Raw genomic sequence first — 115,343 nt, forward strand, 5'->3', positions numbered from 1 at the left:
CAGCGGCTGCACGTCGTTGTCGGCGGCATGATGGTCGTCGTCGACATGGGCTGCCGCCGCCTGGACCGGCGCCACCGGCGCCGCATTCACCGGTTGCGAATTGGTGTTGAAGTTGCCAGGCTGACGCGCACGAAACTCCTTCTGCGGACGACCCTGTGCCGGCGCGGGACGCGCCGCGCCGCCGGCCGCCTGCGACAGCGCCGCCTGCAGCAGCGAGGACAAGGCTTCGCCGCCCTGCTGCTGCGACAGCGCGTTTACCAGCGCCGAAGCCAGCTCCTGGCAGAACATGGCGACGAAGGGACGCGCCACTTCGGCCAGCGTCGCCGCGCCGGGCAGCACGGCATCCTGGGATGATGGCAGGCGCGGCGATGCGGCCGAAGCCGCCGGCTCGACGGCCGCTGCCGGAGGATTCGCAGGCGCCGCCGCTTGCGGCGCGGTCGCGCTCACGCTGGCGGCAGACGGTTCCTGCTCGACCGCGCCGGCGTCATCCTCGCCCGCCGCCTCGACGGCAGGCTCGGCATGCCGCGCGCGGCTCCTGTGCACGGGCGCCGCATCGGCCGCTTCCGTCTCCGCTGCCTCCCTGGCGCCGGACTTCCTGCCGCGCTTCGCCTCGCCCTCGGTCTCGCCCGCGCCGTCGAGCCCTTCGAAGATATGGCCGAGGCGCTGGCGGCTGGCCTGGAAGCCCTGGGAGATCGAAATCAGCTTGCGGTGCCTTTCCTCAGGCAGGACTTCCTGGGCGAGGAAGATATCCTTCGCCTTGACTTCTTCGAGGTCGCGCGAACGGGCGAAGTCCTCTCCCTTCATGCGGATGAGGCGCTTGGCGATCGCTTGCCATTCTTCTTCGGACCATTTGATGATGGCGTTGGAGGCGGTTTTTTCGGATTGACGGGCCATAGAGTAAATATGTGCGTTGGCGTGGGCGCACGACAGCGTGCGCCCGGTTGAGCGTTAATGCGGGCCGACTGCGGCAGCGGCTTTACAGGGATGAATCCTTGATTAAATATCGAGCCATTCGCGGCAAGGGAACTGGTTCGTTGCAAGACCAGTCGCAAGCTGCCTTCGGGAATGACCGAGACAGCGCCATGCATTTCGATGCGATGCAATGAAACGGTAGGATAGCACGCCTGCAGGCACACTGTAACGCCGCACATTTAATCCGCCTTGATCCCGGGCAGGCCTTGCCGCCTGCGAGCGCGCCGCATGCAGCCGCTTAATCGGCGGCACGGGCGATTAACGCCGGCCCGCCGAGAATCGCCGCGCCGGGCCGCCTTCTGCGCCGGACCGCGGCCTGTAACCATTAATTCCCTGCCCGATGAACCGGCAGCCTTAACCGCCTTCGCCGCAAGCCCATGGGCGTTGGCAAATGCGTAATCGCACTACGCACTATAATCGTGGCTTTTCCGTTTCCGCCGCCTGCCGCCGGTTTGCGCAAGTCACACTGCGCCGGCGATGCACGCGTAGGCACCTCTCATGGCACTGTTTTCCCTGAACGGCTTCGACGTCCTGCGTCATCGCGATTTCACCCTTTACCTCGCCGCCCGCCTGCTGTCGACGCTCGCGGTGCAAATGCAAAGCGTCGCCATCGGCTGGCAAGTGTATGCGGCCACCGGCGATGTGTTCGACCTTGGCCTGATCGGGCTGGCGCAGTTCGCTCCGTTTCTGGTGCTGATCCTGCCGGCCGGCCACGTGGCGGACCGCTATGACCGCCGTTCCATCCTCACCGGCTGCATCGCCATGCAGCTGCTGTGCGGCGTGCTGCTGTATCTGCTCACCTGGTCCGGCCTGAAAGCGGTATGGCCGGTGTTCGCGGTACTGGCGCTGTTCGGCAGCGCCCGCGCCTTCATGATGCCGGCAAGCCAGGCGATCCTGATCAACCTGGTGCCGTCGGAGAGCTTCGGCAAGGCGGTGGCGCTGAGTTCGTCGAGCTTCCATGTCGCGGTCATCGTCGGCCCGATGCTGGGCGGCCTGCTCTATCTGGCCGGGCCGATCGCGGTGTATGCCACGGTGGTCGCGCTGCTGCTGGCCTCGGTGGTCATGATGATGGGCGTGCGGGTAGCGCCGCAGGCGACCCGCCGCGAACCGGCCAGCTGGCATACCCTGCTTGAAGGCCTGCGCTTCGTCTGGTCCAAGCCGGTGGTGCTGGGCGCGATCTCGCTCGATCTCTTTGCGGTGCTGTTCGGCGGCGCCACCGCGCTGCTGCCGGCCTATGCCAGCGACGTGCTGCATGCCGGCCCGAGTACGCTCGGCCTGCTGCGCACCGCGCCGGCGGCGGGCGCCGCCCTCACCTCCATCGCGCTCGCCTTCTGGCCGATGACGCGCCGGGTCGGCTGGTGGATGTTCGGCGGCGTCGCGGTCTTCGGCCTGGCCACCGTGGTGCTGGGATTGACCGATCACGCGATGGTGGCATTGGTGGCCCTGCTGCTGATGGGCGCCGGCGACATGGTGAGCGTCTACATCCGCCACATCCTGGTCCAGTATGAAACGCCGGACGCGATCCGCGGCCGCGTCAGCGCCGTCAACTCGGTCTTCATCGGCGCCTCCAACGAACTTGGCGAATTCGAGTCGGGCATCACCGCCGGCTGGTTCGGCCTGGTGCGGGCCTTGCTGCTGGGCGGCGCGGCCACCCTGGTGGTGACGGGATTATGGATGCGGCTGTTTCCGATGCTGACGACGATGGACCGCTTCCCGCATGCGCAGAAGGACGAGCAGGCTGCCTGACGCAACGCGGTTCAATGTCCGTCGCCCGGATCGAGTCCCGCATCCTCCGCCACATTCAGCGCCGCCGCGGTCCAGTCCAGATCGGCGCGGCCCTTAGCGACCGCAGCGAGATAACGGCCCTGCATCAGCGCCGCCAGCGGCATCGGCACCTGCGCCCGCGCGGCGGCGCCGAGCACCAGGTTCGCATCCTTCAAGCCGAGCGACAGTTTGAAGCGCGCCGGCCGGTAGGCATGGGCGGCGATCTGCTTGCCGTAGTTGACGAACAGCGGCGCGGGGAAGATCGATTGCGTCAGTACCTCCATCGTCTTCTCGCGCGGCACGCCATGCTTTTCGCCAAGCGTCATCGCCTCCGCCATGGCCTCGATCACGCTCATGATCATGAAATTGCCGCCGAGCTTGATGATGTTCGCATGCACCGGTTCTTCGCCCAGCGGAAACACCTTCTGCCCCATCGCTTCCAGCGCCGGCCGCACCCGCTCGCAGGCGGCCGCCGGCCCGGCGCAGAGCACGAACAGCATTTTCGCCGCCGCCGCATCCGGCCGGCCGAACACCGGCGCCGCCACATAGTGGCTGCCGCGCGCCCGGTGCAGCTCGGCCAGCCGCGCCGACAGCGCCGGCGAGATGGTGCTCATCGAGACATGCACGCCGCCGGGGCCGAGCTTCTCCAGTATTCCATCCGGCCCCAGCACCACGCTCTCCAGCGCCGCATCGTCGGCCACCATGGTGATCGCCACGCCGTCGGCCGATACCGCGTCGGCCGGCCGCCCCGCCTGGCGCGCCCCCTGGCTTGCCAGTCCCTCGCCCTTCTCCCTCGAGCGGTTCCAGATGGCAAGCGCGTGTCCTGCCTTCAGCAGGTTTTCCGCCATGGGATACCCCATGCTGCCCAGACCGATGAAGCCGATTTCCATCTCCGTCTCCTTGACGATATGTCACCCTTTGTAAGATCGGTTGTGGACATGGCAAGGTTCCCGCGATGATGCACGCCGCGATGCATGCCGCCGGTCAACCACCACAGGCGCGGCGCTGGCCGACAGAAACTCTGCGCGCCGAACGTTGTCAACATTGCACCCAAGCCGTCGAAAGACACCCCCGAACCTAACCAGGAAGAACAAGCCATGAAAAGAACACTACGCACCGCCTTGGTTTATCTCGCCATCTCGACCTCCACTTTCGTCGGCTTCACGCAATCGGTGCAGGCCGCGATGATCGGCACCGAGCAGATCCAGGCCGCCGCCAGCGCGCAGCAGAACCGCGAGAAGATTGCCGCCGCCATGAATCGTCCGGAGGTCATGGCGCAGCTTGAAAGCATGGGCGTGAACCGCGCCGACGCCGAAGCCCGCGTGGCGGCGCTGACCGATGCCGAGGCCGCCCAGCTGGCCGGCCAGATCGACAGCCTGCCGGCCGGCGGCGACGTGCTCGGCGCGCTGGTGCTGATCTTCGTCGTGCTGCTGGTGACCGACATCCTCGGCCTGACCAAGGTCTTCCCCTTCACCCGCTCGGTGCGCCGCTGATCCGGGGGGAAACGATGGCCAAGCCTTGGCAGGCGCTGAGGCTTGCCCTGCTGTTGCTGCTGCTTGCGCTGGGCGGCTGCGCCACCCAGACGGCCGCCCTGCGCGAACAGCCGCTGTCCGGCCTGCCGCGTCGGGCGGAACTGGCGGCCACGCCTTTCTTCGCCCAGGAACGCTACCAGTGCGGACCGGCGGCCCTGGCCATGGTGCTGCAGGCATCGGGCCAGCCGGTATCGCCGGAGGAATTGGTGCCGCAGGTCTATGTGCCGCAGCGCCAGGGCAGCCTGGCGCCGGAGATGCTCGCCGCCGGCCGCCGCAACGGCGCGGTGGCGGTGCCGATCGCCCCTAAGCTTTCCAGCCTGCTGCAGGAAGTGGCGGCCGGCAACCCGGTGGTCATCCTGCAAAATCTCAGCCTGCCCATTTCTCCGCTGTGGCACTACGCGGTGGTGATCGGCTACAACCTCGACGATGAAGAGCTCATCCTGCGCTCCGGCACCACCGAGCGCCAGGTCATGGCCATGTCCACCTTCGAGCACACCTGGGCCCGCGGCGACTACTGGGGCATGGTGGCGCTGCCGCCCGGCCGGCTGCCGGCGAGCGTCGATGAAGCCGGCGTTGCCGAGGCGCTGGTGGGCTTCGAGAAATCGGCGCCGCCGCAGCGTTCCCGCCTGGCTTACGACGCAGCCCTGAAGCGCTGGCCGCGCAATCTCACGCTGCAGCTCGGCAGCGGCAATGCCGCCTATGCCGCCGGCGACCTGCCCGCGGCGATCGATGCCTTCACCCGCGCCAGCCAGGACCACCCGGACAGCGCGCCCGCCTTCAACAACCTCGCGTCCGCGCTGGCGGAAGCCGGGAAGCTGGATGAGGCGCGCGCCGCCGCCGAAAAGGCGGTGGCCATCGGCGGACCCTGGCGCGAAGCGGCGCTCGGCACCCTGGCCGACATCCGGGCCCGGCAAGCCACTCCCACGATGCGCTGAACCGGCATGAGCGACGGAAGGCGGCCGATATAATCAGGCCGTCCCTCTTTCGAAAGACCGCTCATGCATCGGCTTCATCTTCCCCTTCTCTGCGCCCTCGTTCTGCTTGCGCCGGCCCATGCCCAGCATGCGCATCACCCCGACGGGCAGCGGCAGGCGGAAGTGGCGCAACGCGGCGCCGACGTCATGCCCTTCGATCTCGCCGCCACCACGCATGTCTTCACCAAGACGGCCAGCGGCGGCATCCAGCGCGTCATCGCCAGGCGGGCTGGCGATGCGAAGCAGGTCAGGCTGGTGCGCGCGCATCTGCGCGACATCCAGGCGCGCTTCCGGCGCGGCGACTTTTCCGGTCCGGAGCACATTCATGGCGCCGGCATGCCGGGCCTGGCAACGCTCAAGCAGGCACGGCCGGGACAGGTCCAGGTGGATTACCGCGAGGTGACGGGCGGCGCTGAACTGGCCTACCGCACCGGCGATGCCCAGCTGGTTCATACCATTCATGCCTGGTTCGATGCGCAATTGTCGGACCATGGGCATGACGCGGTCGAGGGACACGCGCATCGCTGAAGGCGCCAGGCGCCGCGGCGTGTCGTCATAATGAAATGCGAATTGCTTCGTTCGTGAAACGACGCGCCTGGTTTCAAATGGCGGCTCGATCGCACGATGGAAACCAGCATGTCAATCCCAGCCGCCAGCAACTCGCCCGATATCGTCATTCGCACCGGCGCCCATGCCGTCATCGTCGATGAAGAAACGAAGCCGGCATCGCGCCTGGAGCCGGACTTCCTGCAACTGGCGAAGCCGGTCGGCTCGCTGCGTACCCAGATCCGCCTGCCGACCAGGGATGGCGAGAATGTGCTGGAATTCAAGGTGATCGATACCACCGGGCAGACCGGCTTCGACCGCAAGAGAAAAAGGATCGTCAACCCTTTCCTGCCTGGCGGCGCGGCCCTGGCCAGGGCCGGCTTCAATGTCGAACTCGAGGAGTCGGCGGCGCTGCGCCTGTTCGGCATGAACCCGGGCAGCGCGAATGCCGCCGACCCGCTCAACCTCACGCTGAAGAAAGGCATGGCGCTGAAGCTGGCCTACCGCAACCCGGCCAATCCGGCGCTGAACCTGGTGCTCGGCCTGGAACTGGACGGCCGGGTCAACATCAGCGAGCTGGCGGCGCGCATGACCGACCTTGCCCGTTTCCTCGCCCGCCAGGACCGCATGAATCGCCGGGACTTCAAGCTCTACCTGAATGCCAAGCTGAATGCGCTGCTGGCGCCGGCGCTGCGCTTCGGCGGCAAGTTTTCCTTCGTCTACAACGTCAGCCCGCTGTTGAGCGCCGGCCTGAACCAGGCGCTCAGCGCCAGCGCGGGAACGCCGGCGGCGCCCTGGCTGCTTGGCGCCTCGCTGCTGGCCGACCTGTCGCATCAGACCGTCAGGCTGAATGCCCGCATCGGCGTGGAGCTGTACTTCAAGAGCCCGAACGGCAACGTCGCCTCGGGCAGGCTGGACCGCAACGGTCAACCGGACATCTACATCCAGGGACGCGCGAACGACGGCCGCGCCGTTACGCTGCAGGTGGACTGGATGGCGGCGCTGTTCGGCGACGCGGCGATCGATCCGCAGCGCCTGGAAAAGCTTGACGCCCTGCAGCGGCGCGGCTTCTCGCCCTATCAGGCGGCCGGCCTGATGCCCTTGCTGCGCCACATCGGCAAGTGGCCGCCCGACCTGCCCCTGCCGGACCCGGCAGCACGCGGCAGACAGTTGCGCCAGCCGCTGCTGGAGGTGGCCGACCGTGTGTATGCCGCGCGCCATCTCTGGCTGGCGAAGCTGCTGCCGAACGCGCTTGCCGACAGTCCGCGCCTGTTCAACGACCATGCACAGGCGACGCAGGCCGTCAGAAAGCTCTACTCGCAGACCCTGCTCCAGCTCGGCAAGGAAGAGGCCGGCAGGCTGGCGGATTTCCTCGCCAATCCGCAGGGGGTCAACTGGGGGCTGGAAGCAGTCCGCCAGCGCAATCTCCAGCGCTACGGCACGGTGCCGGCCGACGCCCGGCTGCTGTCCCGGCTCTCTTCCGCGCCGGCGAAATACCGGCTCGAGGACGGCGAACCGACGCGCATCATCAGCCGCGAAACCGGCCTTGCCTATCGCCTCAACTTCTTTCGCGACATGGTGGCGCCGTATCGCGAACATGCCGGACTGCTGAGAATTTGAGTTCCACCGGGGGCCGGTTTGACGGATGAACAATTCCGTAACGAGACGGCATGACTGACTGGCAAAACCGCTTGCCGGGATGGCCATTTGGAGCGCGAGACCGGACATTTTCATTGACGCACGTCATCACCTATGCCACCCTTTCGCTCGTTCTGAAAGGGAAGATTGATGCTGAACCTCGATGTAATGAATTCGATAAGCGTGCTGGATGTCTACCTGACCATCACCGGCATGATGCTCATCGGCGAATGCCGCGAAACCTACATGCTGCAGAAGCTGGTGAAGCAGGAAGCCGGCGCCCAGGCCAGTTCCGCCGCCAAGCTTACTTCCGACATCATGGCCGTCCTGGCGGTGTTCTCCATCGGCTTGTTCTACTGCGTGCTGTGGCCGGTGGCGATGCTGTTCGGCGAGCGCTTCACCACCAAGCTGCCCATCACCCTGCCGGTGCGCACCCACTTCTTCGACCTGCTGTTCTGGCGCGCCTCCTACGAGGACCTGCGCTTCCACTACGGCGACAGCATCAAGGGCATGGTCTCGATGCTGAAGGACTTCCCCGGCTAAGCTTTTCGCCAGGCTTTTCTCATGCTCGCGTTCTACGCGAGCTGCACCGTGAGGCGCCGCCCGGCGCCCCAGCCCACCATCATCGACAGCACGCCCACCGCAATGAAGAATCCGGCGGTGGCGTCCCAGCCGCCGGTCAGGTCATGCAGCAGGCCGGCGATGTAGGGACCGCTGGCCGCCATCGTGTATCCCACCAGCTGCGTCATGCCCGACAGCGCGCCGACCACATGATTGTTCGGCGAGCGCAGCACCACCAGCATGGTGCCGACGCTGAAGCAGCCGCCCTGCCCCAACCCCAGCACCACCGCCCATAGCCAGATCTGGCCCACCGGCGCATACATGCAGCCGAGCAGGCCGGCGATGGACAGGCCCATCATCAGCAGGATCAGCGCGCGCTGGTCGCGCATGCGGGTGGCGATCGCCGGACCCGCCAGCGAAGTGATGAGCTGGGTCATGATCGACACCGACAGCACCGCGCCGGCGTTCACCGGGGCGAAGCCGCGGTCGATCAGGATGGAGGGGAGCCAGCTGAAGACGCAGTAGGCCAGCACCGATTGCAGTCCCATGTTGAGCGCCACCTGCCAGGCCAGCGGGCTGGACCAGAGCCCTTTCATCGAGGGCCGCTGCGCCTGGCTGTCGACCGCCTTCGGACCGAAGCCGGTCCAGGCCACCGCCGCGATGAAGGCCGGGATCGCCCATACCATCAGCACCGCGCGCCAGCTGCCGCCGGCCAGGTTCTGGATCGGGACCGCGATGCCGGCGGCGGTGGCGGCGCCGAAGCACAGCGCCATGGTGTAGAGCCCGGTCATGAGTCCGACGCGGCTGGCGAAGTCGCGCTTGATGATCATCGGCAGCAGCACCATCACCGTGCCGATGCTGGCCCCGCACACCAGGGTGCCGGCCACCAGGCCGGTCAAGCCCATGGCGCCGCGCAGCAGGATGCCCGCCACCAGCGTCAGCAACGCGAAGAAGATGGTGCGCTCGGCGGTGAGGCGGCGCGCCAGGCGGGTGCCGAAGGGCGCGACTAGGCCGAACAGCAGCACCGGCAGCGTGGTCAGGCCGCCGGCCGCGGCGGCGGAAAGCCCGGTGTCGGCGCGTATGCTGCGCAACACCGGGGAGACGCCGGAAAGGGCGGGACGCAGATTGATGGAAACGAGGACGAGGGCCAGGGCCAGCAGCCACCAGGCGCTTTGCCGGGACTGGGAAGAAACGTTGTCGGAAGATGTCATCCCGATATTGTCGCGTACATCCGGCCGCTCTGCAGGCCGCCGCACTTGATGCGGAGCTAGCGCAGGCTGGCCACCTCTTCCAGCGGCCGCCGTTCCGCATTCACCGCATGGCGCCGCGCCAGCAGCGCCGCCATGAATGCCAGCACCGCGCCGAGCGCGTAGCCCATCGCCACCGAAGTGCGGCTGCCGCTGTCGATCAGCCAGCCGAACAGCACCGGCGCAAGGAAGCCGCCGGTGCCGGTGCCGATGGCGTAGAAGATCGAGATCGCCAGCGCCCGCATCTCCAGCGGGAACACCTCGCTCACGGTGAGATAGGCGGAACTGGCGGCGGTGGAAGCGACGAAGAACACCGCCGTCCAGCACAGCGCCAGCGTCAGCGCGTTCAGCCAGCCGGCCATGAAGGCCCAGCCGGTGAGCGCGAGGCCGATGCCGGTGATGAGGAAGGTGAGGAAGATCATGCGGCGGCGCCCGAGGCTGTCGAACAGCGGGCCGAGCAGCAGGGGGCCGAGCACGTTGCCGAGGGCGAAGGGAAAGATGTAAAGCGCGACCCGGTTGTCGGCAACGGCGTAGAAGCGGGTCAGGACCAGCGAATAGGTGAAGAAGATGGCGTTGTAGACGAAGGCCTGGGCCACCATCATGGCCAGCACCACCAGGCTGCGCATGCGGTAGCGATGCAGCAGCACCGCACCGACCTCGCGCCAGCCCGGCGCGCCGCGCGCCGCTTCATGGCCGCCCGCCTGCACCGGCGCGAGTTCGCCGTGCTGGCGCCGCACTTCTTCCTCGATGGCGGCGACGATGCGATGCGCCTCTTCGCGCCGGCCATGCATCAGCAGCCAGCGCGGACTTTCCGGCACATGCCGGCGCACCAGGATGATGGCCACCGCCAGCAGCGCGCCGAGGATGAAGCAGGCGCGCCAGCCGAGGGCCGGCCCCAGCACCCGCTCGTCCAGCAGCACCAGGCTCAGCCCTGCGCCGAGCGCCGCGCCTATCCAGAAGCTGGCATTGATGGCGAGGTTGACACGCCCGCGCACCCGCGCCGGGATCAGTTCGTCGATGGCGGAATTGATGGCTGCATACTCGCCGCCGATGCCGAGGCCGGTGATGAAGCGACACACCGAGAGGAACAGGAAGCCGTCGGCGAAGGCGGTGGCCAGGGTGGCGGCCATGTACACCGCCAGGGTCAGCATGAACAGCTTCTTGCGGCCAAGCCGGTCGGTGAGGCGGCCGAACAGCAGCGCGCCGATCACCGCGCCGCCGATGTAGAGCGAGCCGGTCCAGCCGACCTGGGCCGCCGTCAGGCCAAGCGTGTCCGGCCGCTCCAGCACGCTGCCGATGGAACCGATCAGCGTCACTTCCAGGCCGTCCAGCACCCAGGCGATGCCGAGCGCCAGCACCACCCGCCAGTGCCACGCCGACCACGGCAGGCGGTCGAGCCGCGCCGGGATGGGGCTTGCCGCCGATATCGTCATGGCGGCGTCACTCGTCCGGGATGTTCTCCAGGTCGCGCATCCAGACGGTGGCTTCCGAATCGCTCGGCGCGCGCCAGTCGCCGCGCGGCGAGAGCGAGCCGCCGGAGCCGACCTTCGGGCCGTTCGGCATGCAGGAGCGCTTGAACTGGCTGAGCTTGAAGAAGCGGTGCAGGAAGATGCCGAGATTGCGCTTGATGGCGGCTATGTCGTACTGGTTGCGCGCCACATGCGGCCCTTCCGGCCAGCCGCCCTTCCCGCGGTCGCCCCACGCCGACAGCGCCAGGAAAGCCACCTTGGAGGGCACGAAGCCGTAGCGCAGGGTATAGAACAGATTGAAGTCCTGCAGCTCGTAGGGGCCGATGACGCTCTCCGTCTTCTGCTCCGGCTGGCCGTCGGACTTGCCCGGCACCAGCTCCGGGCTGATGTCGGTGTCGAGGATGTCGATCAGCACGTCGGAGCCGGTGTCGCCGATCTGGTGGGTATCGGCCACCCAGCGCACCAGATGGGTGATGAGGGTCTTGGGCACGCTGCCGTTGACGTTGTAATGCGACATCTGGTCGCCCACGCCATAGGTGCACCAGCCCAGCGCCAGTTCGCTCAAATCGCCGGTGCCGATGACGAGGCCATTGTGCAGGTTGGCCAGGCGGAACAGGTGGCTGGTGCGTTCGCCGGCCTGCACGTTCTCGAAGGTGACGTCGTACTGCTCCTGTCCCTGCGCATAGGGATGACCGAGATCTTTCAGCATCTGCAGGCAGCTCGGGCGGATGTCGATCTCGCTGGCGCTGCAGCCGACCACTTCCATCAGCCGGCGCGCCTGCTGCAGCGTGCGGCCGCTGGTGGCGAAGCCGGGCATGGTGTAGGCGAGGATGTTGGCGCGCGGCAGCCCGAGCCGGTCCATCGCCTTGGCGCACACCAGCAGCGCATGGGTGGAGTCGAGGCCGCCGGAGACGCCGATCACGACCTTCTGCATGCCGGTGGCGGACAATCTCTGCACCAGCGCCTGCACCTGGATGTTGTAGACCTCCGAGCAGCGCTCGTCGCGCCGGCGCGCGTCGGACGGCACGTAGGGGAAGCGCTCCAGCCGGCGCTGCAGCGGCAGTTCCCGCTCGAGCGGCAGGGCGACGCTGAAGCCGATCGTGCGGAAGGCCGATACCGCTTCCTGGTGCCGGCGCACCGAATGGCCGAAGGTGGTGGCGCGCATGCGCTCGCGCGACAGCTTCTCCAGGTCGACATCGGCGAGGATGAAATGCGATTCGTCGGAGAAGCGCTCCGATTCCGACAGCAGCTCGCCGTTCTCGCAGATCAGCGCCTGGCCATCCCAGGCCATGTCGGTGGACGATTCGCCCTTGCCGGCCGACGAATAGAGGTAAGCCGACAGGCAGCGCGCCGACTGCTGCGATACCAGCTGATGCCGGTAGCCCGACTTGCCGACCACGATGTTGGAGGCGGACAAATTCACCAGCACGGTGGCGCCGGCCAGCGCCGCATAGGACGACGGCGGTATCGGCACCCACAGGTCTTCGCAGATCTCGACATGGAAGCGCAACAGCGGCAGGTTCTCCGCCTGGAACAGCAGCTCGGCGCCGAACGGCACGCGCTGGCCGAGCAGTTCCACCTCGGTCGAGCTGGCGCAGTCGGCGGCGCTGAACTGGCGCGCCTCGTAGAACTCGCCGTAGTTCGGCAGATAGGTCTTCGGCACCACGCCGAGGATGCGGCCGCCGAGCACCACCACCGCGCAGTTGAACAGCAGATGGTCCACCTGCAGCGGCATGCCGACGACGAGCGCCGCGCTTATTTGCCGCGAGGCTTCCAGCACCTCGGCCAGCGCCGTCTTGCAGGCTTCCAGCAGCGCGCGCTGGTGGAACAGGTCGTCGCAGGTGTAGGCCGACAGGCCGAGTTCGGGAAAGGCCACCAGCACCGCGCCGCGCTCGGCCGCCTCGCGCGCCAGCCGGATGGTTTCGGCCGCATTGGCGAAGGGATCGGCCACCTTGCAGCGCGGGATGGCTACCGCGACGCGCACGAAGTCGTGGGAATAGATGTTGAGAAAGGGTTTGCTCATGGCTGTCCAGGTTGGATTCGCTCGCCGAGGCGGCGCCGGAGACATCACCGGCGCCTGCGGCTTTCAAGCCTGCATCTTACAAGGATTGCATCGCCGGCATAATGTTCCTGGGCGTAGTCACCTTGCCGGCCTACAATCCAGGCGTGCGCATGGCGGTTCCGAGCGCACCCCCCCGCATATCGACCACGAGAGGAAACGACGATGGCCACACTGCTGGTGCTCTATCGACAGCCGCAGGACCAGGCGGCATTCCTGTCCTACTACTTCGCCACGCACGTGCCGCTGGCCAAGCGCATTCCCGGATTGCGCAACTATGAAGTCAGCGACGGCCCGGTGGCGCCGGTGGCCGGCGAGGCCGCCTTCCTGGTAGCGACGCTCAGCTTCGACTCGCTTGCCGCCATCCAGGAAGCCCTCGGTTCCGACGCCGGCCGCGCGGCGGCGGCAGACCTGGCGAACTTCGCCACCGGCGGCGCCGAGCTGATGATGTACGACACGCGCAGCGTGTAACGATCTTGTAGCCTTCCCGACGCGGGACTATAACGGCAGTGCGGTCGCGCTTTCCGGCGCGGCCGGCGCACCGTTTTTTGCGCGGCCATTGCGCAAACCACCCGCCTTTGAGGAGGCTGTCATGACCCGAAAATTTATCGATTGCCGGGAATTTCCCAGCGACATGAACTGTACCGTCGCGCTCAGCGCCGATTCCGACGAGGAGCTGCTGGAAGCTGCCGTCCAGCATGCCGTGGCAATTCATGGCCACCAGGACACGCCGGAACTGCGGCAGCAGCTAGGGCAGCTGTTCCGCGAAGGCACCCCGCCCATCAACCGCCCGGCGATCGCCGCGTTCTGATTTTCCGCCTGATTCGTTTATCGCATGCGCCCGGCGCGGCCACGGCTGCGCCGGGCGTTTCCATCTGCCGTCAGCGCGGCGCCACCTTCGAAAACAGCGGCGCCGGCGCGTAGCCGGCATCGACATGGCAGCCGCCGCCGAAGCGCTCCGATGCCTGCCTGCAGCCGGCGGCGATCTGCTCGGCAGACGGCTTGTCGCCCTGATCGATCCAGCGCATCATCGCGCCGAACACCGCCGCATATTCGGCATCCGACAGCTTGCTGTGCTCGCGCTCGCGGGTGAACACCTGCACCAGGCTATCGCCCTTGCCGGCGGCGTCCACCACGCTGCGGTATTGCGCCTCGTACTCCACCAGCGCGGTCGGATCGTCGATCGCATGCAGGGAAATCGCCGGCACCGGCAGCCTGCCGCTCATGTCGGAATCCTCCGCCAGCCGCGCCACGGCCTTCGGATCGGCATCGAAGCGAACCACATCCTTGTTCAGCGCCGCGTCGTCGTCCGAGCCGCGATAGACCACATGCCGGTTGTCGAAGGGATTGCCGCCCGCCAGCACGCGCTGGGTCAGGTCGCGGAACAGGAAGGTCGCCCAGTTGAGGTGCGACACCAGGGTGCGCTCCGGCACCGGGATCACCGCCAGGATGTTTGCCAGGCGCCGCTTCTGCTCGGCGCTGCGCTTCTCCGGCGGCGACTTGATGCCGGTGCACTCGTCCACCCGCGCTTCCAGTTCCTTGCCGCTCATGCGTGACTCCGCCGGCAGGCCTATCCACAGCGGATACTGCGGCTCGTCCGGGCGCGGATGATTGCGGCAATAGTATTGATAGACGGCGCGCAGGTCGGCCCGGTGCAGGTAGTTGCGGGTGCCGCCGGCCACCATGCCCGAGGTCAGCACCACGCCGTCGTAGGCCGGCCTGCCTGCGCTGTTGCCGCTGCCGCCATACAGTTCGATGCCCTTGGCGGCGACATTGCCGCCCCAGGACTGGCCATGCAGCAGCGTGCGGCGCGGCTGGCCGAAGGCGGCGATGAATATCCGGCGCAGGTTCTCGGTATCCTCCGCCGCCATGCGCACGCCATAGCCGGGACGGCGATAGCTCGAGCCGGCCCAGGCGAAGCCCTGGCGCACCGTCACGGCGAAGCGCTCCAGGTCTTCCAGGCTGCTGTCGCGGGCGATGGGCGAGAGCCGCGGACCGCCATGCGCATGCATCACCAGGGTCTTGTTCCAGTCGCGCGGGATGGCGATCCAGTATTGCGCGCCGTTGGCGTCGGCGCCGACATAACATGAGGCGACGTCCTTCAGCGAGCCGGGACAGGCGGCATCGGTCTGGGCCGATGCGGGCAGGGCGGCCAGCATGGCGAAGGCGGCGAGCAAGGCAGGAGCGAAGTTCTTTTTCTTGGACATGGAAGCAGCGGGCCGGAGGCGCGATCGTATGTTGGCTATGGGGAGAAGCGTCATCATAGGCCGCTTTGGCCATGGCCGCCATGGCCGCCATGGCGCGCGCCGGTGCGATGCGGTACATTGGCTGCTTTTTTCGACCAGGCAGCGCCATGGCCCTCAAGGCAACCATCTACAAAGCCAACCTCCAGGTCTCCGACCTCGACCGCCACTACTACGCCGAGCATGCGCTGACCATCGCCCGCCATCCGTCGGAGACCGATGAGCGCATGATGATCCGGGTGCTGGCCTTCGCCCTGCATGCGGACGAGGCGCTGGGCTTCGGCAAGGGCCTGAGCACCGAGGACGAACCGGACCTTTGGCTGAAGGACCTGACCGGCGCCGTGCGGCTCTGGATCGATGTCGGCCAGCCGGATGACCGCCGCCTGCTGAAGGCCTGCGGCCGCTCGGAGAAGGTGGTGGTCTACAGCTACAGCGCGACGAACGACGTGTGGTGGCGCCAGCTCGCTTCCAAGGTGGATCGCGCGCGCAATCTGCAGGTGCTGCGGGTGCCGGCCCAGGCCAGCGCTGCGCTGGCGGCCCTGGCCCAGCGCACCATGCAGCTGCAATGCACGATACAGGATGGCCAGATCTGGCTCGGGTCGGAAAGCGAAACGGTGCAGATCGAACTGCAGGAGCTCAAGCCGGCGGCCTGAGGCGGCTGAAGTTCGGCGCTGATTCAAACGACGATGGCAGCCTTGTCGTCGAACCGCGGCCACGCCAGCAAGAAAGCCCCTTCCTTCCGCCGAGGCGGAAGGAAGGGACGCTACTGTCGTCGCGGGCGCATCAGGCCACGTTGATCTGGATCTTGCGCGGCTGCGCCTGCTTCGCCTTGGGAATATGCAGCCGCAATACCCCGTTGTTGAACTCGGCGGATGCCTGCTCGGTATCCAGGTCCTTCGACAGGGTGAAGTTGCGGCGATAGCGCGGCACCGTCACTTCCGCGAAATGCGATTGCATGTCCTGGAGAACGTCCAGCGCCATCTCGCCTTCTATGGTCAGGCTGTCGGCTTCGAGCTGCAGATTGAGTTTTTCCTTCGGCATGCCGGGCAGATCGGCCAGCAGGGTGATGCCCGACGCATCCTCGATCACGTCCACCGGCGGGCGCAGCGCGGCTTCCTGGCTGGAGAGGCCCTTCGCGCCGCCAGCCTGCCTGTCGGTCCGCGCCGGCTTCTTACGGTCCTGTCCGGCCTGCTTGCTTCCGCCTTTTTCCGCGGACGGCATGAAATTGGCTTCCTCGCTCATGATGTCCTCCTGTTTCAATGCACGGAGATGCGGCGCGGCTGGGCTTCCTCACGGCGCCTGATGCTGACATGCAGGACACCGTCGCGGTAGTTCGCGGCGACGCCGTCCGGATCGATGTCGTCGGGCAGGCTGACGACGCGGCGGAACTGCCCCGCGAAGCGCTCGTTGATATGCACCGCCGCATTCTGCTGCTGCGTAGCGAGGCTGTCCTTGCGCTCGCCGGACACGGTCAGCACGCCGCGTTCGAGATTGACTTCGATGGCGCTCGGGTCCAAGCCCGGCGCGAACAGATACATTTCCACCGAGTGCGGGGTAGCGCCGAGGTTTATCGCGGGAAAGCTGCCGCGCGTCATGCCTCGTATGCCGGACTCGAAGTCGAACAGGTCCTGCATCTCCCTCTGCAATCGGTTCATCTGGGCAAACACGTCTTGCGGAAACATGGATCGATAAAGCATGGCATCCTCCATCGAATTGAGGGGGAATGATTAGACGGTTTGGATGCCGGGATGAGTTCCAGGAGTGGCCGCGCCGCTTCGGCTTGGCGTTGATTCATCGTGGCGAACGTCGCAGGGCCTGTCGATGCGGCAATGCCGGCAATAAAAAAGCCCGCCTTGAGGCGGGCCTGCATGCATCAACGGAAGCGGCACGCGGCCGCTTGCCGGCCTTAATGCGCGGTCTGGTTCACCGTGCCGCGCCAGGCACCGGTTTCCTTGCCGCGGCGTTCCAGCAATTCCTTGAACTTGGCGAGGTTTTCCTTGGCCTGCAGGCCGACTGCGCCGAGCGCGTCGCCGACCTGTTCGGTGAAGCTTTCCGGCGCATAGCTCATCTTCAGCGTGATGCGGGTGCGGGTATCCGAAATGCGGTCGAAGGTGACGGCGCCCGCATTCGGCACGCCCGAGATGCTGCGCCAGGCGATGCGCTTGTCCGGCACCTGATGAGTGATCTCGGAATCCCACTCCTTCTCCTTGCCGGCCACGCTGGCGCGCCAGTGCAGATGGGTATCGTCGATCTGTCTCACCTCATGCACCGTGCTCATGAACTGCGGAAAGTCTTCGAACTGGGTGAACTGGTTGTAAGCCGTGCTGATGGGAACGTCGACCTCGATCGACTCTTGTACCGATGACATCGCATCCGGGCTGGACGAAGCCTTCATGCGTTTCGAAAGATAGGCGCCGCCGACGGCGAGCGCGGCGACGGTAACGAGTCTGCCTAGCATAGCTTTCTCCTTGTGCATATCCGCTGTCGCGGAGGGTTTGCAAAGGAGGTACGACATTGGAAAGCTGTCAAGGTTCGGACGCTCCGGAGATGAGGAGTTCGCGCGGCAACAAGGCGCGCCTCATTTTCCTTTCCTGCTGGACTCGTTCTGCTGGTTGAGGAGATCGCGCAATTCCGGCGGCAGGGGTTCATTGCCGTTGGCCAGTAGCTCGCTGGCCCAGCGCGGATAACTCGGCGACTTGCCTTCCCTTACCTGCCTGGCGTACTCCGTCAGCGCCTTGCGCGCCGCATCGCGCAGCTTGTCGCCGTCAGCCATGCGGCGTCCTGCGATAGCGCGCTGCTGTGGCTTGCCGTTTGTCGTCCTTAAACCGGCGAAGGCTTGCCGTGTTCGAGCGATTCTTTCGATTTGCCACGCCATGCTCCCCTTGGAGAGAGTGCATCGCAGGATGCGATGCATTTCCATGAAGAAATCATAGGCACTGGCGCAGGGAAGTGACATCCCCGATAAAAGGTATCTTGCGCAGGGATGGAGGAATCGGGAAACCCGGGGACGCTGCGCCGGCAGTCGCCGGCGCAGGCTGAGAAAGCCGCTCAGGCGCGCGGTTCGGATGTGCGCAGCGACAGCGCCGCGTGCAGCAGGATGGCGCCGAAGGTGGCGGTGCCGATGCCGCCGAGCGAGAACTGGCCCAGCTTGAGGGTGAAGTCGCCGGCGCCGAGCACCAGGGTAACGGCCGCCACGATGAGGTTGCGGTTGTCGGAGAAGTTGACGCGGTTCTCGACCCAGATGCGGGCACCGGAGACGGCGATCAGGCCGAACACCACGATCGACACGCCGCCCAGCACCGCGTTGGGAATGGTCTGGATGACGGCGCCGAACTTCGGCGAGAAGCCGAGCACCAGCGCCACCAGCGCCGCCACCGCGAACACCAGCGTGGAGTAGATGCGGGTGACGGCCATGACGCCGATGTTTTCCGCATAGGTGGTCACGCCGGTGCCGCCGGCGCTGCCGGAGATCATGGTGGCGACGCCGTCGCCGATGAAGGCGCGGCCCATGTAGCGGTCCAGGTTCTGGCCGGTCATGGCGCTCACCGCCTTGATGTGGCCGAGGTTTTCCGCCACCAGGATGACGGCCACCGGCGCCAGCAGCGCCATCGCGCCCGGTTCGAACACCGGCGCGACGAAGCGCGGCATGCCGAACCAGGCGGCATTGGCCACCGGCGCGAAATCGATCGGCTTGCCGAGACCGGCGCCGTTGGTCAGCACTAGGTACAGCGCATAAGCCAGCAGCAGACCCACCAGGATCAGCAGGCGCTGCATCATGCCGCGGCTGAACACCGCCACCGCCCCGACGCAGAGCACGGTCGCCAGCGCCATCCAGGAATCGAAGCTGCTGCCGGACACGCCCTTGACGGCGATCGGCGCCAGGTTCAGGCCGATCACCGCCACCACCGCGCCGGTGACGACCGGCGGCATCAGCTTCTCGATCCAGTTGGTGCCGACGGCGGTCACCAGCAGGCCGATCAGGGTGTACAGCGCGCCGCAGGCGATGATGCCGCCCAGCGCCACGCCGATATTGGCGTTCGGCCCCTGGCCGCCATAGCCGGAAACGGCGATCACCAGGCCGATGAAGGCGAAGCTGGAGCCGAGATAGCTCGGCACCCGGCCGCCGACGAAGGCGAAGAACACCAGCGTGCCGATGCCGGACATGAAGATGGCGAGGTTCGGGTCGAATCCCATCAGCAGCGGCGCCAGCACGGTGGCGCCGAACATGGCCACCACATGCTGCAATGCCATGGCGAAGGTCTGCCCCCACGGCAGGCGTTCATCCGGCGCGATCACCGATGCGTTTTCGGCGCGCGCATCGGTGCGCAGCCGCCATTGCGGAAAATAGCTTCCAGCCATCCCTGAACCTTTCTTTTTTGGTTTATGAATTGGTCGTTGCCCGTACCTACTTGGTGCCGAACAGCCGGTCGCCGGCATCGCCGAGGCCGGGAATGATGTAGGCATGGTCGTTCAGGTGCGAATCGAGCGAGGCGACATACACCGCCACGTCCGGATGCGCATCCTGGAACACCTGCACGCCTTCCGGCGCCGCCACCAGCGCCAGGAAAAAGATCTGCGACGGCGCCACGCCGCGCTTGCGCAGCACGTCGACCGCATGCACCGCGGAATTGCCGGTGGCAAGCATCGGGTCGCAGAGAATGAAAATGCGGTCGGTGACGTCCGGCAGGCGCACCAGGTACTCCACCGGGCGGTGGGTGGCGGGATCGCGGTAGACACCGATATGGCCAACGCGAGCCGACGGCACGAGTTCCAGCAGGCCGTCGCTCATGCCGATGCCGGCGCGCAGCACCGGCACCACCACCAGTTTCTTGCCGGCGATGACGGGCGCATCGATATCCTGCAGCGGCGTGGTGATGCGCACCGTGGTGAGCGGCAGATTGCGGGTGATCTCGTAACCCATCAGCAGCGTGATCTCGCGCAGCAGCTCGCGGAAGGTGCGGGTGGAGGTGTCGCGGTCCCGCATGTGGCTGAGCTTGTGCTGGATGAGCGGATGGTCGAGGATGTGGAGATTGGGAAATCGGGGATCGCTTTTCATGCGCTGGTCCGGTCGGGTAAGGAGAATGGCGGCGGGCATTCGCGCCAACGAAGCCGCTACTATAGCCGCTGGCGCGGCTTTCATGAGCAAACAGGCATGCCGGGAATCATATGAAAGCCATATGCAGGCCGATATATTGCCCGCGATGCGCCGGCACGAGGCGGCCGGGGAAGAAAGCGATGACGCAGACTGCGGCCGGCTGCCGCCGCCGGGACGATAACTGTTATCACGAATCGAAATGCCGAGGAGTAACGACCCTGCTGTATAGTTATTCCTGTCTCCTCTGATTCTCTTGAATTGGATTCAGCCCGCTGCCGCAAGGTGTGCGGGCTTTTTTTTGTTCGAGCGAAGCGCGGCGGCAGCGGCAGGGCTTGCCTGCGCGGGGTAATGGGTCGCAGAAGCGAGAAGATCGGTGGGCCGGCGCGTCAGGGCCAGCCTTGGAGAAGCGATGCGGCGCCGGCGGAACGATTCGACGCGCGGCTATCGGCCCGCCGGCGAGCGATGCTCGAACTGCCTCAGGTCGAGCGGCCTGACCGCGCCCATCCAGATCGCATGATCGCGATGGTCGGCAAGCACGTCGTCGGTGACGGGATGAGTGAAAACGACCAGCCCGTTGCGGTTCAACGCCAGCCATGACATGACGTCGCCGAACTGGCCGGGGCCGAAGGAAAGCTGGCAGCTCCAGTCGGGATGCGGCCCGACCGGACGTTCATGCATGCGGCCCATGGCAATGCCGAAGCGGCGCGCCGCTTCCTCGCACAAGGCGCGCGCCTGCTGCAGGCTGGCGGCGTCGTAATAGACGTGCGCATGGAACTCGCTGATCGCGGTATGCGGTGTCCAGTCCATGCAGCCTCCTTGAGGTCGGCTCGATCAAGCCTTGTAGAAACGCCGCTCGCGGCCCTTGCCGGAGTCGCTCACCTGACCCGACTTCACCATGCCGTGGATGGCGGTCACCATGCGTTGCGCCAGCTTCTTACGCAGTTCCTTGGACAGGGAAGCACCCATCTTCGCCACCGCGGCGTCGAGGATTTCCGGCGCCGTCTTCGGCTCGCTGCCGATCAGATCGATCCAGAAGGTGCCGCCGGTGGAGGGCAGCGCGCCGCCTTCCGCCTCGGCGCCGGCGGCACGGCGTCCGCGCTTGCCGCCGGCGGCCGGCTTGGCGGCATCGCTTTTCGCCTTGCGGCCTCGGCCGCGCGGCACTTGCTGATCGACGTCCGCATCGGGCACCACGTTCAGATTCTCCAGGGCCTTTTCGAGGGCGGCGATCCGGTTCTGATAAAAGCTCAAGCCCTGCATTGCATACGCGATTTCCGCCTTGATGGATTCCTTGGCTTGCTCGATGTTAGACATTCTGCCCTCGATGTTTTAATAAAATTCGGATATTACAGGAACAACTCAATTTAGACGCTTGCCTTTTGTTCAAAGCCCATGTTAATTTCCGACGATTAAGCTTTTATCGTTGACTTTCATAGAGGATGGAATGAACAAGGCAGAACTGATTGAAGCAATCGCAGCGGAAACCGGCACCAGCAAGCGCCAGGCCAAGGACAGCATCGAACTCCTGATCGACTACATCAAGACCGGCCTGAAGAAGGAAGGCCGTTTCTCGCTTTCCGGCCTCGGCACCTTCAGCGTCGGCCAGCGCGCCGCCCGCACCGGCCGCAACCCGAAGACCGGCGAAGCCATCAAGATCAAGGCCAGCAAGACGGCCAAGTTCAAGGCCGCTCCCGACCTGAAGGAAGCTGCTTCCAAATTCAAGGCCAAGAAAGCCTGATACAGCTTGATAAAGAATGAGCCGCAGTCTTCCATGACTGCGGCATGCAATGAAAAAGGGCCGCGAGGCCCTTTTTCATTTTCGATGCGGCGCCAGCTAAAACTGAAGATTCAATTGATGATCTTCCAGCCGGCAGTTTTATGTTGAGTTTGAGCCGCTCAGCACGCCCCCTTTTTCGCCTGCCCGGGCGGGCAGAATCCGCGGTCGGTCTCGGGGGCGCAATTGCCTTTCTTGGCCTGGCCCGGCGGGCAGGCGTTGCCGCGCACGGCCACCGGCTCCACCGGCACCGCCACGCAGGCCGACAGCGAGGCGGCAAGCAAAGTCGGGAGGAAGAATTGTTTGATCATGATTTTCCCGAAGGAACGAGGTGGATGAAGCGGAAAGTGTGCCATGAAGCGCCCCGAAGGAAATCCCGCGAATGCGGGAAAGCGCCGCATTGTCTCGTTCCTGCAGCAGTCGCCCGGCAAAGGCGGCGCAGGCCCGAAGCTTGAGCCGGCTCAAACGCCATCGCGCCGGTGATGGCGCAGGCTGCAATTTTTCTTAGATTGAGGAGATGCCCGTTGACAGGCCGATGTCCCGCCGCATCTTCCTTTCCCCATGATCGAACAACCCCGGTTCAGAAACCGCGCCCATGCCGGCGAGCTGCTGGCTGACCGGCTCGAGGCTTATGCCGGCCGCCAGGATGTCGCCGTCATCGCCCTGCCGCGCGGCGGCGTGCCGGTCGGATTTGCGGTCGCGCGCCGGTTGCGGGCGGCGCTCGGGGTTCTGCTGGTGCGCAAGGTCGGCTTGCCGGGCAACGAGGAAACCGCGATGGGCGCCATTGCCAGCGGCGGCTATCGCCTGATCCAAGCCGACCTGATTGCGCAGCTCGGCATTGCAGGCGAGGCGGTGGAGGAAGCGATCAGACGGGAACAGGCTGAACTCGCGCGGCGCGAGCAGCGGTATGGCGGCGGCGACGCCAGCCACGCATGGCAAGGCCGCATGGCGATTCTGGTGGATGATGGACTCGCCACCGGTTCCACCATGCTGGTGGCGCTGCGCGCGCTGAAGGCGAGGCAGCCGGCCCGCATCGTTGCGGCAGTGCCGGTCGCGAGCAGGCAAGCCAGCCGCGCCGTCGCGGCCGAGGTGGATGAGTTCGTCTGCCTGTCCACGCCGCATCCTTTCCGGGCAGTCAGCCTGTGGTACGACGAATTCGGCCAGACCAGCGACGAGGAAGTGATGCGCCTGCTGCAGGCGGTGGCGGAGTAGACCGCTCGAACGTCGGGACGGCTCAGCGTACGCCGGCCACCCTGAATTCGCGCATCGAAGGCGGATAGGCCAGGGAGGGATGCAGCGAAGCATCGGCTGGATGGGCGCGCTCGAAGTCCGCCTCTTCCTCGGCGGAAAGGGGATGGGACAGGAACATGACCCCATGGTCGGCCGCCATGGCGAAGCCGCAATGGGGGCAGCATATTCGCCCGGTCCGCCCAGCCATGTCCGGACCGACCACGAAGCTGTTGACCTGGAAAGGACGATGGCAATCGGAATTACCGCAGCGCGTGAAATGCATCTCTGTCTCCAGCGGTTTCTCAAACCTGACGCAGCATCTTCGCCTCGTTGCGTGCCGCACCACAATGGGGATCGCGCGCTTTGCTGATCTGGCTCAAGCCGGATGAGGAACTGGTGAACTTTTTTGTAAGATGCGGCGATACGGTGCGGCTGCGGTGAAACGAAGCATGCCACACTACCGAGCGATGAGCGGGCGTGTCCTGGCGGACATCGCCCTTACCGAGGACAGCACCAACTTGAGGAGGAGAACCCGCATGGCCGACACAAGGAGCCGCGCCGAAGAATTCTGCCGGCGCTTCGGATTGAAATTGCCCATCCTGCTGGCGCCCATGGCGGGCGCCTGCCCGCCCTCGCTGTCGGCTGCCGTCATGCAGGCGGGCGGCATGGGCGCGTGCGGCGCCTTGCTGATGCAGCCGGCCGAGATCGAGGCTTGGGCACAGGCGGTCCGGCAGGCGAGCGATGCGCCGTTCCAGATCAATCTGTGGATACCCGATCCGCCGCCCCGCCGCGACGCGGAACATGAAGCGAGGGTGCGCGACTTTCTGTCGCAATGGGGACCGGCGGTGCCGGCCGAGGCCGGCGACGCCGCGCCGCCAGACTTCAATGCCCAGTGCGAGGCGCTGCTGGCGCTCAAGCCGGCGGTCATTTCCTCCATCATGGGCGTGTATCCGCCTCCGTTCGTGCAGCGCATGAAGCAGCTCGGCATCGCCTGGTTCGCCACCGCCACCACGGTGGATGAAGCCCTGCAGGCCGAAGCGGCCGGCGCCGACGTCATCGTGGCCCAAGGCATGGAGGCCGGCGGCCATCGCGGCAGCTTCGAGGCAGCCGCCGCGGAACGCCGCCAGGTGGGGTTGTTTGCCCTGCTGCCGGCGATCCGCGATGCGGTCAGGCTGCCGGTCGTCGCGACCGGCGGCATCGCCGATGCGCGCGGCGTGGCGGCGGCCATGCTGCTCGGCGCCGACGCGGTGCAGATCGGCACGGGCTTTCTGCGCAGCCCGGAAGCGAAGCTGGCGACCGCCTGGTCGGATGCGCTGGCGGCGGCGCGGCCGGAACAGACCATGCTGACGCGGGCTTTCAGCGGGCGCGCCGGCCGCAGCATCGCCAACGATTATGCGCGCGCCGCCGCCGATGCGCCGGCGCCGGCGCCCTACCCGGTGCAGCGCGGCCTCACCGCCGCCATGCGCAAGCAGGCCCAGGAACGCAACGACGCGTCGCGCATGCAGGCCTGGGCCGGGCAGTCCGCCGCCCTGGCGCAGGCGCTTCCCGCGGCGCAGATCGCGGCCGGCGCATGGGAGGGCGCCGTCCGTTTGCTGGCCTAGACCGTGTGATGACTTCAAACAGGGGGTTGCGTTCGAGCGCAACGGTGCTCGGCGCAAGGGCATCCGACCGCTCGTCGGGGCTGCGAAACCCTGTTGGAGGTCATAACACGCTCGTGCATGCCGTCCGGCAGGGATGCGCAATAAGCGTACCGGCTTCGGAGGACGGGCATTACAATGCACCCAGCCCGATCCACCTTTTCCTTCCGAAAGTCCTGCCGGGAGCCTCCAGCGCCATGCCCCTTTCCCCAGCCTGACCATGGATACTACCGCGACGTCGAAGTGGCATCGAATGCGCGTCTTGATGGCCTACGGACTGACGGCGGGCGTGCTCGTGGTCAGCGGCATCACTGCCGTGCTCAATGCGCGTTCCCAGCAGGAGACGGCGCGCGAGATCACCCATGCGCAGGACATCGCCCTGGCGCTGGAGCGCATCGAGAATGCGCTCAGCGATGCCGAGACCGGCCAGCGCGGCTTCCTCCTGACCGGACAGGAAGACTACCTGGATCCATACCGGGCGGCGCGGGGCGAGACAAGCATTGCGGTCATCAGCCGGCCGTCGGTGAGCGAGCTGATACAAAGCGCGCGGCGGCTGCTGCCGTCCGGCTCGCGCCAGGAACGGCTGCTGGACCGCGTCGACAGGCTGGCCCGTGACAAGCTGAGCGAGCTGGAGCAGACCATCCGCCTGTATCGCAGCGGCCGCATGCGGGAGGCAACGGAGATAGTGGTCAACGGCGATGGCAAGCGCATGATGGACGACATCCGCGCCGCCCTGGTCGAGATGCGGGCCGAGGATAAATTCATGCTGCGCCAGCGTCAGCGGGAACACCACGACGGCGCCGAGCGTGCCCTGATGTCCGCCGGCGTGGTTTCGCTGCTGTCGCTGGTTACCCTGGCCATCCTGATGAACGTCTCGAACGCCTCGTCGCGCAGCCTGAGGCGCAGCGAACAGCGTTTCCGGTCCCTGGTGGAAGCGGCCAGCGCGGTGGTGTGGGTCACCGATGCCGACGGCAGGATGACCGCCGACAAGCCTTCCTGGCGCGCCTTCACCGGGCAAGGCAGGGAAGCGGCCGCCATGTTCGGCTGGATGGATGCCCTGCATCCGGAAACGCGTCAGGCAATCCAGCGCGCCCTCGACGCGCGCAGCCGCGAAGGAGGCGCGCTGCGCTGGCCCGAGCGCTGGCGGGTGCGCCGCCATGACGGCCAGTACCGCGAGATGATCGTGCGCTGCGTCGCGATGCCCGCCGCCGAAGCCGGCACCGAGGAATGGATAGGCGCCTGCACCGACGTCACCGAGCTGGCCAATGCCGAAAGCCGCATGCGTTGCTTCGCCGAGTCGGACGTGATCGGCATCGTCTTCGGCGACATGAGCGGCGGCATACGCTATGCCAACGACGAGTATCTGCGCACCATCGGCTACGAGCGTGCCGATCTCGACAGCGGCGCGCTGCGCTGGGATGCGATCACGCCGCCGGAGTGGCTGGCCGTCGACCGGCGCCACGTCGAGCAGGCCAGGCGCACCGGCACCTGTCCGCGCTATGAGAAGGAATATGTGCGCAAGAACGGCAGCCGGGTGCCGGTGCTGGTGGGTTTCGGCATGATCGGCGAGGAAGATGAAGTCGTGGCCTTCGTGCTCGACCTGTCCGATCAGAAGGAGGCCGAAGCCACCTTGCGCCGGCGCGAGGAGGAATTCCGCACGCTGGCCGACAACATCAGCCAGCTGGCCTGGATGGCGGATCCGCGCGGCGGCATCTTCTGGTACAACCGGCGCTGGTTCGACTATACCGCCGTGAGCCAGCGCACCATGCTCGAGTCGGGATGGCAGGCGATGCTGCATCCCGACCATGCGCTGCGCGTGGAGGACAAACTGCGCGCCTGCCTGCAAAACGGCATGCCCTGGGAAGACAGCTTTCCGCTGCGCGGCGCCGATGGGCGCTACCGCTGGTTCCTGTCGCGCGCGCTTCCCATCCATGACGAGCGAGGCAATGTGGTGCGCTGGTTCGGCACCCATACCGACGTCACCGCCCAGCGCGAGCTGGAGGAAGAGCTGACCCGCGTGAACCGCCGCAAGGACGAGTTCATCGCCACGCTGGCCCATGAACTGCGCAATCCGCTGGCGCCGGTGCAGGCCGGGCTGGAACTGCTCAAGCTGCCCGGAAACGCCACGCCGGCGGCGGCCAAGGTGCATGCCATCATGACGCGCCAGATCGCGCACCTCGTCCGCCTCATCGATGATCTGCTGGACGTCTCGCGCATTACCTCCGGCAAGCTGGAATTGCGGCGCGAAACCATCAGCGTCGGCGCGGTGCTCGACACCGCCCTGGAAGAATGCCGGCTCAAGCTCGAGGCGGCCGGGCACGAGGTCGAGGTGAATCTGCCGCAGCAGCCGCTGCATATCGATGCCGACCTGGTGCGAATGGCCCAGGTGCTCAGCAACCTGCTCGACAATGCCGCCAAATACACGCCGGATGGCGGCCGCATCGTGGTCGGCGTCGACAGCCGGGGCGACGAGGTACTAATTTCGGTGACCGACAATGGCATCGGCATCGACGCCGACCTGCTGCCAAGGATATTCGACCTGTTCACCCAGCTGGAAAGCGCGCGCCCGCGGCGCCGCGGCGGCATCGGCATCGGCCTGTCGATCACGCGGCAGATCGTCGCCCTGCATGGCGGCGTGCTTTCCGCCGACAGCGCCGGACCCGGCAAGGGCAGCACCTTCTCCATCCGGCTGCCGCAGGCGGTACCGATGTCCGCCGGCGCCAAAGCGGATCCGCTCTCGTCTCGACCGGGCACGTCCCTGGCCTGCCGCCGCATCCTGATCCTGGACGACAATGCCGATGCGGCCGACACGCTCGGGGCGCTGCTGGCAATGAGCGGCCACGAGATCCATGTCGCGCACACCGGCGCGGAAGCCATCGACATGGCGCAGCGCCTGCATCCCGACATCGCTTTCCTCGACATCGGCCTGCCCGACATGAGCGGCCACGAGGTTGCCCGGGCACTGCGCGCCATCGCTTCGCTGAACGGGTTGGTGCTGGTGGCGCTGACCGGCTGGGGCGCCGATTCGGATGTCAGGCAAAGCCGCGAGGCCGGCTTCGACTTCCACCTCACCAAGCCGGTGACGACAGCCGCCATCAAGGCGATCCTGCCCAACCTCAAGACCCCGCTGGATTGAGCAGGCAAAAAAGCCCGCCGTCTCGCGACGGCGGGCAAGCCATCGGAATGGCGCTTAGGAGTGAATCATGGCTGATCGATTTTCAGTGTATCGGCCAGGCGTCGGCATGGCTTGCGCCCGCATAAGAATGCCTGCCGTCGCGGACGTTCCATGGGGCCGGAGCCAGCCGGCGGAGAATCAGAATTCCTCCCACTCGCCTTTCGCCGAGGCGTTGCTGGCAGCCGACACCGGCGGCTTGGCCGGCTGAGGCGCCGCCAGCCTTGCCTGGCGTGGCGATGCGGGCGCGGCGGCCGGCATGGTACCGGCCGGTTGCGACGCTGCCTGCGCCATGTGCGCCGATATCCTGAAGCGGCCGACGACTTCGCTCAACCGGGTCGCCTGGTCCTGCATTGCCGCCGAGGCGGCCGCCGCCTGTTCCACCAGCGAGGCGTTCTGCTGGGTGGCTTCATCCATCTGCGTGATGGCGTGGTTGACCTGCCCGATGCCGGCGGTCTGCTCGCTGCTGGCGGCGCTGATTTCGCTGATGATGTCACTCACCCTGGCCACGCTGCCGACGAGGGTCTGCATCTTGGCGCCCGCCTCGTTCACCAGGCGGGTACCGCTATCGACCCGGTTCACCGAATCGTCGATCAGCCCCTTGATTTCCTTGGCGGCGGCAGCGCTGCGCTGGGCTAGGCTGCGCACTTCCGACGCGACCACGGCGAAGCCGCGGCCTTGCTCGCCTGCGCGGGCTGCTTCCACCGCCGCGTTCAGCGCCAGGATGTTGGTTTGAAAGGCGATGCCGTCGATCACGCCGATGATGTCCGCAATCTTTCTCGAAGAGGCATGGATGCCGCCCATGCTCTCCACGACCTGGTTCACCACCACGCCGCCGTCGCTGGCCACCTCCGCGGCGGAAGCCGCCAGCTGGCTGGCCTGGCGGGCGTTGTCGGCATTCTGTTTGACGGTGGAGGTCAGCTCTTCCATCGAGGACGCGGTTTCCTCCAGGGAGCCGGCCTGCTGCTCGGTACGCGAGGACAGATCCATGTTGCCGCTGGCGATCTGGCGCGAGGCAGACGTGATCGCTTCCGTGCTGCGTCGAACTTCCGCGACAATCTCCGACAGGCTGGCGGTCATCCTCGCCATTGCCTGCATCAGATGGCCGGTCTCGTCCGGGCTGTCCGCAGTCATCGTCGCGGTGAGGTCGCCGGCGGCGACCGTCTCGGCCAGCCGCATGGCTTCGCCGAGCGGCCGGGTGATGCTGCGCGTGATCAGCTGTGCGAGCACCAGGCCGAATGCCAATGCAAACGCAGTCAGGCCAATCATCTGGGAGATGGTGGAAGACATCACGTTCGTCACCGCCTGTTCAGCTTCGGAATTCAGCTTCACCTCGAATTCGACCAGCTCGGTGAGCTTTCCGATCCAAGCCTGCTGCACCGGCCGCAGTTCGGTGAACAGGAGCTTGGTCGCCATATCCTGCTTGCCGGAGGAAGCCAGGCCGGCCACCTTCTCGATGACGGCATCACCCTCGACGCGCAGCTTGCGGACCTGCTTCATCAAGTCCTTTTCGGTGTCTGTCGTATCGGCGATGGATTTGAACATGGCGTCGAGCCTGGCCTCCGCGGCGTCGTACTTGGCGGCCTGATCGCGGATACGCTGATGCTCTTGCTTCAATGCCGCCTCATCCGACAACAGCATGATATTGCGCAGCGCGATCATGCGGTCGTAAATGGTGAGGCGCATCTCCAGCGCCAGCTTCATTTCGGTATTGTTGATCTCACTGATGGCCCTCACCTGTTCTCCCAGGAAGGACATGCGCAGCAAGGCCAAGCCTGCCACCAGCATCAGGAACAGCAGCATGATGCCGAAGCCGATACGCAGACGCCATCCGATCTTCAGGCGACGGATATTCATCGTGATTTCTCCCAAGTGAAAATGTGCGAAGCGGCTTCGGCGCATGGCGGCGCTCATGCAAGCCCGCTGCGGCGGCCCGACACTGCCAATCGAGTGTACAGGCAGCCATCCGGAACGGCTTCTCACGAATATGGTGGATTCGGGAACAATCGATTGGAAGAACGGGCTAGCGCGACTGCCGCAGGGCCTGGATGCCGGCGGCGATATCGGCGGCCGCCTTGTCCAGCGCGCGGCTGAAGGCGCCCGGCATGGCGTCGTAGCCGGCACCGGCCACCGCTTCCTGCGCCGAGGAGCGGCCGCTGCGCACCGCTTCCGACTTCGCGTCGCGCACGGTCCAGATGAGCTGGGTCGCCACGCCCTGGCCGGGGAAGGCGTCGAAGCGCTCCACATCCACGGTGACGCGGTAGCGCGCCTGCTGGCCGGCGGCGTCCTGGTAGAAGGTCACGCGGGCGTCGGCAACGCGCGCGCCGACATCGGCCGCCAGCGCGCGCGCAATCTGGTCGCGCAGCGGCTCGGCCCAGCGATGCTGCTCGAGCAGGTCGACCTGGTTGTCGCCCTGCCGCACCACCAGCTGCGGTCGGTCCACCATCTGCGGAATGCGCACCGGCCCGATGGCCACGCCCTCGCCCACCTCGGCGCCCGCCGCAAGCGGCGCGCCGGCTGCCGGAACCGGATTCAGGGTGTACAGGGTTTCCTTCGGCGTGCTGCTGCAGGCCGTCAGCATTGCCGCGATGCCGGCGATGAACACAGGCTTCATGGTCGGTCCCATGGTCAATCCTTTTCCCGCCGTCCGCGGATCAGCGATTCCGGATGCCGGTTGAGGTAGTCGGCGAGATCGCGCAGGGACTGCGCCGCGCGGCCGACATCGCGCAGCGTTTCGCGCAGGTCCTGCTGCACCGGCGCATCGGTGGCCAGGGTCTGCTGCGCGCTGCCCAGCGTCTTGCGCGCTTCGGCGATGGTGCCTTTCACTTCCGGCAGCACGCTGGCATCGAGCTGCTGCACCAGCTTGTCGGCCGACTGCAGCGTGGTGTTGAGCGAGCGCAGCGTCTGGTTCATGTTGGTGCCGATGGTATCGAACGGCACCTTGTCCAGCTTGGCGGCGATATCGCCCAGCGTCTGCTGGATGTCTTCCAGGGCGCCCGCCACGGTGGGCAGCACCGCCGGGTTTTTGCCCCAGTCGATGGCTGCCTTGGGCGCGCGCGGGAAGAAGTCGAGCGCGACGTAGAGCTGGCCGGTGAGCAGGTTGGCGCTCTTGAGCTGGGCGCGGAAGCCGCGCGCCACCAGACGGTCGAGCAAGGCATGCGGCTCCCGCTCCATCATCGACATCTGCTGCGATCCCTGGCGGTAGCGCGAGCGCATCTGCTCCGGATAGATGTTGATCTCCACCGGGAAGCGCAGCTCCTTGCTGTCGCGGTCGTATTCGACGCTGACCGCCTTCACTTCGCCGATGACGATGCCGCGGAAATCCACCGGCGCGCCGGGCGAAAGGCCGCGCAGGGATTCGCTGAAATACAGCAGGTAGGTCTGAGTCTCCTGGCCGATGCGCTTGAGCGCGGCGGTCTTGTCGGCATACAGAATGAAGCTCGTGTTGCCCGGCACCACCGGGCCGGGTTCGCCTTCCGGGGGCGGCTGGAAGGAAATGCCGCCGGCGATGATGGAGGTGATCGATTCGGTGTTGAGCTTCACGCCCGAGCCGCCGAGCGAGATGTCGATGCCGCTGGCGTGCCAGAAGCGGGAGTTGGCGGTCACCAGCTTGTCGTGCGGCGCATTGACGAAGATTTCCAGCGTCACGCCCTTGCCATCGTCGTCCAGCTTGTAGTTGGTGACATTGCCGACCGGCACGCGGCGAAAGAACACCGGCGCGCCGACATACAGCGAGCCGATGTCCTCCGCCTTCAGCTGGAACAGCTTGCCGGGCGAATCGGAGGTGACCGGCGGCGGGATGTCGAGGCCGGCGAAGTGGCGCTTGTCGGTCGGCGTCTTGCCGGCGTCGACGCCGATGTAGGCGCCTGACAGCAGCGTGCCGAGACCGGTGATGCTGTTGAGCGTGACGCGCGGGCGCACCACCCAGAACCGGGTATCTTCGGCCAGCAGGTTTTCCGCCTGCTTGGCCAGCTGGGCGGTGACCGTGACGTGCGAGCGGTCGCGCGAGATTTCGATCGCCGTCACGGTGCCGATGTCCACGTCCTTGTAGCGCACCTTGGTCTTGGTGGCTTCCAGCCCCTCGGCGTTCTTGAAGTCGATGGTGATGGTCGGTCCGCGCGACAGGATGTAATGCAGGGCGACCCAGCCGCCGACCAGGGCCGCCACGATGGGAATGATCCAGACCAGCGAAATCGCCCAGCGCCGCTTGCGCACCGGCACGGCCTGCGGAATGGATGGCTTGTCGGAGGGATCGTCAGTCATTCTGCTCCTTTGCCGCATCCCACATCAGGCGCGGATCGAAAGTCTCGGCGGCGATCATGGTGAGCACCACCACCGCGCCGAAGGCGACCGCGCCGAGGCCGGCGTGCATGCTGGCCACCGACTCCACCTGCACCAGCGCCACCGACAGGGCGACCACGTAGATGTCGAGCATGGACCAGCGGCCGATGAAGGCCACCAATCGGTACAGCTGGGTGCGCTGGTGGGGCCGCCACGACATGCGGCGGTGCACCGAGATCAGCAGGAAGGTCAGGGCCAGCAGCTTGGTCAGCGGCACCACGATGCTGGCGATGAAGATCAGCGCGGCGATGAACCAGGAGCCGCTGGTCCAGAACAGCACCACGCCGCCCATGATGGTGCTGCTCTGCCGCTCCAGCAAGGAGTTCGCTTCCAGGATGGGATAGAGGTTGGCCGGAATGTAGAGGATGTAGGCGGTGATGAGGAGCGCCCAGGTGCGCGCCAGGCTGTGCGGCTTGCGCGCATGCAGCCGCGCTTCGCAGCGCGGGCAGCTCATGGCATGCTCATGGGCCAACGCGCGGCACAGCAGGCCGCAGGCATGGCAGGTGACGAGTCCGCGCGACGCTGCCGTAGCCATCAGCCCTGCCCCTGCATGCCGGCCGCGCTGGCGTCGGCGCCGGCTCGCCCGCCTTCGCCATCCTGTCCCCGCTCGGCGACCCAGGTCCAGAAATCCCGCACGCTGAAGGTGGCCGAGATGCCGGTGAACAGCACGATCAGGGCGGCGAAGGACCAGAGGGAAATGCCGGGAACGATGGTGGCGATGTCGGCCAGCTTCACCAGGGTGACCAGGATGGCGAGCAGGAACACTTCCATCATGCTCCACGGGTGCAGCATCAGCAGCAGTCGGAAGGCCAGCGGCAGGTCGAGCGTCACCCGGCCCAGCCGCAAGGGCACCAGCATGTAGAGCAGCGCCACCAGTTCCAGCGCTGGGATCAGGATGGTGGTCAGCAGCACCAGCACCGCCACCAGCGGCCTGCCCTGGTCGGCCAGGGCGACCACGGTGCCGGCCAAGGTGGTGGAATTGTAGGCACCCTGCACCTGGAGTTCGGCGATGGGGAAGAGATTGGAGACCACCAACAGCACGGCGCTGCCGAGCGTCAGCGCCAGCATCCATTCCAGGCGCTTGCCGGCGCCGCGGTACAGCAGCGCGCCGCAGCGCACGCAATGGGCATCGCTGTCCCGCTGCAGCGGCACTTCCGCCTGCAGCAGGTCGCAATGGCGGCAGGCGATCATGTGCTGGTGGTGCAGCAAGGCGGTTTGATTGTCGGACATGCTTTCGGCATCCACTCTTTGTCGAGCCTTTCCATGGCAGGCGGCGCATGCGGAATCAAGGCGCGCAGCGGCCCGCAGGACCCTCGGTCTTGTTGCATAGACATCATTTTCGGGCGTAGGTTGCGGGCAAATGATGCGCCGCCGCGCGAACACGATGATCGATGCGATGCCGCGCTTCAATCTTGTCCGATGTCAATCATCGAGACGGGCTGATGGGGGCGGGCGCGATCGCCAAAATAAAAAGGACGCCCGAGGGCGTCCTTCCCGGCGGCGGCGAGCCGCAGGAGAGAGAGCGGATCAGACCGAGGTCTGCGGCACGCCTTCACGCGCGATCAGGGCTTCCTTGGCAGCGTCCTTGAAGGCGGCGTCCGGCGGCAGCACCAGGGAGGCGGAGCGCACCCGCTGCTGTTCCACCTCGCGTCCCGGCGGCTGCACGTGCTTGTCGCGCAGGGCCAGCGCCGCCTTCCTCAGGCGATGGCGCGCCATGATGATGCCGTTGTCGGTGGACACCAGGTTTTCCTTGGTGCGGTCGACGATCGGGCCCATGCTTTCCTGCAGCGACGCATCCTGGATGCCGATGCCGGCGATGCCGCTGTAATGGATGCCAGCCTTCTGTGCCGCGCGGTCCATCAGGTAGTCGTTGTCCTTGTTCTGCACCGGACGGAAGGTGCCGGGAATGGTCTTGACGTGGATGCCGTGGCCCTCTTCCATAGCCGTGCGTTCTTCCGTGGTGAGCGCGCGCACCGGATGGTAGTCGTAGCTCCAGGCCCAGCAGTTCTCGTCGTCGATCGGCACCCAGAAGTGGCCGTGCACCGGATGGTCTCCGCGCGGCGGGATCATGGTGAAGCAGGGCATGACGTACTGGGTGATGCGCCAGTAATAGTTGCCGTTCTCGGCATTGCGGCGGGCGCCGATCAGCAGGCCGCCGTCGGATTCCACCACCTCGAACTTCACCTGGTAGTCGGACAGGTTGTACTGGTTGCCCTTGGCGCCCTTGAACAGCGGGTCGCGGTTGAGCGCGCCGCTGTGCAGGAAGGAAACGTGGCTGGAGTCGATGCCGCCTTCCATCGCCTGCAGCCAGTTGCATTCCTGGATGCGCTTGGACATGTAGGTCTGCTCCGGCGGCACCATCGCGAATTCGTATTCCGGGAACGGCGGCTGCTCTTCCGGCGGGCCCATGTAGGTCCAGAGCACGCCGCCGCGCTCGATCAGCGGATAGGACTTGAGCTTGATCTTCTCGCAGAAGCCGCTCTCCGCCGGCTCCGACGGCACCTCCATGCAGTTGCCGTTCACATCGTATTTCCAGCCATGGTAAGGACAGCGCAGGCCCTTTTCCTCGTTGCGGCCGAACCAGAGCGACACGCCGCGGTGGGCGCAGAATTCGTCGATCAGGCCGAGGCGGTTCTCGGAATCGCGGAAGGCCAGCATGCGTTCGGACAGCAGCTTGACGCGCACCGGCGGGCATTCCGGCTCCGGCAGTTCGCTGGCCAGCAGGGCCGGGATCCAGTAGCGGCGGAACAGGTCGCCCATGGGCGTGCCGGGTCCGGTCTGGGTCAGGAGTTCGTTGACTTCGCGTTTGGTCATGGGGTTCTCCGCTCTCTCGTTGGTCGCCTGTGCGAACCGGTTCGACGGTCCGCCATTGCTTTCTGGTTATTGGTCAGCCTGGTTGCTGCCGAAGCGCGCGCTCGCCCTGTCATCCTTTGCGAAACCTCGCATCAGAGATTAAGCCGGCGCTTCCAGCACGCACAGCTGCAAAGATAGACCTTGCGAAACCGTATGTACACTGATATTTTGAGCCGACTTACATAACCCATTGGTTATACATGATCGACGGCCGCATCAAGTTTCGCCACCTGCAGTGCTTCATCATCGTGGCCCAGCAGCGCAGCCTGGTGAAGGCCGCCGCCCTGCTTTCCATTACCCAGCCGGCGGTATCGAAAACGTTGAAGGAATTGGAAGACATCCTGCAGGCCCGCCTCTTCGAGCGCGGCCGCAAGGGCGCGCAGCTGACGCGCCAGGGCGAAACCTTTTTCGAATACGCCGAGGCCAGCGTCAACGCCCTGCAGCAGGGAACCTACTCGATCGCCCAGTCGCGGGCCAGCGCCTCCGAAGTGATCCGCATCGGCACCGCGCCCTCCCTCACCGGCTCCTTCGTGCCGGAAGCCTTGCTGGAATTCCGGCGCCGCGCCGGCAATCTGCAGGTCACCCTGTTCACCGACACCACCGCCGGTCTGCTGGCCAAGCTGCGGGAAAGGGAGTTCGACCTGGTGCTGAGCCGCCATACCGACCCGGAGCAGATGGTCGGCCTCTCCTTCGAATACCTGTTCGTCGACCCGCTGGTGGCGGTGGTGCGCCCCGGCCATCCGCTGCTCGACGCCGGGCAGGCCGACCCGGCCGCGCTGGGCGCCTTCACCTCGGTGCTGCCGATCAAGGGTTCAGTCAACCGGCATGCGGCCGATACTTTCGCCGCCGAGCACGGGATCGACCTGGGCCAGGATTTCGTGGAGGATCTGTCGATGTACTTCGGCCGCAGCTATACCATCGCCAGCGATGCCGTCTGGTATGTGCCCTGGAGCGCGGTGCGCGACGATGTGGCGGCCGGCGCGCTGGTGCGCCTGGCGCTGCCGGTGAAAAGCGCCGGCGACTCCACCGGCCTGCTCGGCCGCGTCACCGGCCTGATGACGCGCGCCAGCAGCACGCCCTCGCCCGCCGCTCAGGTCCTGATTGGCGCGATACGAGATGTGGCGCTGCGCCGGCGGGCAGAGGCGTTCTGAGGCGTTTCATCGGCATGGGTCCTGTCGCATCAGGGAAAGCGGAAGCGCTTAAGTTCGACCTGGCATTCAACAAGACGGCCGCCGGCCGAACGTGGCTGGCGCCGCCCTCCCCTTCATCAACGTCAAGTAGCGCTATACGGCCGGCAGCGCCGCACTTCCCATGCCGGCGATGCAGTCGGCAATCTCCTGAAAATTCACCGGCTTGACGAAGTGACGATCGAAGCCGGCGGCGAAGGCGGCCTGGCGGTCCTGTTCCCGGCCGTAGCCGGTCACCGCCACCAGCAGCGCTTGCTCCATGCCCGGCAGCGCCCGCAGCCGGCGCGCCAATTCATAGCCATCCATCTGGGGCAGGCCGATGTCGAGCAGGCAGACCTGCGGCGCCACCCGGCATGCGGTGTCGAGAGCGGAATGGGCGCCGTATTCGATCAGGACTTCGTGGCCGACCTGTTCGAGATGGAAGCCGAGCATTTGCGCCGCGTCGGCGTTGTCGTCCACCACCAGCACGCGCAATGCCCGCCCGGCGGCGGCCCGCCGGGCGGAGAGGTTTCCGCCCAGCTCGGCAGGCTGCCGTTCGCAAGGCAGGCGCACGATGAACTCGCTGCCCTTGCCCGCGCCTTCGCTGACCGCGCGCACCGTGCCGCCATGCAGTTCCACCAGCCGCCGCACCAGCGCCAGGCCGATGCCGAGCCCGCCCTGCGATCGGTCGGAGGTGCGTTCGCCCTGGGTGAACAGTTCGAAGGCTTGCTCGATCAGCGCCGGCGGCATGCCGATGCCATTGTCACGAATCGAAATCGACACCGCATTTCCTTCGACGCCCACCTGCAGTTCGATGAGGCCGGCATCACCGGTGTACTTGGCGGCATTGTTGAGCAGATTGGCGATGATCTGGACCAGGCGCTTGCGGTCGCCGGCGACGGAGAGGGAACGGTCCATCGGCGCCACGTCGAGTCGATGCCCGCGCGCCTCCATCAGGGGCCGCACCTGCTCGATCGCGCTGGCAATGATGGCCTCCAGGGGAACCAGCTCGCGCTGCAGGGTGACCAGGCCGCGCGTGACCCGTGAAACGTCGAGCAGGTCTTCGATCAGGCCGGTCATGTGGCGCGACTGCCGTGAGATGATTTCGCTGAGCTGGCGCAGGCGCGCCTCGTCCGGCTGGACGATGGAAAGCAGGTCGGCAGCGGCGGCGATCGGCGCCAGCGGATTGCGCAGCTCATGCGCCAGCATCGCCAGGAATTCATCCTTGCGCTGGTCGGACAGGCGCAGCGCATCCTGGATCGATTTCTGTTCCTGGATGTCAGTGCAGGTGCCCATCCAGCGCAGGATGGCGCCCGCCTCGTCCCGCACCGGCAGCGCCCGGGTGAGCGCCCAGCGGTATTCGCCGGAGTGGTGGCGGAACCGGTACTCGCACTCGTACGGTTCGCCGCTGGCCATGCTGTGCTGCCAGTCGCGCAGGGCCGACGCGCGATCGTCCGGATGCACCAGGGCCACCCAGGTATCGGCATCGACCGTACCCGGCGCTAGGCCGGTGAACTCATACCAGCGCTGGTTGCAGAAGTCGTGGCGGCCGTCCCGGAACGTGGTCCAGACCATCTGCGGCGTGGCGTTGGCGATGGTTCGGAAGCGCGCCTCGCTTTCCCGCAGGGCGCGCTCGGCTTCCTTCATCTTCGAAATGTCCAGCACGTAGGCAATGCCCTGGGTGGATGAACCCTCGAAGTTGGCGGCGCCGATGTAGACCGGCACCCGGCTGCCATCCTTGCGCAGGTATTCCTTCTCAAAGGTTTCCATCACGCCGGTGCGCTGCAGCTGCTCCAGCGCCTTGCGGTTGGCGTCGATGAAGTCCGGCGGCGTGAGCGCGCGCCAGGAAAGGCCGTCGCGTTCGAACTCTTCCCGGCTGTAGGCCACCGTATCGAGGAAGGCGTCGTTCACCGCCTTCAGGGTGCCGTACGCATCCAGTTCGTATTCGATGATGCCGAGGATGTTGGCATCGATCAGGCGTTTCAGCTTGGCTTCGCTCTTGGCCAGCGCTTGCTGCGCCGCCTCGCGCTCGCGCGTCTCGCGGTGCCGCTCCAGCACCAGCGCGGCGGTATGCACCAGCAGCGGCATGGCATCGGCCTCTTTCGGCACCGGATCGCGGACCTGCCGGTAATAGAAGGCGAACGTGCCCACCACCTCGCCCTTGGACGACTTGATCGGGTAGGACCAGCAGGAACGCAGGCCGTGGCCGACCGCCAGCTCGGCGAAATCGGCCCACAAGGGATCCTTCCGGATGTCGCGCACGAACACCGGCTTGGCGGTAAACGCGGCGGTGCCGCAGGATCCGGCCGCCGGACCGATCATCATGCCGTCGATGGCGCGGTTGTAGGCTTCCGGCAAGGAAGGGCCGGCGCCCGTCAGCAGCCGCTTTCCCTCATCATCCAGCAGCAGCACCGAGGCCAGCAGCGCCTGTTCCGAATAGGCCTCGGCGGTGCGGACCAGCAGGTCGAGCACCTCGGTCAGCTCGGCGCCGGCGACTGCCAGCTCCAGCGCCGCTTTCTGCCCCTGGCTGAAGGCTTCCGCGCGGCGGTGCTTCTCCCTGGCTTCGTGTAGCGCGGTCATATCCCGCGCCACCAGCATCCATCCCTGCAGCACGCCGAATGCATCGCGCAAGGCGGTGACGCGCATGTCCCACCAGGCGCAGGCGCCGGCGGCATGCCGGGAAAAGAATTCGCAGCGGCCGCCTTCGCCCTCGGTGGCGGCGCGCATGGCGCCAAGGATGACGTCGTGGTTCTCGCTGGGCCAGAGGCTGGCCCACCCCGCGCCCGCGCCGACGCTTTCCGCTCGCGCCTGCAGCAGGCGCCGGCCCTGCGGATTCAGCGCCGTCAGGCAGCCGCCCGCATCCAGGAAGGCGATGCAGTCGGCGCTGCCCTCGAACAGCAGGCGCGCGGCTTCGGGTACGTGGCCCAGCGCTTCATGATGATCGTTTGCTGGCATCTTGTTCTGATCGTGTCGGTTCGCCGCGCCGGCTCAGGCCAGCGCCAGCGCCCTTCCGCCCAAGTCGAAGTTCAGCGTCTTGCGCAGATGGGATTCGATGTCGGCCGCTGCCACCGGCCGGGAAATGAAATAGCCTTGCAGCTCGTGGCAGGCAAGCTGGCGCAGGATCTGCAGCTGCTGCTCGGTTTCCACGCCTTCAGCCACCACGCGCAGGCCCAGCACCTCGGCGATCGAGAGAATGGTCTTGAAGAACGCGACGCCATGCCTGCTGCCGGTGAGGTCCATGGTGAAGGCGCGGTCGACCTTGAGCACATCGATGTCCAGGCGCTGCAATTGCGCCAGCGAGGAGTAGCCAGTGCCGAAGTCATCCACCGAGATGCGTATGCCCATGGCCTTGAGGGCCGACATTTCGCGCGAGATCCAGTCTCCATCGCCGAGCATGCAGGATTCGGTGATCTCCAGCTCCAGCAGGGAGGCCGGCAGGTCGTACCGCTTCAGGCAGGCGCGCACCTGTTCCAGCAGGCAGCCGGCGCTGAAGTGCTTGGGCGAGACATTGACCGACACCGGTCGTGCCGGGATGCCCGCGGCGCGCCATGCGGCGATCTGGGCGCAGGCTTTCTCCAGCACCAGTGCGCCGATGTCGACGATCAGGCCCGACTCTTCCGCCAGCGGGATGAACTCCATCGGCGGCACGATGCCGCGCGATGGATGGATCCACCGCACCAGCGCTTCCATGCTGAGCAGCTCACCCGAGTGCGCGTCCACCCGCGGCTGGTAATGCAGCACGAACTGGTCATGGTCGATCGCATGGCGCAGGGCATACTTCATTTCCAGCTTCGCGACCACCTGGTGCGACAGCGACGGCTGGTAGATCTGCAGGCCGTTCTTGCCGGCTGCCTTGGCGGCATACATGGCGACATCGGCATGGCGGAACAGGGTCTGCATGTCCTCGCCATGGTCGGGGAAGATGCTGAGGCCGATCGAGGCGCTGACCATGTGCTCTTCTTCGTCGACCACGAACGGCTGGGCCAGGTCGGACAGCATGCGCTCGGCCAGCGCGACCGCGACCGCATCGCCGGGCAGCCGGTCATAGATCACGGTGAACTCGTCGCCGCCGAGCCGGGCCACCCCGCCGCGCAAGCCGATAATGGCCTGCATGCGTTCGGCGGCGATCTTCAGCACCGCATCCCCGACGGCATGGCCGCGGGTATTGTTGATGTTCTTGAAGTCGTCCAGGTCGATGAACAGGATGGCCACCCGGGTCTTCTCGCGCGCCGCCTGCGCCAGGCAGGCCGGCACATTGTGGCCGAGCCAGTGGCGATTGGGCAGGCCGGTCAGGGCATCGCAGTTGGCCATGCGCGACAGCGAGATTTCGTGTTCCTTGGCCTCGTTGATGTCTCGCAGCGTCACGGCGAGGCCGTCGGCGGAGCGGACGATGCGGCGCTGCACCCACCTGGAAGGCGCCGCATCGTCGACCGACAGCAGGTACTCGTCCTCGATGAAGCCGGTTTCCAGCGCGCCTCGATAGGCTTCCAGCGCGGCCGCGGACCTCGACTCGGGATACAGGCGGGACAGCCGCCTGCCGATCAGGTCGCGCCGGCTCACCCGGGTGAAGGCGAGGACGGCCTCATTGCAATCCTCAATGATGAAATCGGCCGCCGCGCCGGCGGCATCGAACACCGGCCGGCACATGAAGAACGCCTCCTGCGCATTGTCGGTGGCGAGACGGTAGGTATCCTTGATGGCTTCGGTCTGCCGCTTGCGCCAGGCCAGGCGCACCGAATAGCCCATGCCGACCAGAGCCAGGCAGGCCAGCAGCAGATCGATCACGAGGATGGCGGTCCGGTATTCCCGCTGCTTGGCTTCATGCGCGGCGAACACGGTCTGCTCGGTCAGCGCCACGTAGGACACCAGCGGGTAGCGCTCCACCGTGCGCCAGGCAACGATGCGGGCCAGGCCGTCATTGAAACGGTCGCCGGGAAAGCTCGCCACGCCGGCAGGCGTCGGGAAGCGCGGCGCCGATTTCAGCATGTTCACCTGGCGATGGCTTGCATCGCCCAGGCTGGAGGCGAGCGGGGCGCCGTCGGCGGTCAGCAAGGCCACCACGTCATCCGGCCCATCCAGCGACGGGTCGTAGAAGGAAGTCAGGAACGCCTGCTTGACCGACACGAAGGCGACGCCCTCCAGCGCGCCTTCGGCGTCGCGCAGCGCGCGCGAAAAATTGACGGTGGCCTGACCATGCAAGGGACTGAAATGCGGCGCCGAGATCGCCAGTCCGCCGGCCTCGCCGGCGCGGTGGAGCGCGAACCACGGGCGGCCGGACAGGTCCATGCCCCGCGCCTGTTCCAGCAGCGCGGTGGCGACCTTGCCGTGCCGGTCGACGATGCCGACGTTCAGCGCCGATTCGTCGGGATAGATGCCGCGGTTGGCCTGGCGCTCCAGCTGCAGGCGCCCTCCGGATTCATGGAACTGGAAGGCAACCGAACGCGTGACTTGGTCGAGGTTGCCGACGACGCGGCCGATCTGCTCGGCATAGGAAGCCGCCAGCGACGCCGCCTGGCTGAATGCCTTCGCCTGCAGCGCTTCTTTTTCCGTGGACAGCCTCGCGTTCAGCGCCACGCTCACGGCGATGCCGAGCGCCACGCAGCCGGCCGGCCAGGCGAACACCGCCAAGGGCCGCTCCCGGAGGAAGGCGAATGCATGCTGCGGGCGACGAGCATATTTCCGGCGGAGGGTGGACATGGCCAACGCTTTCTGCTGAACGATCGGTCGGCATCATGCCTTCCCGACAAATCCGAGCAATTTTTACCTAATTTCCATCATGCAACAGTAAGTTGATGTTTGGCAATACCTGTTCCCGGCTATTTGTTCTAAAGCCTGTTTGATGCCGGTAATTCCGTAACGCCCCACGGTCAAGGGGTGTTGGCATGCACGCATGCGTTCTCAGGCGCAGGCTGACCGCGTGGCCGTTTGCTTGCCCGGCTGCGCCGTCGCGGACCTGTTCCGGCGGCGGCCGATCCGGGTCCGGATCAGCGAAAAGGAACCAGGGCAAACCTTCGCATGCGCTGGCTGCCAAGAAGTAAAGAGAAGGGGATTTGCGGCGTTCGCAGGCGCTGGGCCGCGGCAGGATGAAGCGGCGCTGCCGATGCAGCACCGCCGGAACGTGATGGGGACGGCGGGCTTACTTCGCCGGCGTGGCCAGCGGCTGGCCCTTCTCCACGATATAGGTGCCTACCAGCTTGAGCGGCGTGCTGCCGGTGCTCTTGGCATCGTGGATCTTGCCGGCGGGGATGACGAAGGCATCGCCGGCCTTGATCTTCAGCGGCGGCTCGCCGTCGATCAGGACTTCGCCCTCGCCTTCGGTGACATAGCTGATCTCGTCGCCGGGGTGGGTATGGCGTCCCGCCAGCACTCCCGGCGCCACTTCGACGCGGGCGACCACGGCTTCATGGTTGGGCACCGAGACATCGGCCTTCTTCACCATTTCGCGCTTGATGCCGGCGGCCTGGGCCAGGGCCGCCGTGCTGGCGACCATGCCGAACGCGCAGAACAGGGCCATGGCGATATGCTGTCTTGCTTTCATGTTGACTCCCTTTTTTGGTTGGACTTGGGGACTGCAATCGGAGCAGGTGCGGCGGCACGCCGCGGCCATTCGAATAACTAGCCGCGACCGACGAAGGGCATCTTGGTGGCCATCACCGTCATGAACTGGACGTTGGCTTCCAGCGGCAGGCTGGCCATGTAGACGATGGCGCGCGCCACGTCGTCCACGTTCATGCGGGGCTCGGCCGCGATCTGGCCATCGGCCTGCTGCACGCCGGCGGCCATCGTGTGCGTCATGTCGGTGGCGGCATTGCCGATGTCGATCTGGCCGCAGGCGATGTCGTACTTGCGCCCGTCGAGCGACGCCTGCTTGGTGAGGCCGGTGATGCCGTGCTTGGTGGTGGTGTAGGAGACGGCGTTCGGGCGCGGGCTGTGCGCCGAGATGGAGCCGTTGTTGATGATGCGGCCGCCGCGCGGCGACTGGTCCTTCATGATCAGGAAGGCTTCCCGGGTGCAGAGGAAGGCGCCGGTGAGATTGATCCTGACCACCGACTCCCAATGCTCCGGCGTCATTTCCTCCAGCGACATCGGCGGCGCGAACACGCCGGCGTTGTTGAACAGCAGGTCCAGCCGGCCGAAGGCTTCGCGCGTCCTGGCGAACAGCTGGCGCACCGATTGCGCATCACCCACATCCGCCGGCACCACCAGCGACTTGCCGCCGGATGCCGCGCCCTGCGCCGCCACCGCCTCCAGCGGTTCGGCGCGGCGGCCGGTGAGCACCACGGTATAGCCTTCCCTCATCAGCGCCAGCGCCGCGTGCTTGCCGATGCCGGAGCCGGCGCCGGTCACCATCGCAATCTTTGCGTGTTCCATTCTCATCTCCCGCGGGTTCGTGCCGGCTCAGTCGAGCAGCGCCTCATCGAAAGCAAACACTTCCTGCTGCTGCTCGCCCAGTCCGCGTATGCCGGCGCGCATGCGGTCGCCGGCGCGCAGATAGACCGGCGGCTTCTGGCCCATGCCCACGCCGGGCGGCGTGCCGGTGGAAATCAGGTCGCCCGGATACAGCGTGGCGAACTGGCTGATGTAATGAATCAGGTAGGCCACGCCGAAGATCATGGTGCGGGTATTGCCCTGCTGGCAGCGGCGGCCGTTCAGGTCCAGCCACATGTCGAGGTTCTGCGGGTCCGGCACTTCGTCGCTCGTCACCAGCCAGGGGCCGACCGGGCCGAAGGTATCGGCGCCCTTGCCCTTGTCCCAGGTGCCGCCGCGCTCCAGCTGGTATTCGCGCTCGGAGACGTCGTTCACCACGCAATAGCCGGCCACGCATTGCAGCGCTTCGTCGAGGCTGACATAGCGCGCCTTGCGGCCGATGACCACGCCGAGTTCCACTTCCCAGTCGCCCTTGTTCGCACCGCGAGGCAGCACCACCGGATCGTTCGGCGCGGCGAAGCTGTTGTTCCACTTGGTGAAGAGGATGGGTTCCTTCGGGATCGGCATGCCGGCTTCGGCCGCATGGTCGCTGTAGTTCAGGCCGACGCAGATGAACTTGCCGAGGCCGGTGAACGGGGTGCCAAGGCGCGGCGTGCCCGGCACCTCGGGAAGGGAAGCGGGATCGATGGCCCGCAGCGCCGCCAGGCCTTCCGGCGTCAGGCTGTGCGGCGTGATGTCGCGCAGATGCGCCGACAAGTCGCGCAGCACGCCGCTCTCATCGAGCATGCCCGGTTTTTCCTGGCCCTTGGAACCGTATCGCAGTAGTTTCATGCTCTTCTCCTCCGTCCTGTTGTGCTGCCGGTATTGTTGTTCAGTCGTTGTCGCTCGCGCAAGAATTACGATTCTACCTTGCGCCGGATGAAATACTGACATGGGTTCCGCCATGCAGCGACTCGTCGATGGCTGTGGATTTCTCCGTTTTTATGCACAGACGGCGTAGCCAAAGCTGTGGATAAGCTGGGGAATAGCGCACAAGTGCTTGTTTCTAAAGTCAAATATGGACATGCCTATGTTTTGGGCAAGTCCTGTTGAGCAGAACGGCGGCAGCACGAACCAGAACAGGCATCCAGCGCAAAGCATTTACAAAAGGAAATGAATTACATTCCTGCAAGAAAATAAGAAAATAACTTAAGGAAATTTCGTAAGTCCTTGTAACAGAATGATATTCCAGAGAAATTCACACATCCTGTGGATAACTTTGTGAGTAACCTGAGGTTGACAATGATCAAAGCCAGAATTTCCGCGGCTTCCAATAGATTGCTTATTTCGAAAGCAGTGGATGGGGGCTTTAAATATCAATGACTTAGCGCATCCGGATTTCATGGGGGGAAGATGTGCGAAAAAATATTTTTGCGTCGCCGGCTCCCATAAAAGTGTGAACAACTTGCCCGGCCGGCGACCCTTGTGTTAAGGGAGCAAGCGCCCGCGAATGCATTTTCCCCGTTGACAACACGGCGACTTTCCCGCCGCGCGCACGGTTTCTTGAGTGCAGTCAATCAGCCGCTGCGTCCGGGAGCGGGCGGCGGCGATAGGATGTGGGCAGGCATTCCAACGCACCCGACCCGGATCATCGCCATGCCGACCAACCACGCCCTCCTTCCCTACGACGCTTGGCCGCTGCGCTGGCTTGCTGCCGGCCTGATGCTGTGCAGCGCGGCGGCGCACGCCCAGACCGAACTCGTTTGCCGGCCGCAGCCGGCCGGCAGGTCGGGACCGATCTCCATCCAGTTCTGCGAGGACCGGCTCGGCGATCCGGTGCTGCGCATCCGTAACCTCGACAGGAAGCAGGCCATGCAACCCGACATGCATGGCTGCGACCTGCGCCTCGCCGACGGCCGAACGATGCGCGCCAGCTGGCGCGTCTTTCCGATCGAACCCGGCGCCGAGCACCTGGAGTACGACATCTTCCGCCGCATGGGAAAAGTGGAATCGGTGGCGTGCGCGATCCGCAGCGTCTCGGTGGTGCCGGATCAGGTCGGCCCGCCGGAAGACTCGCCTGCCCTCCTCGGTGCCCGCGTCGGCACCCAGAAACCCGATCGGATGCGGTCGGCGCGGACCGAGATGAGCGATTCGCCCCCGGTGGTGATTCAAGCCTACCCGATGCTCGGGCAGCCGCCGGCAGCCGGCCAGCCTGCGACCGGGATGCCGCAATCGCCGGCCATGCCGGTTGCGCCGGCGCCGGTGCGGCGGGTACCGGCGCGCTAGCGGCCGCGATGCTGCCGAGCGGCTACCACGCCTCGCGCGCCGCCTTCCGCGCCAAGGCGATGCAGGCAGGCGGACGGTTGCGCACCTTCGAACATGGCGCAGCCGGGCTGCATACCGATACCGCCTGGTTCGGGAAGGACGCCGCGGCATCGGTGCTGGTGATCGCCAGCGGCACACACGGCGTCGAAGGCTATGCCGGCGCCGCCTGTCAACTGCACTTCATCGACTCGATCGCCGCCTGGCGTCCCTTCATGTCGGACAGGCTCGCCTTCCTGCTGGTGCATGCAGTCAATCCCTGGGGCTACCTGCATGACCGCCGCGTGACGGTCGAGGGCGTGGACCTGAACCGCAACTTCGTCGATTTTCCGCTGGCGGGCCGGCCGCCTTCCGCCTACGGCGCCTTTCACGACCGCCTAATGCGGCGCTACCGTCCGCTGCCCATGGGTTGGTGGAACGAGGTGCGGCTGCTGGCGGGCGCGCTGACGCCGGCGCGGCGGCGAAGGCTGCAGCAGGCGGTCAGCGCCGGCCAGTACGATCATCCGCACGGCTTGTTCTATGGCGGGCAAGCGCCGACCGAAAGCCGGCGGGTGTGGGAAGCGATTATGCAAGCCTTCCTGCAGCAGCGGCGGCAAGCCTTCCTGCTCGATCTGCATACCGGCCTGGGCCGGCGCGGCGCGGGCGAGCTGATCAGCTACCTGCCGCCGGATGATCCGGGTTTCCGGCGGCTGTCGGGCTGGTACGGCGGCCAGCTGCGTTCGATGGCGGCGGGCGATTCGGTCAGCGCCGCGGTGGAAGGCACGCTGACGCAAGCCTTCGACCGCGCCCTGGCCGGCGAGAGTTATGCGGTCGGCCTGGAATTCGGCACGCGGCCGGCGCTCGCGGTGCTCAATGCCTTGCGGGCCGATCACTGGTTTCATCATGTGGCCGGGGAGCCGGCACGCCATCGCGAACGGGTGAAGCGGCGGATGCGGGACGCCTTCAGCGGCAAGGATGCCGACTGGATGGAAAGGGTCATGGCCCGCTTCGACGAGGTGGTGCGGATGACGGTCGAGGGAATGACCGAACCGGGGCCGGATTGAGCAAGGGAAAGGATGCCGTTGAACTGCAGCGGCAAGGAGCGAATCAGAGCGGCCGGCGCATGAAACGCCGGCCGGAGGGAAAAACGATCAGCCGGTGATGACGAGCTGGTTGTCGACCGACTTCACGCCCTGCACGCCCTTGGCGACGGCTTCGGCCTTGCGGCGCAGGACGATGGTCTTGACTTCGCCCTTGAGGCGGACCACGCCTTCGCTGGTGGCGACGTCGACCTTCAGCGGCGCAGTTTCAGCGTCGGCGGCCAGGGCAGCCTTCACCTTGGCGGTGATGGCGGCATCATCGGCCGGGGCGGCGGCCTGGGCGCTGGCGGCGCCGCCGGCAGCCTGGTTGCCGGTCGAGGCGCAGCCGGCCAGCAGGGCGAAAGGCAGAGCCAGGGCGAGCATCTTGAATTTGTTCATGGAATCCTCCTTGTGGTTGGTCTGTATTGGATGGTGTTGCAGCCGACGGCTCATCGCGGGCTTCGCAAGCGAAGCGCCGAAATTTTGACAACGACAGCGATGATAGCGCCATCATGCGCCGCACGCCACGGGCAGACACAAGGAAGTCCGAAAAAGTACGCCGGCCATCCCGACTGGCGGGATGGCGTGGACCTCAGACGAATCAGGACTGGCCCAGCTGGCCGAGCAGATCGGCCTGCACGATCTCGATCCAGTATCCGTCGGGATCCTTGATGAAGGCCACATCCTTCATCCTGCCCTGTTCCGGCCGCTTGACGAAGGGCACCTGGTTCTCGTCGAACCAGTCGACCGCCGCCTTCAGGTCCGGCACGGAAAAGCAGATGTGGCCGAAGCCCTGCGGCTGCGCATTGCCGTCGTGGTACCTGAACGCCGGATCGCTCTCGGTGCCCCAGTTGTGCGTCAGCTCCAGCACGCCTTCGCGGCCGAAGGTCCAGCGGGTGCGCGCGGCAACGTCATCGGGCACGGCCGCGCCTTCTTCCAGCTTCGCCAGGAAGTACAGCGAGAACTTCATCTCGGGAAAATCCAGCTTGCGCAGCACGCGCATGCCCATGACGCCGGTGTAGAAGCCGAGCGAGACCGCCGGGTCCTTCACCCGCAGCATGGAATGATTGAATACGAAGCCGCGGGCGGCGGCGGGAACATCGGCATGGACGCCGGGATGGGATTCGGTAGTGAAAGCCATGGAACGCTCTTTGGGATTGTTGAAGAACTGGTGTGGCCGGAGCTGGTCGCGGCCCCGACCCGGGAGGGGTCACGGGCGGGGCCTGGGTTTTACCATGGTTCGGCGCATCGCGTCCGATCAGCGGCGACGGTTGAAGCGATGATGCGGCGTGCGCAGCGACTCGCGCCTGTCGTTGAGCAGCATGCGCAGGTCGGCGACGTTGATGCCGGTGGCTTCCTGCATCTGCATCAGCATCGAGGTGCTGATCTGCAGGCGCCGGTCGCGTATCTTCTTCAGCGTCTTCTCATCGAGTGCGAGGGTGCGCGCGAGGTCTGCATCCTGCTTCAGGTTCATTCTGGCGATCAGGGCATTGAGCAGTTTGCTGGGATCGTATTCTCCGGGAGTGGCGGATGGCTCCGCGTCGTGCAAGGCGTATTTCGATATCTTCATTCAGTCTCTTCATGAGCCTTTCCCGCACGCGCGGGTGAAGGCATGCATCCTTTCGCGGAAAAATGGTTTGCCGGCTGCGCCCGCGCGCCGCCGGCCGGCATGGTCAGCCGTAGGGCCGCCTGCTGTCGATGATGGACTCGGCCTGGCTGAGGTAGGCTTCCTCGGCGTTCACCGGCTGCGGGCGCCCCGGTCTCGGCTTGGCCAGATCGGGGGCGACACGGGCCAGCAAGTCGCGCGGAATCGATTCGGCGCAGGCCTGGAAAACCGTGAACAGGGGTGACGCCGGGTCGCTGGCGCTGTCCTGGCGCAGCATCGGCTCGAAGCGCCGCCGCGCCAGTTCCTGCAAGGCGTCATGCATGCGCGCCGCGCTCGGGTTCGCGGCGGCATCCCGCGCCAGCGAGGCATGATCGATCACCGGCTTTTCCGGCGCCTCGTTCCCGGTCCGGGTGAGCTTGAACGGGTCGAAACCGGCTTCGATCGACGCCTGCAGGAATCGTTCATGGAATTCGCTGCACGCCACGCCGCCCAGCGCCAGGGCATGGAAGGACGGGCCGGCGCCCTCGTTATAGGCATCGGCGCCTTCCGCCGCCAGGGAGGTCAATGCATGCCAATCAAAGCCATCAGGGCGATCCGCCCACTGTTCCTGCAGCTCAAGAAAACGGCCGACCAAGCGATTGATCCGGTCTGGATCCTGGGAATTCATGATGCCTCCATCAAGTGTGGCCGTGGGCAACAGAAACGTTTTCTGCGCAGGTGAGCAGCGCGTTTGCGCTCGATTGCGCGGAACATGAGCCCCGCTTTTCACGGCAAGGCAAATTCGACAAGTCCATGCCGCCAACGTTCTCGATCCGATGGTGAATCCGGCATCGTCCTGGACCCTACATGCCCTTGCCTTGCATCGGCAAGCCCTCGAGAAACGTCACGAATTGATACAAATTTGCCAATGAACTTTTGCCTGGGTCTTTTTCTAACCACCTCCAGCTAGCGTCTGGCAGACGACCGGGACAATTCGATAATGCTCCGGCGACATTGATCAATCAGGAAATTGATGGAGGCAACATGAAAAAGCTTTTGATTGCAGCACTGGTCTCCGCCCTTGGCACCGGCATGGCGATCGCCCAGAGCTCCACCTCGGGCATGTCCAACGCGCCGGGCGGCACATCGAGCGCCGGCTCCTCGGGTTCCGGCAGCGGCATGAGCTCCGGCGGCTCAAGCAGCTCCGACATGTCCAGCGGCTCCGGTTCGTCCAAGTCGAATTCGAGCGACAAGATGAAGAGCAAGAAGTCCTCTTCGAGCGGCTCCTCCGGAACGTCCGGCTCGAGCAAGTCTTCCGGCTCTAAGAGCATGGACAGCTCGGGTTCCTCCGGCTCCTCCGGCATGAGCGGCTCTTCCGGATCGTCCGGCTCTTCGGGCACGAGCGGTTCTTCGGGCTCCTCCGGTTCCTCGGGCATGGGCAGCCCATCGGGCTCGTCCGGCATGGGAGGCGGCGCATCAGGCGGTTCGAGCAGCTCCGGTACCGGCGGCAGCCGCTGATTCGATTCGATGCAGTCGGCAACGAGCCGGCACCTTCGGGCGCCGGCTTTTTGTTGCCTGTCAGGCGTGAGAAACCGACGTTCAGGCGAGCGCCTGATGTATCTTGTCGCGGGCCACGCGCTCCGCATTCTGCAGCATGTCGAGCAAATCGTCGGTCCGGATGTGGCTGCCGACCTGGATGCGCGGCGCGACGCCCATGGCCGGAGGCTGGTCGAAGATGTTCGCCGACGCGACCAGATAGGGCTCACCCTCGTCCGGAGTCACATGTCGCACGGCCGAACGCACCCAATATTTTTCACGAAACGGACCCGTGACCCGAATCTTTACGACACGCATTTTTTCCATCGCGAAAGCGTACAAGCACACGCCGGATCGTGTCCATCCCGCTGTCGCGCGATTGCCATGACAAAAGAATCACGCAGGCACCATCGCTGCCCGGCAAGATGCCATGAATGAAAGACCAATCATCTTCAGCGCGCCCATGGTGCGCGCCCTGCTCGCGGGGACGAAGACGCAGACGCGGCGCATCGTGAAGCCCCAGCCCCTGCCGCACGGGACTGGATGGCGCACGCGTTGGCGCAATGCGGAGATTTTCTGGGAAGATGCCGAAGCCGCCCAGGCGGTCGACCGCAACCCGTATGGCAGCGCCGGCGACAGCTTGTGGGTCAAGGAAACCTGGCGCCCGGTGCCCGGCGCGAAGGATGATCCCATGCAGGTGCGCTATCGCGCCGATGGCGAAGCGCCGGCGGATGAGGGCGCCTGGCGCAGTTCGCTGTTCATGCCGCGCTGGGCCAGCCGGATCACGCTGGCCATCGTGGAGGTGCGGGTCGAGCGCTTGAACCGCATCAGCGAAGCCGATGCGCTGGCCGAGGGGATGAGCGTCTCGCCGGCGACACAGGCTTATCGCGCCCAATGGGAGGCGATGCATGGGCCGAACAGCTGGGCGCAAAATCCCTGGGTATGGGTGGTGGAATTCGAACCGCCGGTTCGCGCCGTTGGCGCAGCGGCTTGATTGCCGGGGGCGCGGGCGATTGCGCCGTCCACGCCGGGCCGATTCTCCACGGCAACGCCGCGCCTGAGCCGACCTCTCGGCTTCCTGGCGAACATGCGGGCCATGGCGTCGGCATCGCTGCCTCGCCACTAAAACACGACGAGGGTGATTGGCTTGACGAAGAAAATTCGGGCGAGTGCTTCAACGCGAAGCGCCGGCATGATCACCAAGGCGACGAGCCGGCGGCTGCGTCCCATGGCGCGCCATTGCGCTGGGCCGCGCCATCCGGATGGCGAGCTTCATGAGTCGATGCGTCTTCGCTCCCCGGTCCTTCCTCGATTCAGGCGTCCCGATCCCGGGATTCCGGCATGGGGCTGGTCGATGAACGGGACGCAGGTGGAAGCGGCCTTGCCACAGCCGGCGCCGCCGGCTCATGCGCCGCGCGTGTCCTCTTGCAACAAGCCATGGATGTTTTCGATCAGGCTTCTCGCTTCCGCCGGCTTGACCAGGTGCCGGTCGAAACCGGCCTTGATCGCCCGCTCGCGGTCCGCGTCCTGGCCATAGCCGGTGAGTGCGATCAGGCGCAGGGCGCGGGTGGCTTCGTCGCCGCGCAGGCGATGCGCCAGCTCATAGCCATCGATATCGGGCAAACCGATGTCGATGACGGCCACGTCGAACGCGTTGGTCCGCGCCAGAAAAATGCCGTCCTTTGCGTTCGCCGCTTCCAGCACGTCGCAGCCCGACAAGGACAGCATGCCCGCCAGCATGGCGCGGCTGTCGTCGTTGTCGTCCACCAGCAGCACGCGCCAGCCTGCGCTCTCGACCGGCGCGGCGCGGACATCCACCTGCGGCCCGGCATGGTTCAGCGGCAGGCGCACGGCGAAGGTGCTGCCCTGGCCCGGACCGGGGCTGTCGGCGCTCACGCTGCCGCCATGCAGCTGCACCAGTTGCCGCACGATCGAAAGCCCGAGGCCGATGCCGCCGCCGGCCCGGTCGAGCGAAGTCTTGGCCTGCACGAACGGGTCGAACACATGCGGCAGGATGTCGGGCGCGATGCCGACGCCGGAATCGCTGATCGCCAGCAGCGCCTGGCCGTCCTCCTCGCGCACCGTCACCGTGATCAGCCCGCCCTCCGGCGTGTACTTCACCGCATTGGTCAGCAGGTTGCTGATGATCTGCTCCAGCCGGGTGGCATCCGCATCGACCCAGACCGGCTGCAGCGCATGCCGGATGTCGTGCCGGCCGTCGCGGCCGCTGGCGCGCAGCAGCTGAATCGCCGTCAGCACCGACTGGCTCAGGTTGAGGCGCTGGCGGTTCAGCGTGACCTTGCCGCGCAGGATGCGGTTGACGTCGAGCAGATCGTCCAGGATGCGCGTCAGGTGCCGGCTCTGGCGCTGGAGGATGTCCTGGGCACGCGCGCGCATGGCGGCGCTGGCCTGTTCCGAACCGAGCACATCGATGGCGGCGCAGATGGCCGCCAGCGGATTGCGCAGTTCATGGCCGAGCATGGCCAGGAAGTCGTCCTTGAGGCGGTTCTGCTTCTCCGCCTGCGCCCGCGCCTGGCGCTCGCTGCCGAGCAGGGCGGCGCGCGCCGCTTCGGATTCCTGGATCACTTCGGCCGCATTGCGCAGCGCCTGCTGCAACTGGGCCACTTCACGCACCGGCGCCTTGCGGAAGGTGATCGGGCCTTGCTGGCGCAAGCGCCCGGAGGCCTCCGCCGCCGCGGCGATGGAATCAGCCAGGCGGCGGCCGAAGATGACCGAGGCAAGCGCGGCGGCGATGATGGCGGCGATCAGTCCCAATGCCGACAGCAGCACCGCCCGGCGCGCTGCCGACTCCACCTCTTCCACCGGCACGCCCACCGCCACCGTCCAGCCGGACATCTGGGTATGGGTGAAGGCATCGTAGACCTCGATGCCGTCGCGGGTCTGATGCCGCAGGATGTCGGCATGGGCACGGCGCGATGCCTCGAACAGCTCCGACCTGACCTGGCCGCCGATGAATTTTTCCGGCTGCGGGGTGCGGACGATGCTCAGGCCAATGCGGTCGAATATGCCGACCACCCAGGTCGGCGACACGCCGCGCTGGGATACCGCCTCGGCGAAATGGGAGGCCAGGAATACCTGGCTGAGCACATAGCGCACCTGGCCATCGATGGTGACGGGCACGTCTATGCCGATCGCGTACTGCTTCGATACCGTGCCGACGTTGAGGCCGGTGACCTGTACCGTTCCGGTCTGGGCGACCAGCTGCACCCGTTCCGCCCGCGTCGTCACCTGGGCGTTGGGCAGCGGCGGCGCCGGAGGCTGCTGGCCGTGCGGCGCATAGGTGTTCATCAGCTGCCGGCCGCTGACGTCGTACAGCACCAGCCATTGCGCCGAATCCAGCGGCAGGCTCTGCGCCTGGCTCTTGAATTTCTCCACATCGCCGGCGGCGAGATGGTCCGAGGTCGACAGGGCTTCGAGCGTGCGCTGAGCCGAGGCCAGCTCGCCGTCGATCGCCAGGGCGATCGCATTCGCGGTCTCGCGCATGGTCTTGAAAAACGCCTCCCTTTCCTTCTGCAGCAACTGCATGAGCGCAATTCCCGCGAACACGATCAGGGGAATGGCGCTGGCGGTGGCGATCCAGACGAGATAGGAGCGTAGTTTCATGGGAAAGCGGTTCCCGGACGAGGGGCTATCCATGCCGCGCGGCGCGCCATGGGCGGAACAACCCATGCATGTTACAGGACGCGGCGGAGTTCCTTCTGAAAAGAAAGGGCGGCCAGTCGTTTCGACCCGGCCGGGACCCAGAATAACGTGTCTGAGCCGCCTCAGGCCGGAAAGCAAGGCGGCGGCTACAATGCCTCATGTGCTCCAATTACACGCCCACTCGAACCGAGCGAATGGCAGCGTATTATGGCGTTGCCGCGCCTCCCTCAGCCGCCTTCTCGGAGGAAGCATATCCAGCCAGCATGGCGCCCATCCTGCGTCTGCCTTCCGGCGGCGAGGACGGCGGCGGCAATGAATGCGTGGCCGCCTGCTTCGGCATGGTGCCGCACTGGGCGGACCCCAAGCTGGCCAAGCATACCTACAATGCCCGTTCCGAAACCGTGGCCAGCAAGCCCTCCTTCCGGCATGCCTTCCGCCGGCGCCAGTTCTGCGTCATTCCCGCCGACGACTTCTTCGAGCCTTGCTATGAAAGCGGCAAGGCAGTGCGCTGGCAGATCGCCCATGCCGACGGCAGGCCGCTATCGATCGCCGGCATCTGGGATTACCGGCCGGCCACGCCGGATGCCGATGCGCTGGTTTCCTTTTCCATGCTGACCATCAATGCCGACGACCATCCGCTGATGCGGCGCTTCCACAGACCGGAGGATGAAAAGCGGATGCTGGTGCTGCTGCGCGACGAGGATATCGACTCCTGGCTGCATGCGCCGCTGGAGCAGGTGCCGAGCTTTCTCACACCCTATCCGGCGGATGCCCTGGTGGCGAAGCCGGCCCCCAGGCCAACGGCGCGGCGTTCGAGGGAAAGGGACGGCGGCGTTTCGGGCAGCCTGTTCTAGCTTTCTACAAAAACTCGCCCTTCCCGTTTTCTTCTCCCAGCGGCAATTCTTTCGCGCAGAATCCGCACTCCTCTCGTGAACAAGACGTCCAGGTTGACCGCCTGTTGACATCAATTAATTACTATTTGTAAGAAAGGTAAGCGCATATATTTTGGTCAACGCACGCAAATGCCAGGCGTTGAGTATGCATTGCCTACTGTTTGGCAATTCACCCATCGAAAGGATTGGACATGAACAAATTGCTCGCCATGCTGGTTGCTTCCGTCTTCGCTTCTTCCGCGTTCGCCGCTGCTCATACCGGCGCGCCGGCAAGCACCGACACCAAGTCCTCGACGACGGCCACCGCCACGACCGACACCAAGGCCGATGCCAAGGCTGACAAGAAGGCCGCCAAAGCTGAAGCCAAGGCCGAGAAGAAGCAGGCCAAGGCCGACACCAAGGCCAAGAAGGCCCAGGCCGATGCCCAGGAAACCAAGGCCAAGGCTGCCGCCGAAGCCAAGGCTGACAAGGCTGATGCCAAGGCCGACAAGGTCGCCAAGTAATCTTTCCTCCCTTTCCTGCCTGCCGGCGCATCGGCAGGCATGCGGGAACGCCGCGCCCCGGGCGCGGCTTTTCATTTGCGCGTTCGGCTTCCTACCACTGCTTGCCGTAAAGGGCTTCGAAGCGCTGCGCCGACAGCGGCGCGCTGAAGAAGAAGCCCTGCGCCTCGTCGCAGCCATGCTCCTGCAGGAAGGCGAGCTGCTCCTGCGTTTCCACGCCCTCGGCCACCACCTTCTGATCCAGGTTGCGAGCCAGCTCGATGATGGTCGAGGTGATGGCGGCATCGTCGCGGTCATGTGGCAGGTCGCGGATGAAGGAGCGGTCGATCTTCAGGGTGTCGGCCGAGAACAGCTTCAGCTTGGAGAGGCTGGATGAGCCGGTGCCGAAGTCGTCGATGGAGACGCCGACGCCGATGGCTTGCAGCTGGCGCATCAGCGTCACGCCATGCTCGAAGTTCTGCATGATGGTGGTTTCCGTGATTTCCAGGTCGAGGTAGGCCGGATTCAAGCCGGTGCTCTTGAGCGCCTGGCGCACCGTGGCGGCGAACTCGCTGCTGCGGAACTGTACCGCCGAGACGTTGACCGAGACCGGTACCGGCAGGTAGCCGGCATTCTGCCAGGCCTTGTTCTGGCGGCAGGCTTCGTTCAGCACCCAGGTGCCGAGCGGCACGATCAGGCCGCTGTCCTCGGCGATCGGAATGAATTCGACCGGCGACAGCGGCGGACGGCCGTCCACCGGCTTCAACCTCACCAGCGCCTCGAAGCCGATCAGGCGCCGGCTCCTGACGCCGATCTTCGGCTGGTACTCCACGGTGAATCCGCCCTCTTCCAGCGCGATGCGAATCTGGCGCTCGACGGACGCGCGCCGCATCGCCTCATGGGTCATGGTCGGCGCATAGAACTGGAAATTGCGCTTGCCGAGCGACTTGGCGTAGTACATCGCCGCATCCGCATGCTCCATCAGCGCCGCCGGATCGCTGCCATCTTTCGGATACACCGCGATGCCGACGCTGGCGGACAGGAACATCTCGTCCTCGCTCACCACATAGGGCCGCTCCACCGTCTTGATGAGCTTGTCGGCGATGGCCGCGGCGTCGTCGGCGCTGCGGGTCTCGCTCAGCAGCACCACGAATTCGTCGCCGCCCAGCCTGGCCACGGTATCGATTTCGCGCACCATGGCTTGCAAGCGGGCGCTGATCTCCTTCAGCACCTGATCGCCGGCCTGGTGCCCATGAATGTCGTTGATCGGCTTGAAGCGGTCGAGGTCGATGAACAGCAGCGCGAAGTTGGTTGCGCGGCGCTCGGCGTTGCGGATGGCGGCGTTCATGCGTTCCTGCAGCAGCACCCGGTTCGGCAAGCCGGTGAGGGCATCGTAATGCGCAAGGCGCGCCGCCCGCTCCAGCGCTTCCAGGCGTTCGGTCTGCCGGATGGAGGCGAGGCGCTCCAGCTTCAGCAGCGCGCGCGCGCTCCAGCCGATCAGCACGGTGAAGATCAGCGCAATCACCATGGCTTCCAGCGCCAGCGCGCTGCGCAAATCCATCACCCCGACATCGCGGCCGGTCAGGATCAGCCAGCCGAACAGCACCGGCACCATCAGGCAGGCCGGCAGCAGGCGCCGGGCGGCGACGCCGGCATAACTCGGATTGGTGAAGTAAAACATGAAGCCATGGCGGGCGTTCACGAACAGCACGCCGAGATTGAGCAGCAGGAAGCAGGCGACGGTCGGAATGGAAATGCCGCCGTAGGCATCGAAGCGGTAGATCTCGACCAATCCATACGAATATGACACCGCCAGCGCCGACCAGGCGAGCAGCGAAACGGTGGCCAGCGCCAGCGGCCACTTCGCCGAGCGGTGGCTTTCCTTCAACAGGATCAGGGTGGCGGCCGTGACGAACATTCCAACCGCAGTGGGCAGCGCCATGCGCCCCGGATAGCGGCTGTTCGGTTCCAGCACGTCGCGGTACAGCAGCTGATCGATGCCCAGGGAGATGTCGAACAGATACTCCACCAGGGTGGCGCCGCTCAGCAGGAGCATCAGCACGCCGGCCAGCCAGGAGAGCTTGCCGGCAAGCTGCTTGTGGTGGCGATGGACGTGGAACCACAGGCAGGCGCTGCCCAGCATGAGGCCGGCGGCGGTGTTCACCTTCATCTGGAAGAAGCCGGGCTTGATCGTGATCAGCGACGGGATGTGCCAGACCCAGCCGGCGAGCACGGCGCCGCAAATGGCGAAGACGGCTAGGCAGATCAGGCGCGTATAGCGGTAGTAGCGGTCGGGAGGCTGGAACAGATGGAAAGTCATGTGCCGAATGAAGTTTCCATCTAGGATCATCCGCAGGGGTGCCGGGTTCCTGCTTTTTTTCATTCATTCACATCATGATGCCGGGACGCGCAAGGAACAGGCGCAGGCGAAAACGCTCCAAGCGCATTCGAATCGACATCAAGGGAGAATCCACATGGCAACCGTTCGCCTGTCCACCAAAGAAGTCCAGGTCGACGACATCATTTATATGTTCGACGTGGTGCAGATCGCCGATGCCTTCGAGGCCTGCGTCGCCACTACCGATGCGGCGCATTGCGAGCTCAGCCACCGGCCGGTCGCCAAGCGGCCGGCCTCCGCCGAGTCTACCGAGGACGGCAGCCGGGAATGAAAACGCTTGCGCCCCGGCCTCCGGCGGCGGCAATCAATGCATGGTGCCGCGGCCGTCCTTGCCCACCACGCTGTTGTTGGCCGCGCCGAGCTCGGCGCCGGTGGTCGGGTTCATGGCCGGATCGGACTGGGTGCGCATGGCCATCTGCTCCACCGCTTTCAGCTCATCCGGCGACATGTTTGCCGTGGCCAGGCCGGAGCCGCCGTCGGCCGCCATCATCTTCGACACGTCCTCCACGAACTGCCACTGGTCGCCTTCGTTCCAGGAGCCGCGCATGTCGCCGTCACCTTGAGACATATTGAAGTAGACGTTGGTGAAGCGCGGGTCGCCCGCCAGCTTGCCCGGCGGGAAGTTGGATTCGATCGAGTACAGCGCCTTCTCGAACGACTTCTGGTGAGCGATCTCGCGCGTCATCAGAAAGCCGAGCGCTTCCTTCACGCCCGGATCGTCGGTGAGGTTGATCAGGCGTTCGTAGACGATCTTCGCGCGCGCCTCGGCGGCGATGTTGGAACGCAGGTCGGCAGTGGGTTCGCCGATGCTGTCGATATAGCCGGCATTCCAGAGTTGGCCGCCGGAATTGACCAGCGCCGGGCCGCCGCCGTACAGCACCTGGGTGACGTGGCTGTCGTTGCCGGCGCCTTGCAGCGAACGGTACATCGCGGCTTCCTTTTCCACGCCTTCCGCCAGCTGCCCCTTGGCGCCCTTGTTCAGCATGGCGATGAGCGAGCCGATCACCTCCAGGTGGCTCAGCTCTTCGGTGGCGATGTCGTAGAGCATGTCCTTGCGGCCGGGATCCTCCTCGGCCACCGCCTGGGTAAAGTAGCGCATGGCGGCGGCAAGCTCGCCCTGCGGTCCGCCGAACTGCTCCAGCAGGAGATTGGCCAGCCCGGGATTGGTGTCGCCTACGCGCACGGTGTACTGCAGGCGCTTGTTGTGCATGAACATGATGACTCCTTCTTGGTAAGACTCACGGAACAACACAAGAGCGGGCCTGTGGTGCAAGGTCCGTGCCGCCCCGGCGCGGCACGCCCGCATCGGGAATCCCGGCCCGCTTCCCGGGTCCGGGCGTGTGAAATCTGCACGGCGGCGTAAAAACTGCCCGGCATGGCGCAAGGCAAGGTTGTCGCGGACGAGGCTTCTTGCATCGATGAACGAAGCGGCTGACAAGGCATCTACTGGGCTTGGGCGGCGCACATTCGCCGCGACACGCCGTCGACCCGTTTCCGTTCGGGCAGATGAAGGGATTGCTCCATGGCCGACTTCCAGCCTTCCGATACCGCTTCCACCGTGCCTGGCGCACCGGTGCGGGCCTCATGGCAGCAGGCATTGCTGGCGCTGGGCATGTTCGCCCTGCTGGCGCTGCTGTTCTACGGCGGCAATCTATGGCTGATGCAGTACGACGAACGGGTGGCCATGGCCTTGCAGGGCGGCACCATGGCAGCCGGCGCCACCATGCTCGGCACCCTGCCGGTGCTGCTGTCGCAGCAGTTTTCGCAAAAAGTGTTCGACACCATGCTTGGCTTCGGCGCCGGCGTGATGCTGGCCGCCAGCGCCTTCTCCCTCATCATTCCCGGCCTGGCGGCGGCGAAGTCGCTCGGCGCCGGTTCCTGGGGCGCCGGCCTGATCGTCGGCGCCGGAATCCTGTTGGGCGGCTTGCTGCTGTACTCCATCGACGCCCTGCTGCCGCATGAGCATTTCATCAAGGGCGTGGAGGGAAGGCAGGCCAAGCGCCTCAAGCGCGCCTGGCTGTTCGTGTCGGCCATCATCCTGCACAACCTCCCGGAGGGGCTGGCCATCGGCGTCGCCTTCGCCGGCACCAATGCCATCGGCGCGCAGGCCTTGGCCACCGGCATTTCGATACAGGACGTGCCTGAAGGCATGGTGGTGGCAATGGCGCTTCGCAGCGTCGGCTACGGCCGCATGCTGTCGGTCGGCCTGGGCGCGGCATCCGGCCTGGTGGAACCGCTCGCGGCGGTGCTGGGCGCGAGCGTGATCGGCCTGTCGGCAGTGCTGTTGCCATGGGGACTGGCCTTCGCCGCCGGCGCGATGCTGTACGTGATCAGCCACGAGATCATTCCCGAGTCGCACCGCACCGGCCATGAAGCCTTCGCCACCGGCGGCCTGATGATCGGCTTCGTGCTGATGATGCTGCTCGACACCGCGCTGGGTTGAGCAACGAGCGCCGATGGAAGACCTACACGAAGGTGCCGAACAGCTTGCCGACGCCCATGGTGACGACCATGGCCAGCACGCTCCAGAAGGTGACGCGGGCCGCGCCGCCCACCCTGCTGGCGCCGCCGGCATGGGCCGACAAGCCGCCTAGCAGGGCCAGCGACAGCAGCGAGGCGATGAAGACGAAGGGGATGAGATGCGCGCCCGGCGCCAGCGCCGCCACCAGCAGCGGCATGGCCGAGCCGATGGCGAAGCTGAGCGCGGAGGACAGCGCCGCCTGCAGCGGCCGGGCGCTCATGATGTCGTTGATGCCGAGTTCGTCGCGGGCATGGGCGCCGAGGGCGTCGTGCGCCATCAGCTGGGTGGCGACCTCGCGCGCCAGCGTGCCGTCGAGTCCGCGGGTGACGTAGATCGCCGCCAGCTCGCGGTGTTCGCTGGCGGGGTCGGTCTTCAGTTCTTCGTGTTCCTGCGCCAGCGCCGCCTTCTCGGTATCGGCCTGGGAGTGCACCGACACGTATTCGCCGGTCGCCATCGACATCGCGCCGGCGACCAGGCCGGCGGTGCCCGCCAGCAGGATGCTCTGGTGCGAGGCATTCGAGGCGGCGATGCCGAGGATCAGGCTGGCGGTGGAGACGATGCCATCGTTGGCGCCGAGCACCGCCGCCCTCAGCCAGCCGCTGTTCTGGATCTTGTGAGTTTCACGGTGCTTTCTGAACATGGAAGGTCATCTGGAAATCCCGACAGACCTAGTGTGCCATGCCTTCGCCATTCTTGCCGTCCAGCAGGTCGGACAGTTCATCCGCATGCTCTTCCTCGACCGCCAGGATGTTTTCCATGATGCGGCGAGTGGTCGGGTCCTTGTCGCCGAAGTAGCGGATCATCTCGGTATAGCTTTCGATGGCCACGCGCTCGGCCACCAGGTCTTCCTTGATCATGTCGATCAGGTTCGCGCCTTCGATATATTCGGCATGGCTGCGCGTGCTCAGGCCTTCCGGCGAGAAATTCGGTTCGCCGCCGAGCTGGACGATGCGCTCCGCGATCATGTCGGCATGCTGCTGCTCCTCGTTCGAATGCTCAAGGAATTCATCGGCCACCGCCTGTGAATGAATGCCCTTGGCCATGAAGTAGTGGCGGCGGTAGCGCAGGGTGCAGACCAGCTCGGTGGCCAGCGCCTCGTTGAGCAGCTTCAGCACCGTTTCGCGGTCGGCGCCGTAGCTGGATGTGACGGCGCCTTCCTCGATGTGCTGGCGGGCGCGCGCGCGCAGGGTCTGGATGTCGCTCAAGAATCCGGTATCGCTCATGCATTTCTCCATCGGGTGAATTGATTTTGCTGGTTGCGGCTGGTTTTCTGTTGCCGCGATAACAATGCTTCGATAGACAGCATGGCAATTGGTTGCATGGCATGCGCGAAACCATGGGACAGTTCAACGACAGCGGCGCGCCGGAAAGGAAAAAGCCCTGCTCGACATCTGCCGAGCAGGGCCTTGGCGCAGCGCCGCAGGGACCGAATCAGCCGGCGTTGCTGGCCAGCACGTCAGCCACTGCCACCGCCGTCATGTTGACGATGCGGCGCGAGGTTGCGGCCGGGTTCAGGATGTGCACCGTCTTGGCGGCGCCGAGCAGCATCGGGCCGACCGTCACGCCCTGGCCGCCGGTGATCTTGAGCAGATTGAAGGCGATGTTGGCCGCGTCCAGCGACGGCATCACCAGCAGGTTGGCGGTGCCTTCCATCTGGGTCGTGGGCAGGAAATGGCGGCGCACGTCTTCCACCAGCGCCGCATCGCCCTGCATTTCGCCTTCGACGTCGATCTCCGGCGCCGCCTGCACCAGCAGGTCGCGCGCGGCCCGCATCTTGCGCGCCGACGGCCGGCTGGAGGAGCCGAACATCGAGTGCGACAGCATGGCCACCTTCGGCTTCAGGCCGAAGCGCTGGATCTCGGCCGCCGCCAGCTTGGCGATGTCGGCCAGGTCTTCCGCGCTCGGATCGTCGTTGACGTAGGTGTCGGTGATGAACATGGTGTACTTCTCCAGCATCAGCGCGTTCATCGCGGCGAACACCTTGGCGCCCGGCGCCAGGCCGATGACATCGCGCACATGCTCCAGATGGCCCTCGTAGCGGCCGACCGTGCCGCACAGCAGCGCGTCGGCATCGCCGAGGTGGACCAGCATGGTGCCGATCAGGGTGTTGGAGCGGCGCAGCGCCACCTTGGCCATGTCGGGCGTGATGCCGTCGCGGCCGCGCAGCGCATGATAGGCCTCGTGATAGTGGCGGTAGCGCGGATCGTCTTCCGGATTCACCAGCTCGAAGTCGGCGCCGGCCTTCAGGCGCAGGCCGGCTTTCTTGATGCGCATCTCGATCACATGCGGGCGGCCGATCAGGATGGGCTTGGCCAGGCCCTCATCCACCACCGTCTGCACCGCGCGCAGCACGCGCTCTTCCTCGCCTTCGGCATAGGCGACGCGCTTGGGCATGGCCTTGGCGGCGGAGAACACCGGCCGCATCATCATGCCGGTGTGGTACACCAGCTGGCTCAGCTGCTGTCGGTAGGCGTCGAGATCCTTGATCGGACGGGCGGCCACGCCGGATTCCTCGGCGGCGCGCGCCACCGCCGGCGCGATCTTCTCGATCAGGCGCTGGTCGAATGGCTTGGGGATGATGTAGTCGGGGCCGAAGGTCAGGTCCTGGCCGGCATAGGCGGCGGCCACCGCATCGTTGGTCTCGGCTTCGGCCAGCTCGGCGATGGCCTTGACGCAGGCCAGCTTCATCTCTTCCGTGATCTTGGTGGCGCCGCAGTCGAGCGCGCCGCGGAAGATGTAGGGGAAGCAGAGCACGTTGTTGACCTGGTTCGGATAGTCCGAACGGCCGGTGGCGATGATGCAGTCCGGACGCGCCGCCTTCGCCACTTCCGGACGGATCTCCGGTTCCGGATTGGCCAGCGCCAGGATGATAGGCTTGTCGGCCATGCTCTTGACCATCTCGCCGGTCAGCACGCCGGCGGTGGAGCAGCCGAGGAAGACGTCGGCGCCGCGCACGATGTCGGCCAGGGTGCGGGCGCTGGTGTCCTGCGCGTAGCGCGCCTTGTTGGCTTCCATGTTGGCGTCGCGGCCGGTGTAGATCACGCCCTTGGAATCGGCGACGAAGATGTTCTCGCGCTTCACGCCGAGGCCCACCATGGTGTCGAGGCAGGCGATGGCCGCGGCGCCGGCGCCGGAGACCGCCACCTTGACCTCGCCGATCTGCTTGCCGACCACCTTCAGGCCGTTCAGCAGCGCCGCGGCGGAGATGATGGCGGTGCCGTGCTGGTCGTCGTGGAAGACCGGGATGTTCATCCGCTCGCGCAGCTTGCGCTCGATATAGAAGCACTCCGGCGCCTTGATGTCTTCCAGGTTGATGCCGCCCACCGTCGGCTCCAGCATGGCGATGGCATCGACCAGCTTGTCGGGGTCGTGCTCGGCGAGCTCGATGTCGAACACATCAATGCCGGCAAACTTCTTGAACAGGCAGCCCTTGCCTTCCATCACCGGCTTGGACGCCAGCGGGCCGATGTTGCCGAGGCCGAGCACCGCCGTGCCGTTCGTGATCACCGCCACCAGGTTGCCGCGCGAAGTGTAGTCCGCCGCCATGTTCGGATCCTTTTCGATCTCCTCGCAGGCATAGGCCACGCCGGGCGAATAGGCGAGCGACAGGTCGCGCTGGTTGGCCAGCGGCTTGGTCGGCACGACCTGGATCTTGCCCTTGCTGGGCGTACGGTGATAGTCGAGGGCTGCGTCGCGCAGCTGGTCATCTTTTTGGGGTGCGGAGTCCATGGCAGTCTTGGGCTGATTGACGGAGAAAGCGCCGAATGGCGGCAGGATTTATTTCAAGAGGTGGAATTGTGCACCAGAATGCGAAATCATGGGAAAAACGGCATAAAAATTTGGCAGCTTTTCTTCAGAGCTATTGGCGCATTCGAATGAGATGCGCCGATGACACAGGGACGGTCACATAGTGACAATAGTTCAACATCGGCGCGGAGGCCAGCCATGATGCAGGCGGAGACGACGCGGTTTCCCCCAAGTTATTTACGTCAAACCGAAAGCTTGGCAGGTTTCATTCACGACAGTGATGACTGATAACACGACTTGAAATTGGGAATTGCCCGGCATCAGGCCTATCTTGGAAGTACAGAAACGAAACGTGAACAAGGAAAAACGCCATGACTACCTCTGCCATTCTCCACGCCTCCCCCAGCTTCGTCGCCGCCGCTTCGGCCAGGGTCGCCCGCTTCCTGGACGTGGTCGGCAAGTGCCTGCAGATGGCCCGCACCGTTCCCAGCGCTGCCCGCGCCAGCGAACAGCAGATGCGCCGCCTGCGCGCCATCGCCGACAGCCTGTAATCCATCCCACGGCCGTGAGGCCGCGCCGGAAATGCAAACGCCAGCGTTCAGCTGGCGTTTTTGTTTTTGAGCGGTGAATCCGGTCGCTCGCGGTCTTCCGGTCAGGGCAGGCGTACCGTGCCCTGAATGGTCACCCCCGGCTGCACCACCACTGGAGGCGGCGGCGCGACATACACCGGCTGCGGGGCGTAGTAGACCGCCTCCGGCGCGCGGCACTTGCGCTCTTCCTTGAACTCGCCATGCTTGCCGATCTTGCGCTCGACCTTGCAGTTGCCGTCCCAGTACTCTTCCTTGTATTTGTGGTGTCCATGCTTCCATGAATCGGCGGCGGCAACGAGCGGCAGGGTTGCCAGCAGCGCGGGGAACAGCAGGAATGGGATTCGGGTCATGTGGGCTCCTTGGGGATTTTTTGCCCAGCTTAACGGAGGCGCGCTTCCAGCACATCACTGAAGTGGAAAGAAGTGTAAGCGCATGTTTCCGACGGTGAAAATCCATGCCGTTGCGGCTGCGGACGGCACGGTCATGGAGACTGGCTCGGCCGCCCGCCGCCCTTTCCCTTGTCCAGCGCGCCTGCCAGGAAATCGACGAAGGCCTTGACCCGCGTGGACGAGCGATGCTGCTGCGGATACACCGCGTAGATGTCGGCATCCGGCGAATCCAGTCCCGGCAGCACATGCACCAGGCGACCCTTCTCGAGATAGTGGATGACATCCCACTCCGCCCTCAACAGGATGCCGCGCCCCTCCAGCGCCCAGTTGACGGCGACTCCGCCATCATTGGTGGTCAGGTTGCCGCGTACGCGAACATGGTGATCCCTCATCCCGCCCGAATTCTTCCCGCGATGCCGGCTGGCGGTGAAGCGCCACACGCCATACTCGTCGCCCTGCCGGATGCCGATGCAGTTGTGCTTCATCAGGTCCTGCGGCGTCTTCAGTTCGCCGTGCCGTCTCAGGTAGCCCGGCGTGGCGCACAGGATGCGGCGGTTATGGGCGAGGAATCTGGCGATCATGCGCGCATCCGGCGGCGGACCGAAGCGGATGCAGACGTCGTAGGCATCGTCGGAAAGCGGCGGCGGCGTCACCGACAGCTGCAGCTGGACATCGACCTCCGGATAGCGATCCACGAACTTCGATACCAGCGGCGCGATGTGGCTGCGGCCGAAGCCCAACGTCGCATTCACCCGCAGCAACCCTTTCGGCTTTTGCGTCACGCCCCACAGCAGGTCCTCGAGATCCCCGATGTCGAGCAGGATCTTCCGTGCCCGCTCCAGATAGGTTTCGCCTTCCTGCGTCAGGCTCATGCGGCGCGTGGTGCGATTGATCAGCATGAGCCCCAGCCGCGCTTCCATCTGCGACAGGCGCTTGCTGACGGCGGCGGTGGTGAGCCCGAGTTCGCGCGCCGCCGCAGCCAGGCTGCCGGCGGCCACCAGCGTAGAGAAGAAGCTGAAATCGGCGGGATTGATGGCGCTGCTCATTGTTAACTTCAATTCAAGGGTGGTTTTATTTTATACCCGAGCATTCAATTCTCATCAACCTAGAATCTCCTCCATCGACACCCAGCACAGAGGAGACCACCATGAAGTCGCAGCGTCGTTTCGGCAAGGTGTTAAAGGCCTTGGCGCCAGCCTGTTTGCTGAGTATGGCTGGAGTTTGCGCGGCTCAGCCCTGGCCGGCCAAGCCGGTCACGATCGTCGTGCCATTTCCCGCCGGCGGCACCACCGACGTGCTGGCCCGGGCGGTGGCGACCAAGCTGTCTCCCGTCATCGGCCAGTCGGTCATCGTCGACAACCGGCCCGGCGCCGGCTCCACCCTCGGCGCGGCGCTCGTGGCCAAGGCCGCGCCGGACGGCCACACGCTGCTGATGGGCGCGGTGCATCACACCATCGCCACCAGCGTCTATAAAAAGCTGCCCTATGACTTCCAGAAAGACTTCGCCCCGATCACGACGGTAGCCATCGTGCCCAATGTGCTGGTGGTGTCCTCCGCCAAGCCCTACAAGGCCGTCGCCGACCTCGTGGCCGACGCGAAAACCAAGCCGGAAAAGCTGAGCTACGGCTCCAACGGCAGCGGCACGGCGCAGCATCTGATCGGCACGCAATTCCAGATGGCCAGCGGCACCGCTCTGCTTCACGTCCCCTACAAGGGCAGCGCGCCGCTGGCCACCGATCTGCTCGGCGGCCAGGTCGACATGTCGTTCGATACGATCACGCCGGTGCTGCCCTTCATCAGGGACGGCAAGCTGAAGCCGCTCGCCGTTACCACCGCCAAGCGCTCCTCGGTGCTGCCGGACGTGCCCACCATGCAGGAAGCCGGCATCAGCAGCCTGGCGATCGGCACCTGGTTCGGGCTGCTCGCGCCGGCCGCCACGCCCGCAACGGTCACGGCCAGGCTCAATGCCGAAATCGTCAGGATCATCAACACGCCCGAATTCAGGAAGCAAATGATGGACATCGGCGCCGAGCCGGTCGGCAACAGCCAGGCCGACATGGTCAGGCAGATCAGGGAAGAAACTGAAAAATTCGCCGGCCTCGTCAAGGCCGGCAAAGTGACCGTTGAATAAGGAAAGCACCGTCATGCAAATCGAAGACAAGGATGCGGCCATCGCGTCGCTGACCGACGTGATGTCGAAGTTCACCGCCTACATCGGCAAGCGCCTGCCAACCGATGTGCATAACAAGCTGGCCGAGCTGCGCGAGAAGGAAACCCAGCCGCTGGCCAAGGCGATCTACATGTCGATGAAGGAAAACCAGGAAGCCGCCGACAAGCTGAACCGCCCAAGCTGCCAGGATACCGGCGTGATCCAGTACTTCATCAACGCCGGCGCGAAGTTCCCGCTGCTCGGCGAACTGGAAGACATCCTGCGCAATGCGACGCTGGAAGCGACCCGCCTCGGCCCGCTGCGCCACAATGCGGTGGAAGCCTTCGACGAGAAGAATACCGGCACCAACACCGGCTCCAAGATTCCCTGGCTCGACTGGGAAATTACCCCGAACGAGGACAGCGTGACGATCGATGTCTACATGGCCGGCGGCGGCTGCACCCTGCCGGGCGCATCCAAGGTCCTGATGCCGGGCGAAGGCTACGAAGGCGTGGCGGAATTCGTGTTCGACGTCATCACCTCGCGCGGCGTCAACGCCTGCCCGCCGATGCTGGTCGGCGTCGGCATCTCCACCGCCGCCGAGACCGCGGCGCGCCTGTCGAAGAAGGCGATCCTGCGCCCGGTCGGCTCGCACCATCCGAATCCGAATGCGGCCAAGATGGAAACGCTGCTGGAGGAAGGCTTGAACGAAGTCGGCCTCGGGCCGCAGGGCTTGACCGGCAACGCGAGCGTGATGGGCGTGAACATCGAATCGTCGGCGCGGCATCCCTCGACCATCGGCGTGGCAGTCTCCACCGGCTGCTGGGCGCACCGGCGCGGCCGCATCAGGATCAATGCCGATCTGTCCCACGAAATCATTTCGCATCAAGGAGTCGAGCTGTGAAGAAAATCCTGACCACGCCCATCAAGGATGAAGACCTGGAAGCACTGAATGTCGGCGATGTCGTCTACCTCACCGGCCATCTCGTGACCTGCCGCGACGTGGCGCACCGGCGCCTGATCGAACTCGGCCGCGAGCTGCCGGTCGACCTGAAGGGCGGCGCGATCTTCCACGCCGGCCCGATCGTGCGCCAGAAGGAAGACGGCGATTACGAGATGGTGTCGATCGGCCCCACCACCAGCATGCGCATGGAAAAATTCGAGAAGGAATTCATCAAGCGCACCGGGGTGAAGCTGGTCGTCGGCAAGGGCGGCATGGGGCCGGAAACCGCCGAGGGCTGCGCCGAGAACAAGGCGGTGCATGCCATCTTCCCGGGTGGCTGCGCGGTGCTGGCGGCGACCAAGGTGGAGAAGATCGAAGGCGCCGAATGGAAGGATCTCGGCATGCCGGAGACCCTGTGGATCAACAAGGTCAATGAATTCGGACCGCTGATCATTTCCATCGACACCAAGGGCAACAACCTGATCGAGGAAAACAAGAAGCGCTTCAATGAACGAAAGAAGCCGATCCTGGAGAGGATCAACGCCGAAGTGCGCTTCATCAAATAAGGGGGTAAACGCCCGCAGGCGGCAGCAAATGCGGGCACCACGGCTCAGCCGGGTGATGGAGAACCAGCTTTGCACCGGATTGAGCGGGTTTCACGAGACTGGCATAAAACCATCAGCGCGGTTGACGACGCTCCCATTCAACCCGCATGACTGAATCATTTTGTTTTTTGATCAGGCGCGTAAGCAAGGAAGCAAGCAACAATCCGGTGGCGCAGTCCAGCAGGTGATGTTGGTGCACCAATAAAGTTGATGCGATGATCAGAAGCAGCCACACCATCCATCCGGCCTTGAGCGTCCGGCTGGAGGTCGCGCCGATGAGGGCGAAGGCAATGATGGATGTAAAGACGACATGCAGCGACGGCACCATATTATGGGGTTTGTCGACCGCGAATAAGCCCGTGAACACCGCCTGGTAAAGCGGATCGGCTGGAACGATTCGCTCGAATCCCAGATGCGAGGGAAAGACAAGGTAGCTGGCGCTCGCCAATAACGTGCCTGCCAGCAGCCGTTTCCCCAGCGTCTCCAACGAACTGACACCCAGGAAGAATGGCGGCGCAAAAAACATCAGATACATGGACAGATAGATCCATATGAATTCGGGCACCAGCGGAATGTTCAGTTCCTGCCGCAGATACAGGCTCAGCGTATTTTCTCTCTGCGCGGTGACCCAGTTACAAAATGGATAAGCGGGAAAGAAAGCGAGGCTTATCCAGCCTACCCAACGAAGGTAGGTTTGCCAGATATCGGCGGGGGCGTCTGCATGGTAGTTCATCTGTGTGCGACGTATTTTCGATTCAATCCGGGGCAGTCTCTTCCGGATCGAACGGGCTTGGCATCTGCCTCGATCGGAAGCGCGAAAGAACGACCCCCAGGCAGAGGGTGCGGAGAACGTACACCACAAGGCTTGGTTCCATAAGGCGAGGATCAATGGATCCGGAGATCTTCGCATGTGCTGCAGGTAACGCGGTCCAATGAAGCCTGTCATCCTCGTGGTGCGCCGTGTGATAACCGACGTTGAACCAAAACAGGTTGATCGGCCCGACGAAATTCCTGGAATGGTTATAGCGCGAGCTTGGAGCCGCATGGGCGTGCTGCAGATAATTCGAGGCGAGCAGAAAATGCAGCGCCACGAATTGTGGAACGACTACATAAACCAGCGCACGCCACGCGTCCAAACTGAAAGCCACAGCCCACAGCACGAAAAGGAGCAGATGCTGAAGGGCTATCCAGCAAACGCGGCGACGGTCATGAAGCCAGAGCGTACGCAGATAGCTTCTTTTGAGTTCATTCAACGCTCCCAGAACCTGGAATGGAAAGACCAAGTAGCCAAGCAAATTATTGCCCGTGGAGTACTGGGCGACACGGGTGATATCCCGGTATCCCTGGTTGTAGCGGTGATGGCTTGCGATGTGCGCCGGCTGGAAAAGATAAGCAGGCTGCCCCTGCAGCAAACAGATCACCAGATCGGTCAAACGATTTGCCCATGCCGGGCGCCAAATCGGCAGATGGGCATGATTGTGGCTGATACAACAGACGCCGACACTCATAAAAAGGATCAAGACGTATCCGGCCGCGTTTATCGATGGCTGCTGCCAAGACCACGCAATCAGCGCCGGAAGTGCGAACAGATGAGCAATGCTTTGCCAATCGCGCCAGTGAATCAAGACAGCACCTTGCAAACAGGATTTTCCCGCAGCCGATCGATGATGATCGCAAGATGACGAACCGTTGGATCCCCGAGGAAGTCATCAAGCGAATCGAAAAACGCCTGCTGGCTCGACTCCGTCAGAAAGCGGCGTGCCGCGTGGGTCATCAACAGCATTGTCTGCAGCGAATCCAGACCAAGTTCCAACAAGGACTCCTCAGGATCAACCGTTTTCCCAAGCCTTGGAATCAATTCAGTGACGATCTCAATCAGTCCGGTCTCCAATGGGGTACACGTAACAGGCAGCGCATTCTGCGTGCTGGCATCAAGGAGCAGTCTGGCTTTATCGACTTTGCCATTGACGTTCAAGGGAATCTCGTCGATTGCGATGATGCGGGCCGGGATCATATAGTGTGGGAGCGACGATTCGAGCCACTCGCGCAGCGCAGCTTCTTCATCGCCTGCCCGCCACGCCACGAAAGCGATCAGTCCGGCACCAGCCCTGATATCTCCGGATAACACCGCACATCCCCTGCACAGACCTGATGCGGCGATCATCGCCTCAATTTCCCCCAACTCGACCCGATAGCCGCGCACTTTGACTTGATCGTCAATCCGCCCAACATAGAGTAAAGTGCCGTCGGCCCGACGCTGGGCGCGGTCGCCCGTGCGATAAATTCGCTCCCCGACGCGAAAGGGATGCTCGCAATATCGGTTTGCCTCTTGTGATCGGTCCAGATATCCCAAGGCCAGGCAATCCCCCGCCAGGCAGATTTCACCGACTTTTCCGTCAGGAGCTGGTGAACCAGGGTCGTCAAGCAAAAGCACTTGCGTGTTCATGATGGGAAGGCCGATCGGCACGATTGGCGTCGTATCAGATTTCCGATCGAAGCGATGCACGATGCAGCCGACGGTTGCCTCCGTCGGACCGTACTCATTGAAGATGTCTGCATGGCCCTGCAACTGGTCGCAGACGACGCTCGCAAGATGGGCTGGAAGCGCCTCCCCGCCAACGACGAATGTCTGCAATCCGCTTGACGCCAATCCAAGCTCGGCCATGACACTCAGGTGTGAAGGGGTCAGCTTCACCGCATTGACGCTTCTGTCCGCAAGGATGGCGCGCAGCGTGTCAAGTACGCCATTCTGCGAGAAAACGCGCACTTCACCCCCGCTCGCAAGCGGAACGAACAAGGCTGTCAGCGTCAGATCGAATGCAAGAGACGTAAAGAAAGGGAAAACCGCGGGACTGCTCATCTCTTTCAGATAGGCGTCCCTGGCCCACAAGATGTAATTCGTCACGCTGCGGTGTCCGACAACCACCCCTTTGGGCTTGCCGGTTGAGCCTGACGTGTATAAGACATAGGCCACTGACTCCGGCAGGCACTCGGCAGGGTCAAATGCGGCTCGCGGTTCGGACTGCATCAATTCGGTCATTGCAATGCAGGGCACGTCGTGGCTGGCCGCCCCTGCATGACTCGTCACGAAACATGCTGGCCGGCAGTCTTCCAGCACCATATTCATGCGCTTTTGCGGCCATGCCGGGTCGATTGGCACGAACGCCGCTCCCGAACGAAGTATGCCGAGCAGGGCAACAATAGTGTGTGCGCTCTTCGTCGAGTACAGCGCAACCCGGTCCCCCGCATTGACGCCTGCCGCGCGAAGCGCTCCGGCGCAGGCAACCGACCTCGTCTCAAGTTCCGCATACGTGATGCTGATGTCCCCATCGCGCAGAGCAATGCGTTGAGGGTGCGCCGCTGCTTGTTGTGCGATCAAATGCGGCAAGGTCAGGCCGGCGGGTAAGGCAGCCGTAGGACCTTCACTGGGTAAAGGATGAAACGAGCATTCCGGAGGTACGCCGAGCGAATATTTTTTACGCTCAAGGGCGTTGCACAAGTGATCCAGTGCCGCGCTCAACCTTCCGTCGCTGCCGGTCGCTGCCGGCGCGGAAGCGGCAATTTCCGTGCCGTTCTCATGCTGCATGGTTATCAATGTCAATCCCGCTCCAGGCGTATCGAATGGAAGCATGCGCAAGGAATGTGGCGAGAATCCCGGCATCGAGAAGGACGCCAACGAGACATCGCCGAGGCTGGACACCACTGCGGAGACAAGATATCGGTCGTTGCCAACTTGCCAGTCATGCAGCCGCCGTATGCACGCAGCGATTACCGATGAAGGCAGGCGAGCCAATAGATCTTCTGCTACGGAAGGAGAGACGCATTCCTCACGGCGTTCCAGCGCGTTCAATACCCGTGCATGCAAGGCGCTCCAGGAAGCCGGAGCGGACAGCCCGAGAAACAATGGCCTGCTGAAATTGCGCGTGCTGCGTAATGCCCCATCCACCCGGCGAAGATCGACTGGCAACATTATTCTCGTGCAGGCCCCGGCACGATGCTTCCGCGCCATCGCATCGAGTTCGCTGACAAGGCGCGCACCCAGGGCCGGGTATTGCCCAGGCAGGGATCGTTGCTCCCAGACGTATCCGCTACGTCGAGAAGGCGCACCGAGCGGTGAATTGCATTCGGGCCGAAGCATGGGGGCACGCTTGCGTCGTTCCAGACCGGCGAGATAATCTCGGTCCGACCTTGTCCATTCGCTTCCCGATAAAGGCTCGGCACGCAGCGCGCGGAACGTTTCCCTGGCAAAGAAAAGCAGGCCGCCGGCATCCATGAGCGCGTGCGAACACCGAAAGATCAACCCTGCTCCGGGCCAGTAAAGCACTTCAATGGCTGGAGATGGCAGGTCGCAGAGTCCCTCGTGAAGAACCGGGTGCGACAATGAAAACGGCGTTCCCGATGGAATGGAGCGTACGCGTGGTGCGATTCCGGTGTCTTGCCAAGACAGGTTCCGCTGCATGAGCCGAGCGCCGGGATTGGCCGCCGCGGCACATGCGAGTGCCTGTTCCAACGCGGGCAGCGCTGGCAACGTGTCAGCTTGGATCCAGAGCTGGATCGCGAAGGGAGCAAAGCTGTTTGCCAGCGAAAAGTAGATCTTTTCCAGAGGCGACATCTTCTTCAAGACGCTCATTCACTCGCTCCCGAATGCGGGTCAACACACCGGAGGATGCGTCTTCGCTTCGAACCGGCTTCCGGCGCCGGTACCTGGCGATGCAGATGCCATCGCAATGCGCCGACTTTCACATCGAGAAGCGCCAGCGCAGCCTCCAACTCCTTTCGAAGATCTTCGAGCGCCGTGTCGGCGATGTTGGCATGCAGGTGCAAGGACGTTTCGCAACGCTGGATCAGGCGATAATCCGCTTCCATCGGCAAGGATCTCGCGAATACGCGCGACAGCATATCTGCGAATACGGTGACCTCGGATCTTGAATTTCCCGGCATCACCAGCATGTCATCACAGCGTCCTTCAATCGCCTCGAGCGTCCGCGTGGCGCTGCCACAGGTGCAAGGGCGCCCGGCAATCAGCACATCGTTGAGCCGATAACGGACGAAAGGCTGCACGAAACGCGTGAAGTCGGTGATGATCGGCATGAAGCGGCGGCGCTCCGCATCCAGCCATTGCGGTTCGACATGCACATATTCTTCATTGAGGTGCAGCGTGCCGTGCCTGCAGGTGCTTGCGAGGAAACCTTCGGTCGCTTGATACACCTGATGCACCTTCCCGAAAACGCCCTCGATCAGGATGCGATCGAGTGGCTCGAGCACCTCGGCCACGGAGATGACGCGCTTGGGGCTGACCCGGACCTGGCCGGATTTCACGCTCAGAGCGATTTCCCGCAGGACCTGAGCGGGCGCGATGAGGATGGTTGGCCGATAGTCTTCCAGAAGGGACAGATTATTGTCGAGTGAAGTGAAGAGGTCGAAGAATCGGAACGTGAGCCGGCGCGACTGCACGGATTCGTAGACATTGCTGTTTGCCCGCAGGAACAAGGCCACCCGCTCGCGCGAGAACAATGAACCCGGCAGTGTTTTAGCAAGGATGATCCCAGCCCATCGGGCCGCCTCAGCATCGCCTATCGCAAATACGCCGCGCTGCCCCGAGGTCCCGGAAGACAAGCCGACGTTGACGCCATTCACCTTGGGCCTGAAGTCACGCGACCTTTCACAAGCCAGGGCAGTCTTCACCACCTCTTGCAACTTGATGCCTGCCGTATTCATGCTGTCGAACTCGTTCAGCATCAAACTCTTGTCGATTATTGGCCACTCGAGGATCGGCAGGTCGCGGAAGCGGGCGAAATACCTGCTGCGCGAAACCAACTTGCGCTGGAATTCGGCCAACTTCTTGGTCTGGTAATTTTCCAGTGAAGCCCGGGATTGAAAAGTCAGTCTCCTGGCACGGAAATAGGAAAATGCGGTTTTCACGGTGCGCATCATTTCTTCGCCAACTCCGATGCCTGATGCGTAAGCAGTATTCTGATTTTTTTCTCATGCAGGCGATTCAGTTTGCGCAGCGTCGAGTAATAGTCCGATCGGCTGTGCTGTATCAGAAACGAAAGTTCCGATGGTCCTCTCAGCTCGGCAATGCTTTCATGCGCCCAGGCGGCATCGGAAGCGAGCAGCATCCAGGCATCGCCTTCTCGGACAAATGCCCCGAGATGGCCAATCGCATGACCCGGCAAGGGCACGAGGAAAACGTCTTCCGTGCCGCTGAGGTCCCAGCCTTCGTCAAAGGGTTGCAGCGCCGAGGGCAACGGTTTCCTGGGCAACTGGCTGACAAACGTCATTCGCTGTGTCAGGTCCGCAGGGATCAGTCCGGGTAGAAAGCCGCTGCGCAAGGCACTCAGGCCGCGCAGCGCTCGAACGCTGTTCCAGCCCTCTGCTGCGCATACGACCGGAACCCCTGGAAAGTCCCGCAGTCCGGCAACGTGGTCTGCATGGAAATGCGAAAGGACGATGCTGCTCAAGTCGTTCGGATGAACGCCGATCCGTCGCAATTGGTAAATCAGCGGCTCGTCTTGCCCAAGATGGATAGGCGTAATCGTCGGGTACAGAGCATATATTCCTTGGGCCGCGTCATGAAAGTGAAACGAATAGCCGGTATCCCACAGATGCAGGCTGCGTTCCGTGGAAATCAAATAGGCTCGTGAAGGAAAGCAGCGGCTTCCGAAGCCCGCCCCCTTGAGCGCCATGCATGCCGGATGGGTGCAGTATCCGACTTCAAAGCTGGTAACGTTAGCCATGGCGCCTCAGCCAGTGTGCTGTACGCTCTATGCCTTCATCCAGCGAAATCTTGGGCGAATAGCCCAGCACGTCGATTGCCCGTTTCAGGCTGAGCGTCATGTCAAAGGCGAGCACGCCTACACTGTACTTTGTCAGCGGTGGCTCCCGGCCCGAGAACGCGGACATGCCCTCGAGGAGACTCGCTGCCGCTGCCAGTAACGAATAGGGAAGGCTTTGGATGCTCAGCCTGGTCTTCATTCCGCAAACGAACAATTTTTCGAGCATATCCGCGATGTGGACCGGCTCGTTGTTGGTGATGTTGAAAGCCAGTCCGCTCGGCATGTTTTTGTTGGTGGTAGCAAGCCACATGGCATGCACCACGTTATCGACGTAGGTGAGGTCGAGCATGGTGCGGCCGCCCCGCGGCAAGGTTAAGCGGCCGCCGTTCGCCCTGATGACGCGAGACAGGCGCGGGACCAGCACTTGATCATGGGGCCCGAAGATGGCGCGGGGCCTGATGATGGAGGTATGCATTGCGGGGTACGACGCACTGGCTTCGTTGACCTTATCCTCGGCGGCAGCCTTGCTGCGCGCATAGTGATTGACCGGCGTTCGCGCCCTGAATGACTCCGGAACATCATACCGATGCGTGAAGTCGAAATAGATCGCTGGCGTCGAAACATGGACAAATCGCGCAATACCCGCCTGCCCTGCCGCATCGAGCAGATTGGCGGTCGCTTTCACATTGCAGTCGTCGAAGGCACCCGGCGCGCCCCACGGCGCCGAAAATGCAGCGCAATGCCACACCGCATCTGCCTGATCGACCATCGACGCCAGCAACTTCGGGTCGGGACGGGCAAGGTCAATGCCAACGAACCGCGCTCCCCGGTCGGACAGTTCCTGGCCTATCGCGACATTCCTGCCCGTGGCGATGACGTCGACGCCTTGGGAAAGCAAATACTGCGTGGCATTTCGCCCCAGGCCGCCAGTCGCGCCCGTTACCAGAATGCGCATCGTCAAAAGTCCATTACCATGCCGCCGATGCTGAGCCCTGCGGCCGTGCCGATCAGCAAGGCGCGCTTGCCCGGTTGGAGGCGACCGCTTGCCAGCGCTTCATGCAAAGCGGTCGGGATCGAGGCGGCTACCTGGTTCCCGTGCGTACTGTAGATATCCACGATCCGCGACGGGTCCACGCCGATACGTTTGGACATGTGCGCCATACCCAAATGGCTTGCCTGGTGCGGAATAATCAGGTCCATCGTTTCTACGGACATGCCTTTGGAAGCCAGAAGCTCCTCCATGAAAGCAGGCATGTTCTGCAGCGCCAGCTTCATTACCTTTTTGCCGTTCATGCGAAACAGATAATCCCGGTCGCTTGCGCCTCTGGCGGGGTTGCACAAGGTGCCGCCGGCGCGTATTTCGCATAAGGACCGCCCCTCTGGATAGGTTTTGAAAAGAAAAGACTGGACTCCTTGATTGGAATTGCCTGGTTCAAGAATCACCGCGGCAGCACCATCGCCGAATATCAATGAAGCTTCCGGCTCGCTCCAATCGATTCCACGCGACGGCTGATCGGCCGAGACCACGGCGATTCTTCGATATGTGCCAACGCTCAGCAAGGTGGCGGCCAATTTCACAGCCATCAGAAAACTGAGACAGCTGGCATTCACGTCAAATGAAGGCGTCCCCTTGGGAAGTCCTGCATGGGCATTTATCGCGCATGCGGTTGAGGGAAGAGCCTGTTCCTGCACGCCGCAGGCTGAAATCAGCAAATCAATCGAATCGCCCTTTATGTTTGCGTTCTTCATCGCATCGATTAAAGCGAGCGCGGCGAGTTCACTCTGACTTTGACCCGCCACCGAAAATCGTCGAATCCTTACGCCGGATCTGCTAAACGTATGGTTTCTCGGGCGACCGAAGCGTTCGTCCAAGGAATCTGAAGTCACTTCCATGGCCGGAACTGCCTTTCCAGAGGCTAGCAATCGAACGTTAAGCATGAATCCAACCCAGGCATGTTGATGTAAAAGACAGAGAATTGCTTCATTGTGTCGGCGAGTGATAGCCCAATTTTAAAAACAGTCTGCAGGTAGCGACGAAGCGAATTGATCGGTACCGTTTAAAGATACTCGCGGTATAGCCAGAGCCATATGATTGCTGGGAGCTTCCATGGAGTCTTGACATTTTAGTCATCTGGAGGCGCGCCGCTTTACCGCCAGTTTGCCGATCCACAGGATCAACCGGCTAATCAACACCATTTTGTTCCAATACGGAGGCTCTGGATGAGATGACGACGGTAGCCAACGGTAACCAGAGTGCAGGTTGAAGCAGGGAATGCCGTGACTTGTCGGGCGCATGGATGATATTCCAGTGTCAGGAAGGCTTCAACCGAATTGCACTCCTTGGCGTATTTACCCAACGAGGAATGCCACTGCCGCATTTGCGATATCAAGCAACCATTGCCGGATATCGACAGCCTATCCGGTTCAGTCGGACGGAACAATGCCATAGGAATGGGAATTGCAACTCCATATGCAGGAGTCTCCACCTGGATTTAAGGCAAGGCCAAAAGGGTGGCGCGATGCCGTTTGATAGAGGAGAGATCCTTCGTTGAACAGCCTCCAGGCGACAAGGCGTGTCCCCATGAGCGAGGCTCGTCAGATCGTCGTCAAACAAGAGATCAGTCTGCTGAAGTTGGCGGCCGACCCGGTCTTCACGGTGAGATCGAAACCTATGGTCTGCTTATCTCGACAGCCAAAGGGCTTTTATGTCGGTACCACATGGCATGTAGGCCGCATTGATCGACATGCCATGTTCGGCGCAAGATTTAGCGGATCGTTGAGGAGCTGCAGGCCGACCTTGATCAATACCGGCCTATTGGAACGATGAGCAGACGCATCCAGGAAATACCAGCTGCGAGGTGCACATCAGCGCAGACCTTATTTGATTGGAAGAATGCGTGGCGCGATGAATTCACCGCGCTCAATGTGTTGAGCTTGGCCTGACACCCGCCCTCCTCAAGGCGGGCAACTGTCAGAGCCGATTGCGTCCATTGCACATGAACCGCAACACATCGCCGTCCACTCAAAAACGGTGAATCGACCAAGAGTTGAAGCGAACTTTCAAGCGGCATGCACAGGCCGGACCGCTTCCAGGCAACGCTTACTCCGCCAGCGCCTTCAGGTCGACGATTTCCAGTCCCGCCACGTCCTGCGCCGCATTGCCGATGAAGGCGGCGCGGCTGTGCGGCTTGCCGTCCAGCCAGGCAGCGGCGACGGCCTTCAGCCGGGCGGCATCGCAGCTAAGCACGCCCTCGCGGTAGCGGCGGCGCATGTCCTCCGTCACGCCCTGGCGCTGCTGGTCGAGCGCATACATCACGTCGGCATACGGCGTGCGCGGCTTGTCGAGGTCCTGGATCACGCAGATGATCGCTTCCTCGATGTTCTCCTGCTTCAGCTCGGCGCCGCGGATCCACTCGAGGGCGCGGGCGAAGTCGGCATAGGTGGCCGCCAGGCGCGGATCGCGATAGGACATCATCACGAAGGTGCCGGCGCTCGGCGAGTAGCCGGCCTGTCCGCCATAGGCGCCGCCTTCCTCGCGCAAGGCCTGATGCAGCACCTGGTTGGTCAGGATCTCGCCCAGCACCGCCAGCGCCGGTGCGTCCGGATGCGCCATGCCCGGCACCGGCCAGGCGGCGAAGCAGTGGTTGACCTGGGCGGTGATGTGCAGGCCGGCATTGGCCAGGCCCGGGGCCGGCGGCATGACCGGCTTGCCGGCGGGCGCGGTGGCGGCCGGCAGTTCCAGCATCGCCGCCAGCGCCGGCGCATCGTCTTCCACGCCGGCGGTCAGCACCAGGCGCTGGCTGCCGATGATGCGCTGGTGCAGACGCGCCAGCTGGCCGGCGATTTCGGCCAGGCCTTCCTCGCTCTCGATCTGCGTCTGCAGGCCGGCGTAGAACGGCAGCGCCGCCGCGCCCTTGACCCGGTTTTCGAAGGCGCGCACCGGCGACAGCGGCGCGGTCGCCGCCAGGCGGGCATAGCTGTCGCCTTCGTCGGCGAGGTTGTTGCGGGTGTCTTCCACCATGCTGTCGATGAGGAAGGACAGGCGCTCCAGCTCGTCGAAGCGGGCGGTGCGTATAGTTTCGCTCAGCACTTCGGCAATGTCGCCATTCTGCTCGCGCAGGCCCTTGGCATAAAAGTCGATGTGCAGGTGCAGCCGGTCATCGCCCTGCTGTGCCTGCACCGCCTGCAGGCTGACGTCGAAGAACGGCACCCGGTCCTGGCGCCAGGCATCGGCCTCTTCGTAGGACTTGTCGCCCATGCCGAGCTCGCCCACCACGTCGACATACAGCTGCAGCCAGGGCCAGGCCGCCTCCTCGAAGCCGCTGACGTCGTAGCTGACGCGGGCGTAGGAAATGCCGTTGGACGGAATGGAGACGGCGATCACGCCGTCCTCGGCCTGCGGCAGCGCATGCGCCGGGCGCGGCAGGGCATGCACGTCCTGCGGCTTGATGCGCGGCAGGACGTCGTTGTTCACCACCCGGCGCTGACGCTCCTGCAGCGCGGCGGATTCATCCATGATGCGCTGCTTCTCCGCTTCGCTCATGGACGCCTGCAATGCCGCCAGGCGCTCGTCCTCGATCTGCTTGCGCTTCGGGAAGTAGTCGGCATCCGGCACGACGGTGATGTCGAGGCGGGTCGGGTTGTCGAGCAGGCGCTGCGCCAGGCCCTTGAAGTAGGCCGGGTCGGCGATGCGCTGCTCCAGCTCGGCCAGCACGTCCTCGCTGTCGAAGCCGTGCATGATGTCGCCGGCGTACATTTCGAACGGGATGGCGCGCAGCAGGCGCCGCAGCAGGTGCGGCGTGCGGCCGCCGCTGATCTCGCGCTGGTGGAAGCGCAGGTCGCGCAGCGTGGCCTGCAGCACCGCATGCGGCACGCCGTCGCGGGCGGTGCCTTCCAGCGCGCTCCAGATGCGCTGGCGGGCATCGGCCACCTGTTCCGCCGTCAGGCCCTCCATCCCGAGGTGGAACACGATCTGGCGGCCGCCGGCATCGGCGCCGTTCATGGCCGAGGGACGGCCGAAGCCGGCCGATTCCATCGCCCGGGTCAGCGGCGAGGCGGCATTGCTGAGCAGGCCAGCCTCCAGCAGCTGCGCTTCGTACAGCGGCAGCGGGTCGGTCGATTCGCCCAGCAGCCAGGCGATCTGCACGCCGTGCTCGTTGGCAGGAATGGCCACGTCTACCGCCTGCGGGGCCGTCCAGGCCGGGGCCAGCTGCGGCAGCATGCGCGGCGCGCGGCCGGACAGGCGCGACAGCACGCGCTCCTCGATCTGGCGCTGCACCGCCAGCGGATCGACGCCGCCAGCGGTCATGAACACCGCCTGCGACGGATGGTAGTGGCTGGCGTGGAACTGCTTGAGCGCCTCATGCGTCAGCGACGGGATTTCCAGCGGGTCGCCGCCGGATTCCACCTCGTAGGTCGTGCCCTTGAGCAGGTGCGCGGCGATGCCGCCGTCCAGCGCCCGCACCGGATCGGCGAAGGCGCCCTTCATCTCGTTGAAGACGATGCCCTGGTACACCAGCTTGTCGCCTTCGAAGGCATGGCGCCAGCCTTCCTGCCGGAAGTCGAGGTAATCGAGGTTGGGAAAGAAGGCGGCGTCGAGGTAGACGTCGAGCAGGTTGAAGAAGTCGGCGCGGTCGGTGCTGGCAAAGGGATAGACCGTCTTGTCGGAGTAGGTCATCGCGTTCATGAAGTGCGCGGTGGAACGGCGCAGCATCGAGAAGAACGGATCGCGCACCGGGTAGCGGGCGCTGCCGCACAGCGCCAGGTGTTCCAGGATGTGGGCACGGCCGTCGCTGACATCCGGCACCGTCGGGAATGCCACCAGGAACACCATCTCCGCATCGTCGGTGGCCAGGTGGATGTGCCGGGCGCCCGTGCCCTCATGCTCGTATTCCTGGACTTGCGCCTGCATGGCGGGGATATCTCTGGTGCGTAGTTTCTTGAAGCTCATAAGGATGCGGATGGTTTGTGAATGCCGGCAACTGCCAAGGGGAACACTATAAACGGAAAGCGTACATTGGGGCGGCGGGCCGCTTTTGCAAGCGCGGCGCGGCTGTACGGTGAGTAGATCTTGTGGAAATGACACCGCGCCGCTTCGTTGTGATGCATCAAACGCACCTCCCGTTTCTATCTTTAGAGTAAGTGCCTCGGGGACAACCCATGCATTGAACAACGAAAACGGGCGCAGGTGCACCATGATCAATTTCATCGTCGTAGGCAGCAAGGGTAGTGTGATTCTCGCGGTATTGCAGGCCATTCGCAGCTTTACCGACGCCAGATCGGTCGTCATCGGCGGCGAAGACAGCCGACACCTGCGCTGGTCCACCCTGTGCGAGCGCCACTGCGCCATGCGCTTCGACGGCAGCGACGACGATCGCTTCGTCTCCATCGTCGGACACTTCATGAGCCGCACCCCGCACCTGGTGCTGATTCCCGCCGATAGCGAAGGCGCCCGCCTCGTCAACCGGGTGCGCGACCGGCTGTCGGTGAACATCATCCCGACCCCGGACCGGCCGACGCTGGAGATGATGGACGACCCGACGCAACTCCAGCGCTTCTGCACGCTGCATGGCATTGCTACGCCGCGCACGTGCCTGCTGCGCAGGCAGCCGGGCGGGGAGCTGCCGGCTTTCCATGCGCTGGCCGCCGAGGTCGGCCTGCCTTTCGCGCTGCGCCGAGCAGGCTGCGGCGATGCCGGCAGCCAGGTGATCTCCAGCCAGGCCGAATACGAACTGGCCCTGAATCAGCTCGCCGGCGCGCCGGACCAACTGCTGGCGCAAGCCTGGGTGGAGGGCGACGAGGTCGACATCGGCCTGCTCGCCGACCGCGGCCAGGTCTCGGTGCTATCCCTGCAGCAGAACGGCGCCGACGGCCTGCGCTTCATTTCCCACGCCGGCCTGGAAGCCATGGCGGCGCGGCTATGCCAGGCCAGCGCCTACCATGGGCCGCTGCGGCTGCGGGCGCGGATCAACCGGAGCACCGGCGAGGTTTGCCTGCTCGGCAGCCAGGCGCAATTCTGGGAAAGCCTGCCCACCGCCATCTGGCGCGGCGTCAACTTCGTTGCCGAGAGCATCCGCCAGACACCGCGCCAGGAAGGCGTGCGCAGGCCCCTGCCCGGCCTCGCCTTCCGCTCCCATCCGCTAGTCTGCGCCGACGCCTGGAAACGCTTCTTCTCATCCGACGAGCCCGGCCGCCTGCTGCGCGCGATGACCCTGGATGTCTGCAGCCTGGGCACGCTGATTGGCAGCCCGCGCAGCATGCCGCGGCAAGGCGAAGGCCTGTCGCGCCGCGTGGCGCGGCGTTTCGAGAGCATGCGGCGCCACGCCGCCCCGGCCGCCACGCGCACCCTGCAACGCGAACACGTCTGACTTTCTTTCGTTTAACCTGCCTTCGGAAAAGGCGTCACCGGGACGCCACCCGCGCGACCGGCAACGCCTGATGCGCCGCGCCGGCCGTCGCCGGCCCAGGGTTGCCGCCAATACCCATGCGGCCGTTCGCCCAGCGAAAATAACCGGAACACGGTATATCCCCGCTCGGCACGCTCTCCTACCATGCCAGCCAAGGCCCGGCTCGGGCCAGCTTCATGGAGAGAATCGTGCTGACCGTGTGCCGGCAATACAAGGAGGCGATTGCCGCCAAGGACCTGGAACAGGTTCAAAACCTCTTTACCGAAGACGCTTCCATCACCACGCCGCTGCATGGAACGCTGCAGGTGGTCGATTATCATGAGATGCTCTTCAGGACAACCCGCCAGGCCATCTCGCGCCTGCTCAATGTTTTTGAAGGCATGAAGGGCGCACCCTCCATCGCCCTCTACCTCGACCACACCCTCATCCTCAACAACGGCAAGACCCTGCAGTTTAAGTCCATGGATGTGTACGAGTTCACGTCCGATCGGCAGCGCTTTGCCAGCCTGAATATTTTGTTCAATCCGGAGGAGGTGAAGGTGCGGCTGGGGATGGCTAGCGTGCAGAAGCTGGTTCTGTAGCAGGCGGTCTCCTTGGGTTCTAACGCTAGACCTTCAGTCTGGCTGACGATGCATGAGAGCCTACATTGACGGAGCAGGAGACAAGGAAACTTCGCGGATTCGGAACGGCGCTCCCTTTTACGCGGCTATAACATGCCGAGCACTCCAGTTGCTTATCCCATTGTCGATTTGCCCGGGCACTTCTCTCTTCCTATAATCGCCCCCTGAAATTCAACACAACAATCAGCCGTTGGGATTAGCGTGAGAAACAAGCGATAACTGGCGCGCTTTTAACGGTCGCCCGGATGAATGATGAGCTTGCAGCGCTACGATGAAGAAGTGGTTATAGCGGTGGCTTCCTATTTTCATTTAACCGTATGGATAGTCCAAATCAAGGCAGCCTTCGCCCGTGGCTTCGTTCAAGAAAACACCCCTTAGAGAGCTTTTGTGGTTCCCTTCGAAAATAGGGCCGGGAGGCACGTCGAAGTGAACATCATCACGCCAGGCATTGAAGAAAAACCGCCGCATGAGTTTCGCAACTTGAGGAGAGCATCGTTAACTTCGTGGAGCTGCAATTTTTCCTTGATGGCCGGGATTTGTTCAGGCGGATATTTGAAGAGACAGTACCCTGCCCGAGTACGGCCTTCCATGGAGCAATCGAACGTTACCGGCGGAAGCTGATGTATTGCAAACCACTCTGAGCTATAACTAGAAAACCCACGTTCATTCATGGTTGCAAGCCAATACAAGCCTGCAAGAAATGCAAATCCAACACCAGTTTTGACCAAAGCGGATCGGTTCATGTAAGTGAATGCATCACGGTTCAATGAACTCAAAAATTACGATTGTTTTAGTTCCTGAAAACGGCAATGACCATGTCTGTTGACCATAACGCACGAGCGTATCGCAGGGAGGCCAACTCAACAATTGTCATTTTAGCAGACTATCGATCCCCCCAACTGTATGTCTGCAGCGAATCAACAGAAGCAAGGCACGTGGGAACACGGAGATATAGCGTCCAAAAGTCCAGCGTCTGAACAATTTGCAAGTTTGCCGGACGCGGGAGCATATGCCTGCTCGCTCAAACTAGCGTTTCAATCACACCCCACTCAGAGAGAACAACAATGTCAACCTCAATTCCGTCGTCAGTATCGTCCTCAAATGCATCACACTTGGACTTAAACTCGACGAGCAATCCTACGTTTCCCGCAAAGCGGAGCATCACCATAGCACAGGCTGGTCCGGTGGCAACTCCTGTGCAAGTGCCGATAACCCTAGCAGAACCGGCACTTTTAAATAACGCCTTGAGGGTTATAGGCTTTGTCGCTGGCGCAATCTGGTTCTCCCCGGATGGTGATCAGGCCAAAGCCGATTTCGTGAATACGGTCCTGAAAGGAAATGCCACCGAATTGAGAGACCGCGTTCAGAAGTACGCTGCGGGTATTGCCCTCAGCAACAATCCGGAAGTTCGACGGAGTGCAGCGAAGCATTTGTCGATGTTTGATCAGGCCATGGATCGAGCACGGCGGCTTGGGCAACAGGGCGGCGGCAAGGCTTTTGAGGATGAAGTGAGAAGAGCCAATGAAGCGTTAGGAAGCCTGTATTCATTGAGCGCAAATGGGGCTCCCTCTGATCCGTTGTGGGATGAAATCAACCGCCATGTCAGAACGGCACTTGGGCTTCCGCCGCGCAGCGCTCCGGTACCTAGCAATCCAGCGGAAAATCTATCTCCACCGCCAAGTGGCAATCTGGCTTGCACTTTGAGTGCAACAGAATTTCGTGCCGACTCCAAAGTCGTAGCACGAATTCAACTGACCGCTTGGGTCAATGGTCAAAAACCGCCGGACGCTCCAGTAAAGTTGAGCGTCCGGCGCATGACGGTCGTGAACGGCAAGCGGATATATGCACCAAATGCGGTGGTCTTGAAGAAAAATCCCTCTGTCGCCACCGTAGTGCTTAACGCCACACAGCGATCACCGGGGCAACGGGCAGGTGTTCGTTTTGAGGGCAAATGCTCGCTCCCGGAAATCGGAAACGTTAATTCCATCCCGCCGAGCATTGAAATCTATGGACCTTCCGGATCATTGAGCAAGACACCATAACGCATTTTTCTCGGTTTTCCATCTTGGGCCTCTGAGAGCTTCAATCGACGTCCGGAATCGTAAGCCCGTTTGGGATAGGTACGAACTTTGTCCATAAGCGATAGCTGCGGTTGACGCAGGAGATTTCTATTGTTCTATCTAGTGCATATAGCACCCTCGCAACACCTGAGTTTTCGGAAGCATATCGAATTAGGAGAATAAAATGGAGAACGATAGTTCCAGTGACGCGTATATTTTGGATTGGGATCTATCTCATCTGATTGACTTGGATAATGATGCTTCTATTGTCAAGTTTCAAGGCTGTGAAAATACAATTCGCCTCGCTCTAACCCATGAATATGGGATTCCTCCCTTTGTAGAGTTTGAAGCGATATTCGACACCCTACAGAAAACCGATTTCCCAACAAACAACGTGAGATGGCCCATCATGTCCGCAACCATGTTGGCGACACTAACGAATGTCGGTTCGTTCCCCCACAAGCTAATTCCTGTGGTGATGATAGATTGTCGAATCGGTCCTTACGCAAATCGCATTGCTCAGATATCAGGCGCTCAGAATCGAGACTTCACTGCCGTCCAGCTTTTGGAACACTCGGATTTATTGGACTGGGAAAATTCGATTGTTGATCCCAGCTTCATCATTCCAGATCAAGTTATGGGGATACAGAAACTGGTCTTAAGGAAGCCCAACAAGCCTCTGCCGCCACTATTTCATTTAAGCGCTTATCCAACAGCGCTTCTCGTTTCGTCTGAAGCCCGTTTAGCTTTGAAGGAGAAACAGATAAAAGGATTGGCTTTTTCTCCCGTCGAAAATTTCCAGTGCTGATTTACTACTATTCGATGGTGCCAACTCTTGGCTCAAGTTCCACTTTTCCTCGTACACATTGAAATTATTTAAAAACCGATTTTTGGTTTTGCACCTTAGCACATGAGAGTTTTACGGGATGTAAGCGGCACATGACTCCGTTCCGCCACAATATCGTTCGAAGTCGGTCCTCTATTTTCGAAGACTGGCGAAATATCTGCTTTGAGTCTGAAGATCTTCGCTCGGTGAGCCCTCAAAGACTCAACGGCACCGTCCTCCAAATATCCTCCACATAATCCCCGATCGTCCTGTCCGCCGAGAACGTACCCATGTTGGCGATGTTGAGCAGCGCCTTGCGGTGCCATTCGCGCGGTTGGCGGTACAGCGCATCCACCGCCTCGTGGGTGGCGACGTAGCTGGCGTAGTCGGCCAGCAGCAGGTAGTGGTCGCCGAAATTCACCAGCACGTCGAACAGGGACTGGAAGCGGCCCGGCTCCTCCGGCGAGAAATAGCCGTCGCGGATCTGGTCCAGCACCCGGCGCAGCTCGGGATGGGATTCGTAGAGCTGGCGCGGCTGGTAGCCGTGGATGCGGATGTCCCGCACCTGCTCGGTGGTGTTGCCGAAGATGAAGATGTTGTCCGCGCCGACGTTCTCCAGGATCTCGATGTTGGCGCCGTCCAGGGTGCCGATGGTGAGCGCGCCGTTCAAGGCGAACTTCATGTTGCCGGTGCCGGAGGCTTCGGTGCCGGCGAGCGAGATCTGTTCCGAGAGGTCGGCGGCGGGCATGATCATCTCCGCCAGGCTGACGCCGTAGTTCGGCACGAACACCACCTTCAGCAAGCCTTTCACCCGCGGGTCGCTGTTGACCTTGGCGGCGACGTCGTTGATGAGGCGGATGATCTGCTTCGCCTGGTAGTAGGCGGAGGCCGCCTTGCCGCCGAAGATGACGGTGCGCGGCACCCAGCCGGCATCCGGGTTGGCGAGGATGCGGTTGTAGCGGGTGATCACGTGCAGCACGTTCAGCAGCTGGCGCTTGTATTCGTGGATGCGCTTGACCTGCACGTCGAACAGCGACTCGGTGTCGAGCGCGATGCCGAGGTTGGCCTGCACCCAGGTTGCCAGGCGCTGCTTGTTTTGCTGCTTGGCTTGGCGCAGCGCGTCGATGAAGCCGGCGTCACCGGCCTTGCGGTTGAGCTGCGACAGCTGGTCCAGGTGGCGCCGCCATCCGGTGCCGATCTCGCCGTCGATCAGCGCCGACAGCGGCGGGTTGGCCAGCGCCAGCCAGCGGCGCGGCGTGATGCCGTTGGTCTTGTTGTTGAAGCGTTCCGGGAAGATGCGGGCAAAGTCGGAGAAGATGGATTGCTTCATCAGTTCCGAATGCAGCTTGGAGACGCCGTTGACCTTGTGGCTGGCGACTACCGCGAGATAAGCCATGCGCACCCGGCGCTCGCCGTTCTCGTCGATCAGCGACAGGCGACGCATCAGGTCGATGTCGTGGCCGAAGCGGGCGGTCTGCTGATGCAGGAAGGTGGCGTTGATGTCGTAGATGATCTTCAGGTGGCGCGGCAGCACGCGGCCGAGCATCTCCACCGGCCACGTCTCCAGCGCCTCGTGCATCAGCGTGTGGTTGGTGTAGGAGAAGATCTTCTGCGCCAGGCCCCAGGCCTTGTCCCACGGCAGGCCGTGCTCGTCGAGCAGCACCCGCAGCAGTTCGGGCACGGCCAGCACCGGATGGGTATCGTTGAGATGGATGGCGACCTTGTCCGCCAGCAGGTCGAAGCCCTCATGTTGGGAGAGATAGCGCCGCACCAGGTCCTGCACGCTGGCGGAGACGAAGAAGTATTCCTGGCGCAGGCGCAGCTCGCGGCCGGAGAGCGTGGAGTCGTCCGGATACAGCACCCGCGACACGTTCTCCGAATGGTTCTTGTCCTCCACCGCGCCGAAGTAGTTGCCCTGGTTGAAGGCGGACAGGTTGATCTCGGTGGTGGCCTTGGCCGACCACAGCCGCAGCGTGTTGGTGGATTCGACGTCGTAGCCGGGGATGATGGTGTCATAGGCCATGGCCAGCACGTCCTGGGTGCCGACCCAGCGCGCCTGGCCGTTGTCCTGCTCCACATGGCCACCGAAGCGCACCCGGTACTGCACCTCGGGCCGCGGGAATTCCCATGGGTTGCCGCCGGTGAGCCAGTAGTCGGGGCTTTCCACCTGGCTGCCGTTGATGATCTGCTGCTTGAACATGCCGTAGTCGTAGCGGATGCCGTAGCCCATGCCGGCGATGCCGAGCGTGGCCATGGAATCGAGGAAGCAGGCGGCGAGGCGGCCGAGGCCGCCGTTGCCCAGGGCCGCATCCGGCTCGTGGCCGGCGACTTCCTCCAGGTCCACCTTCAGCGCCGCCAGCGCCTGCCGCACCTCGTCGTAGAGGCCGAGTGCCAGCAGCGCATTGGTGAAGGTGCGCCCCATCAGGAATTCCATCGACAGGTAGTACACCCGCTTGCTGTCCTGGGCGTAGGAAGCGCGGGTGGTCTTGATCCAGCGTTCTACCAGCCGGTCCCGCACCGCCAGTTCCACCGCCTGCAGCCAGTCGTTGGGCTGGGCGGTGGAAGGGTCCTTGCCGATGGCGTACAGCAGCTTGGCGGCAATCGCCTGTTCGAGGGATGTCGGGTCGTTGTGCAGCGTGCCGAACTGGAAATCTTTCGGATCCATAAACTCTTTTTCGCAAGTAGGAAATGCCGCCGGAAAGGCGCGGCTGATCAAGACAAAAGGGTGCAGGGAAATGCTGCCCCGGTCAACCGGCATGGCGTGATTCGCGGAAATCTTTTTGCGGTGAAAGCCGGAAGTTGGCAATCAGGCTTCATGGCGTGACAAGAAAACGCGGGCGAACGCCCCTGTCGACGCTATAGCCTGTCGTTTGTTCAACCGGCGCGGGTTTCCCTTTTGTCAGCGTGTGGGTGACTGCCCTTGCGCGCAGCTGCATTCGGTCATGCGGCGGAAAGGGCTTCTCCCTGCAGCAAGGCCACCGGCAGGCGGGCCAGCAGTTCGCGCAGCGCGATGCGTCCTGAACCGGCATCGAGGGCGGCGCCGGTCAATCCGTCCGTCAACCTGGTGCGCAGGTTCTCCGGCAGGACCAGCGCCGTATCCTGCCAGGCATCCGGCGGCACCGCCGGCGCCTGCGCCTCGCCCATCAGCGCGCCGGGCAGGTGCGAGACCACCACGACGAGCAGGCGCTGGCCGCGGCGCCGCGCGAAGGCCAGTGCATGAGCGGCCTGCGCGCCTTCGATTTCCAGCGGCAGGTATTCGCCCTCCTGGAACAGTTCCGGCTCGCGCGCGCGCAGGCCGAGGCCATGCCGGAGCAGCGCCTGCTTGAGGCGGCCATCCCGCCAGCCGTCTACGCCGGCCAGCGCCGGCGGCAGGTCGCGCAGGGCGGCGGCGCGCGCAGCATAGTCCACCGGCCGGCGGTTGTCCGGGTCGACCAGGCTGAAGTCCCAGAAATCCGTGCCCTGATAGAGGTCCGGCACGCCGGGGCAGGTCAGGCGCAGCAGCGTCTGCCCCAAACTCTTTGCGGCGCCGACGGCGGTCAGCCTCCCGACCCATTGCAGCAGGCCGGGCAGGAAGCGGTTGTCCGGGCCGGGCGCGAGGATGCCGTGCAGGAAGGCCTTGCAGGCGTTCTCGTAGGACTCATTCGGCATTATCCAGTCGCTCACCTGCTTCGCCTCGCGCAGCGCCTTGGTCTGCCAGGCCTCGATGCGCTGCGCGAACTGGTGCAGGCCGTCGGCATCGTCCGCGCCGAGGCCGATCGGCCAGGCGCCGACCAGCATCTGGTACAGCATGAGCTCGTCGGCGGGATGCGGCGCGATGTCATGGCCGGAAGCATCGCCGGGCGCCATCTCGGTGCGCAGGCCGGCGTTGAGCGTCATCCACTCCTTCGCCGTGCGCGCCCAGTCGTCGGTCAGCTCGCTCAGCGCGGCGATGCGCATGCGCACATCCTCGCCGCGCTTGTGGTCGTGGGTGGCGGTGGCGAGCATGGAATCCGGAAAGCGCTGCAGGCGCGCGGCATTGGATTCATGAAACTCGCGCACCGAGATGCAGAACTGGCCGGGATCGGAGCCGACCTCGTTGCGCGACAGCAGGCGCCCGTAGCGGTAGAAGGCGGTGTCCTCCACCGACTTCGCCGACAGCGGCGGCGTCAATTGCTGGAAGCGGGTGATCGCCTGCTGGTGCAGCGCCCGCACCCGGGGATGGCCGTCTGCATCCGGCGTGGCGCCGCCGAGCCAGCGCGCCAGCACGTCCAGCAGCGCCACCTCGGTGCGCTCGACGCTGCCGCGGGCGTGTTCCAGCGCCTGCTCGATGATGCGCTCGTCCGCCTCGTCGCGGCCATCGACGCTGGCGTAGGTGCGGTACACCGGGAAATGCACCAGCAGCTCCGCGAACACGCGGCGGATGGCGCCGAGGGAAAAGTCGCGGGTGCGGAGGTCGGTGCGCGCTAGCGCATGCAGCGCGCGCGAGGCCGCTTCGAATTCGCCGGCGAGGTTGATCGCGAGCAGCTGGCGCCGCGCCTGCCGCACTTCGCCGGCGAAGTCGAGATTGGAGCCGGTCAGCTCGTGCCAGAGCCACGTCAGCGGCGCCTCGCCGGCCGGGTCGTGCATGACGGCGCCGACCCGGTCCATGAAATCGTAGCCGCTGGTGCCGTCGATCTCCCAGCCGGCGCGCAGCTGCTCCTCCGGCGCCAAGATCTTCTCGACGATGAGATAGGCCGGCGCCGGCGGCAGCTCAGGCGGCCGCTGCGAGGTGAGCGCCTGCAAGCGGCGGCGCAGCTTGCGGCAGTAGCCGCCGGGATCGGCCAGGCCATCCACATGGTCGATGCGCACGCCGTCGATCAGGCCTTCGGTATAGAGCCGGAAGATCAGCGCATGGGTGGCCTCGAACACGTCGTCCTGCTCGACCCGGACGCCGGCCAGGTCGGTCACCTCGAAGAAGCGGCGCCAGTTGATGTTGTCGGCGGCGCAGCGCCACCAGGCCAGCCGGTAATGCTGGCGCTCCAGCAGCCGGTGCAGCGCGTCGATGCCCTGCGGCGTGTCGCTGGCGAAGGCGGCGAGCGCGGCGTCGATGTCGGCGCGGCCATGCTCGCGCACCTGCCGCAGCAGCAGGCCGGTGCCGTGGTCGGCGGTCTGCTGGCTGATGATGGTCCTGCCCTGCTCGTCGCGCTCGCCCTCCTCCCGTTCGAAGGCGGCGATGGCGGCGGCCAGCCGCTCGGACTTCGCCGCTTTCAGGATGGCGGCGGTGTCGGCCGGCGAAATCGGGAAGCGGTGAGAATAATAGCCGGCGTAGAACTTGCCGCGCTGCTCGTCGAACTGCAGTTGTATTTCGCCGGCGGCCAGCACGTCGCCATAGGGCTGGCCGAGGAAGGGCGCCATCACCTTGCCGTGCAGGGTGTCGTCGCTCGGCCGCCAGTTGATGTCGAACCAGCGCGCATACGGGCTGTTCTGCCCCCACTCCAGCACATGCTGCCACCAGGGGTTCTCCGGACCCACGCCCATGTGGTTGGGCACGATGTCGAGAATCAGGCCGAGGCCGACGCCGCGCAGCGCTTCCACCATGCGCCGGAAGCCGGCCTCGCCGCCCAGCTCCGGATTGATGCGGGTGGGATCCACGATGTCGTAGCCGTGGGTGGAGCCGCTGCGGGCGGTGAGGATGGGCGAGGCGTAGACATGGCTGATGCCGAGCGAGGCCAGATACGGAATGACCTCGAGCGCATGCTCGAAGGTGAATTCCTTGTGCAGTTGCAGCCGGGCGGTGGCGCGCGGGATGGACATGGATTTCCTTTGCTATTGGTGTGAATCGAATCTTTGCATTCGCTGTTTCCAGAGCAAGAATCGCGTTGCCTAAATGGGTGACGTTATTATGGATTTCGCATTTGAATTACTCGCGGCGGTTTCGAAGCGCATCCCTGTGGCGTAGCAGGGGGCGAAGCAGGGAATTCGTGAAGCATTGCTTCGCGCCTGCGGAGCCGGTTGCGCTTGCAAGCGCAACCGTGGGTGAGGTCCAACCATAAAGGAAGTCCCCTCCCTTTTAAGGGGAGGGATAGGGGCGTAGCAGGGGTTTCGCGGAGCATTGCTCCGCGCCTGCGCAGCCAGCAGCGCTTGCAAGCGCTGCTGTGGGTAGGGATGGGTTTCTGCAGCGATTAAAGTACGTCCTTTGAATGCAGAAGAACCCCATCCCCCTCCCAGCCTCCCCCTTGAAAGGGGAGGAGTTTTCTTTGCTGCGCGACTACCCGCGGGTGCGTTTGCCAGCATCCTTCGCAGCAGATTCAATGCCGCCATCTTCACGCATCCTCATATGCTACGCCTTGCGCAAACCCGCATGCGGTAAACATCCTCCCTCTCAACCCGGATTCTTCCGGTGACCCCGGGTGCGCTCCAGGATGTGCAGCCGGCGCGAAACCGCTTCCCCATCCAGCACCTGCTCCACCGGCTGCGGCAGGCGGCGGCGCCAGTTAGGATGCTCGTCCACCGTGCCGGGCAGGTTGGGCTGTTCCGTCAGGCCGAGCGCGTCCTCGATCGGCAGCATCGCCAGCGGCGCCGGCGCGGCCGACATGAAGTCGATGGCGGCGTCGACCGGTGCCGCCTCGGCGGTGAACGGCGGCATCTCGCCCTGCGCCGAGCCGGTGCCGCACAATGCGTCCCACAGCGAGCGCAGTTCGCGCCCGCGCTCGGCGCGGGCATCGGCCTCGCTCTTGCCGGGCTCCAGCAGGCCGAGGCCGCCGCGCAGGGCGACGTCATGCCCGGCCCACCAGCCGGCCATGGTCGGCAGGTCGTGCGTCGTGGTGGTGGCGATGGCGGTGCGCGGCCACTCCACCGGGTTCAGGAAGCGCTCGCCCTGGCGCTGGAACATCAGCACCCGGATGCCGAGCAGGCCGGCGTCGGCCAGCGTGCGGTCGAAGCCTTCCGGCACCGTACCGAGGTCTTCGCCGATGACGATTGCCTTGTGGCGCCAGGATTCGAGCGCGATCAGGCGCAGCAGGTCCTGCAGCGGATAGGTGAGGTAGGCGCCATCCTGCGGCGAGGCGCCGTTGGGCACCAGCCAGAGGCGGGTCAGGCCGAGCACATGGTCGATGCGCACCCCGCCGGCATGGGCGAAGCTGGCGCGCAGCATTTCCAGGTAGGCGGCGAAGCCGCCGGCGCGCATCGCATGCGGCGAAAAGGCGCCGAGGCCCCAGGCCTGGCCGTGCACGTTCATGATGTCCGGCGGCGCGCCGACCGACAGTCCCCGGATGATTTCCCGCTGCCGGCTCCAGGCCTGGCTGCCGCCGTTGTCGGCGCCGACGGCGAGGTCGCTGATGAGGCCGATCGGCATGCCGGCCTGGCAGGCCGCCTTCTGCGCCGCCCCCAGGCCGCGCGCCGCCTGCCACTGCAGGAACTCGTGGAAGCGGATCTCGTCCGCATGCTCGCGGGCGAAGGCGTCCACCTCGGCCCCGGCCGGATCGCGCAGGCCTTGCGGCCAGGTGAGCCAGTAGCCGTCCTCGCCCCGGGCCAAACGCGCCGCATGCAGCGCCTCGAAGCGCGCATGGTCGCGCAGGGCGGTGCCGCCGTGGGCGCGGAAATCGTCGAACTCGTCCAGCTTGCCGTTGCCGATGAACTGCTCGTAGAGCCTGCGCAGCAGGCGCAGGCGCAGGCCGCCGGCCTGCGGCCAGTCGACCAGGTCCTGCTGCTCCAGCCGCGCCATGGTTGCGCGCGCCTCGGGGCCGAGCGCATCCACCGCCGCCTCCAGCGCCTGCAGGCCGAGCACCGAAGCCGGATCGATATGCAGCGCGTTGAGGAACAGCCGGCTCGACGGGCCGTAGGGGCTGAAGCGATGCACGTCGGCGCTGAACATCGCATGCACCGGGCTGATGGCCAGCGCGCCGGCGCCGCGCTCGGCGGCGCACTTCGCCAGCCGCGCCAGCGCGCCGTAATCGGCGAGGCCGCCGTCGCCCGGGCGGCGCAGCGAATACAGCTGCACGCCGAGGCCCCACAGGCGCGGATCGTCCGGCGCGCCGAGCACGCCGCTCACCTTCGCCGCCTGCATCGCGTCGGCCACGCCGTAGCAGCGCGGCGGGGCGATCGCCAGCACGGTGGCCTCCTCCTCAACCAGCAGGCGGTGATAGCCGGGCTGGCCGAACGGCGGCAGCAGCAGGTTGGCGGCGTCGTCGCCGAAGCGGCCGTCGAACTGGCCGCCGTGCTCGAACTCGATGCGGTAGTTGCGGCCGGCCAGGTGCGGCATGGCGGGCAGATGCAGCGGCTGGTCGACCAGGCCGGTGAGCAGCGGCGGCAGCGCATCGCCGGCCATCAGCTGCGCCAGGCGGGCGCGGCTATCGCGGCATTGCTCGTCGCTGCCGCAGGGCAGCTCCAGGGCTTCCAGGATGGTGCGCAGCGTATCCGGGCTCACCTGCATGGCCTCGCCCTTGGCGCTGGTCCAGTCGCGGCTCAGGCCGGCGGCGGCGGCCAGGTCGAAGAGGTGGTTGTCGTTCATGCTGCCGGCTCCATCAGGACGAGCACGGAATGCGGCGGCAGCTGGCCGGCCACCGCCGCGTCTTCCACGCCGTCGGTTTCGAACAGGATGCGGCCGCCACGGCCGTCGGCCAGCCGCTCGTAGGCAATGGCCACAGGCGCATCGGCCAGGTTAAGGGCGATCATCAGCACCTGGCCGTCGCCCAGGCGCCAGCGCGCCCGCACCGCCGCCTCCCCCAGCACTTCCGCGCCGAGGGCGGCGGCGCCTTCCAGCCGCGGCAGGATCTGCTCGCGCCGCAGGGTGAGCAGGGCCTTGATCCAGTCGCGCCAGGCCATCGCGGTTTCATCCGCCGGCTGCGGGATGGAGTCGTGGAAGGTCTGCTCGGCATTGGGATCGGGGATGCGTTCGCGCACCGCCGGATCGCTGAAGGAGGAGAACTTGGCGAATTCCTGCCGGCGGCCGGTGCGCACCGCGTCGGCCAGCTCCGGCGTGAGGTGGCTGGTGAAGAACAGGAAGGGCTGGGTGGCGCCGAATTCCTCGCCCATGAACAGCATCGGCACCTGCGGCGACAGCAGCAGCAGCGCCATCGCGGCGCGCAGCGCATGCGGATCGGCCAGCGCGGCGAGGCGCTCGCCGAAGGCGCGGTTGCCGATCTGGTCGTGGTTCTGCAGGAAGGCGACGAAGCAGGTCGGCGGCAGATGGCCGCTCGGCTCGCCGCGCGGCTTGCCGGTGTAGGGGTTCGGCTCGCCCTGGTAGATGAAGCCTTCCGCCAGGCTGCGCGCCAGCTTCTCCGCGGTGCGCTCCACATAGCCGGCATAGTAGCCCTCGTGCTCGCGCGTCATCAGCACATGCAGCGCATGGTGGATGTCGTCGTTCCACTGCGCATCGAACAGCCGGCGCGGCGCCAGCAGCCCGGCGCTGTTTTCCTCGTTCTCCAGCACCAGGTGCGCATGGCGCTGCGGCGGCAGGGCGGCGCGCGCCCGCTGCGCCAGCTCGGTGAGGAAGTCCTTCTCGCCGATCGCATGCACGGCGTCGAAGCGCAGGCCGTCGAGGCGGAATTCGGTCAGCCAGTAAATCGCATTCTCGATGAAGAAGTCGCGCACCGGCTTCTGGCGGAAGTCGATGGCCTGGCCCCAGGGCGTGTGGACGTCGTCGCGGAAGAAGGACTTTGCATAGGCGGCGAGATAGTTGCCGTCCGGCCCGAAGTGGTTGTAGACCACGTCGAGGAACACCATCATGCCGAGGCCGTGGGCCTGGTCGACCAGCGCCTTGAAGTCGTCCGGCGTGCCGTAGGAGGCATCCGGCGCATAGGGCAGCACGCCATCGTAGCCCCAGTTGCGCCGGCCGGGGAAGTCGGCCACCGGCATGAGTTCGATGGCGGTGATGCCGAGGTCGGCCAACCCCTGCAATTGCTTTGCCACGCCGGCGAAGCCGCCGAGCGCGCCGGCATGCAACTCCAGCAGCACGGTCTCATGCCAGGGCCGGCCGTTCCAGCCGGCATGCTTCCAGGCATAGGCATTCGGGTCGCAGACGAGGCTGGCATCGTGCACGTCGCCGGCCTGGGCGCGCGATGCCGGGTCGGGCACCGCCAGGTCGGGGCTGACGCGGAAGCGGTAGCGGGCGCCGGGACCGCAATCCGCCTCGGTCTCGAACCAGCCGTCCGGCAGGGCCTGCATCGGCTGCGGCGGCCGGCCATCGATCTCGAGGCCGACCTGGCCGGTGCCAGGCGCCCAGAAGCGGAAGCGGGTGCGGTTGGGCGCGACGAGGCGCGCGCCGAAAGTGGGTTCAAAGTTGGACATGGTCGGCTACCAGTAAGACCGCGCTGTGGGCGGCGACGAGGATGCGGTTGTCATGCGGCTGGCGCACCGGCGCCGGCGCGGGCTGGTCCCACGGCTCGGCGGCGTCGATCACCGCATGCCATTGCATGACCGGCGCCGGCAGCACAAATTCCCGGTCTTCGGAATAGGCATTGAGCAGCAACAACGAGGCGCTCACGCGGTCGTCGCTGCCGCCGGCGTGTTCCCGGCGCTCGGCGGCGATGCGGCGCAGCGCCAGCAGACGGCCTTCGTAGTAATGCCAGCGTTCATGATCCATCTCGCTGCCGCTTTCGTCGAACCAGCCGATATCCGGCACGCCGTGCACCGTCCTGGCGCTGGCATTCAGGAAGCGGGTGCTGCGCAGCGTCGGCCGTTCCAGCCGGATGGCGATGCAGCGCCGGGTGAACTCGATCAGCGCCTGCCCGGCATCCGAGCGCGCCAGATTCCAGTCGAACCAGGAGATGTCGTTGTCCTGGTTGTAGGGATTGTTGTTGCCCTGCTGGGTGCGGCCGAACTCGTCGCCGCCGAGCAGCATCGGGGTGCCGTTGGAAAACATCAGCGTCATCAGGACGGCCCGCTTCACCCGCTCGCGGTTGGCGACGATGTTCGCATCCCTGCTCGGACCTTCGACGCCCCAGTTGCTGCTCTTGTTGTCGTCGCTGCCGTCGCGGTTGTCCTCGCCGTTGGCGAGGTTGTGCTTGCCGTTGTAGCTGACCAGGTCCTGCAGGGTGAAGCCGTCGTGGGCGGTGACGAAGTTGACCGAGGACCAGGCGCGCCGCCGGCGATGATTGAACAGGTCGGCGGAGCCGAGCAGGCGGCCCGCCACCGCGCCGCGCTTGCCGGCGTCGCCGCGCCAGAAGCGGCGCACATCGTCGCGGAAGCGGTCGTTCCATTCGGCCATGCCGGGCGGATGGTTGCCGACCTGGTAGCCGCCGGGGCCGAGGTCCCAGGGCTCCGAGATCAGCTTCACCTGCGCCAGCACCGGGTCCTGCATCAGCGCGTCGAAGAAGCCGGCGCCGGGATCGAAGCCGTGCTGCTCGCGGCCGAGCGTGGCGCCGAGGTCGAAGCGGAAGCCGTCGACATGGAACTCCTGCACCCAGTAGCGCAGCGAATCCATCACCAGCTGGATCACGCGCGGATGCGATAGGTTGAGCGTGTTGCCGCAGCCGGTGTCGTTCACCAGGTGGCGGTGGTTGCCGGCATGCAGGCGGTAGTAGCTGGCGTTGTCGAGGCCGCGGAAGGACAGCGTCGGCCCGGTCTCGCCTTCCTCGCAGGTATGGTTGTAGACCACGTCGAGGATGACCTCGATGCCGGCCGCATGCAGCTGCCGTATCGCCTGCCGCATCTCGTTCGGCGAGCCGTCCGCCAGGTAGCGCGGCTCCGGCGCGAAGAACGCCAGGGTGTTGTAGCCCCAGTAGTTCGACAATCCCTGCGCCACCAGCCGGCGGTCCTGCAGGAAGGCATGCACCGGCAGCAGCTCGACGGCGGTGATGCCGAGCCGGGTGAGATGCTCAATGACGAAGGGATCGGCCAGGCCGGCGAAGGTGCCGCGCAGGCGCGGATGAATCGCCTCGGCGCGCATGGTGAGGCCGCGCACATGGGCTTCGTAGATCACGGTGCGTTCCCAGGGCGTGCGCGGCGGCTTGTCGTCATGCCAGTTGAAGGCGTCCGCCGTCACCACCGCCTTCGGCATGGCGGGCGCGCTGTCGCGCCGGTCGAAGGACAGGTCGCCCTTGGGGGACTGGTAGCGGTAGCCGTACAGGGCATCGGTCCAGCGCACCTGGCCGTGCAGCTGGCGCGCGTAGGGATCGAGCAGCAGCTTGCTCGGATTGAAGCGGTGGCCATCCTCCGGCCGGTAGGGGCCGTAGGCGCGGTAGCCGTAGAGCGCGCCGGCGTGCAGGCCGGGCAGGTAGCCGTGCCAGATCTCGTTGCTGCATTCCGGCAGGCTGTAGCGCACGATCTCGTGCCGCCCGGCGGGATCGAACAGGCACAACTCGACCTTGACCGCATGGGCCGAGAACACCGCGAAATTGGTGCCGGCGCCGTCGTAGGCGGCGCCGAGCGGATAGGGAACGCCGGCCAGCATGCGCGAAGGCAGGGACGGCGCCAGCGTCATGCCTGACCCGGCGCCGCGCGCGGCTTGAGGATCAGCACCGACAGCGGCGGCAGGGTCAGCACCAGCGATTGCGCCATGCCGTGGCTGGCATGGGCTTCCACCCGCACCGCGCCGCCGTTGCCGCGGCCCGTGCCGCCGTAGACGTCGGCATCGGTGTTGAGCAGCTCCTCCCACTCGGCCACGGTTCGTCCTTCCTCCGCCGGCACGCCGATGCGGTAGCCCTCGCGCGGCACCGGCGTCATGTTCAGCACCACCAGCAGCGGCGCATCGCCGGCATCGCCCCGGCGCAGGTAGGCGAACACGCTGTTCTGGCTGTCGTCGCCGATGACCCAGGCAAAGCCTGCCGGGTCCGCATCCTTGCGGTGCAGCGCCGGCTCATGCGCATACAGCCGGTTCAGGTCGCGCACCAGGCGCTGCAGGCCCTTGTGGCCGCCATGGTCGAGCAGGTGCCAGCCGGGCGAGCCGTCGTGGTTCCACTCCGCATGCTCGCCGAACTCGCAGCCCATGAACAGCAGCTTCTTGCCGGGATGGGTCCACATGAAGCCGAAATACGCGCGCAGGTTGGCCAGGCGCTGATGGGCATCGCCCGGCATCTTGTTGATGAGCGAGCCCTTGCCGTGCACCACTTCGTCGTGGGAGATCGGCAGCACGAATTTCTCGGAGTAGGCATACACCAGGCCGAAGGTCATGTCGTTGTGGTGATGCTGGCGGTGAATCGGGTCCTTCTCCATGTAGCGCAGGGTGTCGTGCATCCAGCCCATGTTCCACTTGTAGTGGAAGCCGAGGCCGCCCTCCTCCACCGGCGCCGACACGCCGGGCCAGGCGGTGGATTCCTCGGCGATGGTGACCACGCCCGGGCAGCGCTCGGCGATCACCTGGTTCAGCTCGCGCAGGAAGGACACCGACTCCAGGTTCTCGCGGCCGCCATGGACATTCGGTATCCACTCGCCTTCCTTGCGGCTGTAGTCGCGGTAAAGCATGGAGGCCACCGCATCCACCCGCAGGCCGTCGACATGGAAATGCTCCAGCCATTCGAGCGCGCTGGCGATGAGGAAGGACCGCACTTCGTTGCGGCCGAGGTTGTAGATCAGGGTGTTCCAGTCCTGGTGGTAGCCTTCGCGCGGGTCCTGGTGCTCATAGAGGGCGCTGCCGTCGAAGCGCGCCAGGCCGTGCGCATCCGACGGGAAATGCGCCGGCACCCAGTCCAGGATGACGCCGATGCCGGCTGCATGGCAGCGGTCGACGAAGGCGGCAAAGCCGGCCGGCGTGCCGAAGCGGGCGCTGGGCGCGAACATCCCGAGCGGCTGGTAGCCCCAGGAGCCGCCGAAGGGATGCTCCATGATCGGCAGGAACTCGATGTGGGTGAAGCCCATGCGCAGCACATAGGGAATCAGCCTGTCGCCCAGCTCGTGCCAGTTGAGGCTGCGGCCGTCTTCCTCCAGCACCCGCAGCCAGGAGCCGGCATGCACTTCGTAGATGGAAATGGGGGCGTCGGTCGCCTGGCGCTGCGCGCGCTGCGCCATCCAGGCGGCGTCGCTCCAGATCAGCGGCGTGTCGGACGCCACCACGGATACCGTCGAGGGCGGCGGCTCGGTGGCGCGCGCCACCGGGTCGGCCTTGAGCGGCAGCACCGCGCCGTCGGCGCCGACGATTTCGTACTGGTAGCGGGCGCCGGGACCGATGCGCGGCACGAACAGTTCCCAGACGCCGGCCTCGACCCGCTTTCTCATCGGATGGCGGCGGCCATCCCAGTGGTTGAATTCGCCCACCACCGAGACCCGGCGCGCATTCGGCGCCCAGACGGCGAAGCGGGTGCCGGCCACGCCGTCCACGTTCGTCGGCAACGCGCCGAGGCAGCGGCCGAGCTGGCGATGCCGCCCCTCGGCCAGCAGGTGTATGTCGAGCTCGCCCAGCAGCAGGCCGAAGCTGTACGGGTCCTCGGTGAGCTGCACCGTGTCGCCGCCGTCGGCAGTGGGCCAGGTGATGCGCAGCAGGTAGCGCGCGCCCGTCGCCAGGGTCGGCGCGCCGCTGACGAACAGGCCGCTCTGGTTGAGGTTGACGAGCGATTCGACCAGACGGCCTTCGGCGTCGAGCACGTCCACCGCCCGCGCGCCGGGCTGGAAGGTGCGCACCACCGACGCCCCGCCTTCGTCATGCGGCCCGAGCAGGGCGAAAGGATCTTCCAGCCGCCCCTGCAGCAGGGCCTCCATCGCCTGCGGATGCACTTCCTGCAGCGAATCGATTTCGATTTCCTCAGCCATCCGACAATTCTCCTTCCGCGATTCCAAGCAGCTGGTCGGCGATCTTCGCCATGCCGTTCACCGGCACCGGCAGCCAGGCCGGCCGGTTCGCCGCTTCGTAGCATACCTCGTAAGCCGCCTTCTCCAGCACGAACAGCTGCAGCAGCGCAAGCTCGGCCTGCGCCGACGCCTTGAGCGCGCCGCCGAAGGCGGCTTCGCGGTAGGCCTGCAGGAAGGCATGCTGCGAACTGGGCAGGTAATCCTTGATGATCTGCTGCTTGCGCAGCTGGGCCGCCTCGGTCATTTCCTCGCCGCTGCGGCTGGCGAAGGCGGCGGCATAGTCGAAGGAGCGCAGCAGGCCGGCGACGTCGCGCATCGGGCTGCTCTTGGCGCGGCGCTGCGCCAGGGTCTTGGCCGGCTCGCCTTCGAAATCCACCAGGTACACGTCTCCCTGCGATACCAGCGCCTGGCCGAGGTGGAAGTCGCCGTGGATGCGGATGCGCAAGGTGCCGGCGCCGGCCGCCGCCAGCGCGTCGACCTTGTCCAGCAGCTGCTGGCGCTGTTCCACCAGGCGCGCCACCCGGCGCGCCTCGGCCTCGCTGTCCCAATCCCGCTTGCCGCGCAAGATGTCGAAGGCGGCTTCCAGCTGGGTACGCGCGCCCTCCGCCCAGGCGCGGGCTGCGTCCTCGCCGGCCGGTTCGGGCGCGAAATCGGGCTGGTCGGTCGGGCTGGCCAGCAGCGCATGCATTTCACCGAGGCGCCGTCCGAGATTGGCGGCCAGGGCCGTCAGCTCTTCCTGCGGATCGGCGATCTCGGTGATGTTGGTGCTGTTCTCCGCGCCGGCCATGGCTTCCGCCACCGACGCCTGCTGGATCAGGCGCTGCAGCGTGTCCAGCGTCCACTGCCAGGCATCGCCCTGGTTGTCGATGTACTGCTGCAGCATGATCATCGTGGTCGGCGTGCCGTCGGCGGCGTAGCGCGTCACCTCGCCCAGCATCAGCGGCGAGTTGGCGAAGCCGCGCTCGGTCAGGTAGCGGCCCATCTCCGCTTCCGGATGCATGCCGGCCGACAGGTGGCGGATCACCTTCAGCACCATCCGGTTGTCGATCACCAGCGAACTGTTGGACTGTTCCGCCGACAGCCGGCGTATGCCCGGCTCCTTCGACGGTTCCTGGCCGTCCAGCGCGGCGGTCCGGATGAAGCGGATCTCGCCATCCTCCGCCGGGATGCCGGTGCCGGCCCGCAGCAGTTCGACGATGGCGGTGGGAAAGGCATCCAGGGTGAAGGCGTCGGTCAGGTAGCCGACCTGCCGCCCGCGCCGCACCCGGGCCAGCGCCAGCTGCTGCGGCAGCGCGGTGGCGATGTCTTCCTCCCGCACGAAGCCGATCGGCAGCAGATAGCGCTCGCCCCGCCCCGCGGCCACCGTTTCGATCTCGGCCAACACCATGGGCGCGCTGTGCGGCTGGGCCGAGGGCACCGGCAGCAGGGTGGAATGGACGATGCGCACGGAGTTCAGCCTTTCCTGCTTGGCCGCGTACCAGCGCCGCTTCGGCAGATAGGCTGGCAGCACGTCCCGCTCCAGCACCGAGCGCTTCTCCGGCTCCAGGATTTCGGTGACGTCGCGCCGCAGCACGATGGTGGACAGATCGGGCAGCGGCTCCGGCGCCGGCACGTGCCAGCTCGGCATCCGGGCGCTGGTGGCGAGCAGGAACCAGTAGAAGCCGTAGGGCGGCAGCGTCAGCAGGTAGGGCAGCTGGCCGATGGGCGGGAAGGTGGAGCCGCCCACCATTTCCACTGGCACCTTTTCGGCATAGGCCGCCAGGTCCAGCTCCACCGCCTGGGCCGAGCGCGAGACGTTGGCCACGCAGAGGATGGTCTCGGTGGCCTGCGGGTCGTCCGGATGCTGGTATTCGCGCAGATAGGCGAGCACCCGGCGGTTGCTCGGATAAAGCATCGTCAGCGCGCCGCGGCCGAAGGCGCAGTGATGCTTGCGCACCGCCAGCATGCGCCGCATCCAGTTCAGCAGCGAGTAGGGATCGGCGCTCTGCGCTTCGACGTTGACCGCTTCATAGCCGTAGAGCGGGTCCATGATGGGCGGCAGCACCAGGCGCGCCGGGTCGGCGCGGGAAAAGCCGCCGTTGCGGTCCGGCGTCCACTGCATCGGCGTGCGCACGCCGTTGCGGTCGCCGAGGTGGATGTTGTCGCCCATGCCGATCTCGTCGCCGTAGTAGATCACCGGCGTGCCGGGCATGGACAGCAGCAGGCTGTTGAGCAGCTCCACCCGGCGCCTGTCGCGCTCCATCAGCGGCAGCAGGCGGCGCCGGATGCCGAGGTTGATGCGGGCCCGCTTCTCGGCGGCGTAATAGGTCCAGAGATAGTCGCGCTCCTTGTCGGTGACCATTTCCAGCGTCAGCTCGTCGTGGTTGCGCAGGAAGATGGCCCACTGGCAGCCGGAGGGAATGTCCGGCGTCTGGCGCAGGATGTCGGTGATCGGGAAGCGGTCTTCCTGCGCCAGCGCCATGTACATGCGCGGCATCAGCGGGAAGTGGAAGGCCATGTGGCATTCGTCGTTGTCGCCGAAATAGGGCTGCACATCCTCAGGCCACATGTTGGCCTCGGCCAGCAGCATGCGGTTCTTGTAGGACTCGTCGAGGGCGGCGCGGATCTTCTTCAGGATGACATGCGTCTCTTCCAGGTTCTCGTTGGAGGTGCCCTCGCGCTCGATCAGGTAGGGCACCGCGTCCAGGCGCAGGCCGTCCACGCCCATGTCGAGCCAGAACTGCATCACGCCCAGCACCGCCTTCAGCACCTGCGGATTGTCGAAGTTCAGGTCCGGCTGGTGCGAATAGAAGCGGTGCCAGTAGAAGGCATTGGCGACCGGGTCCCAGGTCCAGTTGGACTTTTCGGTGTCGCAGAAGATGATGCGCGTGCCGGCATAGGCTTCGTCGTTGTCCGACCAGACATAGTAGTTGCGCGCCACCGAGCCGGGCTTGGCCTTGCGCGCGCGCTGGAACCAAGGGTGCTGGTCGGAGGTATGGTTGATCACCAGCTCGGTGATGATGCGCAGGCCGCGCGCATGGGCCTCGTGGATGAAGCGGCGCACGTCGGCGATGCTGCCGTAGTCCGGATGCACGCCCCGGTACTCGGAGATGTCGTAGCCGTCGTCGCGCCAGGGCGAGGGATAGAACGGCAGCAGCCAGATGGTGTTCACGCCGAGCGCGGCGATGTAGTCCAGCTTCTCGATCAGGCCGGCGAAGTCGCCGATGCCGTCGTTGTTGGAATCGAAGAAGGACTTCACGTGCACCTGGTAGATGACCGCGTCCTTGTACCATTGCGGGTTGTCGCCGTGGCGCGGCGCCGCCATCGCCGATCCGGCGGTGCTGCGCGCCGTCTTGCGCCGGTCCGTGCTGAGTTTGCGCCGGTCCATGTCCATGCTCATGCCCCCTTGTGTCGAACGCGCCAGATGGCATACGGAGAGACAAACGGATCCAGCCTGAGTTGCCGGAACTTGCCGTGCCAGATGCTGCGGCCGCCGCCGACCAGGTCTTCCACTTCCAGCGCGCCGTCGTCCGGCAGGCCGAATTCCCACAGCGGCACTTCGATCGCGCCTTCATGCGCATGGAATGGATCGAGGTTGATGCCGCCCAGCACCACGTTGTCGCCCATGCGGTGGCAGCTGTCGACCGGCTCGGTGGCCTTCATGAAATACAGGATCCGGTCGCTGGAGCAGTGCAGGAAGCGCACGCCGAGATGGGTCTGCAGCGCCGGGTTGTCGCGCCGGATGCGGTTGAGCTGCGTGATCTCCTCGATGATGTTGCCCGGCCGCTGCCAGTCCCAGGCGCGGATCTCGTATTTCTCCGAATCGAGATACTCCTCCTTGCCCGGCACCGCCGCGCCCTCGCACAGCTCGAAGCCGCTGTACATGCCCCACAATCCGGACAGCAGCGTCGCCAGCGCGGCGCGGATGAGATAGCCGGGGCGGCCGCACTGCTGCAGGAAGTAGGGATTGATGTCCGGCGTGTTGACGAAGAAGTGCGGGCGGAAGTATTCGCGCACGTTGGTGGTGGTGAGCTCCGTGAGGTACTCGATGAACTCCTGCTTGGTATGGCGCCAGGTGAAATAGGTGTAGGACTGCGAGTACCCCACCTTCGCCAGGCGGTACATCATCTTCGGCCGGGTGAAGGCTTCCGACAGGAAAATCGTGTCCGGATAGCGCGCCCGCACCTCGGCGATCATCCACTCCCAGAACGGCAGCGGCTTGGTGTGCGGATTGTCCACCCGGAACACCCGCACGCCTTCCTTCGCCCACAGCAGCACCACGTCGCGCAGGGCGATCCACAGGTCGGGGATGGCGCCCCTGGCGTAGAAGTCGACGTTGACGATGTCCTGGTACTTCTTCGGCGGATTCTCGGCATAGCGGATGGTGCCGTCGGGACGCCAGGCGAACCAGTCGGGATGGTCCTTCAGCCAGGGATGGTCGGGCGAGCACTGGATGGCGAAGTCCAGCGCCAGCTCCAGCCCATGCCGCGCCGCCTCGTCGCGCAGGCGGCGGAAGTCGGCGAGCGTGCCGAGCTGCGGATGGATGGCGTCATGGCCGCCCTCCTCCGAGCCGATCGCATACGGGCTGCCGGGATCATTCGGCCCGGCGTCCAGGCTGTTGTTGCGGCCCTTGCGGTGCTTGCGGCCGATCGGGTGGATGGGCGGGAAGTACAGCGTGTCGAAGCCCATCGCCTGGATCGCCGGCAGGCGCTGGATGACATCGTCGAAGGTGCCATGGCGGGAGGGATCGCCGCTCTGCGAGCGCGGGAACAGCTCGTACCAGCTGGAAAAGCGGGCGGCGGTGCGCTCGACGTCGATGCGCAGCGGCGGATCGCGCCGCACGGCGAACGGGCGGGCATCGGCCTGGCGCATCAGCATCAGCGTCGGCTCCGACAGCAGCGCGGCGATGCGGGCGCTGTCCTCTGCGCGGCCCTTGAGCAGCTGGCACACTTCCTCCAGCCCGGCGGCGGCGTCCAGCCCCTTCTCGCGGGCATGGGCGGCGGCGGCTTCCACCATCAGCCGCCCCTCCTCCACTTCCAGCGCCACGTTGAGGCCGGCATTGGTCTTCTTCTCCAGCTCGTCGCGGTAGGTGGCGAAGGTATCGCGCCAGGCTTCGACGGTGAAGAAATGGCGGCCGATGCGCGCCAGCGGCAGCGGCGCGCACCAGCGGTCGTTGCCGATCGGATGCATGCGCACCTCGCGCCAGCCGGATTCATCGGCGGCGCGCCACAGCAGGCACACCGCCAGCTTGTCGTGGCCGTCGACGAAGACGTCGGCTTCGACGTTGACGGTGTCGCCGATGGTGCGCTTGACCGGGAATTGCCCGCCGTCCACCGACGGCGTGATCGCTTCGATCGCCACGCGCGGCGCCTTGACCGCGCCGGCGATCGCATTGCCGCGCCGCAGCGGCGGGATCACGATGGGCGCCAGCCGGCGCGCCTCGAACATCTGCAGCTCGGACGGCTCCAGCTCGAACGCATGGTGGCCCATCTGCTCCGCCGCCGGCCACAAGGGCTGCTGGCGCACGAAGCCCTCGGTGCGCTGCAGGAGCTGGGATTCGTTCACCGAACAGGCATGCTGGGTGTCGGCGTTGGCGAGGATCATCAGCGCCTCGCCCGCCCGGCCGGACTCCGGCGCCGGATGGCGCAGCAGCGCGGCGATGCTGGCGCCGGTGCTGCTGAACTGCTGCAGCAGGCCGCCGCGGTACAGGCCGGCGGTGCGCTCGGCCATGGCATTGGCTTCGGCGATTTCCGGCGACATGTCGAACGACGCATGCCGCGCCAGCTCGTCGAACGGCACCTCGCCCAGGCCCATGGCTGCGAACGAGGTGGACAGGCCGTATTCGAAGCCCATCGGCACCAGGATGCCGCTGCCGATGGCGGCCGCCAGGCGCAGCGCCCGCGCATGGATGCGCCGCCGGCCTTCCGGATCGTCGTAGCCGATGACGCGGGCGATCACCGATTCGTCCGGGCTGTCGGGAAAGGCGATGGGCGCGGCGACGCGGTTCAGGCGCTGCTGCTCGTCCGCCAGCCAGGGCGAGCGGTAATCCCACCAGGCGGCGGAAGAAAAGGTGGCGTGGAAGCCGCAGCCGGCCAGCGCCTCGATGTGGGCCGGCGTGCAGCCCGGCGTCCAGGCGAGGAACGCCAGGTCCGGGTTCATCGCCTTCAGCTTGCCGATCAGGCGGCGCCAGGAGGCGGGCGGCGGTCCGCACACCGACAGGCAGCGAAATCCCGCCACGCCGGCGTTTACCCAGCCCTGCAGGCGCTCGCCCCAGTAGTCCGACACCTGCTCCACCACCTCCGGCTCGTCGAAGCGCAGCGCCGGCACCGGCCGCAGGCTGAGCGGCTGGCGCGGATCGGGCGGCTCGTAGATGTTGTCGGCATTGAACCAGCGCAGATGGCTTTGCAGAAACGCCGCATCCTCGCCGATGCTGGCCATGTCGAGGTCGGCCAGCAGCTTCAGACCGCGCTCGCCGCAGCGCCGCGCCAGGTCGCCCAGGGTGGCGTCGGTGATGCCCGGCGAGGGACCGGTGACGTCCTCGTGGGGCGTCGGCACCAGCACATGGTCGAAACCCATCGCCTTGCAGCGGTCGAGGTGCTGCCCGATCGCCTCGGCGGAAGAGAAAAGCTGCGGCCGCAGGTAATAGATGCGGGGGTTGAAGGAAATCGTTGCCATCGTTCTATCGCTCGCTGGTTGCGTTTCTTGGCCGACCGAAACGGCCCGCTCAATCGACAGATAGAGAGTCCTACACGGCAATTCGTTCTCAGGTTGACATCAGAGAATGACAAGCTTCATGGCCGATCTGTCATCAAACCTGGAGCAAGCGTGGAAAATCCGCCGCATCGGGTTTCCGGGCTTCACGAAAACCGGTCCGGCATGTCTTCCCGGCACTTACAATTCTCTACAGCAATCCACTCAGGCAGCAGGGAAGTCATGATCATCTATCAGGTATATCCACGCAGTTTTTTCGACAGCAACAACGACGGCATCGGCGATCTTGCCGGAATTGAAAGCAAGCTCGACTACATCAAGCGGCTCGGCGTGGATGCGATCTGGATCAGCCCCTTCTTCAAATCGCCGATGAAGGACTTCGGCTACGACGTGGCCGATTACCGCCAGGTCGATCCCATCTTCGGCACGATGGAAGACTTCAAAAGCCTGATGCGCAGCGCCAAGGCCATGGGCCTGGGCGTGATGGTGGACATGGTGCTGTCCCACACTTCGGAAGAGCATCCCTGGTTCGTGCAGAGCCGGGCGAAGGAGAACGGCAAGTCCGACTGGTACCTGTGGGCCGACCCGAAGCCCGACGGCAGCCCGCCGAACAACTGGGTCTCGGTCTTCGGCGGCCCGGCGTGGCGCTGGGACGCGGAGCGGCGGCAATACTATTTCCACTCCTTCCTCTCCAGCCAGCCCGACCTCAACATGCACAACCCGGCGGTGCAGGAACAGGTGCTCGCCGAAATGCGCTTCTGGCTCGACCTCGGCGTGACCGGCTTCCGCTTCGATGCCTGCAACCACATTTTCCAGGACCTGCAGCTGCGAAACAATCCGCCGCGCGAAGATAGCAGCGCCGCCCTGCATCCCTACGGCTTCCAATTGCATGTATACGACCAGGCCCAGCCCGAGATGCTGCCCTTCCTCGAACGCGTCCGCGCCCTGCTCGATGAATACGATGCCTTCAGCCTGGCCGAAGTCGGCGGCCACGACGCCCTGAAGCTCATGGGCGACTACACCGGCGCCACCCGACTGCACTCCGCCTACAGCTTCGCCCTGATGACGCCCGACAGCAGCGACGACCATGTGCGCAAGGTCATCGCCACGCTGGAGGAAAGCATCAAAACTCCGGCCAATCCCTGCTACGCCCTCAGCAATCACGACAAGCCCCGCGTCGCCACCCGCTGGGCCCACGGCCGCGACAGGGTGAAGACCGCCAAGCAGATGCTGGCCCTGCTGTTTTCCCTGCGCGGCGACATCTGCCTGTACCAGGGCGAGGAACTCGGCCTGCCGCAAGCCGATGTGCCATTCGAGCGACTGCAAGACCCCTTCGGCAAAAGCTTCTGGCCCAAGTTCAAGGGCCGCGACGGCTGCCGCACGCCGATGCCCTGGGCGAACAAGGTCCATGGCGGCTTCAGCGACGTGGAGCCCTGGCTGCCGGTGGATGACATGCAGCGGGAGTTGAATGTGGAGAGCCAGAATGCGCGGGCGGACTCAGTGTTGAACTTTGCGCGGGAGGTGATCAAGTTGCGCAAGTCTCATCCAGCGCTGGAGCGGGGGGCGATACGTTTGCTGGAGGCGCCGGAGGGGGTGTTGGCGTTTGAGCGGGTGTTTGAGGGGGAGAAAGTGGTTTGCGTTTACAACATGAGTGGTGATGACAAGAACACGCTCCATGATTTTCCAGGTAAACCCTTGTTGGCCCATGACGTATCACTTGGCAAACACCAGATTTCCTTAGGCGTGAATGGATTTATCATGGTGTTTCAGAAATAAACCCTGCAACAGTTTTTTCATGTATTACGTAAGCGTTCCTGTCAGATCTCTTTCAAGAGAACTTGTTCTCCTAAACCATCTGGAGAAGGGAACAACAGGATAGATTGACGCTCAACCTCCGGTTGTTGAACGTAGATGAGCAACAGCAGTTTAAGTTGGAGAAGCCACTTAATCCTTGCGAAGTGTTTGATTCATTAAACTAATTGGCACATCAATTGCATTCTCTTCGCTTAAGAACTGCATGGCGCAGGTCTATCCAAGCTCAAGGTGAACAAAATGTCCAAAGTAAATCCAGCTCAGCCAGGAATCGGCGAAATCGCATCAAGAATTAACCAATCAGGGCCATCGATGGGATCCAAACCGATTTCAAATGGAGCGGCGCGGCAACCGTCTAACTCAAACAGTATTGTTGTATGGGGGAAAGACGCTGTCCTCGGAGAGCTTAGAAATCAGCCAGGGCGTTATGGTTATGACGTTAAACTTAGCGGCCAATCAAAAAGCCGGCCGATTTTCGACAAAGATAACCACTGGCGCGACACCAATGTCGTGCAACATTGCACCGATAACGTCGACCGGCATTTTGATACTACGAACTTAAAAAAGTTTGATATTAGTTGCGAATCGTCGGACTCAAACAACAAGGTACCTGAGATACAGATACGGCAGCAAGTTGAAGGTTACGTAGAGGAAGGAAACTTGTTTAGACTTCGCTTTCCGCATAACATTCCAAAGGCAATCATACATAGCAATGACGGCGAACATACCGCCACGGCCACGTTCTCGCCAAATCTTGAGGTAGCATTGCGTATTGACCGTAAAAAGAACGAAGCAGTTTTAGGTCTATACGATCCAAAGACTAAAATTTTCAAACCAATTTACGATGCTTTGCCAGACAATTTCAAAAATATTCTCAATGAGACGCCAGACAAAAGACCAACCAGAGCAATATTTCCTAACTGGGAATTTGATGAGATAAGGCCTCCAAGGAGCCGGGACTAATACTACATATGTGGAGCGAACTTACTCTACTCTAAGAGCATCTAACAAATTTTGAAATTAGTTGTCCAACGGTCATTCCGATGTGTCCGGTGGAGAGACAAAATGGCTCGCGAATTGGTTATTGATGAACTGTGGGAAATTGTGCGGCCGTTATTGCCACCCCAGCGCCGCACAAGTCGCCGGCTGGACGAAAGCGATTGGACGACCGACGCATCCTCACCGGCATCATCCTCTTCTTGCAGACCGGCTTGCCATGGGAGCTGCTGCCGCAGGAAATGGGATGTGGCTCGGGCATGACCTGCCGGCGCCGTACGCGCGACTGGCAACAGGCCGGCGTGTGGGAGAAGCTGCATCGGGTCTTGCTCGCCAAACTGCGTCATGCCGAGCGGCTCGATTTTTCCCGCGTCATTGTCGACAGCTCGTCGGTACGCGCCGTACATGGAGGAAAAGACTGGGCGCAACCCGACTGATTGGGGCAAGGCGGGGCAGCAAGCACCCCCTCATCGTCGATGGCAACGGCACGCCACTAAACATCATCCTGACAGGCGCCAACCGCCACGACTCCCCAGCTCATGCCGTTGCTGCAGACCCTGCCCACCATCGCTGGTCGGCGCCGCCGGCCGCTGCGCAAGCCGCGCTGTGTGCAAGCCGACCGGGCTTACGATTGCGAGAAGTATCGCTGCTTGCTTCGCAAGCGCCATATTGTTCCACTACTGACCACGCGCAACACCCAGCACGGCAGTCATCTCAGGGTGACACGCTGGGTGGTCGAGCACAGCTTCGCCTGACTGCATCAGTTCCGACACCTGCGAGTACGTTATGAAAGACGGGACGATATGCATGAAGCACTGCTGCGATTAGGCTGCTCGATCATCTGCTGGCGAACGTTACACGCCCCATTCCGAAACCCATTTCCGTTCCCATTTTGTTATGGCGCTCTTAGTAGCGTCTAGTCCGTTTTTCTAAGGTAGAGAAGAAATTAATTAAGGAAGTGCTGCAGCCTCTGAAGTTATGAACGGCATGTAATTTGCATTTGTATGGATATGCGGATATGCATAGTGCATATCCGCCTCACATAGAGGAAACGCAAGATGCCGAATGTAAACGAAACACAAAATCTTTTGAACGAACCATCTTGGTCGGCGCCAATTCGGTCAACACCTTGGCTAGCCCAACTCTCCACAATCTACTCTCAAACAAGACCATTAGCGAACTCCAAGAAAAGCACCCACACCTCAAGACCTATAATCGGCAAAAACAATGTTTTAAATTTTTTGAATGAAACCCAATATAATTTTCCGGGGATCCGCCTCAGACTACAGTTAAGTAAAGAAGATGCACCGCCTTTTGATACGATGCAGCGAAGTTATTCCGTGCACGGGGAATGCGCTCCTCCCACCCCTACGCACGAGGCATGTACTGGATTAGCATTCACTCACAGGGCGCCGGTGATCGATGTCAGTGCGTACAAACTTGAGCGCTTCCAACGTAGAACAGGATTGCAACTGACCTTTGTTAACGACGAAATTAAAACCGCAGCCTATTCATATGCTGATGGGCCTCGGGCTCCCGATCTTATTAAAAAAATCAGTAAAACCTTGAAAGTTGCACTGCTTCCAACTGGGAAGAATGAAGCAGTGCTGGGCTTTGTTGATCAACAGGGCCGTTTCTATGACATGTATAGTCAATTAACAAAAGAAATGAAAGACTTGATTAACAAGCCGACGACTGTAAAGCCACCCGTTGATCGCCAGCGATCAAGCGGAGGCGGAGGTGATTGAGAGTTCGGCGACTTGAAGTAAGCGCGGTTTGATCTGGCAGCTGCCCAATCTAACGAGGGCGATGGCTAGATCAAACCCAACTGGCGAATTCAAGTCTGAAGTGCAACGGCTCAATAACAGGATTGTAGCTGGCTCATAAAGACCTCGTAGGGTGTTTTAAAGCCGAGGCACTTCCTGGGTCGATGGTTTAGGCTGTACATGGCCAATGCAATGTCATTATCGGTGATGTCCGCGAAGGCCATTTTTTTGGGGAAGAACTGGCGAAGTAAGCCGTTCATGTTTTCGTTGGCACCGCGCTCCCACGAGCAATGGGGATGGGCAAGGAAGAATTGCGCGTCCAGGTCCTTCGCGATCCGGGCATGTTGAGCAAACTCCTTGCCATCATCGTACGTTACTGTATGCACGCAGTCAACAAATGGCGTCAGCAGACCAATCATGGTGTCCGATACCGCCTGGGCGGTCTTGCGCTCGTTGAGCGTGACCAGCGCCTGCTGTTGCGCGGCACCAATCACCAGGTCGACTTCCCAGTCACCATACCGCTCACGCCGATCAACCCTACCCGGCCGCTGCTCGATCGATACGGCATGGGCGATCGCGCCGCGCCGGTCCCGCTGCCCGTACCGCTTATTTCGCTGTTTCTGAGATCGCAAGCCCTTGTGCAAGCTGCCGCCAGCACGCTGGTCGGCATAGATGTGCTGGTAGAGGCGTTCAAGGCTGACGCTGGGCATGCCATTGACCCTCAGATAACCAAAGACCTGCTCCGGACTCCAAAGCTGGCCCAGCTTGATGTCGACGATGGCCCGGGCACCTTCACTGATACGCTTGCCATTGTTGATGCACCGCCGTGCCAGCGATTGCTGCTGCGCCTGCGCCGGGCGGTAGCCGCGCTGACCGCAATTGCGCCGCAACTCCCGGCTGATGATCATTCGTGCCGGTTGATGAGCCGCGCAATGCTGCTGCAGTCATGGCCGACCTGCTTGAGTATGGTGATCTGGTATCGCTCGCCTTGGGTAAGGTGTGTGTAGCGCATTCCGGGCACCTTTGACGTGGCGGTCTTGGGGCTCGGATGCTACCGCATCTTCCCTCCCGCCTTGGTTAATCAAGTTGCACTTCCAATTTGGATTCGCGAGGGATGAAAATGCCACTAACGTGCCATCTGTTCCAATGAAGGTTTACGGGAATTGCAGTCATCAAATGCTTGCTGATCTTTCTTCCCTATATAAGTCCATAGAGTTCCTCCAGCGACAGCCACGAATCCACCCCCTAGCAGATAAGGATTGGGAGGACGGGTACCAGCTCCCATGGCCATAATGGCAATCGTAGTTACCACAGCGCCTTGCTCTTGCTTTTTCTTTGCCTCGACGTAATTTGATTGCGGACATGCCCGCACTTCAGGAACGCTGCGTTTTCCACGAGAGGGAGAACTAGTATTTGAATGGGTTACTGGTTTGACTGATACTTCCATACGATTCCTAAGTTGTAATGGATCATCAACATGTGCTTATGCTGACAGATTCTGCGAGCGCAATAGGCCTTTAGATCTCAAGTCATAATCGCATCCATCTTTTCGATGATTAGCCGTAAATTAGAGAATAAAAGCTTGTGTAAAAGCATACTACGCGACCATTTTCGATGAAGGCGATGACGCCTACGCAGTAGAAAGTCGGCTGCAGACAAACGCCTATTCAAAACTTACGTGCGACCGAATGGCTCTGTTAGGGGTGTAACTAAGCAAGTCCTCTAGGCGACCATAGCGGCTGCCGCTATATGAGAGCATCACAAAGCCGCCTTGCCAGTGTTACCACCATCAAAGAACTCCACGATATCGCCAGGATAGTTCTTGGTAACGATCCTGACGTTCGGATACCGCTCTCGGGAAACTCCGTACTTTTTCAGTGCAACTTGCAACGCCTCAACGTCATTTTGATCATTAGGGTTAATCCCGTTACCGAAACGGGAAAGAAAGTAGGCAAGAATGGTGAGCGAACCACCCCCGTCGACTTTCCACTGATTTTGCAAGCCATCAGCAATACTTTTCGCAGCCCGCTCGATGAATTCCTGCTTGGTGGCAGCGTTCTTGAGGTTGTCAGGAGTGTCTTTCAAGATCAGCAGATCGTTTCCACCTCCCGTGACAATTTCATCACTTCCCTTGGCGTTGTATATGTCATTACTTTTCCCGCCAATCATTCTATTATTTCGGGTGCGGAATGCCATGGGTCGTCTTTGTTCCGTCCAGGGCAAAAGCTTATCGAGGACAGAATAAGTTTGGGTGTCGGAATTGAATTCAATCGGACCGGTGCTTTGTCTGGCATTCACGACGTTCCCAAGCCCAGTAATGGCGACCTGGTTGTCGGCACGCTCATTCGCGGCTGCACCGCCACTTAGCTGGAGATTGATGCGGCTGTTAATCGCCTCGACACGAATATAAGCCGGCTTTCCGGGGTCGGCTAAAGTCGCAGAGGTGTTTATATTGAACGGACCGGGCAACTGATACCACTCGTTTCCGCCCAGGGTCACCAACTTGAACGCTGAGTTCTTCGAAGCAGCAGGAACGCTGGTCTTTTGCCAAGTGGGAGGCTGTCCGGTCTCCCTTTGGAGAAGATAGGCGTCTAGCGACTTTGTATGTCGACTCAAGCCGGGAAATTCAACCAAGGTTTTCAGGTACCCGAGCAATTGCAAAAAATCTTTTTGCCGACCCCGCCTGAACTTGTCGAACTGGTCAGGATGGTTGTTCAGCCATGCGAGGCCAATGTCAAGCTGCTGCTGCAAAGCTTTTTTCTGGTCCGCACTGAGCGGCTTTCCAGCGTCAACCGTTTCTGCCGCGCTTAAATACAGTTTGTAAGGCGCGTCATAAATCGCTCTGAATGCTTTTTCTGCTTGTTCGGTAGCTACCTGTCCCGCGTTGAATTTGGCGTTTGACTTGGTCAGCGGCGCTGCTAATGATGGAATTGAGGAGTTTGCAGCAAATGAGCTGAAACGGCTGCAAGCGTCGCGTAGTATCGAAATACCCATTAATGCTCCATTGCCTGGACGTTTGAAGATGAAGGACCGACAGAAAGACCTTATGCGTACGTGAGCCTGAGGTGGCGATCCACAGACTTTGAAAAGAATGCAGGTTTCATACCATCTCGCGCCTTCCTATTGCCATGACGAGCCACTTCAGGAACAGCCA

92 protein-coding genes and 2 pseudogenes (1 of these 94 only partly in view) are annotated in these 115,343 nt (G+C 64.2%); 34 read left to right on the forward strand and 60 right to left on the reverse strand.

What is annotated here, in order from left to right:
* A protein-coding gene (locus tag CHB88_RS07510) for a hypothetical protein (protein WP_089398688.1) crosses the window boundary here: on the reverse strand, positions 1-894 show its 5' portion. Its footprint begins 432 nt before the window's first position; 894 of the gene's 1,326 nt are visible here — the first part of the coding sequence; it begins with the start codon at positions 892-894; the stop codon falls past the left edge of the window.
* Between the two features lie 576 nt (positions 895-1,470).
* Here CHB88_RS07510 and CHB88_RS07515 point away from each other — a divergent pair.
* Entirely contained in the window at positions 1,471-2,718 is a 1,248-nt protein-coding gene (locus tag CHB88_RS07515) for an MFS transporter (RefSeq protein ID WP_089398689.1), read from the forward strand.
* An 11-nt stretch (positions 2,719-2,729) separates the two neighbouring features.
* On the opposite strand, the gene CHB88_RS07520 is transcribed toward CHB88_RS07515, so the two are convergent.
* Complete coding sequence (locus CHB88_RS07520) at positions 2,730-3,626, reverse strand: NAD(P)-dependent oxidoreductase (RefSeq protein WP_089398690.1); 897 nt, start codon at positions 3,624-3,626, stop codon at positions 2,730-2,732.
* A 207-nt stretch (positions 3,627-3,833) separates the two neighbouring features.
* On the opposite strand from CHB88_RS07520, the gene CHB88_RS07525 reads away from it, so the two are divergent.
* From CHB88_RS07525 to CHB88_RS07545, 5 genes are all read left to right on the forward strand, one after another.
* Positions 3,834-4,229 carry a PA2779 family protein gene (locus CHB88_RS07525; RefSeq protein ID WP_089398691.1) on the forward strand — a complete coding sequence of 132 codons (396 nt, stop codon included), beginning with the start codon at positions 3,834-3,836 and terminating at the stop codon, positions 4,227-4,229.
* A 14-nt stretch (positions 4,230-4,243) separates the two neighbouring features.
* Positions 4,244-5,203: a PA2778 family cysteine peptidase gene (locus CHB88_RS07530; protein ID WP_089398692.1), complete on the forward strand. Its 960-nt coding sequence runs from the start codon at positions 4,244-4,246 to the stop codon at positions 5,201-5,203.
* Positions 5,204-5,266: 63 nt separating this feature from the next.
* Positions 5,267-5,770, forward strand: coding sequence for an aspartate carbamoyltransferase (locus CHB88_RS07535; protein WP_089398693.1), 504 nt, complete (start codon positions 5,267-5,269; stop codon positions 5,768-5,770).
* A gap of 108 nt (positions 5,771-5,878) precedes the next feature.
* Positions 5,879-7,408 carry a hypothetical protein gene (locus tag CHB88_RS07540; protein WP_143131165.1) on the forward strand — a complete coding sequence of 510 codons (1,530 nt, stop codon included), beginning with the start codon at positions 5,879-5,881 and terminating at the stop codon, positions 7,406-7,408.
* 186 nt (positions 7,409-7,594) lie between these two features.
* A complete protein-coding gene (locus CHB88_RS07545) occupies positions 7,595-7,969 on the forward strand; it encodes a hypothetical protein (RefSeq protein WP_143131166.1) in 375 nt (124 codons plus the stop codon).
* 32 nt (positions 7,970-8,001) lie between these two features.
* Here CHB88_RS07545 and CHB88_RS07550 read toward each other — a convergent pair whose 3' ends face one another.
* From CHB88_RS07550 to CHB88_RS07560, 3 genes are read right to left on the reverse strand one after another with little or no spacing between them, the layout of a single operon-like run.
* Complete coding sequence (locus tag CHB88_RS07550; RefSeq protein WP_089398696.1) at positions 8,002-9,198, reverse strand: CynX/NimT family MFS transporter; 1,197 nt, start codon at positions 9,196-9,198, stop codon at positions 8,002-8,004.
* Positions 9,199-9,254: 56 nt separating this feature from the next.
* Positions 9,255-10,667: an MFS transporter gene (locus CHB88_RS07555; protein WP_089398697.1), complete on the reverse strand. Its 1,413-nt coding sequence runs from the start codon at positions 10,665-10,667 to the stop codon at positions 9,255-9,257.
* A 7-nt stretch (positions 10,668-10,674) separates the two neighbouring features.
* On the reverse strand, positions 10,675-12,726 hold the full coding sequence (locus CHB88_RS07560) for an NAD(+) synthase (protein ID WP_089398698.1): 2,052 nt from the start codon (positions 12,724-12,726) through the stop codon (positions 10,675-10,677).
* Between the two features lie 201 nt (positions 12,727-12,927).
* Between CHB88_RS07560 and CHB88_RS07565 the strand changes: the two genes are divergently transcribed.
* Both CHB88_RS07565 and CHB88_RS07570 read left to right on the forward strand, forming a co-directional pair.
* Complete coding sequence (locus CHB88_RS07565) at positions 12,928-13,233, forward strand: EthD family reductase (protein ID WP_089398699.1); 306 nt, start codon at positions 12,928-12,930, stop codon at positions 13,231-13,233.
* A 121-nt stretch (positions 13,234-13,354) separates the two neighbouring features.
* Positions 13,355-13,573 (forward strand): DUF1059 domain-containing protein, encoded by a 219-nt coding sequence (locus tag CHB88_RS07570; RefSeq protein ID WP_089398700.1) that lies wholly within the window; start codon positions 13,355-13,357, stop codon positions 13,571-13,573.
* Positions 13,574-13,643: 70 nt separating this feature from the next.
* Here CHB88_RS07570 and CHB88_RS07575 read toward each other — a convergent pair whose 3' ends face one another.
* Complete coding sequence (locus CHB88_RS07575) at positions 13,644-14,969, reverse strand: hypothetical protein (protein ID WP_089398701.1); 1,326 nt, start codon at positions 14,967-14,969, stop codon at positions 13,644-13,646.
* A gap of 146 nt (positions 14,970-15,115) precedes the next feature.
* Between CHB88_RS07575 and CHB88_RS07580 the strand changes: the two genes are divergently transcribed.
* A complete protein-coding gene (locus CHB88_RS07580; protein WP_089398854.1) occupies positions 15,116-15,658 on the forward strand; it encodes a YaeQ family protein in 543 nt (180 codons plus the stop codon).
* Between the two features lie 130 nt (positions 15,659-15,788).
* On the opposite strand, the gene CHB88_RS07585 is transcribed toward CHB88_RS07580, so the two are convergent.
* The 8 genes from CHB88_RS07585 to CHB88_RS07620 form a co-directional block, all read right to left on the reverse strand.
* Entirely contained in the window at positions 15,789-16,247 is a 459-nt protein-coding gene (locus CHB88_RS07585; RefSeq protein WP_245844808.1) for an Hsp20/alpha crystallin family protein, read from the reverse strand.
* 14 nt (positions 16,248-16,261) lie between these two features.
* Positions 16,262-16,702, reverse strand: a complete 441-nt coding sequence (locus tag CHB88_RS07590; protein ID WP_089398856.1) for an Hsp20/alpha crystallin family protein — start codon at positions 16,700-16,702, stop codon at positions 16,262-16,264.
* A gap of 209 nt (positions 16,703-16,911) precedes the next feature.
* Positions 16,912-17,463: an SRPBCC family protein gene (locus tag CHB88_RS07595; RefSeq protein WP_089398702.1), complete on the reverse strand. Its 552-nt coding sequence runs from the start codon at positions 17,461-17,463 to the stop codon at positions 16,912-16,914.
* Positions 17,464-17,583: 120 nt separating this feature from the next.
* Positions 17,584-17,778: a hypothetical protein gene (locus tag CHB88_RS07600; protein ID WP_089398703.1), complete on the reverse strand. Its 195-nt coding sequence runs from the start codon at positions 17,776-17,778 to the stop codon at positions 17,584-17,586.
* A gap of 275 nt (positions 17,779-18,053) precedes the next feature.
* On the reverse strand, positions 18,054-19,364 hold the full coding sequence (locus CHB88_RS07605; RefSeq protein WP_089398704.1) for a solute carrier family 23 protein: 1,311 nt from the start codon (positions 19,362-19,364) through the stop codon (positions 18,054-18,056).
* 46 nt (positions 19,365-19,410) lie between these two features.
* Positions 19,411-20,061: a uracil phosphoribosyltransferase gene (gene upp, locus CHB88_RS07610; protein ID WP_089398857.1), complete on the reverse strand. Its 651-nt coding sequence runs from the start codon at positions 20,059-20,061 to the stop codon at positions 19,411-19,413.
* 480 nt (positions 20,062-20,541) lie between these two features.
* Positions 20,542-20,907, reverse strand: a complete 366-nt coding sequence (locus tag CHB88_RS07615) for a DOPA 4,5-dioxygenase family protein (protein WP_089398705.1) — start codon at positions 20,905-20,907, stop codon at positions 20,542-20,544.
* Between the two features lie 24 nt (positions 20,908-20,931).
* Positions 20,932-21,411, reverse strand: coding sequence for a hypothetical protein (locus CHB88_RS07620; protein WP_089398706.1), 480 nt, complete (start codon positions 21,409-21,411; stop codon positions 20,932-20,934).
* A 130-nt stretch (positions 21,412-21,541) separates the two neighbouring features.
* Here CHB88_RS07620 and CHB88_RS07625 point away from each other — a divergent pair, with 130 nt between their 5' ends.
* Entirely contained in the window at positions 21,542-21,835 is a 294-nt protein-coding gene (locus CHB88_RS07625; RefSeq protein WP_089398707.1) for an HU family DNA-binding protein, read from the forward strand.
* 158 nt (positions 21,836-21,993) lie between these two features.
* On the opposite strand, the gene CHB88_RS24295 is transcribed toward CHB88_RS07625, so the two are convergent.
* The gene (locus tag CHB88_RS24295; protein WP_143131167.1) at positions 21,994-22,182 is read right to left on the reverse strand and encodes a hypothetical protein; all 189 of its coding nucleotides are present in this window, start codon (positions 22,180-22,182) and stop codon (positions 21,994-21,996) included.
* Between the two features lie 43 nt (positions 22,183-22,225).
* Here CHB88_RS24295 and CHB88_RS25825 point away from each other — a divergent pair, with 43 nt between their 5' ends.
* On the forward strand, positions 22,226-22,354 hold the full coding sequence (locus CHB88_RS25825; protein WP_281254994.1) for a hypothetical protein: 129 nt from the start codon (positions 22,226-22,228) through the stop codon (positions 22,352-22,354).
* Between the two features lie 78 nt (positions 22,355-22,432).
* Positions 22,433-23,083, forward strand: a complete 651-nt coding sequence (locus tag CHB88_RS07630; RefSeq protein ID WP_089398708.1) for a phosphoribosyltransferase — start codon at positions 22,433-22,435, stop codon at positions 23,081-23,083.
* A gap of 22 nt (positions 23,084-23,105) precedes the next feature.
* On the opposite strand, the gene CHB88_RS07635 is transcribed toward CHB88_RS07630, so the two are convergent.
* The gene (locus tag CHB88_RS07635; protein WP_089398709.1) at positions 23,106-23,384 is read right to left on the reverse strand and encodes a hypothetical protein; all 279 of its coding nucleotides are present in this window, start codon (positions 23,382-23,384) and stop codon (positions 23,106-23,108) included.
* 253 nt (positions 23,385-23,637) lie between these two features.
* On the opposite strand from CHB88_RS07635, the gene CHB88_RS07640 reads away from it, so the two are divergent.
* Both CHB88_RS07640 and CHB88_RS07645 read left to right on the forward strand, forming a co-directional pair.
* Entirely contained in the window at positions 23,638-24,702 is a 1,065-nt protein-coding gene (locus CHB88_RS07640; RefSeq protein ID WP_089398710.1) for an NAD(P)H-dependent flavin oxidoreductase, read from the forward strand.
* A 256-nt stretch (positions 24,703-24,958) separates the two neighbouring features.
* Positions 24,959-27,874: a PAS domain S-box protein gene (locus CHB88_RS07645; protein ID WP_176442368.1), complete on the forward strand. Its 2,916-nt coding sequence runs from the start codon at positions 24,959-24,961 to the stop codon at positions 27,872-27,874.
* A 177-nt stretch (positions 27,875-28,051) separates the two neighbouring features.
* Here the strand turns inward: CHB88_RS07645 and CHB88_RS07650 are convergent, their stop codons facing one another.
* The 6 genes from CHB88_RS07650 to CHB88_RS07675 all read right to left on the reverse strand — a co-directional run bounded on the left by CHB88_RS07650 (position 28,052) and on the right by CHB88_RS07675 (position 35,065).
* On the reverse strand, positions 28,052-29,767 hold the full coding sequence (locus tag CHB88_RS07650) for a methyl-accepting chemotaxis protein (protein ID WP_089398712.1): 1,716 nt from the start codon (positions 29,765-29,767) through the stop codon (positions 28,052-28,054).
* 166 nt (positions 29,768-29,933) lie between these two features.
* Entirely contained in the window at positions 29,934-30,536 is a 603-nt protein-coding gene (locus tag CHB88_RS07655; RefSeq protein ID WP_089398713.1) for a PqiC family protein, read from the reverse strand.
* Between the two features lie 2 nt (positions 30,537-30,538).
* Positions 30,539-32,173 carry a PqiB family protein gene (locus CHB88_RS07660; RefSeq protein ID WP_089398714.1) on the reverse strand — a complete coding sequence of 545 codons (1,635 nt, stop codon included), beginning with the start codon at positions 32,171-32,173 and terminating at the stop codon, positions 30,539-30,541.
* The gene (locus CHB88_RS07665; RefSeq protein WP_089398715.1) at positions 32,166-32,786 is read right to left on the reverse strand and encodes a paraquat-inducible protein A; all 621 of its coding nucleotides are present in this window, start codon (positions 32,784-32,786) and stop codon (positions 32,166-32,168) included. The genes CHB88_RS07660 and CHB88_RS07665 overlap by 8 nt, the downstream gene beginning before the upstream one ends.
* On the reverse strand, positions 32,786-33,481 hold the full coding sequence (locus CHB88_RS07670; RefSeq protein WP_143131168.1) for a paraquat-inducible protein A: 696 nt from the start codon (positions 33,479-33,481) through the stop codon (positions 32,786-32,788). The genes CHB88_RS07665 and CHB88_RS07670 overlap by 1 nt, the downstream gene beginning before the upstream one ends.
* A gap of 297 nt (positions 33,482-33,778) precedes the next feature.
* Entirely contained in the window at positions 33,779-35,065 is a 1,287-nt protein-coding gene (locus tag CHB88_RS07675) for an aromatic ring-hydroxylating dioxygenase subunit alpha (RefSeq protein WP_089398717.1), read from the reverse strand.
* 239 nt (positions 35,066-35,304) lie between these two features.
* Here CHB88_RS07675 and CHB88_RS07680 point away from each other — a divergent pair, with 239 nt between their 5' ends.
* On the forward strand, positions 35,305-36,255 hold the full coding sequence (locus CHB88_RS07680; protein ID WP_089398718.1) for a LysR substrate-binding domain-containing protein: 951 nt from the start codon (positions 35,305-35,307) through the stop codon (positions 36,253-36,255).
* A gap of 132 nt (positions 36,256-36,387) precedes the next feature.
* Here the strand turns inward: CHB88_RS07680 and CHB88_RS07685 are convergent, their stop codons facing one another.
* The 5 genes from CHB88_RS07685 to CHB88_RS07705 all read right to left on the reverse strand — a co-directional run bounded on the left by CHB88_RS07685 (position 36,388) and on the right by CHB88_RS07705 (position 44,529).
* Positions 36,388-39,225: a PAS domain S-box protein gene (locus tag CHB88_RS07685; RefSeq protein WP_089398719.1), complete on the reverse strand. Its 2,838-nt coding sequence runs from the start codon at positions 39,223-39,225 to the stop codon at positions 36,388-36,390.
* A gap of 33 nt (positions 39,226-39,258) precedes the next feature.
* On the reverse strand, positions 39,259-41,967 hold the full coding sequence (locus tag CHB88_RS07690) for a bifunctional diguanylate cyclase/phosphodiesterase (protein WP_143131169.1): 2,709 nt from the start codon (positions 41,965-41,967) through the stop codon (positions 39,259-39,261).
* 439 nt (positions 41,968-42,406) lie between these two features.
* On the reverse strand, positions 42,407-42,784 hold the full coding sequence (locus CHB88_RS07695) for a cupin domain-containing protein (RefSeq protein ID WP_245844835.1): 378 nt from the start codon (positions 42,782-42,784) through the stop codon (positions 42,407-42,409).
* Between the two features lie 101 nt (positions 42,785-42,885).
* Complete coding sequence (locus tag CHB88_RS07700) at positions 42,886-43,641, reverse strand: SDR family oxidoreductase (protein WP_089398722.1); 756 nt, start codon at positions 43,639-43,641, stop codon at positions 42,886-42,888.
* A 27-nt stretch (positions 43,642-43,668) separates the two neighbouring features.
* Positions 43,669-44,529: a fumarylacetoacetate hydrolase family protein gene (locus tag CHB88_RS07705; RefSeq protein WP_089398723.1), complete on the reverse strand. Its 861-nt coding sequence runs from the start codon at positions 44,527-44,529 to the stop codon at positions 43,669-43,671.
* 804 nt (positions 44,530-45,333) lie between these two features.
* On the opposite strand from CHB88_RS07705, the gene CHB88_RS07710 reads away from it, so the two are divergent.
* The gene (locus tag CHB88_RS07710; RefSeq protein ID WP_143131170.1) at positions 45,334-45,963 is read left to right on the forward strand and encodes a hypothetical protein; all 630 of its coding nucleotides are present in this window, start codon (positions 45,334-45,336) and stop codon (positions 45,961-45,963) included.
* 8 nt (positions 45,964-45,971) lie between these two features.
* Positions 45,972-47,042 (forward strand): DUF2817 domain-containing protein, encoded by a 1,071-nt coding sequence (locus tag CHB88_RS07715; RefSeq protein ID WP_089398725.1) that lies wholly within the window; start codon positions 45,972-45,974, stop codon positions 47,040-47,042.
* A gap of 87 nt (positions 47,043-47,129) precedes the next feature.
* On the opposite strand, the gene CHB88_RS07720 is transcribed toward CHB88_RS07715, so the two are convergent.
* The 6 genes from CHB88_RS07720 to CHB88_RS07745 all read right to left on the reverse strand — a co-directional run bounded on the left by CHB88_RS07720 (position 47,130) and on the right by CHB88_RS07745 (position 50,520).
* A complete protein-coding gene (locus CHB88_RS07720; protein WP_245844809.1) occupies positions 47,130-47,456 on the reverse strand; it encodes a BON domain-containing protein in 327 nt (108 codons plus the stop codon).
* A gap of 202 nt (positions 47,457-47,658) precedes the next feature.
* The gene (gloA, locus tag CHB88_RS07725; protein WP_089398727.1) at positions 47,659-48,198 is read right to left on the reverse strand and encodes a lactoylglutathione lyase; all 540 of its coding nucleotides are present in this window, start codon (positions 48,196-48,198) and stop codon (positions 47,659-47,661) included.
* A 117-nt stretch (positions 48,199-48,315) separates the two neighbouring features.
* Positions 48,316-48,627 carry a hypothetical protein gene (locus CHB88_RS07730; protein ID WP_089398728.1) on the reverse strand — a complete coding sequence of 104 codons (312 nt, stop codon included), beginning with the start codon at positions 48,625-48,627 and terminating at the stop codon, positions 48,316-48,318.
* 103 nt (positions 48,628-48,730) lie between these two features.
* Positions 48,731-49,330 (reverse strand): hypothetical protein, encoded by a 600-nt coding sequence (locus tag CHB88_RS07735; protein WP_089398729.1) that lies wholly within the window; start codon positions 49,328-49,330, stop codon positions 48,731-48,733.
* 334 nt (positions 49,331-49,664) lie between these two features.
* Complete coding sequence (locus CHB88_RS07740; RefSeq protein WP_089398730.1) at positions 49,665-50,105, reverse strand: hypothetical protein; 441 nt, start codon at positions 50,103-50,105, stop codon at positions 49,665-49,667.
* 136 nt (positions 50,106-50,241) lie between these two features.
* Positions 50,242-50,520 carry a hypothetical protein gene (locus CHB88_RS07745; RefSeq protein WP_143131171.1) on the reverse strand — a complete coding sequence of 93 codons (279 nt, stop codon included), beginning with the start codon at positions 50,518-50,520 and terminating at the stop codon, positions 50,242-50,244.
* Positions 50,521-50,608: 88 nt separating this feature from the next.
* On the opposite strand from CHB88_RS07745, the gene CHB88_RS07750 reads away from it, so the two are divergent.
* On the forward strand, positions 50,609-51,172 hold the full coding sequence (locus CHB88_RS07750) for an ASCH domain-containing protein (protein ID WP_089398732.1): 564 nt from the start codon (positions 50,609-50,611) through the stop codon (positions 51,170-51,172).
* A gap of 410 nt (positions 51,173-51,582) precedes the next feature.
* Here the strand turns inward: CHB88_RS07750 and CHB88_RS07755 are convergent, their stop codons facing one another.
* Complete coding sequence (locus CHB88_RS07755; RefSeq protein ID WP_176442369.1) at positions 51,583-53,802, reverse strand: hybrid sensor histidine kinase/response regulator; 2,220 nt, start codon at positions 53,800-53,802, stop codon at positions 51,583-51,585.
* Between the two features lie 197 nt (positions 53,803-53,999).
* Between CHB88_RS07755 and CHB88_RS07760 the strand changes: the two genes are divergently transcribed.
* Positions 54,000-54,695, forward strand: a complete 696-nt coding sequence (locus CHB88_RS07760; protein WP_089398734.1) for an SOS response-associated peptidase family protein — start codon at positions 54,000-54,002, stop codon at positions 54,693-54,695.
* Positions 54,696-54,925: 230 nt separating this feature from the next.
* Entirely contained in the window at positions 54,926-55,237 is a 312-nt protein-coding gene (locus CHB88_RS25115) for a hypothetical protein (RefSeq protein ID WP_089398735.1), read from the forward strand.
* Positions 55,238-55,328: 91 nt separating this feature from the next.
* Here the strand turns inward: CHB88_RS25115 and CHB88_RS07770 are convergent, their stop codons facing one another.
* Positions 55,329-57,533, reverse strand: a complete 2,205-nt coding sequence (locus CHB88_RS07770; RefSeq protein ID WP_176442370.1) for a putative bifunctional diguanylate cyclase/phosphodiesterase — start codon at positions 57,531-57,533, stop codon at positions 55,329-55,331.
* A 154-nt stretch (positions 57,534-57,687) separates the two neighbouring features.
* Here CHB88_RS07770 and CHB88_RS07775 point away from each other — a divergent pair, with 154 nt between their 5' ends.
* Positions 57,688-57,882, forward strand: a complete 195-nt coding sequence (locus CHB88_RS07775) for a hypothetical protein (protein WP_089398737.1) — start codon at positions 57,688-57,690, stop codon at positions 57,880-57,882.
* A gap of 33 nt (positions 57,883-57,915) precedes the next feature.
* On the opposite strand, the gene CHB88_RS07780 is transcribed toward CHB88_RS07775, so the two are convergent.
* Positions 57,916-58,827 (reverse strand): manganese catalase family protein, encoded by a 912-nt coding sequence (locus CHB88_RS07780; RefSeq protein ID WP_089398738.1) that lies wholly within the window; start codon positions 58,825-58,827, stop codon positions 57,916-57,918.
* Between the two features lie 306 nt (positions 58,828-59,133).
* Here CHB88_RS07780 and CHB88_RS07785 point away from each other — a divergent pair, with 306 nt between their 5' ends.
* Complete coding sequence (locus tag CHB88_RS07785; protein ID WP_425436074.1) at positions 59,134-60,054, forward strand: ZIP family metal transporter; 921 nt, start codon at positions 59,134-59,136, stop codon at positions 60,052-60,054.
* A 22-nt stretch (positions 60,055-60,076) separates the two neighbouring features.
* On the opposite strand, the gene CHB88_RS07790 is transcribed toward CHB88_RS07785, so the two are convergent.
* The 3 genes from CHB88_RS07790 to CHB88_RS07800 form a co-directional block, all read right to left on the reverse strand.
* Positions 60,077-60,772 (reverse strand): VIT1/CCC1 transporter family protein, encoded by a 696-nt coding sequence (locus tag CHB88_RS07790; RefSeq protein WP_089398739.1) that lies wholly within the window; start codon positions 60,770-60,772, stop codon positions 60,077-60,079.
* 28 nt (positions 60,773-60,800) lie between these two features.
* Complete coding sequence (locus CHB88_RS07795) at positions 60,801-61,355, reverse strand: ferritin-like domain-containing protein (RefSeq protein WP_089398740.1); 555 nt, start codon at positions 61,353-61,355, stop codon at positions 60,801-60,803.
* A 208-nt stretch (positions 61,356-61,563) separates the two neighbouring features.
* The gene (locus tag CHB88_RS07800; RefSeq protein WP_089398741.1) at positions 61,564-63,861 is read right to left on the reverse strand and encodes an NADP-dependent malic enzyme; all 2,298 of its coding nucleotides are present in this window, start codon (positions 63,859-63,861) and stop codon (positions 61,564-61,566) included.
* Between the two features lie 389 nt (positions 63,862-64,250).
* Here CHB88_RS07800 and CHB88_RS07805 point away from each other — a divergent pair, with 389 nt between their 5' ends.
* Positions 64,251-64,430, forward strand: coding sequence for a hypothetical protein (locus CHB88_RS07805; RefSeq protein ID WP_089398742.1), 180 nt, complete (start codon positions 64,251-64,253; stop codon positions 64,428-64,430).
* A gap of 101 nt (positions 64,431-64,531) precedes the next feature.
* Here the strand turns inward: CHB88_RS07805 and CHB88_RS07810 are convergent, their stop codons facing one another.
* Positions 64,532-64,819, reverse strand: a complete 288-nt coding sequence (locus tag CHB88_RS07810; RefSeq protein ID WP_089398743.1) for a hypothetical protein — start codon at positions 64,817-64,819, stop codon at positions 64,532-64,534.
* A gap of 131 nt (positions 64,820-64,950) precedes the next feature.
* Complete coding sequence (locus tag CHB88_RS07815; RefSeq protein ID WP_089398744.1) at positions 64,951-65,904, reverse strand: LysR substrate-binding domain-containing protein; 954 nt, start codon at positions 65,902-65,904, stop codon at positions 64,951-64,953.
* 164 nt (positions 65,905-66,068) lie between these two features.
* Here CHB88_RS07815 and CHB88_RS07820 point away from each other — a divergent pair, with 164 nt between their 5' ends.
* Genes CHB88_RS07820 through ttdB form a run of 3 tightly spaced genes read left to right on the forward strand, consistent with a single transcriptional unit; the run spans position 66,069 to position 68,516 of the window.
* Positions 66,069-66,989, forward strand: coding sequence for a tripartite tricarboxylate transporter substrate binding protein (locus tag CHB88_RS07820; RefSeq protein WP_245844811.1), 921 nt, complete (start codon positions 66,069-66,071; stop codon positions 66,987-66,989).
* A gap of 13 nt (positions 66,990-67,002) precedes the next feature.
* Positions 67,003-67,911, forward strand: a complete 909-nt coding sequence (ttdA, locus tag CHB88_RS07825) for a L(+)-tartrate dehydratase subunit alpha (RefSeq protein WP_089398746.1) — start codon at positions 67,003-67,005, stop codon at positions 67,909-67,911.
* Positions 67,908-68,516: a L(+)-tartrate dehydratase subunit beta gene (gene ttdB, locus CHB88_RS07830; RefSeq protein ID WP_089398747.1), complete on the forward strand. Its 609-nt coding sequence runs from the start codon at positions 67,908-67,910 to the stop codon at positions 68,514-68,516. Before ttdA ends, ttdB begins: the two co-directional genes overlap by 4 nt.
* Before the next feature lie 112 nt (positions 68,517-68,628).
* On the opposite strand, the gene CHB88_RS07835 is transcribed toward ttdB, so the two are convergent.
* The 8 genes from CHB88_RS07835 to CHB88_RS07870 all read right to left on the reverse strand — a co-directional run bounded on the left by CHB88_RS07835 (position 68,629) and on the right by CHB88_RS07870 (position 81,245).
* Positions 68,629-69,288 (reverse strand): phosphatase PAP2 family protein, encoded by a 660-nt coding sequence (locus CHB88_RS07835; protein ID WP_176442371.1) that lies wholly within the window; start codon positions 69,286-69,288, stop codon positions 68,629-68,631.
* Between the two features lie 22 nt (positions 69,289-69,310).
* The gene (locus CHB88_RS25985; protein WP_425436079.1) at positions 69,311-70,063 is read right to left on the reverse strand and encodes a fatty acid desaturase family protein; all 753 of its coding nucleotides are present in this window, start codon (positions 70,061-70,063) and stop codon (positions 69,311-69,313) included.
* 113 nt (positions 70,064-70,176) lie between these two features.
* Positions 70,177-73,185, reverse strand: coding sequence for a non-ribosomal peptide synthetase (locus CHB88_RS07845; RefSeq protein WP_089398750.1), 3,009 nt, complete (start codon positions 73,183-73,185; stop codon positions 70,177-70,179).
* A complete protein-coding gene (locus tag CHB88_RS07850) occupies positions 73,182-74,489 on the reverse strand; it encodes a F390 synthetase-related protein (protein WP_089398751.1) in 1,308 nt (435 codons plus the stop codon). Before CHB88_RS07850 ends, CHB88_RS07845 begins: the two co-directional genes overlap by 4 nt.
* Positions 74,486-75,295, reverse strand: a complete 810-nt coding sequence (locus CHB88_RS07855) for an MBL fold metallo-hydrolase (protein WP_089398752.1) — start codon at positions 75,293-75,295, stop codon at positions 74,486-74,488. The genes CHB88_RS07850 and CHB88_RS07855 overlap by 4 nt, the downstream gene beginning before the upstream one ends.
* Positions 75,288-76,289: an NAD-dependent epimerase/dehydratase family protein gene (locus CHB88_RS07860; RefSeq protein ID WP_089398753.1), complete on the reverse strand. Its 1,002-nt coding sequence runs from the start codon at positions 76,287-76,289 to the stop codon at positions 75,288-75,290. The genes CHB88_RS07855 and CHB88_RS07860 overlap by 8 nt, the downstream gene beginning before the upstream one ends.
* 2 nt (positions 76,290-76,291) lie before the next feature.
* Positions 76,292-77,227, reverse strand: coding sequence for a 3-oxoacyl-[acyl-carrier-protein] synthase III C-terminal domain-containing protein (locus tag CHB88_RS07865; protein ID WP_245844814.1), 936 nt, complete (start codon positions 77,225-77,227; stop codon positions 76,292-76,294).
* A 1,207-nt stretch (positions 77,228-78,434) separates the two neighbouring features.
* The gene (locus tag CHB88_RS07870; RefSeq protein WP_245844815.1) at positions 78,435-81,245 is read right to left on the reverse strand and encodes an insulinase family protein; all 2,811 of its coding nucleotides are present in this window, start codon (positions 81,243-81,245) and stop codon (positions 78,435-78,437) included.
* A gap of 283 nt (positions 81,246-81,528) precedes the next feature.
* Here CHB88_RS07870 and CHB88_RS07875 point away from each other — a divergent pair, with 283 nt between their 5' ends.
* The 4 genes from CHB88_RS07875 to CHB88_RS07890 all read left to right on the forward strand — a co-directional run bounded on the left by CHB88_RS07875 (position 81,529) and on the right by CHB88_RS07890 (position 86,228).
* A complete protein-coding gene (locus CHB88_RS07875; RefSeq protein WP_089398756.1) occupies positions 81,529-82,701 on the forward strand; it encodes an ATP-grasp domain-containing protein in 1,173 nt (390 codons plus the stop codon).
* A 215-nt stretch (positions 82,702-82,916) separates the two neighbouring features.
* Complete coding sequence (locus tag CHB88_RS07880) at positions 82,917-83,321, forward strand: nuclear transport factor 2 family protein (protein WP_089398757.1); 405 nt, start codon at positions 82,917-82,919, stop codon at positions 83,319-83,321.
* Between the two features lie 1,223 nt (positions 83,322-84,544).
* The gene (locus CHB88_RS24305) at positions 84,545-85,402 is read left to right on the forward strand and encodes a hypothetical protein (protein WP_143131173.1); all 858 of its coding nucleotides are present in this window, start codon (positions 84,545-84,547) and stop codon (positions 85,400-85,402) included.
* A gap of 202 nt (positions 85,403-85,604) precedes the next feature.
* Positions 85,605-86,228: a hypothetical protein gene (locus CHB88_RS07890; RefSeq protein WP_089398759.1), complete on the forward strand. Its 624-nt coding sequence runs from the start codon at positions 85,605-85,607 to the stop codon at positions 86,226-86,228.
* 232 nt (positions 86,229-86,460) lie between these two features.
* On the opposite strand, the gene CHB88_RS07895 is transcribed toward CHB88_RS07890, so the two are convergent.
* The 8 genes from CHB88_RS07895 to CHB88_RS07930 form a co-directional block, all read right to left on the reverse strand.
* Positions 86,461-88,911 (reverse strand): glycogen/starch/alpha-glucan phosphorylase, encoded by a 2,451-nt coding sequence (locus tag CHB88_RS07895; RefSeq protein WP_089398760.1) that lies wholly within the window; start codon positions 88,909-88,911, stop codon positions 86,461-86,463.
* Between the two features lie 275 nt (positions 88,912-89,186).
* Positions 89,187-92,018, reverse strand: a complete 2,832-nt coding sequence (treY, locus tag CHB88_RS07900) for a malto-oligosyltrehalose synthase (RefSeq protein ID WP_089398761.1) — start codon at positions 92,016-92,018, stop codon at positions 89,187-89,189.
* Between the two features lie 568 nt (positions 92,019-92,586).
* A complete protein-coding gene (gene malQ / locus CHB88_RS07905) occupies positions 92,587-94,713 on the reverse strand; it encodes a 4-alpha-glucanotransferase (RefSeq protein ID WP_089398762.1) in 2,127 nt (708 codons plus the stop codon).
* Positions 94,710-96,491, reverse strand: a complete 1,782-nt coding sequence (gene treZ, locus CHB88_RS07910) for a malto-oligosyltrehalose trehalohydrolase (RefSeq protein WP_089398763.1) — start codon at positions 96,489-96,491, stop codon at positions 94,710-94,712. The genes malQ and treZ overlap by 4 nt, the downstream gene beginning before the upstream one ends.
* Complete coding sequence (gene glgX, locus CHB88_RS07915) at positions 96,478-98,625, reverse strand: glycogen debranching protein GlgX (RefSeq protein WP_089398764.1); 2,148 nt, start codon at positions 98,623-98,625, stop codon at positions 96,478-96,480. Before glgX ends, treZ begins: the two co-directional genes overlap by 14 nt.
* Positions 98,622-100,886 (reverse strand): 1,4-alpha-glucan branching protein GlgB, encoded by a 2,265-nt coding sequence (gene glgB / locus CHB88_RS07920; protein ID WP_089398765.1) that lies wholly within the window; start codon positions 100,884-100,886, stop codon positions 98,622-98,624. The genes glgX and glgB overlap by 4 nt, the downstream gene beginning before the upstream one ends.
* Complete coding sequence (treS, locus tag CHB88_RS07925) at positions 100,879-104,292, reverse strand: maltose alpha-D-glucosyltransferase (protein WP_217900138.1); 3,414 nt, start codon at positions 104,290-104,292, stop codon at positions 100,879-100,881. The genes glgB and treS overlap by 8 nt, the downstream gene beginning before the upstream one ends.
* Positions 104,293-104,300: 8 nt before the next feature.
* Positions 104,301-107,579, reverse strand: coding sequence for an alpha-1,4-glucan--maltose-1-phosphate maltosyltransferase (locus tag CHB88_RS07930; RefSeq protein WP_089398766.1), 3,279 nt, complete (start codon positions 107,577-107,579; stop codon positions 104,301-104,303).
* 258 nt (positions 107,580-107,837) lie between these two features.
* Between CHB88_RS07930 and CHB88_RS07935 the strand changes: the two genes are divergently transcribed.
* From CHB88_RS07935 to CHB88_RS24315, 4 genes and pseudogenes are all read left to right on the forward strand, one after another.
* Positions 107,838-109,391 (forward strand): alpha-glucosidase, encoded by a 1,554-nt coding sequence (locus CHB88_RS07935; RefSeq protein WP_089398767.1) that lies wholly within the window; start codon positions 107,838-107,840, stop codon positions 109,389-109,391.
* Positions 109,392-109,667: 276 nt separating this feature from the next.
* Entirely contained in the window at positions 109,668-110,390 is a 723-nt protein-coding gene (locus tag CHB88_RS24310) for a hypothetical protein (protein ID WP_143131174.1), read from the forward strand.
* A gap of 102 nt (positions 110,391-110,492) precedes the next feature.
* Positions 110,493-111,343: pseudogene (locus tag CHB88_RS07940) on the forward strand (IS5 family transposase).
* 138 nt (positions 111,344-111,481) lie between these two features.
* Positions 111,482-112,171, forward strand: coding sequence for a hypothetical protein (locus CHB88_RS24315; protein WP_143131175.1), 690 nt, complete (start codon positions 111,482-111,484; stop codon positions 112,169-112,171).
* A gap of 110 nt (positions 112,172-112,281) precedes the next feature.
* Here CHB88_RS24315 and CHB88_RS07945 read toward each other — a convergent pair.
* The 3 genes and pseudogenes from CHB88_RS07945 to CHB88_RS07950 form a co-directional block, all read right to left on the reverse strand.
* Positions 112,282-113,201: pseudogene (locus CHB88_RS07945) on the reverse strand (IS30 family transposase).
* Positions 113,202-113,315: 114 nt separating this feature from the next.
* Positions 113,316-113,636 (reverse strand): hypothetical protein, encoded by a 321-nt coding sequence (locus tag CHB88_RS24325; RefSeq protein WP_143131177.1) that lies wholly within the window; start codon positions 113,634-113,636, stop codon positions 113,316-113,318.
* A gap of 311 nt (positions 113,637-113,947) precedes the next feature.
* Complete coding sequence (locus CHB88_RS07950) at positions 113,948-115,183, reverse strand: hypothetical protein (RefSeq protein WP_143131178.1); 1,236 nt, start codon at positions 115,181-115,183, stop codon at positions 113,948-113,950.
* Positions 115,184-115,343: the final 160 nt, after the last annotated feature.

This window comes from Noviherbaspirillum humi, assembly GCF_900188095.1.
In the GTDB taxonomy this organism is placed as follows: domain Bacteria; phylum Pseudomonadota; class Gammaproteobacteria; order Burkholderiales; family Burkholderiaceae_D; genus Noviherbaspirillum; species Noviherbaspirillum humi.

Bases quoted from the DNA above. Each gene is read 5' to 3' on its own strand.
- CHB88_RS07515 (WP_089398689.1), top strand. From the start codon at position 1,471: ATGGCACTGTTTTCCCTGAACGGCTTCGACGTCCTGCGTCATCGCGAT.
- CHB88_RS07520 (WP_089398690.1), bottom strand. From the start codon at position 3,626: ATGGAAATCGGCTTCATCGGTCTGGGCAGCATGGGGTATCCCATGGCG.
- CHB88_RS07525 (WP_089398691.1), top strand. From the start codon at position 3,834: ATGAAAAGAACACTACGCACCGCCTTGGTTTATCTCGCCATCTCGACC.
- CHB88_RS07530 (WP_089398692.1), top strand. From the start codon at position 4,244: ATGGCCAAGCCTTGGCAGGCGCTGAGGCTTGCCCTGCTGTTGCTGCTG.
- CHB88_RS07535 (WP_089398693.1), top strand. From the start codon at position 5,267: ATGCATCGGCTTCATCTTCCCCTTCTCTGCGCCCTCGTTCTGCTTGCG.
- CHB88_RS07540 (WP_143131165.1), top strand. From the start codon at position 5,879: ATGTCAATCCCAGCCGCCAGCAACTCGCCCGATATCGTCATTCGCACC.
- CHB88_RS07545 (WP_143131166.1), top strand. From the start codon at position 7,595: ATGAATTCGATAAGCGTGCTGGATGTCTACCTGACCATCACCGGCATG.
- CHB88_RS07550 (WP_089398696.1), bottom strand. From the start codon at position 9,198: ATGACATCTTCCGACAACGTTTCTTCCCAGTCCCGGCAAAGCGCCTGG.
- CHB88_RS07555 (WP_089398697.1), bottom strand. From the start codon at position 10,667: ATGACGATATCGGCGGCAAGCCCCATCCCGGCGCGGCTCGACCGCCTG.
- CHB88_RS07560 (WP_089398698.1), bottom strand. From the start codon at position 12,726: ATGAGCAAACCCTTTCTCAACATCTATTCCCACGACTTCGTGCGCGTC.
- CHB88_RS07565 (WP_089398699.1), top strand. From the start codon at position 12,928: ATGGCCACACTGCTGGTGCTCTATCGACAGCCGCAGGACCAGGCGGCA.
- CHB88_RS07570 (WP_089398700.1), top strand. From the start codon at position 13,355: ATGACCCGAAAATTTATCGATTGCCGGGAATTTCCCAGCGACATGAAC.
- CHB88_RS07575 (WP_089398701.1), bottom strand. From the start codon at position 14,969: ATGTCCAAGAAAAAGAACTTCGCTCCTGCCTTGCTCGCCGCCTTCGCC.
- CHB88_RS07580 (WP_089398854.1), top strand. From the start codon at position 15,116: ATGGCCCTCAAGGCAACCATCTACAAAGCCAACCTCCAGGTCTCCGAC.
- CHB88_RS07585 (WP_245844808.1), bottom strand. From the start codon at position 16,247: ATGAGCGAGGAAGCCAATTTCATGCCGTCCGCGGAAAAAGGCGGAAGC.
- CHB88_RS07590 (WP_089398856.1), bottom strand. From the start codon at position 16,702: ATGCTTTATCGATCCATGTTTCCGCAAGACGTGTTTGCCCAGATGAAC.
- CHB88_RS07595 (WP_089398702.1), bottom strand. From the start codon at position 17,463: ATGCTAGGCAGACTCGTTACCGTCGCCGCGCTCGCCGTCGGCGGCGCC.
- CHB88_RS07600 (WP_089398703.1), bottom strand. From the start codon at position 17,778: ATGGCTGACGGCGACAAGCTGCGCGATGCGGCGCGCAAGGCGCTGACG.
- CHB88_RS07605 (WP_089398704.1), bottom strand. From the start codon at position 19,364: ATGGCTGGAAGCTATTTTCCGCAATGGCGGCTGCGCACCGATGCGCGC.
- upp (WP_089398857.1), bottom strand. From the start codon at position 20,061: ATGAAAAGCGATCCCCGATTTCCCAATCTCCACATCCTCGACCATCCG.
- CHB88_RS07615 (WP_089398705.1), bottom strand. From the start codon at position 20,907: ATGGACTGGACACCGCATACCGCGATCAGCGAGTTCCATGCGCACGTC.
- CHB88_RS07620 (WP_089398706.1), bottom strand. From the start codon at position 21,411: ATGTCTAACATCGAGCAAGCCAAGGAATCCATCAAGGCGGAAATCGCG.
- CHB88_RS07625 (WP_089398707.1), top strand. From the start codon at position 21,542: ATGAACAAGGCAGAACTGATTGAAGCAATCGCAGCGGAAACCGGCACC.
- CHB88_RS24295 (WP_143131167.1), bottom strand. From the start codon at position 22,182: ATGATCAAACAATTCTTCCTCCCGACTTTGCTTGCCGCCTCGCTGTCG.
- CHB88_RS25825 (WP_281254994.1), top strand. From the start codon at position 22,226: ATGAAGCGCCCCGAAGGAAATCCCGCGAATGCGGGAAAGCGCCGCATT.
- CHB88_RS07630 (WP_089398708.1), top strand. From the start codon at position 22,433: ATGATCGAACAACCCCGGTTCAGAAACCGCGCCCATGCCGGCGAGCTG.
- CHB88_RS07635 (WP_089398709.1), bottom strand. From the start codon at position 23,384: ATGCATTTCACGCGCTGCGGTAATTCCGATTGCCATCGTCCTTTCCAG.
- CHB88_RS07640 (WP_089398710.1), top strand. From the start codon at position 23,638: ATGGCCGACACAAGGAGCCGCGCCGAAGAATTCTGCCGGCGCTTCGGA.
- CHB88_RS07645 (WP_176442368.1), top strand. From the start codon at position 24,959: ATGGATACTACCGCGACGTCGAAGTGGCATCGAATGCGCGTCTTGATG.
- CHB88_RS07650 (WP_089398712.1), bottom strand. From the start codon at position 29,767: ATGAATATCCGTCGCCTGAAGATCGGATGGCGTCTGCGTATCGGCTTC.
- CHB88_RS07655 (WP_089398713.1), bottom strand. From the start codon at position 30,536: ATGGGACCGACCATGAAGCCTGTGTTCATCGCCGGCATCGCGGCAATG.
- CHB88_RS07660 (WP_089398714.1), bottom strand. From the start codon at position 32,173: ATGACTGACGATCCCTCCGACAAGCCATCCATTCCGCAGGCCGTGCCG.
- CHB88_RS07665 (WP_089398715.1), bottom strand. From the start codon at position 32,786: ATGGCTACGGCAGCGTCGCGCGGACTCGTCACCTGCCATGCCTGCGGC.
- CHB88_RS07670 (WP_143131168.1), bottom strand. From the start codon at position 33,481: ATGTCCGACAATCAAACCGCCTTGCTGCACCACCAGCACATGATCGCC.
- CHB88_RS07675 (WP_089398717.1), bottom strand. From the start codon at position 35,065: ATGACCAAACGCGAAGTCAACGAACTCCTGACCCAGACCGGACCCGGC.
- CHB88_RS07680 (WP_089398718.1), top strand. From the start codon at position 35,305: ATGATCGACGGCCGCATCAAGTTTCGCCACCTGCAGTGCTTCATCATC.
- CHB88_RS07685 (WP_089398719.1), bottom strand. From the start codon at position 39,225: ATGCCAGCAAACGATCATCATGAAGCGCTGGGCCACGTACCCGAAGCC.
- CHB88_RS07690 (WP_143131169.1), bottom strand. From the start codon at position 41,967: ATGTCCACCCTCCGCCGGAAATATGCTCGTCGCCCGCAGCATGCATTC.
- CHB88_RS07695 (WP_245844835.1), bottom strand. From the start codon at position 42,784: ATGGCCCTGTTCTGCGCGTTCGGCATGGTCGCCAGCACGGCGGCCCTG.
- CHB88_RS07700 (WP_089398722.1), bottom strand. From the start codon at position 43,641: ATGGAACACGCAAAGATTGCGATGGTGACCGGCGCCGGCTCCGGCATC.
- CHB88_RS07705 (WP_089398723.1), bottom strand. From the start codon at position 44,529: ATGAAACTACTGCGATACGGTTCCAAGGGCCAGGAAAAACCGGGCATG.
- CHB88_RS07710 (WP_143131170.1), top strand. From the start codon at position 45,334: ATGCCGACCAACCACGCCCTCCTTCCCTACGACGCTTGGCCGCTGCGC.
- CHB88_RS07715 (WP_089398725.1), top strand. From the start codon at position 45,972: ATGCTGCCGAGCGGCTACCACGCCTCGCGCGCCGCCTTCCGCGCCAAG.
- CHB88_RS07720 (WP_245844809.1), bottom strand. From the start codon at position 47,456: ATGAACAAATTCAAGATGCTCGCCCTGGCTCTGCCTTTCGCCCTGCTG.
- gloA (WP_089398727.1), bottom strand. From the start codon at position 48,198: ATGGCTTTCACTACCGAATCCCATCCCGGCGTCCATGCCGATGTTCCC.
- CHB88_RS07730 (WP_089398728.1), bottom strand. From the start codon at position 48,627: ATGAAGATATCGAAATACGCCTTGCACGACGCGGAGCCATCCGCCACT.
- CHB88_RS07735 (WP_089398729.1), bottom strand. From the start codon at position 49,330: ATGAATTCCCAGGATCCAGACCGGATCAATCGCTTGGTCGGCCGTTTT.
- CHB88_RS07740 (WP_089398730.1), bottom strand. From the start codon at position 50,105: ATGCCGGACGAGCCCGATGGGCTGCCCATGCCCGAGGAACCGGAGGAG.
- CHB88_RS07750 (WP_089398732.1), top strand. From the start codon at position 50,609: ATGAATGAAAGACCAATCATCTTCAGCGCGCCCATGGTGCGCGCCCTG.
- CHB88_RS07755 (WP_176442369.1), bottom strand. From the start codon at position 53,802: ATGAAACTACGCTCCTATCTCGTCTGGATCGCCACCGCCAGCGCCATT.
- CHB88_RS07760 (WP_089398734.1), top strand. From the start codon at position 54,000: ATGTGCTCCAATTACACGCCCACTCGAACCGAGCGAATGGCAGCGTAT.
- CHB88_RS25115 (WP_089398735.1), top strand. From the start codon at position 54,926: ATGAACAAATTGCTCGCCATGCTGGTTGCTTCCGTCTTCGCTTCTTCC.
- CHB88_RS07770 (WP_176442370.1), bottom strand. From the start codon at position 57,533: ATGACTTTCCATCTGTTCCAGCCTCCCGACCGCTACTACCGCTATACG.
- CHB88_RS07775 (WP_089398737.1), top strand. From the start codon at position 57,688: ATGGCAACCGTTCGCCTGTCCACCAAAGAAGTCCAGGTCGACGACATC.
- CHB88_RS07780 (WP_089398738.1), bottom strand. From the start codon at position 58,827: ATGTTCATGCACAACAAGCGCCTGCAGTACACCGTGCGCGTAGGCGAC.
- CHB88_RS07785 (WP_425436074.1), top strand. From the start codon at position 59,134: ATGGCCGACTTCCAGCCTTCCGATACCGCTTCCACCGTGCCTGGCGCA.
- CHB88_RS07790 (WP_089398739.1), bottom strand. From the start codon at position 60,772: ATGTTCAGAAAGCACCGTGAAACTCACAAGATCCAGAACAGCGGCTGG.
- CHB88_RS07795 (WP_089398740.1), bottom strand. From the start codon at position 61,355: ATGAGCGATACCGGATTCTTGAGCGACATCCAGACCCTGCGCGCGCGC.
- CHB88_RS07800 (WP_089398741.1), bottom strand. From the start codon at position 63,861: ATGGACTCCGCACCCCAAAAAGATGACCAGCTGCGCGACGCAGCCCTC.
- CHB88_RS07805 (WP_089398742.1), top strand. From the start codon at position 64,251: ATGACTACCTCTGCCATTCTCCACGCCTCCCCCAGCTTCGTCGCCGCC.
- CHB88_RS07810 (WP_089398743.1), bottom strand. From the start codon at position 64,819: ATGACCCGAATCCCATTCCTGCTGTTCCCCGCGCTGCTGGCAACCCTG.
- CHB88_RS07815 (WP_089398744.1), bottom strand. From the start codon at position 65,904: ATGAGCAGCGCCATCAATCCCGCCGATTTCAGCTTCTTCTCTACGCTG.
- CHB88_RS07820 (WP_245844811.1), top strand. From the start codon at position 66,069: ATGGCTGGAGTTTGCGCGGCTCAGCCCTGGCCGGCCAAGCCGGTCACG.
- ttdA (WP_089398746.1), top strand. From the start codon at position 67,003: ATGCAAATCGAAGACAAGGATGCGGCCATCGCGTCGCTGACCGACGTG.
- CHB88_RS07835 (WP_176442371.1), bottom strand. From the start codon at position 69,288: ATGAACTACCATGCAGACGCCCCCGCCGATATCTGGCAAACCTACCTT.
- CHB88_RS25985 (WP_425436079.1), bottom strand. From the start codon at position 70,063: ATGAGTGTCGGCGTCTGTTGTATCAGCCACAATCATGCCCATCTGCCG.
- CHB88_RS07845 (WP_089398750.1), bottom strand. From the start codon at position 73,185: ATGAGCGTCTTGAAGAAGATGTCGCCTCTGGAAAAGATCTACTTTTCG.
- CHB88_RS07850 (WP_089398751.1), bottom strand. From the start codon at position 74,489: ATGATGCGCACCGTGAAAACCGCATTTTCCTATTTCCGTGCCAGGAGA.
- CHB88_RS07855 (WP_089398752.1), bottom strand. From the start codon at position 75,295: ATGGCTAACGTTACCAGCTTTGAAGTCGGATACTGCACCCATCCGGCA.
- CHB88_RS07860 (WP_089398753.1), bottom strand. From the start codon at position 76,289: ATGCGCATTCTGGTAACGGGCGCGACTGGCGGCCTGGGGCGAAATGCC.
- CHB88_RS07865 (WP_245844814.1), bottom strand. From the start codon at position 77,227: ATGGAAGTGACTTCAGATTCCTTGGACGAACGCTTCGGTCGCCCGAGA.
- CHB88_RS07870 (WP_245844815.1), bottom strand. From the start codon at position 81,245: ATGCAGGCGCAAGTCCAGGAATACGAGCATGAGGGCACGGGCGCCCGG.
- CHB88_RS07875 (WP_089398756.1), top strand. From the start codon at position 81,529: ATGATCAATTTCATCGTCGTAGGCAGCAAGGGTAGTGTGATTCTCGCG.
- CHB88_RS07880 (WP_089398757.1), top strand. From the start codon at position 82,917: ATGGAGAGAATCGTGCTGACCGTGTGCCGGCAATACAAGGAGGCGATT.
- CHB88_RS07890 (WP_089398759.1), top strand. From the start codon at position 85,605: ATGGAGAACGATAGTTCCAGTGACGCGTATATTTTGGATTGGGATCTA.
- CHB88_RS07895 (WP_089398760.1), bottom strand. From the start codon at position 88,911: ATGGATCCGAAAGATTTCCAGTTCGGCACGCTGCACAACGACCCGACA.
- treY (WP_089398761.1), bottom strand. From the start codon at position 92,018: ATGTCCATCCCGCGCGCCACCGCCCGGCTGCAACTGCACAAGGAATTC.
- malQ (WP_089398762.1), bottom strand. From the start codon at position 94,713: ATGAACGACAACCACCTCTTCGACCTGGCCGCCGCCGCCGGCCTGAGC.
- treZ (WP_089398763.1), bottom strand. From the start codon at position 96,491: ATGTCCAACTTTGAACCCACTTTCGGCGCGCGCCTCGTCGCGCCCAAC.
- glgX (WP_089398764.1), bottom strand. From the start codon at position 98,625: ATGACGCTGGCGCCGTCCCTGCCTTCGCGCATGCTGGCCGGCGTTCCC.
- glgB (WP_089398765.1), bottom strand. From the start codon at position 100,886: ATGGCTGAGGAAATCGAAATCGATTCGCTGCAGGAAGTGCATCCGCAG.
- treS (WP_217900138.1), bottom strand. From the start codon at position 104,292: ATGGACCGGCGCAAACTCAGCACGGACCGGCGCAAGACGGCGCGCAGC.
- CHB88_RS07930 (WP_089398766.1), bottom strand. From the start codon at position 107,579: ATGGCAACGATTTCCTTCAACCCCCGCATCTATTACCTGCGGCCGCAG.
- CHB88_RS07935 (WP_089398767.1), top strand. From the start codon at position 107,838: ATGATCATCTATCAGGTATATCCACGCAGTTTTTTCGACAGCAACAAC.
- CHB88_RS24310 (WP_143131174.1), top strand. From the start codon at position 109,668: ATGTCCAAAGTAAATCCAGCTCAGCCAGGAATCGGCGAAATCGCATCA.
- CHB88_RS24315 (WP_143131175.1), top strand. From the start codon at position 111,482: ATGCCGAATGTAAACGAAACACAAAATCTTTTGAACGAACCATCTTGG.
- CHB88_RS24325 (WP_143131177.1), bottom strand. From the start codon at position 113,636: ATGGAAGTATCAGTCAAACCAGTAACCCATTCAAATACTAGTTCTCCC.
- CHB88_RS07950 (WP_143131178.1), bottom strand. From the start codon at position 115,183: ATGGGTATTTCGATACTACGCGACGCTTGCAGCCGTTTCAGCTCATTT.